Genomic DNA, 102627 nt, shown 5'->3' with positions numbered 1-102627 from the left:
TCATAAAAAAACAAACCACCAACAACAAAGAGACACTTATCTGTTGCGGGTTTGTGTGGAGAGTGTATTTATTTTATTTTTTTTTTGTGTTGTTTTGTGTGTCCCTTTCTTCTACACCCCCCCCCCCCCTTTTTTGTGATAAGAGGGGGCAAACATCAAAAAAAAGATTTTTTGATATTTTTTTCTGTCTTTTTCTCTCTTTTTACAGTATTTTTAATTTACCCAAGGGTGGTAAAATATTTTTTTTTTGTTTTTTAATTTTTTTTTTAAAAAGAAATTTTACCCCCACGGGTTTTATATTTTTTAGTTTTTGTTTTTCAAAAAGAAAAATTTTTCCCTTATAAAAAAAACCCAGAGAATTTTTTCTTTTTAAAAAAAATAAAAAAAACTTTAAAGGTTCATTCTTTAAAAAAAAAGGAGAGGTGGGCCAATTTTTGATTTTTAAATCCATCCGTTTAAATTTTTCGGGGTTGTGGGGAGGAGGGAGGTTTCAGGGGTGTGATTTTTAAAATTTCGGTGTTTTTTAAAAAGGTAAAAAGAATGCTAGAACCAGTTTTTTTTGCCTTTTTCAAATACCCCAAAAGGCGTTTTTTTGTGGTAGGGAAAAGGTATCAAAAACAATTGGAGGGGTTTGGAAAAACCAGTTTCGGCAGCCCGCTTTATAAGGGCCCCCACCATTCAATTAACAACAATATTTACCCTTATTCGAGATTATTTAAACTTTTTAAAGAAGCTAACCAGATATCCTGGGGTAGGCCTTTCAAGGAGTCCAGGGACTTTGGAACTAAATGGGTTCCAGCCAGAATGCAATGGTATTTACCTTTGTCAGTAGTGCCTTTAAACTCATCAATAGAGAGGACAGTAGGCAATTCCTTAAGGCTATAGGATAGGTAATCAAAGATTCTAGTGATAGTACATGGAGAGAGAGAAAAATCATCAGCGACAGAGCACATACTGGAGTTTGAGCGGAGCCTATCCACAACGGCCATAATCAGTCGTTTAGTCATTCTTTGATATTTACCGATAAAGTCAACTTGTTCGTAAAACTTCTTGTTACATTTACGGCAGTTATATCGTCGCTTGCGATATATTAAGTAAAGGGGTTTATTTAGCCAGGGAATATCCTTAATCTTTTGAGTTCGGTAGTCATGGATAGATTTAGTTAATGTCCCACAAGCAGGGCACTTATGGGGTCTAACGGGCATTGATAGAGAGATTTCAGAGTGGCTGTCAAAATGCTCAACATTGCTAATAATAACATCTTTCAAATTAATAAAATTTCTGATAGACTGAAATTGCATTTGGAAGAATACCTCCTCTTTGAGGGTTTGGTTTGGCGACTAAGGTATTCGACCAAATGCTTTTCTTTTTCCTGTCACCCCAACATTTATTTTAGAGCCAAGTTTTTATTGGCAAACTTAAACCCCGTTCACTGCAGCGAACGGGGTTTAAGTTTTGTCATGTCTAAGTTGTCAATTTTGGTATAATAAAAATAAATTGCCATTGTATTAATTATAAATTTGTGCTAGTATCAAGGCAAAATCCCCACCAAACAGATCTAACCAAGGCTATCAGCGCCCTGGTATAAAAATATAATATAGTGTTACAACAATCGCTTCGACAACCGTTGCAGTTGTCACTACCTTCACGATTATTGTAGCACTCAGGCAGCGCTATGGCAAGGGGTTTGGGGGAATTTTTTTAGTAAAATTCTCAGGAGGTGTTGCCCCTACTTATTCATCAAACCGCTAATATTTTGTCACTGATGGTTTGAGATGCAGTATTTATCGGGCAACCTGGTAGCAAGCACCAACTGCAAGATACCCCTTTCGGCGACAGTTGTTATTCTGTGCGACTACAATAATTGTGGAGGGATTTATTATGACGATGAGCGAATTTTCCGCCTGGGCTCAGGCCAAAATGGATCAATGTAATGTTCACGATGAAGTGGAAACCAGCAAATTGATTGCGGAAATTATGAAAAAATTCTTTGCCATGGGCAAGAGCGAATCTGATTTGTCAGAAGTTAATTAGATTTAACCTGCGCATTATGACAGCCTGTTGATGTAAGGCATAAATCTTCCCTTTTTTAATCTCCGGTTAAAATATTTGCCGTATTTGAGAATATCTGTTGTAAAAAGAAACCCCGCCGTGGCGGGGTTTCAGAGTGTGGGCAAACATTATCGGTGGTTTCGGTGGTTTATGATACCCTTTGGCTCCGGTCTACGCACCGACAGCACTATGATTCGCTCCGGTCGCCCTTGGGGTCGCCTCAAACGGGCCATCCTGGCCCGGTTCGGCTGGCGCCCACGTCCTGTGGGCGCCACCCCAATGGCTCCTACGCTCATCAAGTGCTGTGACCGGTGCTTCGACAAGTCGCCGGCAGGGGATCATAAAACCACCTCACTTTTTTTACAACCTTTGTTTACAGTCTGAAACCCCGCCGTGGCGGGGTTTCAGGCTTTGCTGACAATTAGAAGCCCTTCATCGGGTTAGGCCCGAATTCTTCGAGATCTTCTGCGAACTTATCAATAATCTTAGGCAGTTCAGCATAGTCCATGATGCTGATTTGCACCATGCGTACGCGGTCAGACTCAAGACCCAGTCGATCCAGGGTTTCAGAAACCTTGGAAAGACGAATTTCAGCTAATTCGGAACCCTTCATAAAGTGGCACTGGTAATCTTCACCGTGCTTGCAGCCCAGCAGCAGCACACCGTCAAAACCCTTCGACATAGAGTCGGCAACCCACACCAAGTTCAAGGAACCCAGGCACCTTACCGGAACAATACGAACCCAGGAGTTGTACTTCAGGCGGTTGATGCCGGCCATATCCAGGGCGGGTATAGCATCGTTTTCGCAAGCCAGGATAAGAATTCTCGGCTTTTCTTCATCTTCTTCCGGAACCTCAACGGCTTTCACCATGTTGCCGATCATGCCAACTGAGTAGTTCTTAAAGGAAATAATGCGTTCCGGGCAAGCACCCATACAGGTACCGCATCTTCTGCAACGGGTCGGGTTGGGCAACGGGTTGCCCTTTTCATCTTCGTTTATTGCTCCGAAGGGGCACTCTTCAGTACATCTCTTGCACTGGGTGCAGCGCTGCAAAGCAAATTCAGGATAAGAAAGGTCACCGCTTCTGGGATGAACAGCCGCCCCACCTGCTGTAGCTTCCACACACTGAATGGCCTTTAAGGCAGCACCGGTAGCATCACTGACGGCTTTAGCCATATCCATTGGCGCCCTTACGCTACCGCAAGCGTAAATACCGGTACGGCGGGTTTCGTAGGGGAAGCAAATAAAGTGGGAATCCGGGAAACCATATTTTAAGTTAGGCAGTTCAGGCCCCTGCCTGTATTGCAAGTTCAAAATCTTTTCAGCTGCTTCCTGGGTGGCTGCAGCTTCCGCAGCAGCGTCTCCCGCACCGGCAGCTGCCGCAATGGCCTCCGTGGCTTTGGTCGTAGGAATCATACCGTTGGCCAGAACTACCAGGTCAATGTCTTCTACCCGGGCAGTACCACCCAGCAGGATGTCTTCGGACTCCACGGCCAGTTTGCCGCCGCTTTCAGAAACATTTTTAATATCTCCCTTGATAAAGACAGCGCCGGTTTCTTGTGCAGCTTTATAGAAGTGTTCATACTGGCCGGAGCTGCGAATATCTTTATAAAACACATATGCCATGGCGTCAGGCGCCAGTTCTTTAAGGATAATGGTTTGCTTTAAGGTTTCAACACAGCAGGCAGCGGAACAATAGGGCAAGCGCTCGGGATCCCGGGAACCGGCGCATTGGATAAAGGCAACTTTTTTCGCAGTAATTTGCCCGGCCTTGGCCATTGCCTCAAATTGAGCATGGGTAATTACATTGGGGTACTTGCCGTAACCCAAGTAATCTAACTGGGCAACGTTTTCATGGGAGCCGGTAGCCAAAACAATGGCGCCAACCCTCTCGGCTGTGATGTTACCGCCCTGATTTATTTCGGCATCAAACATGCCCGGCCCGCCGGCAATTTTTTCAATTACCGCCCCGGTATAAACCTTAATGTTGCCGTTAGCTTGAATTTCTGCAATCCGCTCGGCCACCTTAGGATCTTCAGGCGATGTAAAGGGTGCCGCCAGAGGGGTGGTTTTGTAAACCTTGTTTAGCCAACCGCCCAAGGAAGCTTCTTTTTCTACCAGCACAACCGGGTAGCCGGCTTTTGCCGCTTCTAAGGCAGCTGTCATACCGGCCAGGCCGCCGCCCACAACCAGCACGGTTTTGGAAAGATTTTCGCCCAGGTAAGGTATCGGGGCTTCGCCGGCCTTAACTTTTTCAATCCCCATGCGAATTTGGTCTTCAGCCAGCATCTGGGTATCTTCGTCGTTTGCTTCATGGCTCCAAATGCACTGTTCGCGCAGGTTTACACGGTCAAGAAAAACACCCGGGAAATTAAACACATCAGCATTAACACGGTTAGAACATGCCGCAACAACAACCCCGTCTAAGCCCTGGCTTTCTATTTCAGCCTTAATTAGGTCAACGCCTTCGTTGGAACACAGGTACTGGTGTTCTTTGCATACCGGTAATTTATATTCCTTGGCTGCTACTTTGGTTAAGGCCGCCGCATCGAGGGCTTCGCCAATGCCGCAACCGGTGCAAAGGAAAAATCCAAGTTTTTTTGCCATTGTCTTACCCCCTCACTGAAGATTGAATGGCTTTTAGTACAGCGGCAGTGGCACCTTGTACAGAAGATGCAACATCTCCCGGTTTTGCTACGCAACCTGCAGCATAAATACCGGGAACGGAACCGCTTAATACAAAACCATCTACGTCATAGGCAACCTCGGCAGGAACTTTGGCAGCGGCGGTGGCCGGCGCCATACCGGTGGCCAGAACTACCAGGTCATACTTCAACTCGGTAATTTCCTGAGTTATCTGGTTTTCTGCCAGTACAATAACATCCTTGGTTGCGGGATCTTCCTTAATTTCAGAAGGTTTACCCTTAATCATGGTAATGTCGTATTCTTTTATTTTATTATAGAAATCTTCATGCTTGCCCATTGCCCGGATATCCATATAATAGATTGTTACTTTGGCATCGGGATATTGTTTTTTAACATAACTGATTTGTTTCAAAGTAGCCATGCAGCAAACCGATGAACAGGCCTTTTGGTGATTTTCGTCCCGGGAACCGGCGCACTGGACAAAAGCAATATTTTGCGGCTCTTTGCCGTCCGAAGGGCGCACAATCTTGCCGCCGGTAGGTCCGGTAAGGGCAGCCAGTCTTTCCATCATAAGGTTGGAAATGGCGTTGGTAACCGTGCCGCTGCCATAGTTAGCCAGTTTCTCTACCGGATATGAGTCCCACCCGGTGGCCCAAACTACAGCACCCACATTCAGCTGCATGGTTTTGGCGCTCATGGTTAAATCAATAGCCTTATATTCACACACCTCGGCACACTTGCCGCAGGAAGCACCTGAGCAGGCAGCACTGTCAATAACGTACTTCATGGGATAGGCAAAGGGTTGCGGCAAGTAAACAGCCTTGGTTTTTGATAAGCCAAAGTTAAAATCATCCGCCCGCTCCACCGGGCATACTTCTGTGCATTTGCCGCAACCTGTGCAGCCATCTGTGACGTAACGTGGGTTAACTTTAACGGAAACGTTGAAATTGCCTTCTTGGCCGGAGATACTTTCAACCTCAGCCATGGTTATAACTCTAATTTTAGGGTTCTTTTTAATTCTCTGGAAGTTGATTTCCAAGCCGCAGTTTGGCGGGCACAATTTGGGGAAGTATTCGTTAATTTGGGAAACTTTACCGCCCAGGTAGGGGTTCTTTTCAACCAAGAACACCTCATAACCCACTTCGGCAGCTTCCACGGCAGCGGTTATTCCACTAATGCCGCCGCCAACCACTAATATGCTTTTATTTGCCATTTTCTCACTCCCTAGTCCAGTTGTGGGTTAAAAGCCAATGGATAGGTTTTGCACAGACAATAATTACGCAAACTTGCTTACTCTGCCAGGAATAAAACATAAAACCAGGCGCCATGAGGACACCTGGATTACCGGGCCCTTCAAGCGCGTTGCACCCAGGCCGTTTCACTCATTAATGATGAGCCCGTGGCCGTAGTTGGCCACGGGCCTGTTAGCTATTCAGCTATTTTTGTGTTGTTTTCGATACTAATTAGTCAACCAGGCGGATAATGGGACGCTTGATCATTTCCCACTCACCGGTCTTAGCATCGTACTTGCAGTTGCAGAATACTTCCCATTCTTCCTTCAGTTTGGGCTCGTCAGCACGGAAGTAGTAGCCGGGCCAACGGGTTTCTTCACGGAACAGAACGGTGCGGATGTGGGATTCAGCTTGCAGAGTTCTGTGGATGTTTTCCCAGCATCTCATTAATTCATGCAGGTTGCGGGCAGCCAGTTTTTCGCTGTCTTCTTTCAGCATGAGCAGGTACTCGAGACCTTTTTCCAGCAGAGCCTTGCTGGTGGTGAAGTTAGCTACAACACCGCCGGCATACTCGTCCATCATCTTTTGCAGACGGAACATGTATTGCTTGGGCAGGATGTAGTTGGGGTTGGTTTCCGGATCGGTGGTGAAACCGCTGAACTCTTCCCAAACGGCCAGAGGCTTCAGGATTTGAGCCTTCAGAGCTTCGATGGCGGCGTCATCAATATTGGGCTCTTGGTTGTTTTCTACAACAAAGCGAACAGCGGATTTACCGGCAATACGACCTTCGGCGTGAGAACCGGAGGAGAACTTGTGGCTGGAAGCACCGGATGCGTCGCCGGCAGCAAACAGACCTTTAACAGTGGTCATGTTGGTGTAACCCCACTGGTATTCCGGAGGAGCGATATCGGCAGGACCGGATACCCAAGCACCGGAAGCACCGGAGTGAGAACCAATGAAGTAAGGTTCAGCAGCAGCAATTTCAGAAGCTTTTTCTTCAGGCGCAATGTTGCAAGCAGCCCACAGAATAGCCTGAGAAACAGTCATATCGAGGAAGTCTTCCCAAGCTTCGCTTTCCAGTTCCTTCATTTTCTTCTTGAAGGCCTTGGGATCATCTTCGTATTTCTTAGCCAGGTTAGCAATAGCTTCGGCAGTCTGCATGTAGATGGGGCCTTTACCTTCAGCTACATCCAGCATACCGAGGTAGTTACGCAGGTTAGCAGGGATGGGCTTAACTTGGCCATAGGGACCCCAGTTAGCCAGTTCGTCTTTGCGGGTTACCATATACTCTTCGCCCAGGGCGTTGGTAGCACGGGATTTGAAGAGCAGGAACCAAGCGCCTACAGGACCGTAAGCATCTTTAAAGCGTACGGGAATGAAACGTACTTCTTGGCAGGTCATTTCAGCGCCGGCCTTCATGGTGAAGTATGCGGAGGAACCGGAGCTGAAAGGCGGATACCAGGAACGGCCCAGACCTTCGCCGGTGGAACGGGGCTTGAATACGCCTACGGCGCCGCCCATAGCAGCGATAACAGCTTTAGCCTTGAATACATATACTTTTTCTTCGCGAGTGCTGAAACCAATTGCACCGGCGATTCTGTCGCCATCCATAATGGGCTCGCAAATGTAAACACGCTCATAAATATTTTCGGTGCCCAGAGCGTTCTTGGCAGCTTCAGCAACGATAATCTTATAGGATTCGCCGTTCAGCATGATCTGCCAGCGGCCGCCGCGAACATAGTTGCCTTCTTCGTTTTTCCAAATGGGCAGACCCCATTTTTCAAACAGGTGAACGGAAGAGTCAACGTGACGGGCAATGTCAGCGACCTGGTCGTCGCGGGCAATACCCATTAAGTCGTTCTTAACGTATCTTACATAGTCTTCAACAGTGTTTTCGCCTTTAGCAATGCCCAGGTATTGGTTAATGGCAGACAGACCCATGGCAACCGCACCGGAACGGTCCATAGCAGCCTTGTCAACCAGGGTAACTTTTAAACCGTTTTTCTTGGCCCAGTAGGAAGCTTCAACGGCTGCGCCGCAAGCTGCCATACCGCCACCGAGGATTAAAATGTCGGTATTTACAACTACAGTTTCAAAGTTCGGCATTATATTAACCTCCTCCGATTGTTAGTTATATCAAATTACTTCTTCAGGCCGGGAAGTTCAGCAGTACCGATGGAGTAAGGCTCGGTAAACAACAGCGGGCTGTTCAGGTCTTCTTGGTCTACGGTGTAACCGCCGTCGGGCTGAGCAGTACCTTCATCAGTGGTACGGATGGGGAATTTGAAACGTTTCAGGGAACCGTTACGGAATTTTACAGTCCACATAATGCTGTCGGAGCTTCTGAGAGGTACACAGCTGGCGCCCATGGGAACAAAGTCAGCATAGCCGCGAACGTCAATAGCTTGCTGAGGGCAAATTTTAACACAGCAGTAGCACTCCCAGCACTGGGAAGTATCACGGTTGTAGGCTTTCATTTTTTCTTTGTCCAGAACCATCAAGTCATTGGGGCAGATGTACATGCAAGCAGTTTTGTCCTGACCTTTGCAACCATCGCACTTTTCAGCAATTACAAAGCTAGGCATTTTTTTACCTCCCTATTGCTAATTTTTAAAGACTTGCGTCTTTAATCCATATCCATGAATGTAGTTAGTCACTGTCTAAAGCAACAACAACTTGTCTCCCTGCCACCGGCGAGCTTCACCAATGATTTTGTTCGGTCTACACCGAAAGGGTTTATTGACAGAAAACTTGCGCACATCAGGCTAATGCCCCCCGGGGATCTCACCTCCTCTCTGGCATTACGTCACCACAGCAGTAAGGTGTTTAAGTGGTTGGTATAGCGCCGGCCACAGGCTGCGCTATACCAACTTTTTGCTTCCACCGGCCATGCAAAGTTTCATCTTGTCAACTACTTGACTGAATCATGTTGTCGAACACTGTAGAATGTTGGTTAGATATTAAACAATATTTAATTTTATGACATTCCACAGTCAGGGCAGGGTTGCCAAGCTACAATTACTTGTCAAGGCTTTGATAGTATTTGGTGAGGATTTCCAGAACCTCTTTACGCCCGAATTCCAGCGGCGGCAGTTCGCCTCTGCCAAACATTTCGCGAACCTTGGTGCCGCTGATGGAGATACGGTCTTCTTTGCCGTGCGGGCAGGTTTTTTCAGTGGCCATACCCATGCACTTCTTGCAATAATAAGCAGCGGTAACTTTAATGGGTTGGCAGAGAATTTCGCCGGGCTTAAACTGATCGAAGATTTCTTGCGCCTGGTAAGGAGTATAATAGCTGCCTACGCCGGCGTGGTCACGGCCAACCAGGATGTGGCTGCAGCCAAAGTTTTGACGGAAGATGGCGTGCAGGATGGCTTCTTTAGGACCGGCATAGCGCATTTCCATGGGATACACGCGCATTTCAACATGGTTGGGGTTGAAGTAATGTTCCATGTGAGCCTTGTAGCACTCAAAGCGAACTTCTGCCGGGATGTCGCCTTTCTTTAATTTGCCAACGATGGGGTGCAGGAACAGCCCGTCGCAAATTTCCATGCCGATTTTGCACAGGAATTCGTGGGAACGGTGTAAGGGGTTGCGGGTTTGGAAGGCGCACACGGTGCTCCAGCCCTTGGACTCAAACAAGGCGCGGGTTTCTGCCGGGTGAGCATAGTAACCGGCGTATTTTTCATCATAGCCCAGTTCAGAGAAGGTTACGATATCGCCGCCGATATAGACATCACCCTGAGCCATAACTTTTTGAACACCGGGGTGCTCGGCGTCATCAGTAAAGAAAGCGGCTTTGCACTCTTTTACTTTGTCGTATTCATACTTGTCGGCTACGGTAATGATACCAACGTACTCACCGGTTTCATCGTCCACCAGAGCCAGTTCTTGACCAACAGCGATAGTGTCAGCCTGTTCTTTGGTAACTGCCAGGGTAACAGGCAGCGGCCAAGCTAAACCGTTTGCCAGGTGCATATTGTCGATAACGCTTTCGTAGTCGGCCTTGGTCATAAAGCCGGTCAGGGGAGAGAATGCGCCCATACCGAGCATTAAGCAGTCGGAGGTTTCACGAGAGCTCATGCGGATAACCGGTAGGGATTCAGCTTTGGCTTTTAATTCGGCCCACTGTTCTTTAGGAGCCAGCACAGGGGTTAGTTTCCCGCCATGGGGTGGTACTAATGCCATTGACAACACGCCTCCTCGTAAATTAAGTTTGGACTGTGTCCTAATTTTGTGAATACAAACACTTAGGATTATGGATATGTACCACTGACAGATGCTTTGCAATGCCAGGAAACCTGTCAAACTAACCGATCTTTGATTTCCCTCTGCCCGGTTCGGTTGTAACGGTTTTCGCCGCCGCACAGCCAATGTTGCAAAACATCAGCGCGGCATCGTGATGGTATTCACGAAACGGCGCCCGGCATTTACGCTGCATCCCCACCTTTTCTTTCTAAGCGTGGGAGCCAGTCGGTACTTATATTTGTGATTTTGTATACTAGATACTTAACTTATTCTACCTTATTTCCAGTTTTCCTGCTGGCTTTTATTATTTTATTTAAAATTTGTGCAAAAAAGTATTTGTCGCTTGGGATACATTTCTACCTTATACGCCATATTTTTGCAGCACGTTGTTGGGCGACACAATGCAGTAATCAAGACCCGCTTGTTTGCGATCCAGCCCGTAGGCGACTGCCATTAGCTGGGTAAAGAATAACACCGGCAATTGATAATTAGTGCTGTAGCCTTTATTCACCTTCACCTGGAAGGCATCCAGGTTCATCTGGCACAGGGGACAGGGAGTTACAATTAAGTCCGCCCCTGCATCATGCGCGCTTTTGAGAATAGGATACAAGGCAGAAACTGTAATGTCGGCAGAGCTTATAGCCATTGCACCGGTGCAGCACTTTAACTTGTGAGAAAACGGCACCGGCTCTGCCCCCAGGGCTGCAATTATATTGTCTAAGTAGGTGGGGTTTTCCCAGTTATCGAATTGGCGCAATGCCCTTACTGTTTGACAACCCACATAACCGGCTACCTTTAAACCTTTTAAAGGCTTGACCACCTTAGCGGCAATGGCGTCCAGACCCACCTCGGAAACCATTACATCAAGCAGCATCCGCACTTGCAAATTGCCGTTATAACCAAGACCGTCTTTACTTAATGCATCGTTGGCCTTGGCTTTAAACTTATCATCCGTAAATTTTTTGTTAACGGTTCCCAGTATTGCATAACACGAGCTACAGGTTGCCACCACATCCTGCTGGCCCATTTTTTCAGCTAAAGCAAGGTTTCTGGCCGCCAGTACGTCTGCGGCAAATTGACCGATGACACTGGAAGTTACCGTAGCGCCACAGCAGTTCCAGTCTTCAATTTCCTGCAGTTCAAGCCCTAAAACCTTGGCCACTGCAAGGGCGGAGTGATGGTAACTAATGGCGGTTCCTTCACTGGCGCATCCAGGGTACAGTGTGTATTTCATACTAGTGACCACCCTCCTTTTTGGCGATTTCCTGGGCTCTGTTCAACACTTCACGCAGTTTGCCGGGGTTTTTAACTCCTTTAGGCGGCAACAGCGGCAAGCGGCGATGCAGCATTAAACCTTTGCCGACATCCTGCATATCTAAAGCCATTTTCATGAAATTCCCCAAACCGATTTTCAGACCGTAGTTTAACATCAAGCCGCCTTCCCAAATGCGCCCTCGTTTGGATACATCTTTTGCATAAACTTCCGCCATGGCTTGCGAATTATGGTTAATGCCGTTCTCTACCGCCAAATGACGCAGGTCATGCATCACATCCATCATGGGAACACCGCGGGGGCAACGGCAAGCACAGGTATAACACGAAGTACATAACCACATGGTGTTGGCCTTAAGCACTTCATCCTTGCGGCCGGCCCGAATGAGCTGGATAATGCGTCTGGGCGAAAGATCCATTTTATCTTTCAATGCACAGGTGGTGGGGCAAATGCCGCACTGCATGCACATCTTTACCCACTTGCCGTTTTCCATCTCATATACCTTTTTGGTAAATTCCGAATCATACTTAATGGTTGTCTTCTCCTTTGCCGTAGCGTCAGACATTTACTTTCCTCACTTCCCTTCGGGCATTCTTCCGGCAATTTGGCTTTATCGCCAAACTGTCATGTCGGCACTCACACAGCCCTGTCTGGTCTTGTGAATATCCGCACACGAACTAACGCAATGCTACGCCGACACCTCCTTATGAATGGCATCATAAATCATATTAAAATAAAACTAAACACCGGTAAATTATTAGGCAAATTGATCTGAATTTGCCAGTTAACTAAAACATTTATGAGTTTACTATATCATCACTACATCTGATTGACAAGTGCAATTAAGTTCTTGGTAATTTGAAGGATAATTTTACCGGCGGCCGGGGCATTTTGTGTAAAAAAATACAATATCTAAATGCCTTTCCCCCGTTTTCTGCTTAAAAAATGCTTATTCGAGGTTTTCATTGAGATTCCTGCCTTATTGTTTTAATTTTCTATTTTTTCTTATTACTTGACAAGTCCCGGGTTGGCCCCTCTGATTCTTAATTTATCATCCGTTTAAAATAATATTCCTTTATTTTCTATTATTTCTTGCCTGCATCCATCGCCAGCCGGCCGGTTCTTTGTTATAATTAGTACATGTTGGCGTCCCACTTTACAGTTAAGGAGATGAAAATTATATGCTGCAGCAGGTTGAACTCTATTCTGCCCTGGGTAAAGCTGAACAAAACAACTTGTTTAGCCAACTGGAACAAATATATGCGGCTTTGCCCGCCACTTCCTGCGAAGGTTGTGCAACATGTTGCAAATGGGGTAGTCCGCCGGCCTTTTTTATTGAATACTTGAACTTGTACCGCCATGTCAGGGATAACATGAAAGATTCTTGGCGGGAAATTCTTGGAAAGTCGACTGAGTATTTTTATTTAGAACTGGTAGATGTTAATCAAAAATGCCCTTTTCTCAATGACAGCAATCAGTGTTCTGTTTACAGTGTGCGCCCGTTCGCCTGCCGCTCCTATGGCCTTTTATCCAAGCAAGACTTTGAAACCGGCGACCGCGGCCTTGAGTTGCTGGCCAAAAAATTTAAAGATGAGTATGATCTCATCATCCCCCAAGAAATTATTAACTATAAGCTTCCCTGGTGTGGCAAAGTGACTTCTCAAACCGGAACCCACCTGGCAAAATCTACTTTGGCGGGGTTAGCCGCACAAATCGGGGCTTTGGATTACACCTTTTTCCCACAGGAGTTGGTAGATCAGGAAGGAACTTTGCTGCCTTTTCCGGTTCATTTAGCAAATACTGTTTTAGGAAGCGGTGCCCGGGCTCGCAAAATAAAAGTAATGAAACAGTATGTTGATCAGGGCAGCAAGGAGTTATTGCAGGGCTTTGTTGAAAAAGCGGCTGCTTTTCAATTCTAACCGCTTGTTCTTTCAGGGAAGGATTTTGTCAGATAGCGGAGAAATTATGAAAAGGGAGGTGAAACCTTTGGCAAAAATTGATACAGCGCTGGAATTGTGTGTTCAACTTGGCAAGATACTCTCCGAAACCGAAGAATATCAAAAAATGAAGCAAGCTGAGGCCAACCTGCTTCATAACGAAGAAGCCCGCCGGCTGGTAGAGGGGCTGCAACAGCTACAGATGGATATACAAAAGAAGAAACTGGCCGGTATTCCTTTATCCGAAGTGGATAAAAATAACATGAAGGAAGCTGAGGCCCGGGCTCTGGAAAACCCCATTGTTAAAGCTTCTTTTGAAGCGCATGAGCAGTTCCAGGCCATTATGACCCTGGTGAGCACCAAAATTCGTGAAGGAATCCGCGGTACAGAGCTGACTCCCCCGGACGATGATGAAGAAATTAGTGAATAAACCATACTAAAGAGACTGCCTCAAAAGGGTTGCTCCTAATGACTAAAGCCAAAAAACATCCCGTTGCACTATAAAGTGGGACGGGATGCTTGTTTTGGGGAAGGTAAAATTTTTTTCAAACAGCCCCTAAGTTCATGCTTTCGGCGGCTCAAATTTATATCCGACACCCCAGACAGTTTTTATCAGCTGCGGATTGGCCGCGTCCTTCTCAATCTTTCTTCTAAGCCTGCGTATATGAACGGTTACTGTATCCTCATCCCCTTCAAAATGGCTTTCCCATATTTTTTCAAGCAATTGCAAGCGGGAAAATACTTGGTTAGGGTGCGATGCCATTAACCAAAGCATATCAAATTCTTTAGCTGTCAGCGCAACCTCTTGCCCCCAAATACGCACCAGCCGGGTGGTATACTCAATGCGAACATGAGGATATTCCAATACGTCCCTGTTTCTCTTTTCCGCCACACCCCTGCTGCGCCTTAAGACTGCTTTTACCCTTAAGGCCAATTCTGCCGGACTGAAAGGTTTGGTTTGATAATCGTCAACCCCCATTTTAAACCCCACAATTTTATCAACCACATCGTCTTTGGCTGATAAAATGATAATTGGCACATCAACCTTTGCTTTTATTTTTTGCGAAGCTTCTAAACCATCGAGCTTGGGCATCATAATATCCATAATGACCAAGTCGGGACTCATGGTGGTGGCTAATCGGACGGCTTCTTCGCCATCCTGAGCAGCCATAACTTTATAACCCTCTTGTTCCAAAGTATGAGAGATAATTTTTACTATTCTGTGGTCATCATCCGCAATTAAAATGGTTGTGCTGCTCATAACTTTCCTCCGTTTTTTATGGATACCGCTAAATCAAATAATTATTAAATTTAGACAATTGGTTTGCAAATCCTTCCGCACCGGCGGTAATTTTTTAATCCGCCGGTCCTATCCAGACAGGACTTTTGACGTATTTAAAAAAAATCCGGCAAATTATAAAATTAAGTTACCGCTTTTCCCTTCCCGCTTTACGCGGGTTTTCTTTTTTGGCTCTATGTCAAATGTTGGGGTGACAGGTGTCTACGGATACCTGTCGCCATATTTTTATGTCCAAAATTAAGCGCAGCAGTGAAGAATACGTGAGCGGAATCTATTAAAATTTCTAAAACCAAAAGCATTACGCTTGATGACTTTAATTTTGTTGTTGTAGCCTTCAATACACCCATTTGAGTAAGGGACATCAAATGAATTTAGAATTTCAGTTTTCCAGTTTACGATTGTATTAGCCAGGTAGTAAAATTCTTTGATTTTATGTTGTTTAACGAGATTTAGCCACCGGTTAAGTTTTGATTCTGCTTCAACAGAGGAACTTGCCTTTACAAAATCCATGAACTGTTCTTTCAAAAGATAAGAAACTCTAAGTTCATCATTAAAACGAAGGATGTTGGCCAATTTGATTTTAGAATCATCGCTTAACTTATCGGGTCTTGAGAGAAGGAGTCTACGGCTGAATTTTAAAAATCGGCGTTTTTCATAAGGTAAAGACTGCTGAACACGTTTTCTGACCTTATCAATAGCCCAAATGCAGTTTCTGACGTAGTGAAAGCGATCAATAACAATCGTAGCGTTAGGAAAAACCAGTTCGGCAGCCCGCTTATAAGGGCCCCACATATCAATAACAACATACTTAACCTTATCGAGATTATTAAACTTTTTAAAGTAGCTAACCAGATAATCCTGGGTACGGCTTTCAAGGATGTCAAGGACTTTGGAACTAATGGGATCAGCCAGAATGCAATGGTATTTACCTTTGTCAGTAGTGCCTTTAAACTCATCAATAGAGAGGACAGTAGGCAATTCCTTAAGGCTATAGGATAGGTAATCAAAGATTCTAGTGATAGTACATGGAGAGAGAAAAAAATCATCAGCGACAGAGCACATACTGGAGTTTGAGCGGAGCCTATCCACAACGGCCATAATCAGTCGTTTAGTCATTCTTTGATATTTACCGATAAAGTCAACTTGTTCGTAAAACTTCTTGTTACATTTACGGCAGTTATATCGTCGCTTGCGATATATTAAGTAAAGGGGTTTATTTAGCCAGGGAATATCCTTAATCTTTTGAGTTCGGTAGTCATGGATAGATTTAGTTAATGTCCCACAAGCAGGGCACTTATGGGGTCTAACGGGCATTGATAGAGAGATTTCAGAGTGGCTGTCAAAATGCTCAACATTGCTAATAATAACATCTTTCAAATTAATAAAATTTCTGATAGACTGAAATTGCATTTGGAAGAATACCTCCTCTTTGAGGGTTTGGTTTGGCGACTAAGGTATTCGACCAAATGCTTTTCTTTTTCCTGTCACCCCAACATTTATTTTAGAGCCTCTTTTTTTTAACGAAGCTAACCTGCATGATTGTACTTCAAGTTGAAAATAATACTATTGTGTAATCGGCGGGAAGGTGAAATTATGAATAAAAAATACTGCCCCAACTGCCACAAAAATGTCGAGCCGGTAAAAAAGTGGTCCTGGCTGTGGTTTTTGATCCTGCTCCCCATTTATCCCATCTATTATTTTTATTTTGCACCAAAAATTTATTGTCCGGTTTGCGGCCGTAAAAACTTACAACCTGTATCCGGCGATAACAATCCTTAAAAATAAGCAATCGTCAGGATAAGAAACAGCATTGAGTTAACCATCTCCAGAATCCCAATTTGCCAGGCTGACAGAGTGCGGCCAGCGGCGAATATTGCCCTTAGAAGACTGGGCAAAAAAGCAGCCGTTAATAATAAACTGCCGGAACAAGCAAAAATAATTAAAACAACCGCACCATGATAAAACCAAGACAAAGCACGAAAATATATATTTTTTCTTTCTCGAATCATAGATTTAACAAAAAACACACTGCCCATAAAAAAGACCACACAAATAACCCATGTCAGCAATAAATCAAAACTCCAATCACCCGCGCCCACATACCCGCTGGCTACTCCTCCCAGTGACATGCCGGCAACGGCCGAGAAGTTATTTACCATTCCTCTCTCGTTCTGGACACGGATGTAATAAAGATTGACCAGCAGTGTTACGAAAAGACCGCAACCCAACCATAAAAGGGCCGGATAGCGAATAATCGGAAAAATGAGCAACGCAGCAGCTATCAATCCATACAGCACCAGCCATTTTTTGTATTCTTGCACACGGCCGTTGCGGTAAATCATCAAAAAAGGATAGGAAGTAATATACAACATTAACCAACCCAACAATAAAGGTATATGCAGCCAACGAAAACCCTCACCGGCAATTCCCAGGACAAAAGGCACCACAAGCATTGCCCAGGCACCGTGTTCCCGCGGTAAAATTATTTTCATAAAAAATCACCTCAAACATATTCTAACCGGCGCATATTGGGCAAACTGTGACGTATCTTACACTCTGCTTCAGCAAAAACTGCCAGTATCAATAACTTATAAAAACATGGCTGGCGACAATAATAATAGTGATTTAACAAATAAAAAAGAGGAGTGGTTTTGTGAATCAACACATTCACTGCATTGTAAGCGACTGTTATTATTACGCCTCCGGAAACAAATGTACAGCAAACGAGATCTTAGTAGCAACCGATAATTTCGGCGCTGTCCAACCTGATCAGGTTGATGCAACCATGGCTAAACAATATAACCCTCAACCTGCAGGCAGTTGTATGGAAACCTGCTGTAAAACTTATGTAGCAAAGGGGTCAAACAAAATTACTGCTGATAAGGTTACCAAAATGTCCTGACAGCACCATAAACACAGCAAACCCGTATCACGTTGAGGAGATACGGGTTATTTTTTGAAGTTTATCAACCATGCCTTAAAAAATAAGCGGATAATTAAAGCAAAGACCGCCCCTGACTTGAATAACTTGCATGTGATATAATATAAATGTTAAGTTTATCCAGGGAGGGATACTCTTGAAAATATTACTGCCCACCGACGGCTCGCCTAACGCCCTGCGGGCTGTTCATTATGTCATTAAACTGGCCCGCCAGGGTCTGTCCATAGATTTAACTTTATTATCAGTTATTCCCTTAACTGAAGACGTAGCAGTTTTTCTCGGCATCAGTAAAGAAGAATATTTAAGGCTCAGTCAACTGCGTGTCAACCCTACCTTCGAACATTATCGAGAATTGTTCAGCAACATTAATAATATTCAAACGTCATATCTAATCTTGCAGGGAGATCCGGCAGAGGAAATTGTAAAACTGGCCGAAACAGACCGATATGATGCCATTGTTATAGGCAGCCGTGGTTTAAGCCCGGTAAAGGAATTATTCCTGGGCAGCGTAAGCCACAAGGTAGTACAAATGGCTAAATGCCCGGTAGTTATTGTAAAGTAGGTGATGGCATGCTTTATCTTTTTGTCGGAGCAGGCGGCATCGCCGGTGCTGTTTGCCGTTACTGCATAGGTACTTTGGTTAACGGTCTGGCTGCCACACCCTTTCCCTACGGAACCCTCAGCGTAAATTTAATAGGAAGTTTTCTGCTCAGCTTCATTGCCTACAGCAGCCTGCTCCGCTGGCAGTTGCGACGGGAATATCTGCTGGCCATTAATACGGGTATTATTGGGTCTTTTACCACTTTTTCCACTTTTTCGGTGGAAGTTTTGCATCTGCTGCTGCAAAAATACCTTCTGCTGGCCTTTGAGTATATATTTATAAGTTTAGCCGGCGGTCTTCTGTTATCCTGGTTGGGTATTCGCCTGGCCAGTCTTTTTTACCAAAAAGAAGAAACAGCTAAATATTAAGGAGAGTTATCATGAAGTTAGTTTTATTTGTGGCTGCCGGCGGTTTCGCCGGAGCCATCACCCGTTTTTTCGTTGTAAATTTAGTGCAGGCAAAGAACAAAACTCCTTTTCCTTTTGGCACCTTGGCGGTTAACCTGCTGGGTTCTTTTTTGCTTGGCATCCTGTTTGGACGGCATCGCCTGGCACCGGAAGTATTCTTTCTGCTCGGCACAGGCTTTATGGGTTCTTTTACTACTTTTTCAACCTTTGAACTGGAGTCGGTGGAGCTAATCCGCAAAGATAAAGTATGGCTATCCATCACCTATTTGCTTGTCAGCACTGTATTGGGTGTGGCACTTGCTCTGGCAGGTTACCGTCTGGCTCAGGTCTTTTAGGGCTTGCTTGGCCAGTGGCCTAACGGTGACATCAGTATTTTGCCTGCTGACTTTTACCAGCGGGGCCAAACAACAGCCATGACCGCCCCCAGACAGAGGGCCAGGCTAAGACCGGCCGCAGCAGAAAAGACAGTAATTTCAACAGCATACCAGATCGCCGCCAAAGCCGCCAGGTAACCTCCATATATTATCCTTCCCCGCCAGTTTCTCCTGTTAAACATCTTTATTCCCCCAACCGTTTAACGTACGCTTACAGATATTTGCCCGCTTCCCTCTTTAATATACTCGTCCCGCAACCCCAGTTCTTCAGGGGCATGCAAAACCAGCATTTTGCACCCGGCATCTTTAGGCACACTTCCGGGCGTCATAAAAGAAATTATAAAAATTAATGATAAAGACAAAGGTACGGCCCAAATGGCGGGCTGTTCCGCCAAAGAACGCAATACCGGGTGCTGGGCATAAAATGCAGCCAGCGCCGGTATTACTTTTTTGTCAGCCAACATGACCGATACAATGGCTGCCAGAGCGGTGATACCCCCGCCCAGCATACCTACGGCAGCCCCCGTTGCACTGGTGCCGCGCCACCAAACACTTACAATCAGCAGCGGAAAGTAGGATGCCGCAGCTATGGCAAAGGCCCAACCCACCATCATGTTAATATCAAAGTTCTCCACCAGGGTGCCCAAAGCCATGGCCGTTAAACCACCCATCACAGCAGCTATGCGAAAGGCTTTCAGGCGTTGATCCGGGGAAGCCTGGGGATTAAGCATGTTGCCGTAGATGTCATGAGCCAGCGCTCCGGTGATGGATACCAGCAAGCCCGAAAAGGTTGTCATAAAACCAGCAAATGCTCCGGCTGAAGTAATACCTGACAATAAATCTCCCAGGTATGGCAGTTTATCATTTAGCAAGCGCGGCAGCATTAAAACCACCGCATCGGTGCTGAAGGCACCACCGGTAACTGCATAAAGGTGAGGAACTAGATTACGCCCCAGCACCCCCCAAATGGGCGGGAAGAAATAAAAGCACCCCAGCAAAATAATGACCCAAAAGGCTGTACGTTTGGCTGCCCGCCCGTCCGGGTTAGTATAAAAGCGCACCAGTATGTGCGGGAGCCCCGCCGTACCGCAAATAATGGCTATAATAAGAGAATAAGTATATAACAGCGGGTGACCGTATTTGTTGGTAAAGGGGCCGAATGGTTCTAACCAGGCTTTGTCTGTCGGGGCATTGGGCACTATTTCTCCTTTGCCGTAAGCAATCTGGACATATTCTTGGCCGGTTGCCGGAAAAACCGTCAACTTTACCGGCACCCGGCGAGGTTTACCATCTGCACCTGTCAGATCAGTTTCCACCGGCCCGGACACAGTAAAACTGCTGCCGGCGGCAAAACAGTAAAGAGTTAGGCTTTGGCCCCCCACCTCTCTGGTTACTTTACGATCAGGCAGGCCTGTAATCAGGCCGGCAGCAGGCAAAGAACCACCTGCCGCTGCTCCCCTTCCGGCAGTGGCCACGGCAACCTCCGCCCCGTTGACAAAGGTGGCAGTAACACCGGCCGGAAAAATTATTTCATTGGCCGGTGCAGCCGGCTTATAGATTACTGTCGTGTCTTCCTTAAAGGTCGGTAACGCCCGGCCCGCATCAGCCCCATTGTCAATTTTTTGCATTTGCCCGGCATAGCCGCCTACCACGGAAAAAAGTATAAAAATCGGCAGAGAAATGGCAAACATTTTTACCCAGTACTGAAACGCCTGCACAAAGGTAATCCCTTTCATGCCCCCTAAAGCGACGTTAAAGGTAATTACGGTACCAACCAAAATAACTCCCACCCAGTATGGCGTGTGCAAAATGTTTACCAGTGCCACCCCGGCTCCTTTCATTTGCGGCATGGTGTAAAATAAGCCGATAACCAGCACAAAAGCCACTGCTATTTTTCGGAAAGCCGGACTGTCAAAACGTCCTTCGGCAAAATCGGGAATGGTGTAAGCCCCAAACCGCCGCAACGGGCCGGCAATAAACAACAACAAAAAAAGGTAGCCGGCAGCATAAAGGGCGGGGTACCACAGTACATCATAACCGTATTTCATCACCATGCCTGCTACCCCCATAAAGGAGGCAGCTGACAAATATTCCCCCGAAATAGCCGCCGAGTTCATAGATACGCCCACGGCACGGGAAGCCACATACAGGTCCGACGTGCTGCGTACCGAGCGCTGTACATAGAAACCCAGGCCAATGGTGCCGATAACCAATAAGGTTACGCATATTAACGGAATCCAGGCAATGCCGCTCATTATGTTGCACCCCCCCTTTGCTTAACCTCCTGAACAATTTGCTGCTCCATTTGCAATGATTTTTTTACATATATAAAAGCCACCACCCAGGTTATCGGGTAAAACAACACTCCCAGCAGCAGCCAGCTGACAGTAAATCCCATAATACGGTAATTGAGCAACTGCGGCAGGCAGTAATTCAGCAGCGGCAATCCTGTTAAAATCAATACAAAAACGCCGAACAAGGATATACTTAACCGCAGCTGCCGCGCCATAACAAACTTCAAGTAACCTTCTTGATGCATTTCTCTGACTGTTTTTCTTTCACCTTTCTCCCGGCTGACAACAGGTGCCCGGGGTATGGTCAGCGATTTTGACACTATGCTCACCCCTTTTATATTTTGTAAAGCCATTATAGCCTCAGTAAACTTAACTTTGCTATGATTAGCCCGCCAAATGCAGTTTTTTCAGCGCCAGCGCATAACATAAATTTTTGCCCTTGTGTATTAAATAATGTAGAAATAAAAAAATGCCCAAACGGCATTTATGCGGGCTTAGCTGTTTTTTTATTCTTTAATTTGCATGGCAATAACCGGCAACCATTAAACCTTTCTTATAAACATTTACCGATACGAAACTGACCGCCTGTTAGCTGCCATTGCTGCATAAGTCGTCAGTTAATTGCAGTACACCACTGTCAATATCTTAGGACCATCAGTCAAATGCAACTTGCTGGGCAACCAGTTATCCAACAACACTGCTGGCAGAGCAAGGGCCACGGGTCTTTGAGGAATGGGCGAAGGGATTCTATCGTCATTCCGTATATTCCAGCTGCTCCTTTGTTAGCCCCCACCCGGTATAGCGCATAGAACATATTGTCCCTTGCTACCACCCGTTCCATCTACCCGCTCCATTTACTCTCGACAGCCTTTGGTAGCAAGGACTTTATCTTGGTTTGCAGATTCATCCAACTGTCGCTAGCCTCACCTGGAGTTCGTGGTCCTCAGGCCAGAGGTTTGCCGCCGACTTCCTTCAGATTCTACCTCGCGATAGACACCCTTGTCTTAAGCTATGGCTACTGCTACCTTCACCATTCGGGACTTTCACCCTATAGATAACGCCCATGCCGGGCGCACAAACTAAAAGGCACCAGGTAAGTACCTGATGCCTTGATTTATGGTGCCCGGAGCCGGGGTCGAACCGGCACGGGTATCGCTACCCGCAGGATTTTAAGTCCTTGGTGGGTAAAATCCTGTATCCTAAAGGAAACTCAGCAAAACCGCAACCTTAGACATTCCAAGAAATTTTAAGTACGTTCTTTTCTAAGTCATTTCTTTTGTATCCAAAAGGTTATTTTTTTGATATGAAATGTCTGTCGGTGGTCAAAACGGTGGTCAATGGTGGTCAATAATATATAAATCCAATACACCTTTAGAGCGTAGTTTCTGTTCTATTTCTGCTAACTCTGCTCTTGCCTGTAACAGCTGTCTTAACATCGGCACATGACAGATATCAATACCAACGGTGTCAACAAAGTTGTTATAGCAGTCAACATAAGTGTCGTATATTTCAGCGTACTGTTTGGTTAACAGCTTTAAACCTTCCATTGCTAAACAAACACTCCTTCTATAAAAAACCGTTCTAGCTATTGAATTAATCCTTAAAATCATATAATATATATTTGGTTTATTGTGTAAACCTTTTTCTTTGAGCGCTTGAACCGTTGCCGCGGCTTAAGTGCTCTTTTTCGTTTCCTCCCTTCCTTAACTAATTATCGACAAATTACTACACAATAACATTGATAAGACAGTACAAGCTTACCATGTATTTTACACCCAAACATATGTACGGTGCAAGCCATTATTTACCTTTTCACACCACCAGGTTGGTGGTGTTTTTGTTTGTTAATAAGTTCTCCACAAGTCAGTAAACTCCTTCTTGTATTTTGCTAAATTTGCTTATTTTTATTGATTATACTTGTCATGCTTTATTTTTCTTTGTTTTGCTCTCCATTATTATTATTTTGTATTTTTAATAAAAAGGCAACACAACTCTGAACGCTGATTATTGCTGACTTTTCTGGGTTTTAAGGTTATTTTCATTGCTGCGCAATACAAATAAAATACCAGTAACTAACTTACTCCAAATGACCTGCAACCCTGATTACTACTGGGTTCGTAGTCATTTACAGGTATCTTGAATGCCTTGGTAAAATGCGCATAAATATTATTTTTTATTTTTGTACAATCGTTTTTTACTGTCGCTATCTTATCACCTGTCGGTGAAAATACGGTGAAAACCGAACAGCCAAAGGTGAAAGTTTGGTGAAAATTAAGAAGCACCCAAGTCGGGTGCTTTATTATTTTTTAAAAAGATTGTCGCATTAACACTAAAAACAAATTTAGGCAGGATTTTGCAAATTATCCATTGAATAGCCATAAACAAATTTTACAATACTGGAGGGGATAGTTTGAGGAATAAGTTGTTTATGGCTTTCTTGGTGGTGCTACTGATATTCGCATCACCGGCGTTAGCTGCGGATATACCCGCACAACAAGACATCAAAGTCCACTTCATCGATGTTGGTCAAGCAGACAGCATTTATATACAGCTCCCGGGCAATCAAGATATTTTAATTGATGGCGGCAATATGGCCGATGGACCATTGGTGGTCAACTACCTAAAGGCCCAGGGCGTAGATGATATTGAACTGTTGATTGCCACCCACCCTCACGAGGATCACATCGGTGGCCTACCGGTTGTATTTGATGCTTTTGTGGTGGAAAAAGTTATTGATAGCGGTTATTTTGCAACTAGCCAAATATCTAAACTATATCAAGATAAAGCTAAAGCTGAGCAGGCAGTTTACGAGGCAGATAATTACCAGACTTTGACCTTCGGTAACGCTACCCTGCAGATATTAACGGGGAATGAAGTTTGGAAGGATACCAATGACTATTCAGTGGTGTGCCGGCTGGATACCGGTGACATTGAGTTTCTATTCACTGGGGATGCTGAGGCTCCGGTGGAGATGTTTTTGAATGGCGAGCTTGACGCTGAAATACTCAAAGTTGGCCACCACGGTAGTAGTTCCTCCACCACTGCAGACTTCTTGGCCAAGGTCAAGCCCCAGATTGGTATTATCTCTGTAGGTGCTGGTAACACCTATGGGCATCCTAATATCGATACACTCCAAAGGCTACAAGCGGCAGGAGTTACGGCTTACCGCACTGATCAATCTGGCACTATTGTGGTAAAAACCGATGGCAAAACCTACTCCATGACCACTGAGCGGACCGGCATCACACCGGTACCTGTTGCACCTATCCCATCACCTGTTGTACAGCAAGCAGCCCCAGTACCAGCACAGAGCACAGGGAAATATGTAGGTAGTAGCACATCAAACAAATACCATTATCCTGATTGTCGCCATGCCAAAACAATTCAGGATGGAAACAAAGTATGGTTTAAAGATACCGCCGATGCTAAGGTTAAAGGTTATGTACCTTGCGGTGTTTGTAAACCTTAATTTATTAACTCCCCCGGAAAGGGGAGTTTTTATTTTTCCTAAAAACAAATAAAGCCGGAGCACTAAGCCCCGGCTTTATTTGTTTAGTATTCTGTTCAGCACTGTCGCAAACTCTCCCCAGGTTACAAGGGTTGTGTGTTCACGAGAGGTGTTAATTATCCCGGCATTAATTAACTTCTGCACCTCTGCTTGTGGATCCCAGGTAGGTTGCTTAAGCACCAAACTAAATGCCCTGACTAATCCAGCCACAATGGCCCCGGCAAGGCCGTCTAGGATATCATCCCGTCTAAGCAGAGCAGCATCCTTAGGATTATCAATAAAAAGGCACTCAACCAGCATGGCTGGCATCTTTGTATTTCGGAGCACCTGGAAATTAGCAAGCTTTGGTCCTCGGTCAAAGATATCCATGGCATCGAGGCATTTGCCTATCTCTGCATGGATCATAGTGCGTAGGCCCCTGGTGTGCTCACCAGCTCCCGTGTAAACAAACGACTCGAAACCTGTGCCACCCCCGGCGTTTACGTGGATACTCAGGAAGAAATCAGCGTTTAGCCGGTTGGCCATGACTACCCTCTCATGGAGGGATACATTCTGGTCACCGTCGCGGGTGAGCTTTACCTCTATATCCTCGTATTGAAGTAGCTTTGCTGCTACTCGTTTTGCTATGTCTAGGTTGATGTCTTTTTCTTGGAGGCCATTGCCTATGGCCCCTGGATCGCCGCCACCATGGCCGGGGTCGATGCAGACTATTTTCTTAGCCATTAGAATACCTTCTTTCCATCCACATAGCTTTCTCCGAGGATATAGCCAATGGCCACAGCAGCCACGGTCATAATGGCTTCTTCAGGCAGGTTAAGCCCCAATCCCTCATTACAAACTACCACCAAGGCAGTTACCACTGCCATCCAGAACTTGCGAGATTTGAATTTATTCATATTCCCACCTTACCTTTCAATTCTTTCACATCTTTCCCTACCTCAGCGAGCCCCTTTGACAAGTTTTCATACTGCTTCCCAAGTTCATTAAGACAAGTCAGAAGCCGTTCTTCCCGTTTCTCGTTGTTCCGTAGGACATAAAAAAGCAATGCCACAAACAGCATTGCGAAAATTCCTTGGGATGCAGCAAATTTCATGATTTCAGCTTCCATACCCCACCACCTCCCGGTAACTGTTGCCCCAGGCACCAAATAGGCACCCGGGGCATAAAAATAACGCCCTTCATAAGGCGTTTGTTGCTGCACATTTTAAGTCTATTGTGCACTTACCTGATATCCAATCTCGGCTAATACTTCTCCGACAACAGTTTTTAGGTTAGATAAGTCAGGGCACTGCTCGTAGGTATACACCCCGGCCAGAATAAGACTAACCCAAATTTTAACCAATGCACTATCCTTAGTAAACATATTCATCAGCCTCCAGATTAGTTTCTTAAACAAAATAATCACTCTCCCAGGAGTGATAAGACTACTTCGCGCAGGTTTGAAATAGCAGGTATTTGCTCCTTGGTGTATTTTCCGTCTCTGACCAACCCCACCCAAATCTGCACAAGTGCACTTTGTTCGTTAAACACCGGTTCCACCTCCAGTCATGGCGATAAGTATAGACAGCTCCGCAATGCCCTGCTCCAGAAGTTCCTGCTTTTGTTTGAGTCGCTCAAACTCCGTCAGCGGAGCTGTTGACTGAGGATCATATTTCTCCTCTGACCACTGGCCGTTTTCATACTTGCGCCAAAGCTTGTCCTCATCGTAGGTTTCTAGCTGGACTAAGTTATCAGCGGCAACCTCCCCGGCCAAGGTAGATACTGCTACACAGATACCATGCTCGTTAAGCTGTGCGTAGTGATAAGACATATGCACACCTCCTTAGTTGTATTCGATGACCTGCCAAGCTATGGTTAAATCCCTACCTGCATTAGATGCATATCTAGTAAATTTGATAGTAGTTGAGGATTCAATATTGCCGGTTATTAAATACGTCCTTGCGCCTTCTGAAGATTGAACGTTAGCACCAACGCTAAAAAGTAAAAATGATTTACCAGTATTTACAGCAGATATAGTGACTGTGGTTTCCGTACCGTTTGAGGCCATCGTGGCTATTCCTCTTTGTATGCTTTTGATAGCACTCGATGGCCTAGCGTTGAGTGTATCTACAATATTTTTGATATACGTTGATTTGGCGTGAAGGCTACCGCTTGCACTGGCACCATCAGTTCTTTGCCCTACCTGATAACCCAGCCAACCTAAAACAGTACCAATTACTCCACCTAGCACAGTTTTACACCCCCTTGGTCAGCAGGCCACTGCTGTAAGATATAGTAAGCACATCCCTAACGCCACCCGCTGGCCCATCGGATGGAGGTATATACTGATACAGCTTAGACGGTAGACCGCTGCTATACTCTATAGTCGTTATAGCATTAACACCCTCTATCACGTGCCTTGGTAACCCAGATGCACCGCTAAACACCCTAAAATGCAGGGCGTTGGTTGCTGTCCATGCTCCGCTATTGCCAGCCCGTCGGTATGCAGGGTAGTTGGTGTCCGTGGTCGTTTCCCCTACCCAGTCCAGGTGGTTGGTAGCATCTCCACCCTTTTTAACCACAATCCAATATTGTGCACCGGAAGTTAAGCCAGAAAGATTGATCGGTATGCTAATGTATGCCGCTGTGGTCGGGATAAACTCAGCGGGAATGACAATTTCCTTTAGTAGTGTTCCATCGGTACCAGCAGCGGGGTTCATCCCGGAACGAATTTGCACAACAAGATCACTGCCAGTGCCATCCTTGTCCAGGTGCAGCTCAACCCTGGCAACCTCGGTTGTACCGGTAGCGGTAAACCGGCAGCAGTAATTATAGTCAGCTAGAGTGTTTTCGAGCACTCCGCTACCAGTCTTCGCATCTCTTTGAGTGCCTTCATACAGCACGGAAAACGGTTGAAGGTTCAATAATGCGTTCATTGTTGCCTCATTCAGCGGCGTTACGCCGTTCTTAAATGCGTTTATAGGCACCACTACACCCCCTGTACCGTAATTTTGCATTCCACGTTTAGAACCTGGGTTTGTCCTTTGTTGAATAACTGGTCAACCTGACCAATTTTCACCCCGGTCCCGGCACCGCTGGCGGCATCAGAGAACAGTGCCAGGTAGGTGTGGTCACCGTTTCCCTCTGACAGTGACAGCGAAGTCCTAAACCTCACCACTGGGCCGCTGGTAATGACGGCACCCACTGCTTTTCTGAATTTCTCCCCGTTCCCGTCACCAATCGCTATAAAAGGAGATTGCAGCCCGGCTATCATGGCTGCAATCTTTTCAAGGCCCTCTTGCGTAATCAATTCTAACCACCTCCTAAGCTATCTAACTCTCGCATCTCCGTTAGTTATATAGTAGGTTCTTCTACAGCTTCAACAAAGGGCTTTAGGTTGCTGTCAAGTTCAGCCCCGTGGGTTAGTGTTGGTGGTTGCAGCTCTGCGTTGGGAACTGTGATAAACAGTTCACCAGAAGTATAGGACCCCTCAACCCCGCCAATAAGTTCTGGCTGCAGTTTTGTTGATACAGTACCGTCCTCGTTATGAGTTATTTTGACCGCTTTTAATTTTATTTGCATAACTTATACCTCCCCAGTTATCTTGATATAATCTGTGCCGTTGTGCATGACCATGGCTGTTTTACCGGCTGCTACAGTGGCCCCGGTGCCACCAGATTTTTTAACTGTTATAATCTGACCTGATTTATTATTTACTGCATAAAGCAGCCCTGGCCTATCAGGAGCAATAATGTTAGCAGCCCCACCAGCATTTGTAGCCATCAAAAGCATACATTTACTTTCATTGCTAGTTAATACCCAATCAGCTACAGCAGCTTGGTAATCATGTGTAGCGATACCGTATCTATTTCCTTGGCCTACTGGTACTGTTAATTCAACTGATGGTAATGTAGTCTCAGCAAGATCGCCAACAGGTTCTACATAAACTGTCCCACCCTCAAATATTTGTAGTGGTGGCTGTATCGGGATTGGGGTAACAACAGGTTCCGCTAACTGATAAGTTAGCGTTGTTCCGTTGAGATATGTTTTAATGGCATCTGCTGTTTTATCCCCTATAGACTTTGGTAACTTGATATAAATAGTGCCACTATTACGGTTTACCCAATAGCATAAATAGTCGGCTTCGTCCCAGCCAGTATAGTTAGTCGTTTTTACACCCGTATAATTAAATATAGTATAGTTTTCAATAATCTCTTTATCCGTAAATATTACTTTAGTACCATAGACCGTAGTTTGGTCGCCAATACTACCTATGTCATACCCGTTTAGTTCCCCTAGATTAACTTTATCAATCTTAAAAAGGCTGTTCTAGTGTCGTCACGCTTAATAACAAAGGTCACTCAATCACTTCCTTATGCTCTTCCATTACTAGTATCGGGGCTAAGAAGTGGATTATGGTCTCGATATTTACAGTTTCAGTGATTACACTGTTTTTACTTGTTTCTACCACTACCGAGTTCATTACAACCACCTCGTCTTAAAACTGTCGGTAGCAGGATCATAATACTGTGGTATTGGTTTACCATTCTTATCAGTCAAAAGCTGGATAGTATCATAAGACATATTCTTCACCTCTTATATGGTTTGCCATGGGCTCAAGAACACCGGCTGATCTCCTAGACCTAGACAGACAATTTCGCCGCAGATTGCATCAGCATCACCACAGTACCAGGGATCAATCCTTGGCGTTACTACAAACTCGATCAGGATATTAACCGGGATATCACCGGACACATACTTTGTTTGGTACTGCACATCAATAATCTTGCCCCGTTGCTGGCTACTGACCAAGCTCTGCAAAAAGTCTGCAATACCAAGGAGTTTACCACCGTACTCGATTTTGTACCTAAACCTTTTAGCGGTGCTATCCCACTGCATATTAACCCGCTGGATAAGATACTCGCCAACTATGCCCCTGTCTGGCAGGTTAATAGTTAGGATTTGCCCTGTTTTCCACCCCGGCACCTCACTGTTAAAGCTTCCCCTAATTTTAGGGTTAGCATGGTCTTTGAGTTCAGCCATACCCGCCGCCTCTGCTGCCTCAATGGTGATAAGTTTTTCATCGTATATTTTATACTCATAAATCCCATCACCACCCTGGACGGCAGCTAGTGCCTGCTGGCTGGGGATATCTTCAACCATCGTGATTACATCCATGGGTACCCTGCAGGTAAGGGATATTGTCGCCCCAGCTACAGGGGTAGGGGTCTGATTAGAGCACCTAATGTATTTATCCCGCTGGTTGTACATGTAGTCATAGTTTGCTTCATCATCTACGTACTCCAAGCCAGGTGTTACCGGAGGACTTTCGTTAATGCTTATTTTCGGTGAGTGAGGTTCAAAGGGCAGCACCCAAATTCTTTCCTTACCATCGGCCACCCACTCGAAGGTTTGAGGGTCGGAGAGGAACTTTCCACCTAAAACATAGACACGGTTCCGCAAGCCCTGGATGTCAACTTTGTGTTTCAGACCATGAAACAGCCCGCCTGGTGTGAGTTGCATCGGTGCAGGTTCAACGTAATTAGCAGGGCTGAAAAACTTGATATCTTTGTAGTAGTCAACATACCAATGCCAGCCGACGTACTCACAGATTTCCTTCATGCACTCGCTTGGAAGGTTGTAATCGAAACGAATCCACTCAATGACCGGGGCCCCGGGAATTACCCCGTTCACTGTGAAACCGGGACAATACTTGGCGGCAATATCTTTGATTATATCGTCGGCGGCCATGTTTTCGTAGGTTTCAACTACCAGTTTGCGGTCCATATAGGTTGTATAATCGTCACAATCAACTTTCCAAACGACAATACTTTTGTCTGTGAGGGTGCGGGATAATTCAACGTTGGTAATGACCCCGGCAAAAACACGAATACCATCCCATTCGATGATAACCTCCTCGCCTTCTACCGGCTGGTCGCCTTTTATGTTGAGGGTACAGGTGTCAACTTGATAAGCCAATACCTGATCAATTTTAAGGCTGTCCCACTCCAGGTCTTTGCTTCGTTCCTCACCTGCTATTAGGATGCTTAAGGTCATATCCTCACCCCTCGGCGGCGTAACTCGCGTTCAATCTCTTCCCAGCCGCTTGAGACGTAAAATGTAAAGCTGTTCCCACCATAATGGTAATTGGTATCGCCACCACCAGCCATGGCCATGGGTGACGTACTTGCTGCCATGCGGCTAACTGTGCTCTCCAATGCCGGTAGACTGTCGTTAATGCCTTCAATAAGGCTACCAACCAGCGATGGGCCCCACTCCATTATTTTCCTCAGTGGCCCACGCTTGGCTGGACTGTGCGGCATGTAGCTATCCACCATTTCAGCCATTCTTTCAAGAGTACGCTCTAAGCGGTCAAACTGGCCCTCTATGCCATCAATGAAGTTAGTCATCAGGCTAACGCCATAACGACTACCAGCTTCGGATATCTCCTTAAACCTATCTTCGATTCGCTTTAATTCTTCCTCGGCATTCTTTCGGATTTCAGCGTTTTTCTTTTCCCACTCAACTCGATATGCCTCTAATTGTTTTTGGGCATCTTGGCGAATCTCCGAAAGCTTTTGATACATTTCTTGGCGCTGCTGTTCTAGTTGAGTTATAGCCTCTTCTCTGGCCATTTCATTTTTCTCTCGCCAGAGGGTAACGTATTCCTGTAATTGCTCGTCAGTTAGGGTGTTAAGGGCTGCAATTTCTGGCCCTGCTTTAGGCCCCATTTGGCGTAGTTCTTCGATTAGGCCTTCATCAACGCCCTTGGCAGCTAAATCTGCAATGTTTTCCTGCCATTTTTCAAAAGCATCCACCTGGCCACGGAGGTTGTCCAGCAATTCCTTACCGGATACATCTCTGGTGGCAACAGCCTCAAACAGACCAACGAAGTTGCTGAGAGACTTTGTGCGGTTATTTAGCTCCTGTTCATACTGTTCAGTAAGCTTTTTTTCTTCTTCAATGACTCTTTGGTTGACTTCTCTGACCTTTTCTTGATACTCTTCGAGAGCGTCAGCTAGCTCTTCCCGGTATTTTCTTTCAACCTCGCTCACTTCCTGGGCTAAGTCCCTTAGTTCTTTGGCATGATCTTTGATCGCTTGGTTGGTTTCCCGTATCTCTTTTTCAAGTTCGGACTGGGCTCTCTTTTCTTGCTCCAATCTGAGTGCTAATTTTATGGTTTCTTCCGCATCCTCACCCTTAGCTTTTACTGATGCTAGATAGCCCTCGTTTACTGCTGCAACAATCTTTTGCTGCATGTCTAGTTGTTGATATAAGCCCTGTAGTTCGGTGACGAGGCTCCTTGTTTTGTCGCTTGACTGGGCAGTTGAATTACTTAGGGTATCATATTGAGCCTCGATAATTTGGAGCCTAACCCCTAAAATATCGGCAGTCTTTTCCCACGCTGCCCTAGTATCCTCTGCCGCTTTCGCTGCCGTGGCACCTGTGCTTTTTGCTACGTCGCTGACTTTCAACATGTATTTTGATATGTCCAGTTTAGGAGCTTGTATAGTGGGGGCTTTAAATGCACCCATTTCATTTTCTAGTTTTTTGAAGTCTGCTACGCTTTGTTTGGGGAAATTAAAGTCGGATAACTGAGCACCACCAATGGCTTTAAACCAGGATTGTTGCCGCATCCATGTGTCAAAACTCATTATTGCAGCGTCAATCTTTTCTTTATAAGAAACAAAAGCCACTCCCAAAGCGCCCAAAACACCTATGGTTATTGCTGCTGGTCCTCCTATGGTAGTAAGTCCAGCAGTAAGCACAGGCCAAATCTTAGTAATCTTTTCGATAATAGTCAAAACAGGGCCAGCAGCCACCGCAACACCTGTTAAGGCAAGAACGGCATTTTTACTTTCTGGTGTTAATTCATTATAAGCTTTTATTAGTTCAGTAGTTTTTTTTACTAATTCTGTCTTGATTGGCATTAAGGTATCACTTAACTCAGCAGTAGCTAATTGTAAATCATATGTCGCCTTGGCTCCATCGACTAGGGCCTTATTATTTTTCGTATAAGCGTCATAGGTTTCCTTCAATCCCAGCTTTGCCAGAGTATCAAGGATATACTGCTGTTGCTTGCCTTGCTTTATGGACTCCTGTAGGCCTTCGTTAAATTCATCAAGGCTTACGCTTGACCTATCCAGTAATTCAGCAAAAGGACCTATGGCTGCGCCAGTGGCCAGGGTTTCCTGCAAGCCATCAGCAATTCCTTCAAATTTGAGAGTATCTTTAAATTTGATTGCAGCACCAGCAACCATTTCCATTGCCTGCGTCATTTGGGTGCCATCAAAACCGGCAGCCAATAGGTTTGACAGACCTTCAACGTTTGAATCTAACTCACCGGTGATAGCATACATATCACGGTATGCCTGGTTAACAACCTCGATGTTAGCCCCGGCCATTTGTGCGTTAGTTTCAAGTTTTGCCAGTTCTGTTCGTAATTCTTGGGTTGCTTCTGTCGCTAATGTTGCAAATCCAACAAGGGGAGCGGTGACACCTAGGGTTAACTTATTACCAATGTTGCCAGCTTTTTCTCCAATATCTTGAATTGTTTTGCCGAGGTCTTTGGACTTCTTTTCTGCATCAGCAATTCGATTCTCAAACCTTTTTAATTCTTGCTCGGCCTTAACTACTTCCCGCTGGAATGCACGATACTGGCCTTCTGATATGTCCCCTTTGGCAAATTGCTTATTTATTTGCTCTTGAACAGAGCGTAAGCGATCAAGCTTTTCTTTGCTATTCTCAACTGCATCAGCCAAAAGCTTCTGTTTTTGAGAAAGCAGTTCTGTATTAGATGGATCAAGTTTTAGTAACTTCTCGACCTGCTTAAGTTCGCTCTGAATATTACGGGCATTTTTATTTACATCACCAAGTGCTTTGTTTAAACCTACGGTATCGCTTCCTATGACAACATTTAAACCCTTAATGGTCTCAGCCAAACCTATCACCACCTTGCTACATCAAGTTTTTAAAAAATATTGTCGAAACAACTCTAATTAGTTGACTTTATCTAATTATGATAGAAAATAAAGTTAAAAATATTTAAGGAGGATACTATATGTTTGAATTGATAACTGTTGTTGCGTTTTTTGTATGTTTAATTGGGGCTGCTTGCAAGATATTTGCAAAGCAGAAAGCTGGTAAATGGGCCATTGCTACAATATTGCTATTAGTAATCATGATAGTTAACCCAGGTAACGATACAGTTACTTCTAGTAATACACCCTCTGCAAACAAACCAACCATATCTAAGGAAGAATTTGACCAATTAAAAAGCGGAATGTCGTATGAAGAAGCAACAGCAATTATAGGTGGTCCTGGTGTAGTTATATCAGAGAGCGGAAACCCTGGCGACCAACTACACACGGTTATGTATCAGTATGAAGGCGAAGGTGATTTAGGGGCTAATGCAAATCTATTGTTCCAAGGAAACAAACTGCAAAATAAGGCTCAATTTGGGCTAAAGTAACTACAAAGCACCTGGTTGGGTGCTTTGTAGCCTTTGTAGCTTTAGGAGATTTATGCAAAAAACTTGTCTATATCTTCCTGTGTAGCCATCCTTGGTTCGTCATCTTTTTTTCTGGTGTATGCGTCAACAAAGTCTAACAAGTCCTGACACCTTAATTCATTAATTTCAGTAAAAGTTAACCCTAACCGCTTACCAATAACTAATAACTCAATATCTAACCACTTTATTTTTTGTTGTTCGTTACTCTTGCGAAGATTTTGTACCAAGAAACCCACGGGCAGCTTCCTCTAGAGCTGCCGTTACAAAGGTAGTGTCAAAGAGGTTTATTTCGTCAAAAGAAGATAACCATGTTTCAAAGCTAGGAAACTGCTTTCCAGGTCCATTTTCGGCTTTTGCCATAGCCCAAATTATTTGCAAACATAAAACATGGTCAAATCCAGAAATTCCGGTTTTGATTTTAGCCATGTCCGAAAGTAATGCTGTTCCAAACTCCTGCCGATAATACAAGAGAGCCAGGGGCGTAGCCCTGACTCTCACAACTTGACCACCAATGTTAAGCTCTCTCATTTCTTACGCCCCCGCTCCCGGTAAAGTTACTGCGTTAAAGAACGCATTGTAGGCTGTAGCGTTGGTATCGTTTAATTCCATAACGCTTTTCACAATCCGTTTACCGTTGTACTCAATAGGCAGAATGGTCAAGGACAGCACATCAGTTTTAGGCTCAATGGTTTCGCCTTTAGTGGTGTGCTCCTTAGCAGGGCGGCTTGCCTTGCAGCGATAGTACACAAATCGCCGATTCTTTTGGTCGCCTAGTACCTGCCCCATCAAGGCAAATTCCTTAGGCTGCCCGTCAGCAATCTCAACTAGCATGCCGTTGGCATCAATTTCCCAGCCAAGCATTTCAGCGAGGATATCATCAGGCACCAAGGCCATCTCCAGTTCAGCGGTATAGCCATTATTGCTTGTGGCAACAAAGTAAGGTCCATTGTCTGCGTAAAAGGTTGACTCCTGCCCTTGTGCGGTCGGGGTGAACCTAACAGCTCCAGGGATCTCTACGGGAGTCTCCCAGGCCGGTTGGGTTTGGGATTCCGTATCGGCAAAAGCAATATGGACTTTCTCAAGGCCATAAGTGACTTTATTTTTAGGCATATGGTTTACCCTCCAATCAGTTGAATTTCATAGATTACCTGCCGTAGGCCCTCGGACTCAATATAAGCCTCGACCTTGCTATATGGCAGGCGAAGTGATTTAAGTAAATCCTGCACCTTCTTTTCGGTGGCAGGGTCTTTTTTTGTGGTGTAGAGCTCAATCTGGTAGTTTGCAACATCTAGGTAGTTGTGGTTATCGGCCATCATGTCGTTGCTGTAGGCGTGGTGGTAGGTGATGAACGGAGGAACTTGGGGGTTGGTAAACTCTCCATAGGCCACTGGTAGATCTAAAGTTTTGAGGGCTGCATATAGCTCAGCTTGGGTCATCTGCCACCACTCCTTATAATCTGCTTGATATTCTCAAGCATCTCTTTGGTGTATTTATCATGGGCCGGCCTCAGATGAGGATAGGCCTGTACCCTGCCACCATCTACCTTGGCATGACCAAATTCCAAAAGGTGCACCCGGCGGTAGTGTTTCTTATTCCAAACAACGTAACGCTGTTTACCAGGGAGTGACTTATTAGTTTTGACAAACGTCCGGGCATATTCGCCGGTACGCTTCGGGGCTAACCGCTTAACCTCTTTGAGCACCTTATCGGCGGTTGATTTTACTTCTGCCTCAATACCCACTTTTACGTCCCCGGTATAATCACGCACCGCCCGTGTGATGGCACTGGCTAGTTGGTCAATACTGACATCGTTCCTAGCCATCGGCAGCCACCCTTTCGCAGGTCAGTTCCAGTTCCTCAAAACTGGTGGCATAGGTACGAATTACCCTATACCTAACCCCTTCAAATTCCACAATTTGCTGACCATTGTACTCATAGCCATGGATTATAAAGACTATGGACGGTTTTATCCCAGTCGTGGCAGCACTGTAAAATTCATTTCTTGCCACAGACTTAATGCCGCAAAGGACAGTGATTTCAGTTTCCACTGGTATCTGGTTGCCAATCTCATCACTAACAAACGTTTGCTTAACCAGGGTTAACTCGTGGTCATAGGTCACTGGTAGCACCTCCACCGGCAGATATAATCAGATTGCGCAACCGGTACTGCAGGTGTCTGGGCATAGCCCCATCACTGTCCCTAGACTGATACCGCCAGGTAGCATAATCCACGACAAACATCAGATGGTGGGCATTGTTAGCATTTAGCACAATGCCCTTTTCCTTTTCCAGCTCGTCAATCACGCCGGAAATAATGGCGGCCAGGTATTCATCCCTGACCGCCGTTGTAATTCCTAATCGTGCTTTGACTAGAGCGAGGATTTGTACCTCGTTCATTTTTATAACCATTCCTTTCGCAAGCTCAAGGCACAAAACGGAATGAAACATTGCCTATGAGCTTGTTTTGTTTTAAAACTATCTTATTGAGATAACAGGCAACTACAAATCACGTGGAGGTGAGTGCGCTGTTCCTTTGGGAGCAGACCGTATTTTTATATGTGTAGACTGTCCTTTCAAGCACAAATAAGTGTGCCTTCAGAGTACGAAGACTTATCTTTGTATAAACAACTCGTTTATAGCTGGACAGTCAGTCAATGCCTGCTTTTCTCAATAATTTTTTGCGAAGGGAGACTTTAATGTTAAAAATCGTTTACCCCATCTGTTGTGGAATTGATGTCCACAAAAAGTTTCTTGTTGCTTGTATTGCCTTTACCAATGACAAAGGTGTTACCACTTACAAGTCCAGACGCTTTTCTACCTTCACAAACGATTTGCGAAAGCTGTCGGAGTGGCTTTCCTCCAATTCCTGCACACATGTTTGCATGGAATCCACCGGCAAGTATTGGGTACCTGTGTACAATATTTTGGAAGCCACCTGTAAAATTACACTGGCTCATCCAAAGTATGTCAAAGCGATTCGCGGTAAGAAAACCGATAAAAAGGATGCCAAGTGGATTGCCGACCTGTTTAAGCACGACCTTGTTGCCGGAAGCTTTATGCCACCCCTTCCAATTCGTCAATTGCGTGACTTGATGCGTTATCGTTTTAAGCTCACAAACTTTAGTTCCAGCGAGAAGAACCGGATTCAAAATTGTCTTACTGTATCAAATATCCAGCTCGCCAACGTGGTATCTGATACTTTCGGTAAGAGTTCAATGAGAATCATTGACTACTTGCTTGAAAATCCCGATGATAAGGATTTCGATTTTGTTCCTCTTCTTCACTCATCCATGCTGCATAAAGTGGACGATATCCGTCTTGCCCTGGACGGAATGATTACACCGGAACAGCGGCAAAAAATGAATATTATTCTTCAGCATTATGGCGAATTAGGAAAGTGCAAGTCCAACCTTGAATCCTTAATTCTATCGCTCTCAGAGCCTTATGCCAAGGAACGTACTTTAGTGTCCACTGTACCAGGTATCAAAAATCCCTTTTCTGCAATCGCTATAATTTCAGAAATCGGTGCTGATATGTCTGTGTTCCCTACAGCCAAACACTTGTGTTCCTGGGCAGGAGTGACTCCTCAAAACAACGAGAGTGCGGGCAAAAAACATTCTGTTCGCATATCCCGTGCCGGTGTTTATATCAAGCCACTTTTAGTACAGTGCGCCAACGCTGTTGTTAAAAGTGATAAACACCCTGAAATCAAGGGCCGCTATTTATCCATCAAAAAGCGGCGTGGCCATAAGCGTGCTATTATAGCTATTGCACGAATGTTGCTTACTGCCATTTATCACATCCTTAAAAAAGGTGAACCTTACAACCCAGAACTTTATAAGAAAGCGCAACCTTTTCCTGCATCTCGTGAAATCACAGTAGAACAGGCTATTCTTATAGCTCGGAGGCACGGGTACTCTGTAGTTAAGGATTGATGGAAATACACAAGTTATCACTTTTCACTTTTTAAAGATCATCCCATGGATGGTCTGTTTGCTATGCTCTTTTTTAGTTTGTGCCCCCGTGGAGCTGGTTTCAGACTTATTCACCTGCCGGATCGGTAATAGTGACAAGGGCAAACGCTGCTGGCCGGACCGGTTTGCCATCGAAGCGGCCTTTGCCACGGAAAGCCATTTGATCTTCAACAAACTTCACATGCTCGGACCGGTCTATACTGATGTCCTCGCGAATAACCATAGTATATTGGTCAAGCACTCCGAATAGGACTTTATCAACGTCCATGTTCTGGTTAAAAACAACCGGCAGGCCGCACAAATCAGGCTGGGTCAGGTTGGGCAGCTTGCCAACGACATTGCCCTCGCTATTTACATTGATGGTGTACTCCAACAGGCGGTTATAATATGTCTGCCGCTTCATTACTGCGACAATTTCACCCACACTGTCATCGCCAGTGTCAATTAGACCTACATTTTTCAATAGATTAACGAGTAGCTTTTCGTCAGCCTCTACGGTTTTTTGATTGCCTGCAGGAATCTTTGGTATGATACCCTCCGGTTGCTTTTGGCTTGCTCCTTCTCCTTTTAAGATTGCAAGATCCAGCGCCTTTGCAATAGCGCGGGCTATCTTTCTGACAACGTAATCATCAATGTTGATAATGGAATCTTGAAGCAGGTAGTTGTCAACGAAAGTGACCTTGCCAACCTTGAAGCCGTCAAAATCAACTTTGGTGATTGTTCCAACATCACCAGTCGGGATAGAACTAGCCATCTCGATCCAAGAGGCTGCTGATGTATCAGTATCTATCAAAATTCGGGCAGTACCGCTAACGCGGATTTTTTCTACGCGAGGATATAAGGTAGTGTAGTCACCAACGATATCCAGGATACGGTTGATAATGACATTAGGAATGGTCAGTTCACCACCGGAGACAGCACGAAGGTTCTTGAATTTTTCATAGAATTCACGAACCTCAGGAAGGTTATAGTATTCACCAGTTTCCAGCATCCTGCGGACTTGTGAAATATGATATTCTTTTGCCATTTGGACTTCACCTCGTTTTTGTTGGTTTACCGACCGTTGCTCACCAGTCGGCGATTTAGCGTTAAGCTGCTCCAATTCGCTTTCGAGTTCAGCAATCTCGCCCTGGAGCTTGGACTTTTTCTGTTCAAGTTCATCCTTTTGGGCTTCGAGCTTGGTGACTTCTTCCTCAACGACAGCAATTTCTTCATCGGTTTTTGCCTCGTTAGCAGCCGCTTCAAACTCGGTGCTGCGCTTCTGAATTTCTTCTTCCTGGATCATAAGCTCAGCCAGTGCATTTTTGCGCTGCTCGATTTTTTTACTGATTACCAGCTGTCTCAGCAATTTTTTTCACCCTTTCAATTAATTTTTGGCGTTTAGCCTGCAGCAGGCGTTCCCGGTGTTCCTCAACCTGCTTTTGTCTGGCAGCAACGCAGGTATCTTCATAAGCTGGGAAGGTGACGACGCTGACCTCGTGTAAGTCAAATTCTCTGATGGTCCATTTAACTGAACCATCCTCACGCCACTCGGTATCTTCCCGCACAATATTAAATCCGAACGAACACTGGTCAACGTCGCCACGTTTTACCCTTTCGTAAAGGTTCATGGCATCAGTGTCATTCGGATTAATTTTGATTCGTCCCCAAAGGCCGCGTGAATCTGTGTGAAGTTCTAATGTGCCGGACTTATTCCTACCAAGCACTAGCCGGGGCTCATGATTAATCAACGCACGGATATCGTTGTTGAGCGTGTTATCAAACGCACCCGGTGCAATTTCTTCAAATGCGCCCTTCCATAGTTCTGTTTCCCGGTTAAATACCGCAAAATAACCCTCAATAATCAGGTCTCCGTTGTCTCCTTCGGCTCTGGTTTTAAGTTCAGTTTTCATGCACCGAGTTTGTCTTGTGTCTCTGCTCAATTCCCCTCACCCCCTTCAAGAGCCTTTTTAATATCCTTTAGTTTGTTTTGCTCACCCAACAAATCAGCTGGGATATAGTTTTCCAGGACAATTAATTCATTCATTTCCGGGTCTGGACTCATGCCAATCCAGTCGCGAAGTTCATTCCGGCGAAGTGTGTTCCGATCCACGAGAGCCGTGCCAGCAGTAACCAAATCAACCAAACTATAGGCATAGAGAGAACGGGAATTAAACCTAAAGAACATGTCCGGTGCATAGAGCAATTTCCGCGTCAGTTCCTGCTCAATACCTTTAGCAAGCGGTAGGATGCGTGTCTGGATAAATGCGTTATATTCGTCCTTCTTAAAATCACCAACACCAACAAAAAAAGCCGGAACACCGAGCATGGCTGCAACCGACCTTTTATCAATTTGGACTGATTCATGAATTGCAATATCCTGTAAACTAAGGGGTTTAACCGTCTCCACTCGGATGATTCCCTCTGGTAGAATCCATGGTTTGCCGCTCTTTCCATCGCCAATATACCGCTGGATTAACTTCTCCCTTTCTTCATCATTTGAAAGCTGAGATGTGTCAGCATCAACCATGACAATGATACCCGGGCGCCACTTGTCTCCCATAAATGCTTTTTTGGTAGCTGCAGCTTGTTTGAGATTCCCAACAATATCCTTGAGGATAAAGCGATATCCACGTCCTTTCCACGGTTCATCAGGATCTGGGTTAATTCTAAAATGTAACACTTCATCATGGTTAAAATCGCGTCCTCGAATAGATATCTGGTACCCAATTGCCGCTCCGATGCCGTTTTGTTTCGGTGATGGGAAAGATACTGCGCTCGGTGGAATTGGAATTAATTCATCAATGAGCCCATCCGAAGTTGTCGGAAACACTATGCAGTTGCCATCACCTTCAAGAAGCATTGTATGGACAATAAAATACATCCAGTCTTTGCGAGTCATTAGACTGTACGGGCTAATATCTATTTTCTTTGCCAGTTCGTTCCGTACTCGGATATCCCCGTTATCCGTATTTCTCATAAGATGAATGGTCATGCTGCTAATAAGGTCAGAAATGCGGTCGATAGCCATACGGACCTCGGGATTTTCAGACAATCTGACGTAACTGGAAGGAAGGGATAAATCTTCACCCTTAAGCCAATATCCTAACAGAGTGTTTTCTCCACCAGAAACACTTCGCTTCTCAGTCGGTTGCCTTGCTCTCTTTTGTTTTTTACTCAAGCACTATCACCGCCCTTTAGCCATTCGCTTTGTGCCTTCGCTTGGTCTGTGTCCTCTAGATATCGGACACAAGCAAAAACAGACGCATCAAATATGTCAATGCGTCGGTTCTCATCGATTTTTTCATACTGAATCAGGCCGTCTGTTTTCTCAATCCCATGGACGTTCTGAACACAATATTCAAATGCATCTGAGTGTAAATAATAGAGTTTCCCAAGTTTTGCTTTTTGCTCAATCCGACGGAATCCCTGTGACTTGCGCCAGAAATATTGTGGCTCATCTATCAGCTTGAAACCGGCTTTTTTGGCACCCCGGAAAAAGTCATGACTGAATTTCCGGTCAAAGCCAATCTGTTTGATTCGGAAGCCCATGCGCTTCATGCGCTTGAACCACTCGACCACTTCAGCAATGTTAGTCACCGCCGAATTTGTCATGGTCAGCCAGCCATCATCCATCCAGCCAAACAGTGGAATGCCGTCCTCTTCGGCTTTGGCAGTTGCAGCTACAACCGGGAACCAGGCGTGAGAGATAATAATACCAACATCCTGATATTCGCCATACAGAGCAGCAGCAGTCAGGTCGTGCAATTTAGCTAAGTCAGCACCACCATACCAGTTAATCGGCAGTTTTGCCAGTTCTTCCAGGGTCCAGTTATATTTACGGTCAGACAATCTGAACTCATGGATGTCAAAATATGCATTCATAGCGGAAGTGTAGACATTGAGTGACTTCGCTAGAAAGTCCTTTCGCTGTTGAGGATCGTTCTGCGCCTGCAGTGCATCATTTAGAATGTCCTCCGGCCGGATGGTCACCCCATAGTTTGGGTTAGCCTTTTCATGCTGGACCGGATTCGTATAGTCGACATTTCCTTTTTCGTCCTCGTCAGCTTTGGATATGAACACAAAATACGTTTCATCCCGAGCCGTGCCATCCAGAACTTTTTTGCAATACTGCAAACGCTGGTAACAAAAGCTGGTCATATCATCGCCGGCCGTGGTAATGCCAATCATCAATTTATTGGTATAGGCCTTCATGGCCTCTTTGATGATGTTGTACTGCTTCGGTCTGGTGTAGGCATGCAGCTCGTCGGCTATGGCGATATTGCAATTTAGCGAATCTTGACGGTCAGGATTGGCGGCCAGGGCCTCGATGTAAATTGAACCGTCACCCAGGTCGCCACTAATAGAATGTTCCTGGTTGTTATTCAAGATGCGGAAATTATCTTCCTCGCCCATGCGTTTGAGGTTAAAAAGAATGAACTCGAACGCCTGCTTTGATTGCTTGAGAGCGTGTGCCGTGATGTAGATTGTCGCGCCGGACTTCCGGCTGAGAAGTGCCAGAGCCCAAGCCAATGCAGCTACAAATCTGGTCTTGCCATTCTTCCGGGGAATAAAAATAAACGCCTCTTTATAGCGGCGCTCATTAGTACCAGCTTTCCAAAAGCCAAGCAGGTTATAGATTATAAACTTTTGCCAAGGTTCCAGCAGGAACGGTTTCCCTCGGAGTGGTGTGCCATCGAGCGCTTCGCCTTTGTCGTGAACAAAGGTACGCTCAATGATTTGGATTACGAACTCTGGATCTTTGGTACGAAATTCATATTCCGGATTTTCCAGGTCGTCCAAAAAGCGCTGACAGGCCTGGATTATTTCTTGGCCTGCAACCTTTTTACCCTCGACTATGCTCCTGGCGTACTCCAAAACAATGTCAAGGTTTTTAGCATCACTCAAGTTGCCTCAGCGCTGCGGCCAGCACAGATTGTTTTTTAGTCTCGACGGTGATGCCGTCGATGGTTTTCGGATTCAGACACAACCGGTCTGTGTACGCCAGTATGTCTTTGCGGAGGGATTCGAGCGTGGCGACAATTGGTGCTTTCTTCGATCCACCGTCCGCTGTTGAAACCTCGAACGGGTACCCCCCAGCTGCGAACCGGCCGGACAACACGGCGTACTGTTCCCTTAGTTCAGCATAAATCTCAATCAGTGGGTCGAATTCTTTCTTGTAAGTCCCGAGCTCTTTCATTGCTCTAATGGTTGCTCGCTTAATTGCTGACTTGGTATTTTTTGCCATACCCTCACCTCCCGGAAAAAAGTTTTTGAGACTCGCTCTATTGGAAAAGGTTCCCCCTGCCCGGTCCCTAGACTTTGAATCCTCTAGTTTGAAGGAGGGGGGATACCCTTTGCTCCCACTGTTTGCCAAGGTCTGTCAATTCGCCATTAGTCCTATCGTGCATCTTGTCGTGATGTTCGTTACACAAACTAATCAGGTTATCGCTAACCAAACCGAGGTCAGGCCGTTGTTCTAAAGGGAATACATGGTGTACTGTCGTTGCCGCTGTAGTCTTGCCGTACCGCCTGCACTCCCGGCAGAGGTATTCATCTCGCCGCAGGATGTTTGCGCGTTTGCTCTGCCATCGTCTGGATTTATAGAAAGGCTTGGCCATTTATACTCACTCCAATAAACCTGTCACAGTCATTCCGGGCGTAACACAAAAACCGCCCATCTCTAGGCGGTTTTTTCTAAACACAATATTTTACAGTACCATTTTACCACGTTTGAATTACCATGTAAAAACCATCTTTTAATCACGGTTTAATCAAAGCCCTGAGGCCTTTAAATATCTAGCTTAAGGCCATCTACACCGAATATTAAGACGCTCAATTCGGTGATCATTTCTTTTTTCCACCGTCTTACTGTAGCCTCCCCGCAATGGATTTCCTCTGCCACTACCTTTACCAACTCACCATATGGCATATCCCTTCTCGCCTTGTCAAGGTACAAACTTTTAATTACCTGATACTTTTCCGGCTGCCCCTTGGCAGACATCCTCAGTCTTAGTATCTCCAGGCAGGTTTCAATTTGGGTAATCATAATTGCAGTCCGGATACGGCTTTTTTTGATTGCCTTCACTATTACTTCGTCCATATCGTCATCTAATTCCATGATATCGGATGCCTTGTCCTTGGAGTTTTCGTAGTGATCCAGCAGGCTCAGGTAATTCTTAAGCAATAACTCAGTATTCTGGTATCTGGTCCTTTTAACCCGCTGGCGTTCTTCTTCTTTGAACTCTTTCAACGCTTCCCTTGCTGCTATCTTGGCTATTTCGTGGGTATTTACTTTTGATTTCCCCAATCCATGTCACCCCCCCTAGTCTGTTATATCCAGTAAAAACCTTATTGCCATAGCAGCCACCTGTACCATTTCTGCTTTTGCCCGCTTAGTATTATTAACCTTAATTTCATTCCAAGCTTCATCCAGTTCCTCCAGGATTACTGCATAACCTTCATGGGCTGATGCAAACCTTGGATATAGGCTTCTGGCTCTGTAAACTTCGTTAACTACCGAGAAAACAACCTTATCAACTTCTTCAGGTTTATACAAGCCTTGCTCACGTTCTGAAAGCTCCAAAACCTTTTTGCTAAACTGATACAGGTTCTTTGTGCCCAGTTTTGTTCGCATGGTCTTTAATAGTTTTTTCTCGGTTGGCGTCATATCGTAACTGTTGAGCTCAGCCATAGGCTACCTCCTACCTAAAGGTGGCAACGGTCCTCTTTTAAACCGCTCACACCCTAATACTGTCACAATTTCATACTTTCTTGTGCTATTAAAGGGAGCAGGAACAGACTTGACCTTGTACTCTAAGCCAGTACGGTCGCCTTTATCAATCCATGGACAAAGCATAGGCGTGGCCTTGGCACATATCTCACAGAGTGTTGCCATTGCTAACCTCCTTACAGCCAACCAGGTAACCATTATCATCCTTTGATATCCGATAAGTGCCCTCTGTAAGCCCTAATCCCAATAATGACTTAATTAGTCCATTGCCACCAATACTTGCGCTCTTTTTACCACTTACCTTGTAGCAATTTTCCCCATCACAAGGAGCCAGAACTACCTTTTGCTTCATAACCCCTATCTTGACACCATTTGATCCAAGTAACTCTCTTGCAGCTGCATTGACTACAAACCTTTTGCCAATAATCACTAAGGGCTCACTGTTATTTGATGCGCCTGGACGTTTATCTATCCACACAATCTCAGCGGTAGATACTTGGACTGGCTTGTCCTGTTGGGATAATTTGCTTAAATCAAATTTCTTCTTAAGCTTATAAAACACATCAGTGGCTATTCCAAGCTGCTTAATTATTTCCGTATCTTTAAGACCCTGGGACTTAAGCTCAATGTAAACCTCTTGGGTTAATTTTTCCCTGGCAATATCCAGACGGGTTCTTCTACCCTCCATATCCAGACCTCCTTGTGGTGAATTATTTGGATTTCGGTATTTCTCAAGTTCCTCTGGGGTCAAAGTGTAAGTGATTACTGGGCTGCTTACCGGTTCCTCGCTTTCGGTTGATTTGCGCGGCCCAACTCTAACATTTCTGCCGGTTCCTCTTCCCATGTCAACGCCGACTTTATTTTGACCCACCATCGCCGGTTTAGAATTGACCCACCCGGCGATTTTTTGTTGGTTAGGTGGTAGAGGGGGAGCCGTAGGCTCCAGTCCTCATCTTCTCACGAAGTCGGTAACTATTCCCCCTAATATTGACGATGTGGGAATGGTGTAAGAGCCGATCCAGGATAGCCGTAGCAAGTATCGGATCGCCCATCAGTTCCCCCCATTCACCGAAACTCTTGTTGCTGGTCAACAGAATACTCCCTCTCTCGTATCTTGCACTTACTACCTGGAAAAAGAGGTTAGCTGCCAAACTGTCAAACGGTAAGTAACCAATTTCGTCAATAATCAGGAGCTTTGGTCGAATATAGATGCGTAGGCGTTTATCCAGCCTGTTTTCCGTGTAAGCTTTTCGCAGATCTTCGATGAGTTGCGAGAGACTGACAAAGTAAACGGATATCCCTTGCGAGATGGCTTCTACAGCCAACGCCACCGCCAGATGACTTTTTCCTACTCCGGGAGGCCCTAAGAACAAGACATTCTCGTGTCGGGTTACAAAAGTCATCGTGGCCAGCTCTCGAATCAACCGTTCGTCAATGCTGGGTTGGAAAGCAAAATCGAACTCCTCCAGCGTTTTTCGGTAAGGCAAGTGTGCGAGTTTGGTGCGTACCTCCATATTCCGTTTTTGACGTTCCGCTATCTCTGCATCTAGAAGCATGTTGAGAAAGGACAGATAGGTGGGCTGTCCATGACTTGCCGCTTCCAAATGGGCATCCAAGAGTAGAGCCGCTTGCTGAAGCCCAAGTTCCTCGAGACGTAGCCGTGCTTGTTCCAGTTCAATCATGCTCCCACCCCCGTCAGCTGCTCATAGACATCCAGCGAACGCACTTCCACTTGCTGCGATGAAATCTGTCGGGCTTGCGGACGTGGATAGGCATATCCTTGAGCAGTCGTAAGACCTGCATACTGGTTTTCACAAAAAACAGTTGCACGGGATCGATAGACCTTTTGGTGTCGAGCAATACATGTGCCGTCGGCCCAGATTTCCACCCACCCATTCACTTCTCGCACGGTACCCTCACGTCCACTGTACCTCCATGGAACCCCATATCGTACACCATCGTAGCTAACAAATCCGTCTCGGCTGACCTGTCTTGGTTCATGCAAGTATTTTTCCCATCGTTCAGCTGAAGGGATAGGCGACAGATTTTCCTCACGGAGTCGGTCGATGGGACGTTCGCCGGTTGTTCCATGAATACGGCGGTTAATCCGCTCGCACCAGTGTAGGGCTTGTTGATTGAGATCCTGTAAATCAACGAAGCGTTTGCCAGGAAGAAAGTTGTTTTTTACGTATTGAACGCCTCGTTCCACTTTTCCCTTTGTTTCGGGGCGTCGAACTTTGCATACTTTTGGAACAAGCCCAATCGCTGCAGCAAAGTCGGCAAAAAGCGGATGCCAGCGAGGTTTTCGATCATCTCCCATGCCCAGTACGACGGTTTTCATCTGGTCGGTCAGCATTACCTTTGGGATGCCCCCAAAATATTCAAAAGCATGAATCAAGCAACGAAGAAAGCTGTGAATGTCACAACGCTTAGTGAACTCTATATAGGTGGAACGAGAGTACCCCAATACCATGACAAATACCGGCACTTTTCGGACTGTACCGTCCAAATCTACGTAATCACACAGTCCCCAGTCGACCTGTGCATATTCACCAGGTTTCGTCTCGTAACGAAGAACAGCGGGAACTTGTTTGGGAGGACGGAAGTCCTTCACATAGTCTTTCAAGATGGTACGTCCCCCGGTATACCCCTTTTCTCGTAGAAGATCGAATAAAACCTCGCAGTTATAGATACCTTCTTGAAGACGTTCCTGCAGGAACGGTTTATACGGATCAAGCTTGGAACCACGAGATTTACGGGTTCCCTTTTCGGGGGAGAATTCACCCCGGAGATATCGGCGAACTGTATTTCGAGAATGCCCCGTTAGACGGGCAATTTCACGAATACTCTTGCCTTCTGCCCTCATGGTATGTAACGATATCACTATCCCACTCCTTAGCATGTGTCTCCCTCCGAAGATTAACTTGGCCGTTAATTACGAAGGGGATATATTCGCTAAGGGTGGGTCATTTTCTTTCCGGCGAACCTGGGTCAATTATATCCCGGCGGTGACATCCCATAAATCCATCCCCCTTATAGGGCTCTAAATGCACTGAAAGCCTTTTAGGGACTCGTTTTTCAATTCTACTAACGTAACCCTGAGAAATATTTAGTAGCTGCCCTATCTCCTTCTGCCCTTTGCCGTTAAGTCTAAGCTGTAATATCTTAAGCTCCCTGGGACTAAGTTTTTTGACAACCTGCTGAAAAACAATCTTAGTCTCAACAGCTCCGGTCTCGTCAGAGGCTGCAGCATCCAGGATATCGTAGCGACTAAAACTATCACCATTGTCGTTAGTTGGTTCGCCATCTAGCGATAATACCGGGATATGCTTACTATTCCTTCGGTGGTGCATTAACAGTTGGTTGGTGATACAGCGTGAGGCGTAAGTAGCAAAGGCAGCCTTGGTATTGTCAAATGTCCGTATTGCTTTTAACAGAGCCAAGGTTCCAACTTGGACTAATTCATCGTATTCGTAATTGAGGTTTAATTTTCTGACGATGTAATGGACTAGTCTAATGTGTTGCTCAAGTAATTCTGCTTCGTTTTGGGCCGGCTCTTTTATGGATGTTGTAACCACTTATGTTAAGCCCTCCCTTTTGGATTTTTCTTGTCTATTTTTTCTGTACCACTATTAGTGGTACAAGATTAGAACACGTGAGGCCTTGATTTTACTGGGGTTCAGAGTGCGTTGTACACTGTACCACTAATTTGCAGAGGGTATGATATATTTTTTATACCCCCTTATACCTTATACCTTAAGGGGTAGGGTATATTTGCTATAGATATATATAATATTTAGTGGTACAGTGGTACATTATATATATAAATGCCCCTCAACCCTTACCATTCAAGGGTTTTCTCTGTACCACTAGTTGTACCACTAATGTGTTTTTGTACCACTTTAGTGGTACAACTAATCAGAGATTGACTTCCCTTATTTTTATTACCCTTGCCCTAACACCGCTCTCTAATACCCTTCCTGGGGCATCATACCTAATCTTTCCACCGTGATTATAGGACTCTATTTTCCCGGTCAAAGCCCACTCACGAATGATTTTCCGGCTGCTTGAAAACCGTTCTGACAAAAACTGATCTACAACACTACGGATTACATAAAAATCAGGCTTATCAAAGGGCATATCTCCCTTTTCGATATATCCAAAGCAGGGACCATTAGTACGTTCTTTGAACATGGCTTGATTTTCAGCTATCCAATCCTTGAACGCTTCCCATGCTCGTTCTGATTCGCTGGCCTCTTTTTTGGTAATCAGCCCAGTCAATATGTGCCCACCGGTAGCCATTGCTCCTGCCTTGGCCTGTTCCCATGGCTCACCAAATACCCATGCAGAAGTCAGATAATCAGCAGTGGCTACACATGCCACGGCATCAATATGGGAATCTATTCGGTCCTGATAACTCGCCCGGAATACAGATTGGAATTCCCTGTAGGTAGCGAAGATGGTGCCATAGTCAGCAGCCAATAGCTGTGACAGAAATTCCGGACCAGCATGGCCATGGTTCCTAGGCAGGAAGTAATACAGATTGCGGGCAAAGTCACGGTCATGGGCAAGTGGGCCGTCGGATATCTCCAGTACACGAGTCATCACCCCGTCAAAAGAACCTGTATTTGAAAGGGTTCCTTCTCCAGTTGATAGGGCTATAGTGCGCCATGTAGCGGTTATCTGGAGACCTTTCTTGTCGGCTCGGTTGCGTCCCCGGCCTTCACCCAGAGTGTAAAGCAACGGGTTTATATCATCCTTTTTACCTCGACTTAGAACTTCCCGTTCATTTATGGCCAAGGGCAGGTCGGAATGAAGGGCTGCCTTGCGTTCCATAGCTGTAGTGGTGGTATCGAATGTACTAATCAATCGGTCAGGGTTGCCCCAAACGGACATGGCCGCCCATAGTGTGGCAGTTTTCCCGTCTTGGGAGTTACCCCAGTTGTGGATAATAAAGTTGCGCTGCCCCAGGATCCGGAGCAGCGGCGCAGCAAAGCTGGCCGCCAGGATAAAACGGGCCTTCGGTGATTGTCGTAGATACTGCATCCTGGCAATCCATTCCGACCGGTCGCCAACCGTAGTAAATCCGGATATGGTCCGCTGGCTGCCGTCGTCATCAATGTCGATTCGATAGTGTGGGCTAAAGTTTGGTAGCACAAATTCCCTGTCGCCTCGCCAGCCTAGCTTTGATACAGCCTGAGTAACTGGTATTCGATCCTGGTTGACATCCAGGAGAACATCAAACCACTTGACTGTATACTTTGCTGACTCAGATGATATAGCCACACCAAAATCGGCCAGGCGCAATATTTTCCGAGAATCCATTACCGTGGAACGGGGAAACAATACTTTGCGCCAACCGTTCAAGTACTGGAAACAGATCTCCAGCTTTTCTGTTTCTGTGTCCACGTTGAAGAGTCGTTCTGATATAATCGCTGGGGTACCAACGGCCTTATATGCTTGAATATCCCCAGAGCTTGTCTCCCTGACATATAAAATACCTGATTTCTCAAAACGAAAGTTTGGCGGCAATACTAGATCAAGAGGGATTTCAGGTACCGTATTACTAAGCATCCTGGTGCCGGGTTTCTCCCCATCCTGGACCACATGTAAATGGCTTTCTTGACGCACCTGTTTTTTGTATTGTTTAACCATTTTTTCTAGGTCATTCAAATTTACACGGCCCTTACAGGTGGCTTTGAATTTGGCATATTCAATTTGGTCTTCTTTTTTGAGCAGCGCCAAGGCACCAAGCACTTCTTGAGTAAGTACGGTTTCAGGTGTTGGTATAGAAATCCCACGCACAACCGCCCGGGCCTTGCCAACCTTGGACAAGCTCCAACTGCACGGAGCCTGCACTCCACATCCTCCTTGGGGACAGCCCGGGAAGCCTACGACAGTGCGAATATATTCACACGTCTGAGGGTTCATAGCCAGGGCCTCTGCCAGCTTTTTGTCCGTATCCTCCGGCCGGTAGCGCTCCGGATCCAGGGCAGAAATCTGGTGAGCGGCATGGATCCCGTCACTGGCCCGGGCTACATTTGTGAGCATTGCCAGCCATTCCGCATATGTAATATCTTTGGCGTTCAGCTGGCAGTGCTGCAAAAACCGGCAATTCCTAAGCATCAGCTCCGCCGGTCCATCCGTTGGCCGACGCTCAAACTTCTCTGTCCGGTGGTGGACGGGATTATCCGGTACCGGTGGCAATAAATCTTCGATGTCAGACGGGTTATATCGCAGTTCTGAACGCTCAATAACCCGGCACTGGACGGGACTGTCCGGAATCTTCTTGTTTAGTGTTCCGGGGAGCCGCAGCACCCGGGCAAGGTCTGCTGTGGGATCTATTCTCCAGCCACGGGCTGCTGCGTTTTGTTTAACGACCGCTTGTAAGGACTGCAGTAATTTAGCGGCCCTCGCCCGTTCCTCCGGAGCATTAAACTCCCAGGGCTCACGAAATAGCCAGTAAGCATGGATGCCATACCCACTCCAGGTTATGATGGATGGCGGCAAATCATTAGGCAGCAACTCCATGGCCGCATTTATGTCAGGCGGCAATGCCTTGCTCTTGTGTGCTACAGGGTGGTAAACATCAATATCCACCCACAGCCCAGGGATGGCCATGATATCTTCGTTTTTCGGTCGCTCATATTGGCCTAGAGAGTGGACGGTGGCACCTACCCCAAAATACACATCATAGCTAGGAGTTAGGCGACCGGCTGCAGTTGCCATTTCAGCCAACGTACCGGCTGTAAACGGGTGAGTTTGTTTATCCGGCAGTGTCCACAGGTAAAGGACACTTCCAGGATCAAAATATCCGTACAGGGAGGATAAGAAGTCCTGTATTTTATTCAAAAATTTCCTCCCTCCTTTGATAGTTAGTTAAGTGGATCTAACTTACTCAATGACAACAATCTGGACAATCATCCCAATCATCATAACCATGAGGACATTGATAATACTCATTTTCCATGTTTTCATTACGTTTCATATTAAACACCGACAAAGCAAACAAACAAAACATGAATCCGGTAAAAATACCAGCGGTAAAACCAATCACTGCAATATCACCACCCATTACCTAGCCCCAATCAAAGGGACGCTTCTTTTCGCTGATACAAAAAAATTCTCTTTCTTAAGCTTCTGACCGGGAGGGCCATACTTTTTATGAATCTCTGCCAGTTCTTCCTGGTTTAATGTGTACTCTTTTAAATTACTGGGGCTAGTGTAGCCGTTAGATTCGTTACCATCTACCTGGGATGGCAATATACAGTTATCTCCAAGTTTTATCATCGTTTCCATCACTTTAACCCCACCAATGCCCCACGGAATATTTTTTCCGCATCCTCCGGACTCCTGGCTACCCCAGCGAATGCTCCCCGCTTGGCCATCTCTCGGAGGAAGTTTTCCTGATCCGGACGGAGCCGACCTGTGGGTGATTTAACCTCAATAAACACTGCTCTTCCCATCTCGGCCACACCAAATAGATCGGAGAATCCCATAGGAAGGCCGGATTTAAACCTCCGGGGATTATGAATAGTAATACTGCCGTCAGCATTTTTTTCGATGCGCTCACCAGTCCATGCCTCGCCAACGTTGGCCCGGAAGAGTACGCCCAGTTTTTCTATAGATACAAAGGAACGAATTTGGCTTTGAATGTTGGCTTCCGACTTAGGTTTATTCATCTGCAGACTCCTCCTGCTTTAGAAGTTCTGGTTTAATGGGTATTTAACTTTCGTAGTGGTTTGTTCATTAATTTCAATCATCTCCTTTTCTGCTATGTAATGTGATGGTAATCCCATCGTGTTTGACATCACTTTCCGCTTTTGACAGAAAGTATCTACACTTTATACGATTACCGTCAACAAATACTCGTTTTGGCTCAACACAACAATATCCTTTTGAACCATCTTCAGACCACCCAAAAACTCCCCACGTGCCATAATCAGGCTCGTAATATAGACATTCTTTGCATGTCATCCTTTCTCAACCTCGCTTTCCTTTTGTTTTCTTTTTCTCCAGTCATCCATGCAGGCTTCTATCATTGAGCCGTCACAATAGTTAACACATGGACAATCTTCACAACACGGCATCGTGTTCGACCTCACTTTCCTCAAATCTTAAATACAAACCACCATGAAAGTTGTTTGAAATGCTGTATAATTTTTATGCTTATTTTTGTAAACCACCATCAAAGTTGTTTACCCGGTTTAATCCGGTTCTTTGGAACTCGCATAACAATTAAAGCTCCAAAATCAGTCAAACAACTTCCACCAATGATTGCATCTTTCGGAATGATGGCCTCATATTTGATTCTGAAATAATCTTTCTTTTTAGTAGGAGAATATGTTTCTAATGCTTGCACTACTGGTAAAACAATAATACTATCAGGGTTTTTATCTTTAAGATGAGAAATAACCTCCTTGACCACTTGCGGGTCAACATCCACATAACAGGTACTCATGCCGCACCTCCGATTATTTAATAACTCTCAGCGTCCTGTTATCCTTAAACAATTTCTGCTGTCCCATCTCGTTAATGTTGCTCCAATCAATGCCCTCAGCCAAGAGATCCGGAATAACTGTCTTTGTACTTGACCAGTTAAGACCCAGGCCGTAAACCATCTCACTCCAGTCCTCTATGTCATGATGCTTAAGGCCACCGTCATAGTCGATATGCCTCAGTTCGTGATATACCAGGGCAATAATTTGCTCACGGCTCATTTCCCGGATATTCCTTTTAAAAATCTCCATAAAATACTGAAATGTTCGCCCGGTAACCTGATAAATAATCTCCTGCCACTTTTCAGGGACCTTGCCGATCTGAGCATATTTGATTTTGTTCATTGATTTCCCGGTGCCCTCTGTATTGTCAATGAACAGAATAGCCTTAACAGGCACATGCTTTAGTTCCTCGAATTTACATACAAGTGCCTCAGCAATTGGTCTATAGGCATCGTTGATAACGTATTTGCCATTCCATTCATCTACCACAACAATGCGGCTATTGTCAGACGACATAAGCAACACCTCTTGCTATCTCTTAATCCTCTTTAACTCAGCCATCTTATTAATCCAACCAAGCTTGTACCCACGCCGGAGCGCAATTTGCTCCAAATCCGTTATGTTTTTGGCCTGCCTAATTTCTTGTTTCCTTCGCTGGCGCTCAATCTCGTCAATCTTAACCAGCTCACCCTTTTTCTGTTCCGGCTCTGCCCTTTCCGTAGGAGCGTACTGATAACCACATAGAGGGCAGACAGGTGCAGGCCTATGGGCGGCATAACACTTGGGGCACTGCCTTAGGGATATCTCACGATGACCAGTACTGCTTTTCTTCCTACCTTCCAGGCTCCAAACCCGATCCTCATCTGGTAGCCCGTGGCGGTAGCAATTTCCCACATGGTCAATGATGATGGCCACTTTACCCGGGTTATCTTTATCCGGCCGCATAGGGCGCATGGATTGTTGGATATGCAGTGTCAATGACTGTGTGGGTCTCAACAACAACACCGCCTCCATGGCCGGCACATCAAAACCCTCGGAAATTAAATCCACATTACAGAGCACCTTAATTTGTCCGGTGCGGAATTGCTCAATGGCGGCCTTACGGACTCCGTGGTCTGTCTCGCCATCGATGTGCTGCGCTGGGATACCGGCCGCTCTAAACATTTCTGCCGTGTGTTCGGAATGGGCCCGGCTCACACAATAGGCTATGGCCCTTTTGCCATCAGCCAGCTTTTTGTATTGCTCAATGGCATCCCCAATAATCTCTGACCTGTCCATGGCTAAGGTGATATCTGACTTAACATAGTCCCCATACTTAACCCGTAGGCCGTCCAGGTTTGCTTTAACTGGTGGAGCAAAATATTTATAAGGGGATAAATTGCCCCATTCAATTAGTTGCTTAACACTGGGCCCCAGCACCAGGGAGTTAAATATATCTCCTAACCCGTCACCGTTGGTCCTGGCCGGGGTAGCTGTAAGGCCGATCACGTAGGCGTTAGGAAATGCTTGTATCAACTTAATCCATGTATTTGCCTTGCAGTGATGGGCTTCGTCAAAAATAATCAAATTCGGTGGCTGTATCTTATCCAGCCGGCGGGCAATGGTGAAAATACTACCGATCTGTATTTGGTCACCGGTGGCTATACACCCAGGGGCAATAATTCCATGCTGTATGCCCATGGCTGCAAAAGTATTACTAGATTGCTCTATAAGCTCCTGACGATGGACGGCAAACAAAACATTGTTACCTTTAGTGGCGGTTTGAGCCGCCATCCACGCCATGATTACTGTCTTACCAGCACCACAGGGGGCAACTATACAGGTTTTGCGGCGTCCGGAACGGAACTCATCCCGGACGCCTTCGATTAGCAATTCTTGGTATGGTCTAAGTTGGAACATAATTAGAATGGGATATCATCTATGTTGTAGCCGCCAACTGGGGGTTGCTGCCCTGGGTGCTGAAAGCCGATTTGCTGTCCCTGTGGTGGCTGGCTATTGGGTGGTGCAGCTGGCGGCTGCCACTGGTTTGGTTGTCCTTGTTGTTGCGGATAGCCATTTGGCTGTTGTGGGTACCCGCCTGGTTGCTGTGGCGGAAATCCTTGGTTAGGCGGTATAAACCCCGGTGGTTGCCCATGGGGAGACTGCTGCCCTGGGTAACCGGGTGGCTGACCATAAGGCGGTTGCTGTTGCGGATAGCCCTGTGGAGGTGCTTGAGGCGGGTGTTGAGTTGATTGCTGGCCTTTGTCGCTTGGCCAATCTAGGAATTTAACTTCATCAGCCACAACCTCAGCAGTTTTACGCCTAATCCCTTGATTATCATCGTAGGAACGTATCTGCAGGCGACCTCTAACTGCCACTAGCCGACCCTTGCCTAGATTATTTGCACAAGCCTCAGCTGTTTTTTGCCAAACTACGATGTCAATAAAATCCGTTTCCTTTTCCCTATCTTTAGATTGCGGGCGGTCAACTGCGATATTAAAGCTACCAACCGCAGTGCCATTTGTTGTATATCTAAGCTCCGGGTCACGGGTCAGGCGACCAATTAGCACGACATTATTTAACACTAGCTACACCATCCTTTGTTGTAAGTATCCCTGGGCTTCATGTACCATTGCTGAAAGTTCTGGTTCAGTCAAATGGCTAAGTGGTTTATGAAAACGCTGCTCCAGGTATCCAGGGAGAGAATTAATATCCCATCCCATCTGTCTCCAGAGGCCGATAAGCTCCTGGTATCTGGGTGAATTAGGGATACCACCATTAACCGGTTGATGAACCGTAAACTCAGTCTTATCTGTCCGCTCGTCAGCCTCAGGTTCGTCACCTGTTTCAATGTTTAAAGCTGTCAACCAGGCATATTTAAGGGCCATGGTCTGTGCTTTGGCCACTGCTTTATCTCCAGGGTCAGTACCGGTACCCAAACTGATCACGCTTACAAACTCGCCTGAATCAGCGTCAATGATGGTTAGTTGGCATTCAACCGTCACCAACTGCCATACAGCACCCTTGGTTGTTGATTTTTCTTTTTCACTAACTACCGAAAATTTAGGAACACTAATCAGGCGTGCCTCTACAAGGGCAGGGTTAACCTTTTCCATTACTGCGGCTGCTGAAACATACTTATATCTTTGCTCCTTGTTTTCGCTGTCTTTTTGTACATAGCCGCAGGCCTTTGCTACCTGAACTAGCTTTGCTGCAATGTTTTTTCTTTCGGGATTTAAAATTGACATGGTCCACCTCACTGAATACGGATGTGGTAGCCCTGGCGTAGTTGAACACCCGGGATGTTAACACCACTCTTTAAATCAGCTAGTATCAACTTTTTATCTAGCTCCGGCTCCGGGGTAAACCAATAATTTTGCGGGATTTCATCTGGATCTGTCACAGAAACACCGGCCGGGGACTTCTGGCGGCGGACAGTACCAATATCGGTAAGAATCTTATCCTTTGCTGTAGCCTCCATGGCTTGAAGCAGGTACTCTTTGAGCCATTTAATCTTGTTTTCAATTGTCCGTTTTTTATCAGTAAGGCGCTTAGCTTCTTTATCAAAGCCTTCTGCCTGAACTTCTAGTGATTTAATCATCTTGGCAATATTACCGACCTTTTCTTCAATGGCTCCCTCCAGGGCTTGGAGAGTATCCTCCAGGGTAGAGTAATTTAGTTCTTCACCATCTTCCATCATGGCAAAAATCTCATTGAAAGCACCGGTCATTTCGTAAAGCTTCATTCTGCATCCTCCTCTATGCCGTTCTTAATCAGTTCACAGTCTGGCGTACAATTAAGGCACTCTTGGCCATTTAGCGCACATCTTAAAATCAATGTTTGCGACCTCCTTTACCCTTGGTAGGTTGGTCCTCTTTAGGACTAATGCCACTGCGCTTTCGGCAAAGCCCAATGTCGACGGGATATAAATCACAGTCATCAATGCATCAAGCAATGTTTTGCCAGATAACACTCCTTGCGTGATAACTCCAATGGAGTTCACCCGGGCGGTGCCTGCTGACCGGATAGGTACGGTATGATAGCAGATCGATGGTCGTTGAGTTTGTTAATCAACTTTATAGCCGTTCCCTCGCACCTACCCGGAGCTTTTGGGTTAATAAAAATCCTGAATCCTTGCAATTGGTCCGGGACTAATCTAACTCCCTGGGCCTCTAATGCTGCGAGTACCAACTGGGCATTAAATGGTTCTGTGAGCGCGAAGTATGCCAGCACCTCTGGCTTCAGTTCCCTGATAGCCCCAAGGATTGCCCGGGCAGGATCCGGTATTCGCTCAACTGGCCAGGGAATCTTAACCTGAACCTGCCCCTGGTGGTGATATACGGTGATGCCCATTTGCTGGGCTTGAGTGATTAGTTCTGAAATTAGTCCTGAAACTTTCATTTCGGCTACCACCTTGGTTCCCATTTGTCTATTATTTCTAAAACTTCATATCCAAGTTCTCGGGCCAATTTCTTTGCACTTTGTTTTGATTGGGCCATAAGCACTTCGCTGGAACCGTCTTTCATACGCACTTCAAACGGTCTCTGGATCCCTCGTTTTTCGGCTTCTTTTCGGAGCTTCTTCCAAGCAGATTTCCTGCCTTCATACATGAGGTTATATATCAATCTCTCGTCAGAGATCCTCGTTACAGCAGAGTCATAATTGGGGTCGGTAGCTGAGCAAGGAATTAAACCATATTGCTTCCAGCAGGTTACTAATTCAGGCATGCGCACCGCCCCTCCTTGCCTTCCTAAGCCATTTTTGTTTTGGTGTAAAACAAACCTTATTAAGCCCGAAGGCCCAAAATCCGCTACGATCCCGGAGCCATCTGGCCCCGCACCTCGGACAATGGTTTTCCTTGTGGCCTTGTCTGAAAGTGATATCTCGACCGCAGAGACATTGCGGGATTAGCATGACTGGCACATCCGGCGCAACCACTCCCGGAATTCGGCTACCGTCCCCCGGAACGTGGCAATCCTGAAAGGACTACGCATTATTAATCACTCTCCTTCTTGACACTTTACAGTCAAGGTGATAAGTTTAACGTGAGGTATTTTCTTTATGGCCGTTTTAAAACGGCTCTTTTTTTATGCTCGAAATTTGAGATTTTCCACGCACCAGGCCAGAAACTCCGAGTTAGTTGGTTGGTCAGTAAACGATTTAGCATACAACGGGCTACATCTTTCAGCCATCAATTCTACAGCGTGCCTAATGGCTCGTTCTACTCGGCTTGGGGTGGTATCGTGTAGCTTGGCAATGGCTGGGTAAAGTTCTTTGGTGACAGCAAACAGCAGCGATTCATTTTCCTGCAGTAACTTTATGGCTGTTTTGAGGTAACCAAAGCCTTTTACATGCATTGGGGTGCCGAGCTCCCGAAGAAACTGAGAAATTTGCTGGTCGGGGTTCGCGTACTGAGGTTCCGCAGTCTGAGTTTGTTGTGTTTGGCCAGTCAAAGCGGCCTTTAACTGCGGGTAAATAGTTAAGAACCTTTCGGCTAAATCCTTTAGATTTTCCATGGTTTCTAATGTGTTAACTTGCATCTTACTCACCTCCTTTACTTGTTTGCCTTGCCGTGAAAGGTAAACCAGAGTACTGCCGATAAAATAACGCAAGCTACGAACACTGTCATTTCAAGCCCTCCTTTCTCTCCCTGAACTGATAAATACACCCACAGCTCCTACACATCACTGTCACTGTTGAGTCCCCGGCCAGATAACCGGCCTCCCGGGAGTGGCAGGCCGGGCAACCGATGCTGGCAGAAACCTCCCCGCCTTCGATGATGACCACCGGGAATACTCCGGCACTGGTGATAACTGGTTCTACAATCCGGACGTTGTAGTTGTTGATGTTGAGCCTGGAAATACCATACTGCCGGAGCGTGTCATGGACCTGGCTCATCATTTGCTGCCGGGTCCATTTCCCAGCGGCATACATCTGGATAACCGAATGGACTAAAGCCCGGACTGACTGATTAGGAAACGGGTGGACTGTTGCCAATGGTTACACCTCTCTTCTTGGCATCAAAATTTGTTTCCAATCGGATACTTTAATCACAAAAAAATATCTTATTAGGATCCAAAGAAAACTCATTAACCATAGCTGCAACCTCTGAAAGGGTAAAATCCCGATATCCGTTTTCCTTTAGGATATAGGCATTGATGGATATTCCTATTCTTTTAGCCATATCTTCTTGCGTCAGAGCTCTTTCTACTCTAAACGCCTTCAGTTTAAGATGCGGTTTCCTTTGTTTTTTTGCCATTACTTTTCCTCCCCTCGCACCATTTTGCCTGTTTCCTTTTGGATACTTATAGGGTAACACGGGCACCTATTTGTGTCAATTATTTTTTTGTCTTTTTGGATACAAATTATTGCTTTTTGGCTACACTATTGATATACTGATTTCGAAAGGTGGTATATTGCTTTGGAGAGTAAAATGTTGAAAGAAAAGTTTGGACAAAGACTCCGTTTGCTCCGCGAGGAGAAGAAACTTACCCTAGAAGAGGTTGCCCAAGGCACAGGAACAACCAAAGGGACTATACACAAATACGAAAACGGCCTAAGGGAACCAAAACTCTCTAATGTAAAGGCTATTGCAAAGTTTTTTAATTGCGACTTTAACTGGCTCATAGGGTATAGTGACGAAAGATACCCTGAGTTAACATCTAATGAATTATTGGAAATTTTTAACTCACTTTCACCTGATAAAAGGAAAGAACTGTATTCTTATGCTCAATACTTGCTTAATAAGGAGGAGCATTAATGAAAGGATTGGTTCGTAAACGGAAAGATGGAAGATGGGAAGGCCGAGTAGAGTTACCACCAGACCCTATTACTGGGAAGCGTAGACAGAAATATGTATATGCTAGCAAGAGGCAAGAATGTCAAAAGCTAGTAAACGATATAATATATCAACTTCAAACTGGAACATTTGCTGATGCAGGGAAGCTCACAATTGACGCATATTTAGAGCAATGGTTCTCGGTATATTGCAAAAAATTAGAAACAACTACTAAAGAAGGATATAAAAGATACATTGACAATCATATTATCCCATATTTCAAGGGCAAAAAACTTAAAAACCTCCGACCAATACACATCGAGGAATTTTATAATTACGAAAGAGAGAAGGAATATTCAGAGAAAACAATATTGCAGATACATCGAATCTTTTCAAGGGCCTTGAAGCATGCAGTAAAAAACGGGTTAATACCTACTAACCCATGCTCCTTAGTAGATCCACCTAGCCCTGATGATTTTGAAATAACCGTGCCTGATGTGTCACAGTTTTATGCAATATTAGATGCAGCAAGAAATACTGAGCACGAAATACCTGTTCTTTTGGCTGGCATGTGTGGCCTTCGAAGGGAAGAAGTATTCGGACTCACATGGAATGATATTGACTTTAAAAATTCTACCTTAACCATTCGACAGGTTGTTGTTCCTGTCTCTGGCGGCCTAGAAGTAAAACCACCAAAAACAAAAAAGTCAGCAAGAACCATTTCGGTCCCTGCTGATGTTTTAAAAGTTTTAGCTGTTAAAAAATCCATAGGTTATGTAATATCAAACGACGGCAACCCTAGTCATCCAGGTAATTATTCTCACCGCTTTAAAAACTTCCTAGCTTCTAACAAGCTCCCACATATAAGGTTCCATGATTTAAGACACTTCCATGCAACACTAATGTTAGATGCAGATATAGATATACGGCATGTACAAAATAGGCTTGGCCACAGCAATATTACAATGACATCAAAATACCAACATATACGTCCAAAGGGAGATGTAGCAGTAGTAGAAAAAATAGACCAGTACCTTCGCGGTGGTCAAAACGCTGGTCAAAAGCAAAATTAAATTTCAAGGCCTCCAGGTTAATAGCCTGGAGGCCTTTATTTTGGTGCCCGGAGCCGGGGTCGAACCGGCACGGGTATCGCTACCCGCAGGATTTTAAGTCCTGTGCGTCTGCCTATTCCGCCACCCGGGCAAATATTTATACCTTAGCTTAAACAGTATAACAATTATATTGATTTTTGTCAATAAACAAAATTTGGCGGAGCTGACGGGAGTCGAACCCGCGATCTCCTGCGTGACAGGCAGGCATGTTAGGCCTCTACACCACAGCTCCGCAATTGCTGGAGCGGAAGACGGGATTCGAACCCGCGACCCTCGCCTTGGCAAGGCGATGCTCTACCACTGAGCCACTTCCGCAAAACGTCAACCGACGGTTAATAATATACCACAGATAAGGAAGATAAGTCAATATCTAAATTGTAGCGTACTTAATCGCCATATTTACGGTTAAAGCCGATTATTATGGCAACCAGTGCCGCTGTAACAGCAATAAACATAATAAAAAGTTGGGTTCGTGGCAAACTGCTGTAAAATGACAATAATGCTTCCACTTTATCACTCTCCTGATATCCAGTATACCATAACCAATAATTGCTAAAAACAGCATAACAGCAGATTATTGCATCAAAAAATTAACTTAATTTTTAATATTTGGAAGGATTTTCCTTTATGGCCTAGAAATATTATTAAAAAACAACCTGGGAGGTATAACTGTGTTTAGTGAATACCGGCAAATTGTAAATAAAATAAATGGCCTGGATAAACCACTGGCGTCACTGACCAGATCGCAAAGAAACGAACTGTTAAACCTTACTATTCGCCAGGAAGAGCTGGAAAAACAGATCGGCGACGCAGTTCGTCAAAGTTTCAAAGAGCTGCAAGAAGGTCTCGACCTGGTGGCTGAATGGGTGCGTTTAATGCAAGAAGAAGCCATTAAAGCTCTGGGGATTGAAGGAACACCCGAAGAAGTGCTGGCACTGGAAGAAACCCTTGCCCAGGCCGGTTCACTTAACGCCCAGATTGCAGCATTAACCCTGGCTGATTATTCCCCCGGCAATCAAATAAAAGCAGACAACCCGCCGGCTAACTCTAATTTTGCAGCCGAGCAGCCACACCCTGTCAATAATAAAGAACAGATAAAATCTTCTCTGCCTATGGTAGTTTCTGCTATTGATATGGATGATTCTGAGCCGGAACAAGTTATTAATAAAGTTTTAGCAGAAATCAGCGAATCTGTGGTAGCCGCTGCCCCCGCCTATTTACCGGAAGTGTTTAACCAACCCCGCATTACCAGTCAAAAAAATCGACCGGCTAAAAAGAAAAAACGATAAAATATTTTAAAGATTAATCCGGCAGGTATCTGGCAAAATACCTGCAGCATCGCTTCTTAGTAAGCAAAAAGCAATCGTGGCAGCGTCCATACAAATAACGTAGAATCAGGAAGGGGTACGGCCCCCGGTTGAACGCATATGAACCGCCGTCAAGATTTGACAACCAGGTCGGCAATACTGTTAAAAGCAATAATAAACAAAATAAGTCACCTGTTTACCGGCAGGTGACTTATCTTTCCCTATGGAGGCGGCACCCAGATTTGAACTGGGGAATGGAGGATTTGCAGTCCTCTGCCTTACCACTTGGCTATGCCGCCAGATAAAATGGAGCGGAAGACGGGATTCGAACCCGCGACCCTCGCCTTGGCAAGGCGATGCTCTACCACTGAGCCACTTCCGCACTAAATGCTGAAATATGGTGCCTCGAGCCGGAATCGAACCAGCGACACGCGGATTTTCAGTCCGCTGCTCTACCAACTGAGCTATCGAGGCACTGTTGGCAATTATGAATTTTAGCATAAGTTTTACCCTCTGGCAAGAGGTAATTGCAATTTTTATATGAATTTATAAACCGGTGCTGCCAAAGCCACTTTTACCCCTGGCCGTTTCACTTAATTCCTCGCACTCAACCAGTTCAATATCCGGCAGGGTTTGAATAACCGCCTGGGCAATTCGCTCACCAGAACGGAAGGATACTTTATATTCTCCTGCATTATGCAGCAGCACCATAACTTCGCCCCGGTAATCTGAGTCCACCACACCAACAGCATTACTCAAGGTAAGCCCGTGATTTTTTGCCAAGCCGCTACGCGGGAATATAAACATGGCGTATCCCGCCGGAATTTCAAAAGCCAACCCTGTCCGCACCGCCTTATGTTCCCCCGGCTCAAGTGAAAAATCTTCAACAGTATGCAAATCAAAGCCGGCACTTTCAGGGGTGGCCCGCTTAGGAAGTTCCGCATTTTCGTGAACTCTCTTAACTTTAATTAAACTGTTTTTAAACACAAACCAGTTACAACGCCTAAAGGGGTACAGTGCTTCATCCCTGGGAATCTTTATTTCTTGTTTTTCACATTTATAATCCCCGCGAATAATTTCAACACCGTACCGACAACGGTTACAGGTTTCCAGCATGCTGCTAACACCCCTAAAAGTATATAATTTGTGATTATTATCACTTCGACACACCATATCCGCTTTCCCTGCTACTGCTTTATTTTTTTTGTCATTTTTTTGACAAGCATTTAATTTTATTAAAAATATATTGACAGCGTAATTATTATTAATTATATTAGAATAAGTCAACATGATCATTCAGAAGGAGGTAATATATTTATGAAAAAAAACTTACTGTTGTTTAGTCGTTACCGAAAACAAGCCTTAACGTGGTTTATTTTGCCCGCAGTAATTGTTGCCGGCTGGCTTTACCCACCGGCCGGTTTTCTGCTGCTGTTATGTATGTTTGGGGCGGTAGGCTTATCATTCTTCAGCGGCCGTTCCTGGTGCGACTGGATGTGTCCGCGCGGTGCCTTTTTTGACTTGTTGTTTCAAAACCCGCAGCAAACCAAACCCGTTCCTGCCTGGCTGCGCTCCAAGAAGCTGAAGGTGTTTATGCTGGGTTTGATTATTGTAGTCCTGGGAAGCCAGCTGTATTTGTCCTGGGGTGATTTATATGGTATGGGCTTAGCCTTTGTACGCCTGCTCACCTTAACCACCCTGGCAGGTATTGTTCTGGCGGTAAAAGTTCACCCCAGAGGGTGGTGTCATATTTGCCCGATGGGTACCATGGCCGGCTGGTTTGGCCAAGGCAAGCGCCCTCTGTTTATTGGCGAAAAGTGCACCGGCTGCGGTCTTTGTGCCAAAGCCTGTCCCATGGGTCTAACCCCTCACCTGGACAAACAAACCGGCCTTTTCCTTGATGCTGATTGCATCAAATGCGGCAGCTGCACCGCCGTTTGCCCGCGTAATGCCTTAAGTTTCAACGAAACAGCAGTGTCACACAAAGCAGCCTAATAAGCCGACCTTTGATCCCCACCTGAAACGCTAACAAAGTTTGCAAAAATAAACCCGTATCACTATTAAAGTGGTACGGGTTTATGTTTATCCCTTGATTGTCCTGCATCAAAAAACCCCATGCAAACCAGCATGGGGTTTTCTTACTGGAGGCGGCACCCAGATTTGAACTGGGGAATGGAGGATTTGCAGTCCTCTGCCTTACCACTTGGCTATGCCGCCATATAAAATGGAGCGGAAGACGGGATTCGAACCCGCGACCCTCGCCTTGGCAAGGCGATGCTCTACCACTGAGCCACTTCCGCACTAACTACTGAAATATGGTGCCTCGAGCCGGAATCGAACCAGCGACACGCGGATTTTCAGTCCGCTGCTCTACCAACTGAGCTATCGAGGCAAATAACTGGCGGAGCTGACGGGAGTCGAACCCGCGATCTCCTGCGTGACAGGCAGGCATGTTAGGCCTCTACACCACAGCTCCATGTCAGTTTCGCCACTGACAATGATAAGTATACAAAAACTGACTACGGAAGTCAAATATATTTTTTGCGTTTCTTTAGGAAATTTTAACCGCCGCTTTACTTAACTTTGCTTCTCCGGTTTGCCAAAGGCTAAGATTGCTTCTCTTACCAGTTTGGCACCCAGTATGGCAGTCCGCTCCGAATGGTCGTAGGCCGGACTGATTTCAACCAGATCAAATCCTACCACCCGGAGATCCCGTAAAGCGTAAAGGGCTTCCAGTATTTCCGCAGCCGAACATCCCCCCGGCTCAGGCGTTCCGGTACCCGGGGCAAAGGCCGGATCTACCACGTCGATATCCAGGGTAATATGCACCGGATGTCCTGCCAGCTCAGGCAGCACCTGCTTTAATGGTTCCAATACCTTCCCCACAAACATATGGGTATTTTGTTTGGCATATACAAACTCATCCCTGGTGCCTGAGCGAATGCCAAATTGATAAATATTTTTTCCTCCTACCAAATCTGCAGCCCGCCGTATTACTGACGCATGAGAAAGGGCTTGACCCATGTAATCCTCACGCAAGTCGGCATGAGCGTCGAAATGCAGGATTTTAAGTCCGGGATATTTGGCTGCTACCTGCTCTATTACCGGTAAGCTGATTAAGTGTTCCCCGCCCAATACCAAAGGGAATTTGTCATCCTTCAGAATACCGTTTACCACCTGTCCAATACGACGCAAGCTTTCTGTGACATGTCCGAAAGGAAGAGAAACATCGCCGGCATCATAATAATTATAATCTGCCAGATCCCTGTCCAGCATAACGCTGTATTCTTCCAGACCTACTGACACCTGGCGAATGGCCTGGGGACCTTGGCGGGTCCCCGGCCGAAAACTGACAGTAAAATCCATTGGTGCTCCTACCAAAACAACCCCGGCATTCCGGTAATCACGGGAAGCCCCCAGAAAACCGCTGCCGGCATCCAGAAGGTTAAACATGGTTTAATCTCCTAATTATTTATTATTTATTAATTAATTCTTGCACAAAATTAGGCAATATAAAGGCTGCTTTGTGAATGCCGTGGTTATAGTAACGGGTGGGATAAACAGGCCGACTGTTTAAATCCGCTGTTTCCGGATCATATTTTTTGGATCCCATGGTAAAACTCCAGCAACCGCCCGGATAGGTAGGAATAAAAGCTAAATAGAGCTTGGTAATGGGATAAAGTGACCGAATATCCTTTTGCACCTTGGGTATCAGTTCTTCATTATAATAAGGCGACTCAGTCTGTGCTACAAAAATACCGTCCTCTTTAAGGGCCTGGTAACAACTTTTGTAAAAATCACCCTCAAACAACCCGACAGCCGGGCCAATGGGGTCAGTGGAGTCAACGATAATAATGTCAAATTCATTCTGGTGCTCTTTCACATATTTTATGCCGTCTTCATAATGCACTTCTACCTTGGGATCGTCCAAAGCACCGGCTATTTCCGGCAGGTACTCTTTGCTGGTTTCCACCACCCGGCGATCAATCTCAACCAGTACAGCCTTTTCTACGCTGGGGTGCTTAATAATTTCCCGGATGGCACCGCCGTCACCACCACCGATAACCAGTACCTTTTTCGGGTTGGGATGGGTATTTAATGCCACATGACTGATCATTTCATGGTAAACAAACTCATCCTTAATATTGGTCATGATAATGTTGTCCAGCCACAGCATGCGGCCATACAGGGGGGTATCCACTATGGCCAGATGCTGAAATTCTGTTTGTTCTTCATGCAGTACCTTGCTTACCTCTACACTTAAAGCAAGGCCGGGAACAATCCCTCTTTCTGTATACCATAATTCCATGAATGCCAAGCCTCCTTAATTTTAAGTACCTTTTAATACCAGAGGGGAACTGCCGCCAGTGCGCAACCAATCTTTTCAACCTTGTGTTCCGTGGAAGCAAGCTTAATTTCTTTCAGTTCCATGCCGCGTGTTTCAAAAGCTTCCTTAACCATGTTGGTAATGGCTTGCTCTGCTTCTTGCTTACTGCATTTTCCGGAAAACTCCATAATAACACCAAAGGTATCGCTTGAGTTAATGCCTACACCTACACAGGCAGAAATGACTTCTCCGGGTACATCGCTGACAATATAACCATAGGCTGTGGGAACCAGGGAACCGGGAGGCAGTATCAGACCGGGGTCGTGTTGGCAGCCCGGAGGCAGAATGCTGGACACCCTTAACAGGTTGACGTTGCCTATACGAGCTTTTAATAAAGCATTGTCAAATGCCGTTAACTTGCTTCTGCCCTCAGAAGACGCAGCTGTAACGAAATATTTCTTAGGGGTCGGTAGCATTCACAGTTCTCCTTCCATTTTTGTTGTTTTAAATCATTTTCTCTAAACACAAAACATATTATACGAAAACTCCATGGAAAAATAAACTGTTTTTTGCCAGATTAAAAATTTTATTACAATGTTCGTTACAACCTGCCAAATTTACCAAAATAGCAACCGAAAGCTGCCGGCACCTTAACTCTGCGGTTTTAGGCCCTCATAAATTTGTTTATACACCAGGGCATCTGCTGCCTGGGTGCCGGCAGACTCACAGATGATTACCGGCTGCATTTGCCGCTCCCAAATTAACTCGGCCAACGGCGCAAAATCCGGCCCGTACAGATGACTTTCCTGCAACGTCCAGTGCTTTTTTTCACCTGCCTTGGTGTATTCCACCGGGCTAAAATGAATATGCAAACCTTTAACCGTTTCTTCGCCCAGCACCCGGGCAATTTCATCCAAAACCCGGGCGTAGTCCTCCTTATTTTTCAGCCCTCCCTGGGTTACTGCGTTTAAATGTCCAAAATCAACACAGGGCACCACCTGGCGGCCCATTTTGCATAGTTCCAGTATTTCCTCCAGGGAACCAATTTGATTAATTTTCCCCATGGTTTCCGGAGCCAGCAGTATATCATCCAACCCTAACCGAGCTGCTTCCTCTAAAATTTCCTCAAACAATGCTTTGGCTCGCCCAAAGGTTTGCCGCCTGTCTGCGCCGGGTCCGCCCCCGGGATGAAACACCACGGTAGTGGCTCCCATCCAGCGGGCTGCCCGCAGCGAGTCCAGTATATAGCCCTTAGTTTTTAACTTTTTTTCAGGTTCCTGGGTACTCAAATTAATGTAATACGGCGCATGGATAGACAGCGCTACCCCATGCCGCCGGGCCCTTTCCCCCAGTTCCCTGGCACGTTCTTCTTTGATTTTTACCCCACGACTGCATTGATATTCATAAGCGGTTAAACCCATGGCCGCTAACCACCCGGGCATGTCCAGGGAACTTTTATAACCTTGGGCATAAAATGCATCAGGTGCTCCGGCACTGCCAAATTTAACAGACATAAAATTCCCCTTTCATATTTTAAATAACCTTGGAGGTATTTACATTTTTTGGAAGAATGATTATTTAATACTATTTACATGCGGAGGTATTGGTTATGCGCAGCAGGCTTTATCGAACAGCCTTTTTATTGTTATTTTTAAGTTTGCTTGCACTGCTGGTTAACAAGGAAATCCCGGTTTCGGCTCCCCCACAAGTAACTGCCTTACCCGATAACAGCCTCACTTATGAGGTGGCCGAGCCGATTAAAAGCCTTGATCCGGCAGCTGCCAACAATCTATCCGAAGCAAAGGTGCTCAGCCATATTTTTGAAGGGTTAGTTCGTTTTCAAGGAAATTCCGCCCGGATCGAACCCTGCTTGGCTACCCACTGGCAGATTTCGCCGGACGGGCGCCGCTGGATCTTTTATTTAAGACAAGGCGTGTATTTCCACGACACCACCCCTTTAAATGCCGAGGCTGTAAAATTTTCTGTTGAAAGACAGTTGCCGCCTAATAAAAAAGATTACATGACCTACGGCAGCTTTGCTTTCGGCATGGTGGAATCGGTTGAGATCGTTGATGATTACACCGTTGCTTTTAACCTGCGTGCTCCCTACGCCCCTTTACTGCGTAATCTGGCCATGCCCTGGGCAGCACCGGTGGTAAGCCCGTCAGCTGTCAAAAAGTTTGGTCATGATTTTGCCAAAAATCCGGTGGGCACCGGCCCTTACCGCTTGTCTGAGTGGCGTAACGGAACTCCGGTTTTAAAGGCAAACGAACGTTACTGGGGAAACCGCCCCCGCATTTCCTATCTGGCTTTTCGTCCTGCCGACCATGAGCAGCGTTTAATTGATTTAAACAGCAGCCATTGCGGCGTTGCTGATCTGTTGCCCAGCCAGAAAGAACATCTAAAGCAAGACCACATATCTTTGATTTGCAGCCCTACGGCATCCCTGGGCTATCTGGGCATGTTTAACAACCGGCCGCCCTTTAATAATCATCTTGTACGTCGGGCAGTTTGTATGGCCGTTGATCGGGAAGCCGTTGCCTCAGCCATGTTTGCCGATTCTTCGCTGGCTGCCAACAGCATTTTGCCGCCGGCCCTGCCCGGCCATTATAAAGATTTAACGCCCTACTCAGGCGGAGCTGCCAGGGCCAAAAGTTTGCTTAAAACCTGCGGCTATCCGGACGGCATATCCGTTACTCTCATCACCTATCAATCGGAAAGACCTTACAATCCGTTGGGAGGTGAGGCTTTGGCCAACCTGATAAAAAAACAGTTGGCACCGGCCAACATCAGGGTGACCGTAAAAGCCTATCCCTGGCATGAATTTAAATCGGCCCTCAAAAGGCAGGAAGGAGATGCCTATTTGTTTGGCTGGGTAGGTGACAACCTGGACCCGGATAACTTTTTATTTACCCTGTTGTCATCGGATGCTGTGCCGCAAACCAATCTTTCTTTTTACAAAAACAGCGAAGTTGATCGATTAATCGCTGCTGCCCAGCAGGAATACGACGAGAAAACCAGACAAAGATTATATTACCATGCTCAGCAAATTATTTTACAGGAAACCCCGCTGGTTTTTCTTAATTATGGCCAAAGTTGTCTGGGCGTCACCAAAAACCTGCAGGGTGTAGAAGTAAACCCTTACGGCATACCTTTATTTTTTCATGCTTTTATTAAACACTGATGTATATGTTTAAATTTTTGGCAAAGAATATAATTGTGCATTGGAAACTGCAATATCTACAGGAGGTCATGCCATTTGAACCAGAGTATCATGCAGCTCCAACAAAAAATTGCTCACCTGCGCAATGATATTAACCAAATTGAACAAATCTGCAAGCAACTGCAGCAGCAGGAACAGCAAAACAGTCAGCAATTGCAGCAAATAGCCCAGCGGGAAGCCAATGCTGTCCAGCAGCTGCAGCAAGTGGCTCAAACAGCACACCATATGGGACAGGAAGTCAGCCAAATAACCACCCAGAGTTATCAGACTCCTCAATATGTCCCATACACAGCCCAGTTTACTGCCCCCGGGCAGTTCAGCCAGGGTCAGCAAACGGGCGGCTACGGCAACCCAAGTCAGCTCTTGGCCCAGCAGCAAACCGGCCAACACCTAAGCACCTATGGCCTGAGCTCGGCCCAGGCAGCTTACCTCAGCGGCCAGCCGGGATTAATGGCACAAACTGCTCAACCCTTCCCATATCAACAGCAGTATCAGCAGTATCAGCAATCTCAGTAAATTTTTTAAGCATAAGGCCTGTTTTAGGCCGTCAGACTGTAGACAAAGGCTGCAAAACAAAGTGAGGTTGTTTTATGATCCCCTGTCGGCGACTTGTCGAAGCACCGGTCACAGCACTTGATGAGCGAAAGGAGCCATTGGGGGGCGCCCACAGGATGTGGGCGCCAGCCGAACCGGGCCAGGATGGCCCGGTTGAGGCGACCCCAAGGGCGACCGGAGCGAATCATAGTGCTGTCGGTGCGTAGACCGGAGCCAAAGGGGATCATAAACCACCGCTAATGTTTGTCGACACTCTGAAGGCCTGTTTTAGGCCTTATTATTTTGGGCTGTATCAAATTAGAATACTTTTACAAAACCACAAAAGATTAGACAATATTTCCCCCTTAACAGAAGCATTGCAGCAGTTTTATAATTATCATACATATTACGGTAATTATTTACAGGGGGTGTAAATTTTGGCAAAAGTGCTTAAAGAAGGAGCTGCCTACAATCAGAGGGACGTTATCGATATGCTGGTGGAGTTTTCAGCCTTTAAAGACAGGGTAGAAAAAAAATTTAAAGAAGTTGCTAAAGAACTGGAAGGCAAACCCAATGAACATGACCTCTGGGTAAGCCTTTACTTGATCTCCAGCGATTATGCCGACGATCAATCGTCCCGCCGCAAAGCGGTGGTAGACCCCATTCAAAAAATTTCTTAAAAAATTATTCTCGGGTATTAAACTCAAGGAGCTCTTTCCTGGGCCGGGCTTTTCCTCTCAAGCTGCCCGGGAACCGGCTGCCTTGGTTTTTTTTATGCCGGCTCCAGGGCAAAAAAGGCTTTGCCGTCCTCAATTTGTATATCACGCAGCCGCCAGCCCATTAACAGTCCTACAGGGTAAGTTAATCCTTCTTTACCTGAAATCAATTCTACCAGTTCCTTATCAAAGACCACTTCCCCCACCCGGATGGACTTGATTTTATAACATACTTTATCATTATCAATAACTTTAAGCTCACCGGCAATCGTAAAAGGGGTTTGATCTTGGTTAGTTCCTTTTATAATAAACAACTGATCAGATAAACAAATTTCTGCCGGTTGGTTTAAACCTGTCCCGGCAAACAACAATTTTGACAAGGTTTGTTCACTGTATTCGGCTTTGACTCCGGCACCCAGCCACTGCATGCGGTCAGGGCGGTATTTATGCCAGGGAGCATTTTTAAACCTGTCCAGTATAGTTTCCAGAGGCTTCAGGGTTGTATGCAAACCATCCACCACTGCCAGCACTTTTTCTTGGTGCTTCCCCAGCTCCTGCCTGGTATCCGACAGCAAATGCTGCCTGGTTAACTGCAGCAATTTGGCTTGTTCCAGCATCCCGGCCAGTTCCCTTTGCCTGTCTGCCAGCTTTTTCTCCAGTTGATCCAGGGCCGCCGTCCGCTGTTTTACTTCTTCCACCGCCGCCAGGGTTTGCTGAAAATCCGCCATGCCCCGTGATACCAATACCCCTACCAGGGCTAACCTGTTAAAAAAATCTCCTGTATTGACAGCACCCAAAAGCATAAAAATAAAGTTGGTACGCCCTTCTATATAAAAATACCTCAGCCACAGGCCTAATTTTTTACGGCACTGCCGCAACCGCTCTTGAGCCCCGTCAAGCTGCCGCCTGGCCGCCGGTATAGTTGATCTTACCTGCAACAACTCGGCTTGCAGTCGGCTGTATGCCGTATTCAACCTGTCCAGAGCCAACTCTGTCTTAACCAGTTCAGCTATTATCTGTTGTTCTCTATGTTTTAACATCTGATGCTGCTTTAATACCTCTGCCGTGCTTGCCGAAGCAGCAGCAGAAAAAAAAGATTGCCAAAACAAAAGGGGTATTAAAAGAAAAATAAAATACCTGCCAACTTTCATACACCCCTCTCCTTTCACTCTCATTCTAAATCACAAGCCGACCATTGACAATGCAGTTTCACCCAAGTTTCTTTAAAATTAAATTTACCAACCGTTATGTTACTCAATTCTTTATCTAGATGTATAATTCAAACCAAGGCTTTGCAACTTTAAGTTAAATATTAAGTTATTAAATCTCAATCAAAAACACAATAATATAATTGACATTTTCTGTTAATAGAAGTATAATCATCAAAAAACAGGAGGTATGCTAAATGCCCTTTGAAGTATATTATCCTCGTTCAGAAAATTTTGTTTCCGTATCGAAAAATCACATTACCTTAAACAGAAACCTTGCATCAAAGCTTAATGCCGATCATGTTGAGCTTGCATATGACAGAGAAAAGAAAATTATTCGCATTACGGCAGCAGCACAAGACAGCGGCCTGGTATTAAATAAAACCCGCATTGGTGCCAAAGGTTTCCTACAGTATTTTGCTATTGAAAGCAGAGGGAAATTTCCGGCTACTTTTGCCGAGTCCGAAAAAAGCATATATATTCAACTATAATAACTCTCCAACACAATACAAAACCCGTATCACTTTGATACGGGTTAAACTGTAGACAAAGGTTGTGAAACAAAGTGAGGTGCTTTTATGATCCCCTGTCGGCGACTTGTCGAAGCACCGGTAACAGCACTTGATGAGCGAAAGGAGCCCTTGGGGTGGCGCCCACAGGACGTGGGCGCCACCCCAAGGGCCACCGGAGCGAATCATAGTGCTGTCGGTGCGTAGACCGGAGCCAAAGGGGATCATAAACCACCGATAATGTTTGGCGACACTCTGACCCGTATCACTTTGATACGGGTTAATTACTGCTTTTTTACAGCAAGCAGGCACTCATTTATTGATTACACAGGCAGCCCTTTTCAAATTCCTCTTTTTTCAGGTAAACAACATCCTCTATGGCGTATTTGCGAAAGGTACGGTCCATTTCCACCTCGTATCGGTGACCGTAAACAATACCTTTGGCAACTGCTTTATCTTCAAAGCAAAGGGTATAAAGATCTCCTTGCTTCAAGACCCGGCAGGGAATATGATATGTTTGCGAAAACTTAACCGCTGCAGGCAGCGCCCGTTCAAATTCATCGGGTTCCATAGTGAAGGCCGGATACAGATAAGATCGCACTTTTGTCAGAACTCCTTTCTTAACATGCTTACCCTATGTTTATTCAACAAAGAGTTGTTTTGACCTTCATGCAAATGGTGGTAAGAATGTCATTAACCAGGAACCGTCTTTACTCACAATGATCCGCTTCTTCCCATAACTTTGTATCCGGCAGCTCAACCGTAGCCTTGCGGTTTAATATTTCTCCCATCCCGTCAGCTATAATTCGATAACCCCGTTCCCCCTCATCGACCACCTGCAGTTCAATCTTCTTTTCAACATCACGGGGACTTTCCAGGTAACGAATCACCAGGTACACCCGGAAGATTTCCGGGCTGCCGCCTTCAGAACGGATTCGCTGCACCTTGAGTCCGGCAACTTGAGAAACAATTTCCGTTAAGCAGGCACGCTGTTGTTCGGTGGGATGATGCAGTGTTTTGAGTGCCAGTGCAACATCCTCCTGATCCAAAGCAGTAATGAATACCTCAATTACTTCCTGGGGTCCCATAGCGCTAATAATTTGTTTAAACCTGCCGGCGGCCTTCCACACCATCATTTGATGGGCCAGGTTTTCCTGACCGGACTGATGTACCTTGCTGTCCCGAAAGTGTATGCAAAAATGGCCGTTAAAATTATTGCCCCTGATGGCGCCTGAGCCATGGGGCATACCATTCATCGAAGCAGCAATACGCCGGCCGCCGACTTCTACCACTACCGCTTTGCGTTTCCAGCTCCACTTGCCATCGTAAATTACCTTCATAACCGCCGTATCCTTGGCGGTAAGCGGCTGCACATCCGCATGGTAAGTGCCGCCACGACGTTGTACGCGAAAACTCAAGCCGGTATCCACATCTACCACTGTGGCATTGGTGTACCGGCGGAAAATCTGATCTACCTCATCCCAGCTCAAATACTCTCCCCGTTCAATCTCCGGCGGTTCGTTGTGGGGCTGTAAATTAATGCCGGGTTGTTTGATATTTTCCCATATCACGTTAACAATGGCAATGAAACACGCCAGCACCACCAGCAGTCTGACTAACTGACGCGGTTTGATGATGACAAACACAGAACTTTTCACCGACCCGCCCCCCAAAACTATCTAACACATAATATGGCAGGTCAGTGAGATTATGCAGATATTTTATTGTCTTTAACCGGGCTGCTTATTCCTTACAGTAAGCCCTGACGCCTGGCATAGTGATCAACCGGAATACCGCGACGGCACATCCAGTGATAGGTGGGACCGTTAATGACAACAGGAACTTTTTTCAGGTCCTGAACTGTCCTGGCTCCCAGCATCAGCATTAAACGACGGATTTCTTCAATGTATTTTTTCAGGTATTGGATCAGGCTCCGTTCAGATTCCTGAATTACTATTTCAAGCAGCGGACGCGCCATCCCCACTAAAAAACAACCCAAAACCAGCGCCTTGACGGAATCAATAGCGTTCCGGATACCACCGGAAGCTATTAGCTGAATATCATGATTCCCCTCTGCCAGTCCTTCCAGCAGACTGACCGCCGTCGGAATCCCCCAACTGTAAACCGCTTCTTTACCGGCTCGGGCCTGTTCGATGGCAATAAAATCGGTTCCCCCGGCCCCCCCGATATCAATATGGCGAACCCCCGCTTGAACAAGCCGCCGGATGGTTTCTTTGGGCATACCAAAGCCCACTTCCTTAACTATTACAGGAACTTCCAAGTTCTGTGCCAAGAGCCGGATATTTTCTAATACGCCCCTGAATTTTCTATCTCCCTCTTCCATGGCCAGTTCCTGAGGAGCATTCAGGTGCAGCTGGATGGCATCAGCCTTAATCATGTCTACTGCTTCTTTGGCCTCAGCTAAAGTGCAACCGGCACCCAAATTGGCCAGAATAACCCCATGCGGGTTAACTTCCCGTACCACGGTAAAGCTGGACCTGGTGGAGCAATCCTCCAGGGCCGCCCGCTGGGACCCCACCGCCAGTGCTACCCCCGCTGCGGCAGCTGCCGCAGCCAAGCTGCGGTTAATGCTTTCTAACTGTGGATGGCCGCCGGTCATAGCGTTAATTAAAAGAGGTGCTTTAAGCCTTTGACCCAAAAAAGCACAGGAAGTATCCACCTCATCCCAATTCAACTGCGGCAACGGGTTATGCAGCAGGGTTATATCACTGAACCCGGTGGCCCCTTCATTATTCTTTTGTCTTAAGGAAAACTCAATATGCTCTAATTTTCGGTTCAGCCGCAAATAGCAGCCCCCCTTATTTTTCTACGGATGCCAGTTTTTTGGCCCGGGCTCGTTCATTCTTGTCCAGTATTTTCTTTCGTATTCTCAAACTTTTAGGAGTCACTTCCAGCAATTCATCATCACTTAAATATTCCAGAGCCTCTTCCAAACTCATAAGGCGTGGTTCTTCCAGTTTTACAGTGGCCTCAGCGGTACTGGAACGGAAGTTGGTTAACTGTTTCTTCTTACAAACGTTTACTTCAATATCTTGTTCCCGCACATGCTCGCCCACCACCATGCCCTCATAAACCTTGGTGCCCGGGGTAACAAACAATGTCCCCCGATCCTGTGCCGAATACAGCCCATAAAAGGTGGCTTCGCCTGCTTCAAAGGCAATTAGTACCCCCTGATAGCGCCGTTTAATCTCCCCTTTATAGGGCTCATAACCCAAAAAGGTGTGGTTCATTACCGCATGTCCTCGTGTTTCGGATAATAATTGAGAACGGAAACCAATCAAACCCCGGGCCGGTACTTTAAACTCCAATCTTAACTGGCCCGGACCGTTGGGGCCCATATTAATCATCTCTCCCCGACGGTTGCCCAAGATCTCCATCACCGGACCCATTTTATCCTCGGGGATATCCACTAACAGCAATTCCATGGGTTCCAGCAGTTGGCCGTTATCTCCCCGCTTATAAATAACCTCGGGTTTTGATACCTGCAGTTCAAATCCTTCCCGCCGCATGGTTTCAATTAATATGGACAAGTGCAACTCGCCCCGGCCGGCTACCTTCCAGACATCCGGCGAATCAGTATCTTGCACCCGCAAGCTGACATTACGCTCCATTTCTTTATACAATCTGGCCCTTAGTTTGCGGGAGGTTAGATGCTCTCCTTCCTGGCCGGCAAAGGGACTGTCATTGACCATAAAAGTCATTTCCAGGGTGGGCTCATCTACCGTAATGGCCGGCAGAGCCACCGGTAAATCCTTATCAGCAATGGTTTCCCCAATCTTAATATCTTCCAGGCCGGATACCACAACTATTTCCCCGCAGGATGCCCGGGGTACTTCTAACCTCTCTAATCCTTCAAAAACATAGATCCGTCCCACACGGAAATTTTTTATATTACCCTCATGGTCAATTACCGCCACCGTTTGGCCGCCGGCAATACTTCCCTGCCAAACCCTGCCGATAGCTATGCGCCCGATGTAGGGATCGTATTCTGTGTTGTTTACCAACAACTGCAGGGGCGCCGCCGGGTCCCCCTGGGGTGCCGGGCAATGACTGATAATCGTTTCAAACAGAGGTTTTAAGTTCTGACCGGGCTCATCCGGGTCCATGGTGGCAACGCCTTGGCGGGCAACCGCGTAAACTACGGGAAACTCCAATTGTTCATCATTTGCCCCCAATTCAAAAAACAACTCGTATACCTCGTCCACCACTTCATTAATGCGTGCATCCGGCCGGTCAATTTTATTTACTACCACCACCGGTACCAAATTTAGTTCCAGGGCTTTGCGCAGGACAAACCGGGTTTGTGGCATAGGCCCTTCTGCGGCATCCACCAGCAGCAGAACACCATCCACCATTTTCAGAACCCGTTCCACCTCACCGCCAAAATCCGAGTGGCCTGGCGTATCTACAATATTTATTTTATATCCTTGATAGCGAACCGAAGTATTCTTGGCCAGGATAGTGATACCCCGCTCCTTTTCTAAATCGTTGGAATCCATAACTCTTTCTTGAACCACCTGGTTTTCGCGAAAGATGCCGCTTTGTTTTAACATACCGTCCACCAGGGTTGTTTTGCCATGATCGACGTGGGCGATAATAGCAATATTCCTGATCTTGCTGATTGTTGTCATAAGTTCCTCCTCAGGACTGTGTTTAATTAATTTTAACCAAAGATTTATTATATAACAGCTTTGTTAAATTGCGTAGGCAGCTATGCATAATATAACAAAATTACACAAATATCCAAAATAAAAAACAGCCGGTAAGGCTGCTTTTTAGTTCAGTGGATTTTGATAATGATAATTCGCCCGCCTGCGCTCCCACGGGCGGCACATTTCTATGCAGACTCCCAAATTTGTTTCTTCTTCATAAAGGAATCGGTAAACTTTGTTGCCTATTGTTGTCAAACCCAAATATACGGCGCCAAGTAGAGGAAACAGCACCTTTTTCATCGCCCATAAAACCCCCAAAAAGCCCTATTTCTTCTCTACTTTTTTTCGCCAAAGACCGCTAAGTTCCTCCAATTAATTCTTAGATTTGGCAAAAAATTTAATTATCCATTTGCACCGCGGTAACCTTGCAAAAATCCGTTTCACCGGGTATTTTTACGGCAAGTTCATCCACCGACCCGTTATCCCAACTAAGTTTTACCTCCAGCGGCAAAGCGGCGTGGGAAATATCCAGTTTAGCCTGACGCATCCAATCATCATTTAAGCGTACAAACACCAGTTCATTGCGGTTATTTCTAAACAATTTCATCCTGGATGCACCAACAATTTTATAAAACACGGTATATTCTTTTAGGTCACTGTTTAATAAAGCAGGATCTTCCAGAGCAAACTCTACCCTGCCCTTCACTTCCATTTCATCATTGATTAAGTCTGCAATTTCCGCCATTAGCCCTCTCCCTCCCAAACACATCCCTACCTTAAAATTAACTGCAGGTTCCCCTTCGGAACTCCTTAATAGTTAATTGGACATTCGGGTTATTTAGAATCACCCGAAATATTGACACAATATCATATGGTTCATTTGCCACTGTCTGCTGAGCATAGGCTAAAGCAGCTTCCTCACTGTCGAAGCAGGAAATTTCATCGCACTGGCCATTTAACACTTTTACTACCGAATAAACATTCATGTTCATTCTGCCGTCACCTCCTCAGTAATTTGATAATCCGGACAATTTTTCAAATGTTCCCGGAATGACTTTAAGGCCATTTCCAACCCGTCAGCAAAACCGCTATTATATTCACTGGCGGACATACCCTGAATATAATGCAAATAAATAATCGTGCTTTTTTCCCACTTCTTCAAACATTCCTGCAACGATGCCAAAAAAGCCCGCCCCCTTTCCATTACTAAAGCTAAACAAGTTTAGAGTGTTGACAAATACTATCGGTGGTTTATGATCCCCTTTGGCTCCGGTCTACCCACCGACAACATTCGCCATTGGGGTCGTCTCAAACAGCCCCTCCTGGCCCGGTTCGGCTGGCGCCCACATCCTGTGGGCCGCTGACAGGGAATCATAAAACCCACCTCACTTTGTTTTACAACCTTTGTCTACAGTCTGAACAAGTTTATTTTTTCTCTTTATTTTGGCATTATCCTGCTATTGCATTGACACAAAACAGCAAGGCAATTTATGATGGAAAAGAGGTGATATTTCATGAGTTGGCTTGTGAGTTTATTATTAAACAGTGCTGCCCTGCTGGCAGCGGATTATTTAATTGACAGTATCAAAATTGACGGGTTTGCCTCTGCCGCACTGGCTGCCCTGTTGCTTGGGTTTGTTAATACTTTTGTCAGACCTGTACTGGTTTTTTTAACGTTTCCTTTAACTGTTTTAACCTTGGGCTTGTTTATTCTTATTATTAACGCAATTACCTTTAGTCTTGTGTCCTGGTTTATTCCCGGATTTCATATTTACAGCTTTGGCGGTGCCTTTGCAGGAGCTATTATTACAGGGCTTACAAGTTGGATACTAAATGCAATTTTCAATAACCGTTAACAACTCTAAATAGCAACTCTTTCAAATATAAATAATAACAAAAAACAACATCAAGTGTAAATGTTTTTTAAGCCAATGGAAAACATCCCTAATAATATAAATGCTGTCATAATTTATCTGGTATTTCATATCCCTCTTTGATCATACTAAAGATAGACCCACATCATACAGAAAAAATCAAGGAGGGAATTAACATGACAAGCCGCAATACCAATCAGCCTGTTACCCCTGGTGCCAGCAGCGCATTGGATCAAATGAAGTATGAAATTGCCAGCGAACTTGGTCTTGCCAATTATCAACAAATGGATAAAGGTTCTCTGCCCAGCCGGGTAAACGGTTATGTAGGGGGCAACATGACCAAGAAACTGGTAGCCTATGCTGAACAGGCTTTGTCCAGTGGTAACACTGCACAAATTCTGCAAGCTGCTCCTACCGAACAAATCGGTCAAAGATCTTAATTAATAACGGCAGGGAAACCGTCACAGTATTAGTACAGGTGCCGGTTTAGCCCTCACCGACGACGGGAAATATAATTTTCCCGTCGTTTCAGTTTTTAGCCAAAGGTTAAATAATCCCCAAGTTTTATGATTCAACAGTTTGTAAAGTAACGGCAACAGCAGCAATTTATTATTCTTGCACTAACTGATTGGTTCGTATATAATTTTTTTGTGCTCTAATTAGCTTACCTATTTTTATGCACAAGGGAGGGTATTGAAACATGTATATTGTCACCATCGATCAAGACAAATGTGTAGGCTGTGGTTCCTGCGTAGATGCTTGCCCTGCCAAAATTCTCGGTATGGAAGGCGATAAAGCAGAAATAACCGGTGATGCTGCAGATTGCCTGGGCTGCGAAACCTGTGTCGGCATCTGCCCCAGCGAAGCCTTCACTGTAACCGAAATGTAGTTTTTGCCGGCAAAGGGGACGTTATAATAACGTCCCCTAAATATTTATTTTTTTATAAAACATCACAGAATAAGAAGGCGAGATCAAGGAGTTGCTGCAATAACAGAGAATTTATAATTACCATTAAGCCAAAGGAGCGGTAAAATGTTTAATTTTGTTAAAAAAATAAGTTTTTTTGTGCAGGCGTTACTTAACCCTGCGGTCCCCAGCCGATTAAAATACGAACTGGGTGTCTGCCTGCTTTACATTATCAGTCCCATTGATTTTATTCCCGATTTCATTCCCTTAACCGGCAAAGGGGATGATTTGGTTGTACTGCTGTGGGGTGCCAAACGAATTTATGATATTAGCAAATCTCATAAACATTCGCTTCGCTATAAATAGGAAAACGCTCCACCTGCCGGCAGAGCGCTTGCTCGTTAGGAAAATGTTTTAATTAAATAAACCACCAGGCAAAGGCAAATAAATATCCCCACGTTCTTTACCACTTTGCTGCGCACCAGCATCTCCTGCTGTTGTTTCTCCCGTTCCCTTCTTAATTGCTTTATGGCTGGATCAGTATAAGGCAGTTTTTTTAATTTGGGTTTCTCTCTTGGTGTAAATGGAATGACTTTTCCCGTAGCTTTGCCTCTTTCAGTCATATAGCACACCCTTTTCTACGGTAAAATCTACCTTTTTCTATTCTATGTCTTCTTTACCGATGGCATAGCCTAAACTAAAGATGTCCTTTAATAAATTATGTATCATTATTTCTGCCCATTGAATAACTTTAGGGTTAGGTTTACCTTTGTAAATGCGGGCCAGTTCATAAGATACTTCGGTAATCATTTCTCTGATGTCGTATTTTTCTTCAAACTCCTTTGAGCAAAAAATTTCCGCACCCTCTTCAATAGATGCATTAAACTGCTTTTCTAAGCCGCTGAAATAGCTGACAATATCATTTAATTCGCCCAGCACTCCCTGCAGGGCGGTTTCCAAACAGTAATCTAAAAATTTTTTGCGCTCGTTGGTGGGCAGGCTTTCTAAAACCGGCTTGCCTTCCTTATAATAATGGACCTGGCAATTGGCTACATTACCTTTTTCAAAACCGGTTCCCTCAAAAAATTCCCGTATGCGTTTCTGGCCTAACGAACTGACTGTTCCTTTACTGTTTATATTGGTAATAATCTCAGGGGGGCCCAACTCACACTTAATTCTTAGCACCTTAATGTTGTTAAAATAAAAGATATAATATTCCCCGTATTTCCTGCTTTTTATTTTATTTGGGATAATCGACAATCCCCCCTTGCCTGCAAGATAAATAACTAACACATAAAAAGAATTCCCTACCCAAAAGCAAAATCCTGCCGAAGGCAAAAACTAAGCCAACCATTTCCTCTAAAAGCTTATTATTTACTATGTATGAAAACTTTATTAAAAATATTTGAACTGTTAAATTTTTCATTTGCCGGCGTGATATACTGAAAACAAAATTCAGCCGGTGACAAATCTTGAAATTAATCTTTTGAGGTTTATTTTGTGTTCTATTTCACTAACTCTTCATTTTTGCTTGCTAATAATGTAAAATTTTGTGTCGGGATTAATATTAATATATTATAGCGAACAGAAAAAATTGTTGGTTTTATAATTTATATTGCTTTTAAAAATTGCTTTATGACCATTAAACAATTCAAACTTTACTTTGCAATTATTTTAATTAGTATTTATATTTTAAATTTTCTTAATTTAAACACCAGGTTATATTCTTTTGCTAAAAATTTCATATTTAATATTTTTTCTAAAAAAGAAGGTTTTTTAAATTTTGTGACAAATAGAACATTAGATGTTTTATGTCGAATAATTAGGCAACTAGCTAACAATTCTTAAGTTTTATTATTATTAGCGGAGTTGTTAGCATGCATATGCAAAAGCAGCTTTTAGCAAAGGGGGAAAACCTATGCAGAACCAAGAAGCCAGAGAAAAAGAAAGGCAACTGACCAGGCGGGGCTTCCTCAAAATGATGGGGGGTATTGGTCTTGCCGGAATCACTGCAACCATTGCCGGTTGCAGTACAGATCCCGCCGGGGGCAAAGGCTGGATGCCGCAGCAGTATCAAGTGGCCAGTTCTTACCCCATTCAAGTTAAGGGGCGTGTACCCATTGATCCGGCTAACCCTTCTATTACCCGGGATGATAAAAAATGCATCCTGTGCGGTCAGTGCATAGAGGTTTGCCAGAGGGTGCAAACAGTTTTTGGGTACTATGAACTCCCGATTAAAAATGACATTACCTGTGTTAACTGCGGGCAGTGTACATTATGGTGCCCCACCGCTGCTATTACTGAGCGTGATGACATTGACAAAGTTGTCCAAGCACTGGCAGACAAAAATATTCATGTGGTTGTACAAACCGCTCCCGCCACCAGGGTTGCTTTGGGTGAGGAATTTGGTATGGCACCCGGTACTTTCGTAGAAGGCAAACAGGTTGCCGCCCTGAAAAAACTGGGCTTTGATGCTGTTTTCGATACTAACTTTTCCGCCGACCTGACCATTTTTGAAGAAGGTACAGAATTAATTAAAAGGATTACCGGCCAAATTCACGAACCGCTGCCGCAGTTTACCTCCTGCAGCCCCGGTTGGGTTAAGTTCTGTGAATATTATTATCCGGACCTGTTGTCTCACATGTCAACCTGTAAGTCGCCCCAACAGATGCTTGGCGCTTTAATTAAAACTTACTATGCTAAGGAAAAGGGTATCAACCCCGAAAAAATCTTCTCGGTTTCCATTATGCCTTGTACAGCCAAAAAGTTTGAGGCAGCTCGCCCGGAAATGAACAGTGCCGGCAAGTACAACGGCAAACCACAGATGAGAGATGTTGACGTGGTTCTCACCACCCGGGAATTGGCCCGTTTAATTAAGAGCAAAGGCATTGATTTGAACTCACTGTCGGACGAAAAATATGACTCTTTAATGGGCGAAAGCTCCGGTGCCGGTTTAATCTTTGGCGCTACCGGCGGCGTGATGGAAGCAGCCATTCGTTCTGCCTACTTCCTTATCACTAAACAGGAACCGCCGGAAGCATTACTGAACTTGACTCCCATCCGCGGCCTGAAGGGTTGTAAGGAGGCTGCTGTCGACATCCCCGGTGTAGGCACCATAAAAGTTGCTGTCGTCCATGGTCTGAGCAACGCCCGTCCTATTCTGGAGGCTGTGCGCAAAAAAGAAGCCCCTTGGCACTTTATCGAATTTATGTGCTGTCCTGGTGGTTGCATTAGCGGCGGCGGCCAACCCCGCACCTCACTGCCGCCCTCTGACCAGGTGCGGCAAGCCCGTATTAACAGCATTTACAATGCTGATGCTCACATTTATGTCAAACGCAAGAGCCATGAAAACAAGGAAGTGCTGGCCCTCTACGAAAAATTCCTGGAAAACCCTAACAGTCACCTGGCGCACGAATTGCTGCACACCCATTATACCGATCGCAGCAAAACTTTAACTGTTAAGAAAGAAGCATAACTCTGGATTAATTGGGAGGTGAAAAGCCCATGGCAAAAGGCGTTCTGGTCGATATTACCAAATGTGTAGGCTGCGGCAGTTGTACCGTTGCCTGCAAGCTATATAACGACACCAAGTGGGATGAAAAACAGCCCACCGTGGGCCCTGACGTTAAACTTTCAGATAAAAACTGGACTGTGGTTAAGTTTCACGAAATCAAAAATAAAGAAGGACAACCTGTCTGGCGTTTTGTCAAGCAGCAGTGCTTCCACTGCAAGGAACCTGCCTGCGCTTCTGCCTGCTTTGCTAAGGCGTTCCAAAAAACCAAAGAAGGCCCGGTAATTTATTATCCGCATTTGTGCGTTGGTTGCCGTTACTGCATGGTGGCCTGTCCCTTCAATGTTCCTAAATACGAGTGGGAAAAATCTTTCCCGCTGGTAACAAAGTGTATGATGTGCAGCAATAAAGTAGCTAAAGGCGAAGCACCTGCCTGTGTGTCTGTTTGCCCGGCCGGCGTATTTAAATACGGAGACCGGGAAGAACTGTTAAAAGAAGCCAAGGCCATAATTGCCAAGGATCCTAAATATGTAAAACACATTTTTGGCGAAACAGAAGTTGGCGGCACTGAGTGGATTTATATTTCTGATATCCCCTTTGAGCAATTAGGTTTTAAAACCAATGTTACCAAGCGTCCGCTGCCCAGCTATACCGAGGCTTACATGCACGCCACTCCCTTTGTGGGCATTGCGTGGGGCGTTGTTTTAACCGGTCTTTACCACTATACCAAGCGGCGCAACCAAATTGCCAAGGAAAACAATAAAAATATTAAAGCCTAACAGTTTAAATATCCAGAGAATTGGGGGGATCACTATGGCGTCTCACGCCCAAGCCCAGAAGTGGAGTTTTCGAATTACTCCCATACGTGTATTACTGCTGCTGTTATCCGCAGTGGCCACTGCCATCATTATTTTTCGTTTAGTTACCGGTCTGGGGATTGTTACCAACTTGAGCGATGAATGGCCCTGGGGCCTGTGGATCGGCTTTGACGTTCTCTGCGGTGTTGCCCTGGCCGGTGGCGGTTATGGTACAGCTTTAATTGTACACGTTTTACACCGGGATTATTTCCATCCCATCGCCCGCAGTGCAATGCTGACTTCATTACTTGGTTACCTGCTGGTTATGGCCGGACTGTTCCTTGATATTGGCCAGTGGTTTAATTTCTGGCGCCCCTTTGTATCCTGGGGTCATTCCTCGGTTCTGTTTGAAGTTTTCTGGTGCGTTTCCTGCTATACAACTGTGCAAATTCTGGAGTTTGGTGAAATTGCCACCGAGCGTATCGGGAAAAGGTTCCACAATATTTTCAAGGCCGCCCTTCCCGTGTTAATGATTGTTGGTATCATTTTCCCCACCCTGCACCAATCTTCGCTGGGTGCCCTTTACCTGCTGATGGTTGACAAGCTGTACCCGTTATGGTGGTCGCCCATTATCTTCTTATTTTTCTTAATGTCATCTTTCTTCGTGGGTCCTGCCATGATTTGCGTGGAAACCACCCTGGCCGGCAAGGCTTACAACCACTGGATTCCTATTCCTGTGTTGCGTAAGTTGATAAGAGTTTCCGGATATGCCATGATTATATATCTGGTACTGAAAATCTTTGATTTAATGAACCGTGGTGTATTTAATCTGGTATTTTCCGGTACCTTTGAAGCTAATATGTTCTTAATTGAAATGATTTTCGGTATCATTATCCCCATTTTTATTTGCTTCAGTAATTTCAGCAGTTCTCGCAGCGGTTTGTTTATCTTTGGTTTACTGGTAAGCCTGGGCGTCGTATTGAACCGCATGAACGTGGTAATTACCGGTATGATCCGTTCCACCGGGGTATCTTATGTTCCTTCCTTAGCTGAATTTACTGTCAGCGCCGGCCTGGTAGCCATGGGCGTACTGGCTTACTGCTTCATTGTTGAAAACTTCCGCATTTTGGAAGACGACGAGCATCACAGTCATGCCGCCTAAAGAAATTTTGTGCTAGGTAAGAAGGGCGGTGGTTGAAATATACCCCGCCCTTCTTTTATAATAGTTATAAATCGCGCCTGCTTTATTTTTCTGTATAACCCGATACCTAGTCGGGTTTTTTCTTTTGTCCAGGTGAAAGGTGGTGTTGCAACCGGCCACCACCTTTAATATTAAAACACCGCGCCTGCATTTTCCCATATAACCCTTTGGTGGGCTTTTCTCTTTATTTATATTCACCTGGACATTTTTAAATAACGTGCACAGAACGATTACAATAAAAATTGTATGTCATTAGCCAACGGCGTGCAACTTTATGTAAATATGAAACATAAAATTTATTTGTATATTTAAAATTTTCAAATAAATATTTGCTGGTGCTTAATCAATTGCCCTGCTTTACTCATTTTTTATAAAATTAAGTTAATTAAATTAATTAAGTAACTGCCTTTCGAGATGTGGGTTTGTAATTGTTAATATAAAATTGGCCGCTCCTGGCTTAGTAAAGCGACCATTCTCGTTTGCCACCGTGTTAAAATAAAAACGGTTTAAGGAGCTGCCTTAAACCAGTGAAACCATATAACTACTGACGGTAATTACTTAATAATGTATACAATTTTAACGGCCTGCCAATAGGGCCGTATTGCATTTCTACTTTTACCCTGCCGCACTTTTCCATAAAATCAAGATAACGACGTACAGTTACTTTGGTCAGTTTAACTTCTTCGGCAATTTCAGACACTGATAAATGACCTTGCCGACTTTTTAAATAATTAAGAATTTGCTGCAAAGTTGTTTCATTTAAACCTTTGGGTAACTCCCCCCAATCTTCTTTAATTTCTTTAACCTCCTTTAATTGCTCACAGACCGTCGCTTCATGGTTTTCAGTATCGGCAATGACACCATCGGCAATAACAGCATGGTTTGCCGGGGGTAATACGGCACCTGCGTTTTTACTGATTTGTTGTGTTAAACCTTGGATTAATTCTACCAGCTGGTTAAATGAATGAGCCAGTTCCCCGATCTCATTTTTATAACCTATAGCCACTGAGGCCGAAATATTACCGGCAGCAACCTTTTGGGTTTCCGCCTGAATCAATTTGAGCGGTTCAATGATAAATTTCTGAGTAAAATAAAGCGTTCCCCCAAAAACCAGCAGCGTTAAAGCAGTTCCAATCAAGGCCATACGCCAAAGGGATTCATACAGCAGTTGGTCATAAAACTTTTTGGAAATACCAACATAAAACATGCCTATGATATTTCCCCTGTGATCGTAAATCGGACTGTAGGCTGTTTGATACTTTTCCCCCACCACTTCTGCTTCTCCAAGATAATCTTTGCCTTCGGTCAGCACCTTTTTGGCCACCACATCCGAAGAGTGGGTACCCACCGCTCTTTGACCGTCGGCTTTTTTTATGGTTGTGGCTACCCGGGTATTGCCAAGAAACAGGGTGCAGGTATCTCCCGTAAGACTGCTGATATAATCAACAACCTCAAAATTATTATTCATTTTGACCTCGCCCTTATAAAGGTACCCATCCACCACATGCCAAGGCCCGGGATACTTTAAATCGATAATGGTTTTGGCTGTAGCTATATCACTTTTTGCCTTTGTTATAGCTGCCAGCTCTGAGGACTTTTTTATCTGTAAGCCCACTGCTATCATAAAACAAACGGCAAGCACTAAGGTTACGACGACAACCAAAATAGTGATTTGTTGTTTAAGTGATTGCAACCAAAGTACCCCCCTCCGCCCGATAGGTTTATTTACTCTAAAGTTCTACGCTGATTAAATTTAACCTGCCTTACTAACAGAAAACAATCTATATTAATTTAATTTTTTGAATAGTCTAAATTATTAACCCATAAAAAAGCCCGCATGCAAAAACAGCGGGCAAACCATTGACAAACCGGGTTCTAAAACCTTTGAGCTTTAGTTTTTACACCGTCAACTGTTAAGATTTAAGATGCTGACTCGACAAAATTCTGGGGATCCTCCAGGAAGTATACCACAAAGGCCCTTGCCGGGTCTTTCCGAATCTCCTCCATGATTGAAGGCCCTACCGAAACCTCGCCAATCAAATTGATGTCAGAATTAATGTCAAACTCTTCATCTTCGATAGGTTTAAGCACCTCTACGCCGGGGTTAGGGTCTTTCGTCTTAATGTTGAGCGCCAAATATTTCTCCCTGGCTTCCGCCACACTGTCAGCAAAAATAATTCTCGTATTGGTTGGATGCTGCATGTTGCCATACCTCCTGTTATTGTTAATTTATTATTTGTCCACTTTCTTTGACAGCCAATTCTGCAGCCACTTGTTAAGTAAAACAAGACCGGCCCCCAGTAACCCTAAGGCTGCCAGAGAAGCCGCCAGGTGCCAACCGGGGCTTAAGGGCAAACCCTGCAAATAAACGTTAAAATTTTTTAAAGCAGAAGATGCAATCATAACATATAAAATCAGCACCATGAAAATAAAATAATTGGCTTTGGGAGCAGGATTCTTATTCTGCAAAGTCTCAATCCTTTCCAATAACAACTTAAATATTTAGGAAAATAACAGTTCGTATAAGTTGGTTTTATTTTACTATATTTATTAAGTTTAGTGTAGAGCATTGTTCTAATTTGCATAAAAATTTATAATTTCCACTAAATAATTTAGTTTGCTAAATCTAACTAAAGATGTTCAGAAAGTCTGTACATTTTAATCTAAATTCCACCTGATCCTTTTCAAAAACCTTTAATCCCTTGCCTTTGACATCCTCCGGCAGGGTCTCTACGCTGTCTGCAAAACAAAGGGGGGGAAATAAAACGCACCACCAGTTTTCTCCTTTTCCTTCACCAATAATAATACGTACGGCATGATAATTTCCCGCCGGCAGAGTTAAGTTGCCATAGCTTTTGGTGGGAAAAGCAAAATCACCCACCATAACTTCCACCGGATAGTCTTTTCCCACACTGTTAACCTGTCGTTGAGCTAATTCCTTAATCTCCCGGATATTATCCTGCACGATTTGTTCTGCCTCTTGCCTGGTGGAAGCAGAACGAAAACGATCTTTCATTTCGTTAACAATGACATCTCTTACCATGAGTTTTAGTTTTTGATCTTCCCAGCTATTACTGTTGGCTATCACATGAAAACGAATCAGTTGGCCCGCAAATTCCTGTTGAATATAAATACGATAAGAAATAAAGGCAAAACTTATGCATACAAGTATCAGACAAGCCAAATGGTAATTTTTGTATATGCCTTTAAACAAAACAGACACCTCACATACGCTAATCAACTACCATAAGTATGCGCGGTATCTGTCAAAATTATACATGGCTAAACTTTGGTCAGAGGCCTGTAAATAGTTTTGTGCTTTTACCCTTTGCCAACAACAATTAGCGAACAAGCAACCTTCTACAAGATGCAAATAGTTTTCTTACTGGTGCCAGTGGTCATGCCGGTGGTTACACCGGTCCTCTAATTCAATATACTCTTGAAAGCTATCCCGCCAAAACAGATCTACCAGGGGCCGCGGGCTGTCCGGCACCTCCCAAAATATCAGCATACCGCCCTCGTCGTTCCTCAGCAACCAGCCGCGGGTACCCGGTGGCACATCCCCCAGTTTAACTTTAGCCCTTACCCAGACCTCACCCCTGGCCTTATGTACGGCCATCATCTGCCTGGCCATCTCCAAGGTGTGCATTAAACCGTTGACAGTCTCCTGGACCTTGCCCTGGCTGAGCATCTCAATGCCCTCTGTACATAGTTTAATTACAGTTTCCAGTTTTACCTTGGGAACCTCCCTGTCCATCCGTTGCCCCCCCATTAATTAATAATAATGTTATTAAGATCAACCTTCCTACTGATGAACGATAATGCTGTACCCAGGTCTGCAACTTCACTCATCTCCCTTAATAAAGCCGCAGCTTAAAGGGTTGGCTTTCCCCTTTTTAATTTTTTAATAATGAGGCGGCCTTTCCCTGAGCGGGCACTTAAGGCAGTAACAGTCCTCACATTCGTCTTGACAGGAAGTATTGCATCGGCACGGAACATCCTCGTAAATACATTTCATGGGCAAAACCTCCCACCGTTTGTGTTAATTGTTTTTGTATATTCCACCATTCCCTTTGGTTTTCCTGTTATTTTTAAAATCCCGGTGCCATAATACAATAAAAAAACGGCAATTTATCTAAAGAATAAAATTTACCGCCAACACTACAAGATATAAAATATAAAGTTGTATAATAAAATACTGAAACAAAAGACAATTTATCCTGTCAATTATTATAGACCATGTCATTTCAGGCAAAAGGATGGGTGGTGAAATGAATACCTTTAAAGGGCAGGCAGCCTCCATTAGTCTGATGTTATCAATCCCGGCCGTAAGTATTTTTTACAAAATCTTAAATAATCCAGGCCGGGAGGTAAACAGTCTGGTTACTCACCTGGATCGGGAAATCCCCTTTATTAAAGCATTTATTATACCCTATCTGGGCTGGTACTTTTTTATACTTTATGTCCTGCTATACCTGTGCTTAAAGGATAAAAAAACATACTACAAAACACTCCTAAGCTACAACCTGGGGCTGGTTGTCTGTTATCTTTTTTTCTTCACATACCAAACAACGGTTCCCCGGCCGCAGCCGGCAGGTGATGATATATTAACCTATTTGGTGTTAACACTTTATAAAATAGACCAGCCGTATAATTGTTTTCCCAGCATTCATTGTTTAACCAGTTATCTGATGATTAAAGCCATTAACAAATCCAGTTTCAAATCAAAATTTCTTTACTGTGGGGTAACCGTTTGCGGCGTGCTGATCATTATATCTACCTTATTTGTCAAACAGCACGCAATTTTAGATGCACTGGCTGCCATTTTGCTGGCTGACATTATTTTTAAACTGGTTTGCTACGTTGATGAAGAAAATATTATGGCCCGGCTCAAAAAACAGCACCTGCCGGTGACCACAAAAAAAAGGCTGGGTATCTAACCCGCCTAAAAAAAACGCCCCCATTTAAGAGAGCCAGACTGTCGATAAATATAAGGTTTGTTTACACACTGCACTCCCCAATTTTAGGGGAGCGCAGTGTGTTATGTGAAACAGGTAATCCCCATGGCCGGCGAGGCTGATTTAAGCCGGCAGCCGCCCCTGACTTAAATTTTGTTGTTTGATTCTTTCCTGCTCCACTCGCTGTTTGCTGAGCAAAAACATCAAAGGCAATACCAGGGCGATAATGACAGCGCTTACCACGAAAGTATCACTGATGGCGTTCATAAAGGACTGCCGGGCCAGCAAACCGGAGATCACGCTATAGCTTCCCTGCCGGGCAGCTTCTCCGTTTAATCCGTAACCAACCAAATAACCTTTTATTTGAGCCTGGGCTAAAGAGGCCACCGGGGATGTCAGGCTGACACTTTCATTTAAAACGGCGGTATGATATGCCTGTCTTTGCAGCATAACATAGGTTAAATAAGCAATGCCCATTGAGCCGGAAATCTGCCGGACGGTGTTGTTCAGGGCCGAGGCCCGGCCTACCAAAAATCTCGGCACAGTGTTCATGCCCGCAGTGGTCAACGGCATGGTGGCTAACCCCAGACCAACCGCCCGCAAAGATAAGATAACCTGCAAATGACGATAACTTGTGTCCAGCGTTAAGGTGTGCAGGTAATAAGTAACCGCCACTACCAGGGACATCCCGATCATACCCAGCCAGAAGGCACCGAACTTATCAAACAATTTACCGCTAATGGGCATCATTAAACCCGTCACCAGGGCCATGGGCATCATTAACAAGCCTGTTTCCATCGGTGTGTAACCAAGCAGGTTCTGGGCATAAATGGGTATTAAAAACACTGCTGAAAACAAACCAATGGTTGTCAGGCAGGTAGCCAGCAAACTGGCGGACAACACAGGATTTTTTAGCAACCTGATATCAATCAGCGGGTTGGGCACCTGCAACTCCCAGAGGGCAAACAGGCAGAGGACAAAACCTGAAAAAACAAGCAGCGTCACAATATATTGCGATGTCCAACCCTTGTCCTGTCCTTCGCTGAGGGCCAGCAGCAATGCAAAACAGCCGGCCGAACTGAGCAAAATGCCAACCAGGTCGGGTTTAAGGTTCTTTTGCACCGGTGTTTCCTCAAGATAAGCAATGGCCAACATAATGGCCACAATGCCGATGGGAATATTAATGGTAAAAATCCAATGCCAGCTGTAATTATCTACCAGGTAACCGCCCAGGGTGGGCCCCACAGCGGGTGCCATAATGGCAGCAATACCCCAGATACCTAAAGCCAGTCCTATTTTCTCTCGGGGGATAATACGGTAGATCATGGCCATGCTGACGGGAATAATCATCCCCCCGCCAATGGCTTGAATTACCCGGAAAACCGTCAGTGATTGGGTGCTCCAGGCTAATCCGCAGAGCAACGATCCCAGCGTAAAAGCCGCCACCGACCAGATATACATACGCTTATTGCCAAAGCGGTCTCCCAGATAGCCGGTAATAGGTACTACCACACCGGAAGTAAGCATATAACCGGTAAGAATCCATTGAATTTCATCCGCTGACGATCCAAACAGGGTCATAAAGCGGGGCAGCGCCACGTTTACAATACTGCTGTCCAGGATGGCCATAAAGGCCCCGATGACCAGGATCAACAAGGCACCCCAAGGTATTGATTTTGCTTCAGCAGCATACGGGGGCGGCTGATTTTGCCGGCGGGATGAGTTATCCTGATTGTGCAGCCCCACCACCCCCTATTTGATATGAATCTTAACCACAGCATTCATGCCCGGCAACAAACGGCATTGCCGGTAATCATCAATGCTGATCTTTACAGGTATCCTTTGTGTTACCTTGGTAAAGGAATTGCCGGTATTCTGCTGGGGCAACAAAGAAAAAACTGAGTTAGCGGCATTGCCGATGGAAACAACCTTGCCTGTAAACCTCACCCCAGGAAAAGTGTCGATAGTATAGTCAACAGCCTGACCAACTCTTACCTTGTTGAGGCTGGTCTCCTCAATGTTGGCTGTTATATACAAGTTTTGCAGGTCTGCCATCATAACCACCGGTACGCCGGGCGAGGCTATTTCGCCGACGTGCCCGATCTTCTTAATAATTGTCCCGCTAATGGGTGCTTTGATGACAGCCAGGTCTAAGTTGGCGCCCGGTGTTAAAGTTACGTCCGACAGCCTGGCAATCATTTCTCCCTGATCAACATACTGATCTTCGTACACCGGCAACTCAACCAGCAGGCCGGCCACCTGAGGGCTGACTTTAATTATTTCACCGTCCACCCGGGCGTCTTCTGTTGCTACATAGTGTGCGTTTTGATACCAGTAATAAAAAGAAACCGCCGCCAGTGTAACAACCATGGCCAGCAAAACCAGATAAATGTTTTTCTTTTTCATAATTCCCTCCGCATCTGCAACAGGTCAGGGTTACAGTCAACTATAAACCTTTTTGTTTAAATATGATCAGGGGATTGTAACTTCCGCAAACATGCCCGGCTTTAACAAATGATTGGGGTTAGCCACCTGTATTTTGACAGGAAAGGCCTTGGTTTGAGAATCGGCAGCCATGGCAATGTTACTAATTTGACCGGTAAATGGCTGCTCTGACACAGCTGCCACTTTCACTTGAACCTGCTGCCCCACTTTAAGTTTGTTGATATGATGTTCATCCACCGTCCCCCGGATAACCACCTGGTCAAGGTTTACCAGGGTTAAAACCGGATTTTGAGTGCCTGCCATTTCGCCAGGGTTAATGTTTTTAGCCGTAATAACGCCGGCAAAGGGAGCTTTGATAAACATGTCGTCATAAGCAATTTGCTTTTTTTGCAGGACGGCCTGGGCCGATCTCAATTTTACTTCTGCCTTTTTATAAGGTCCCTCGTAGAGGTTTTCATAATCCGCCTGGGAAATTGCCTGGGCTGCCAGCAGTTCCTTACCCCGCCGGTAGCTATTTTGGGCCAACTCATATTCTACCTTCGCGCTGTCCACCTGGGTAATTGCTTCTGTTACCTCGGCGGCCTTATCTTCCGCGGCCAGGCTGACCAGTAACTGGTCTTTTTTAACAAAACTGCCCATATCAACATAAACGGCAGCAACCTTGCCGGCCACTTTGCTTACCAAGTTAGCCCACTGCACCGCTTCAATTTTCCCGCTGAAAGTGATGACCTTTGGTTTGTTTTTTTCGGTAACTGCAGCCTGGGTCGGTGCTTTTTCCCCGGTCGCTTGCCGGTTAGTGCCTGCCGGCTGGTTACACCCATACAAAAATACCAGCGCAGACAACAAAAGCGCGGTTATAACATTTCTTGTTGCCACCCGTGATGTACCCCCATTCAATATTCCTACTCAATATGCAAAAGTTAATTCGCCACGTTCATACAGCTTCCTTCTGTCTCACAAAAAATATTTTTAATTCTAAATAAATAATACTTTGTCGAAATTTCTCTGCATATAACAAAAAACCTGGCCGGGGTGCCGGGCTTTGTCTGTCAAAATATTATGGTTGAAAATATTAAAACAATTTGTTACTTTTGTAAAAAATGCAAGCGTTAGGAGGTACATATGAGCGAACTGCCCTACGCCAGCCCTTTTGAGCGTTTAATTGCCCGGATTATTGATAAAGTGGTTATTACTTTACCCATTTACCTATGGCTTGGCTGGCAAAACAACCAAAAAACCATTGAAACCATAGCCGGCGGTTTTCTGTTGGCAGCTATTGTATTATTGAACATAGTTTGGCACGGTCAAACGGTAGGCAAAAGGGTAATGAAAATCCGTATACAGGCATATAACAGCAAAAAATTACACCCGGGCCGCTACTTGTTGCGGGAATTTGCCTTTACTCTCTACCCGGTTTATTTGCTAACCTATCCTTTAGTTAAAACCGGCTGGTTGTTTTGGATGTTGACCACCATCGTGTTAATACTTATGTACGGCAGAGGTCTGCATGACTATGCCGCCGGCACCGTGGTAATAAAAACGGACCCTGTTGCTGCAACCGGGGAATCATAAGCATTTATTACTAACGCTGTCCTCTATGAACGTCCGGTATAATACAATCAATTGCCCGGTTAGCCGGCCCGGCTTTCCGTCGCCGACAAGCATTTCTCCCCTGCGGGTTACAGGCATGATGCCAAACAAAGAGTTGGTTAAAAAAATCTCCTCGGCGGCAAAAAACTCGGGAATGGTTATCTGCCCCACCGTTAAAGGTAGGTTATTTTTTCTGGCCAAGTTTATAACAAATTCCCTGGTAACCCCCGGCAACAAGCCCTCGCTTTCGCCGGGGGTAATTATGTTTTGATCTTTAATAATAAACAGGTTGCTGACCGTCCCTTCACACAACCGCCCCTTAGTGTTGCAAAACAGCCCTTCAAACCAGTTATTTTTCCTGGCTTGTTCCCTACCCAAAAAATTTTCCAAATAGTTTAAGGTTTTGTGTTTCACCAGTTCTGACTGTTCATTTTTAATTTGTTTTAACAGCCCCACCGCCACACCGGTTTCATAAAACTCCGCCGGGTAGGGTTGTCCCGGCTGCACAGTGATAATTACCCGAGAAGCAATTTTTGCCGCACCCGGTACAGGTTCATCGGCCAGCAAAGTGATTTTCAGTTTGCCCGCCGGCAGCCGGTTGGTTTCCAGCAGGTACTTCACCCATTGAATTAACTGTTCATCCGGCGGCATGGCTAAACGCAAAAACCGCGCTGAAGCGCGCATTCTTCTCAGATGTTGCTTAAGAAACAGCGCTTGGTTGTTTTGAATTAAAATAGTTTCAAAAAGACCGTAACCATAAGCACAGCCCCAGGTTAGAACGCCCGGGCGGTTATTATGTACCGGACGCCCGTCAATCAGTGTAAGGACCATGATAAATGCTCCCTTCAAACCGCAGTGCCCTTAATAATGCCTTTGCCTTATCAAGGGTTTCGTAATACTCGGCAGCGGCATCTGATTTGGCAGTTATGCCTCCCCCCACATGAAAATAGTAGCGCCCTTTTACTTTGATAACGGTTCTGATAACAATGTTCAAATCTGCCCTGCCGTCCAGGCCGATATAACCAAGGGAACCGGTATAAATGCCCCGGCGCACCGGTTCCAACCGGTCAATAATTTCCATGGCTTTAATCTTGGGCGCACCGGTTATAGAACCACCGGGAAAGGCCGCCTTTAATAAATCGAAAATTCCTTTATTGCCGGGCAGCTGCCCCCTTACAGCGGCAACCAAATGGTGGACGGTTGAAAAAGTTTCTATTCGATAGGGCATTTCAGCCTCTACCGATCCGATTTCGCAAACTTTGCCCAGGTCGCTTCGGGATAAATCCACTATCATGGTTAACTCTGCCCGGTCCTTGTCACTGTGCTTAAGAGCCAGGTAGTTTTGCAAATCCTCTGCTTCATTGGCACCCCGGGGCCGGGTGCCTTTAATAGGACAGGTTATTACCTGCCTCTGATGATTTAATTGTAAAAAGCGTTCCGGTGAAGAACATACCACTTCAATAGCCGGAAACTTTAAGTAGGCAGACTGAGGAGCCGGACTGATAGATTTAAGATCTTGAAATAATTGCCAGCTGTCCATAGCTGATTGCAGCTCAAAACGCTGGGAGAGATTGACCTGAAAAATATCCCCGTTTAAAATGTGTTCAACAGCCTGCCTTACCCGCTCCCGGTAAGATTGTCCGGTAAAGTTAGCCCGCAGGTTGACGGGCGGCTGTCCGGTTGCTTTGCCGGCCGCACCGCTGTTGTACTGTAATAACTCCCGCAGCCAAGCGGCCCTTGCCCTGGCCCGGACTGCTGCCTTTGCTCCGCTTGCTGCCGGGTGGCCGGTAGAAACGATAATTTTTTGCCCGGTCAAGTGATCCGCCACCAGCACCACATCATATAAACCAAAACAAAGATCCGGGGTTTGCAGATCATCCGCCGCTGCAGCAGGCACCTGTTCTAATTGCCGCCCCAGGTCGTAACTGAAAAAACCCACAGCCCCACCGGTGAATGGAATTTCTGGTATTACCTCTAATGGCTCTAACCTTGCCAAGCAGTTTTTCATGACATCCAGGGGGTTGCCCGCTACCGATGTCTGCCCCGGTTTATGCCGCCACTGGACAGTAGTTAAACCGTTTTTTGAAACAATTACAGCGTAAGGGTCAGCCCCCAAAAAAGAAAACCGTTCTTCTCCGGCGGGCTGTCCGGTAGCCAGCAGAAAACTATAAGGCAACTCTTTTAGGCTGGCAAACAATTGGTCAACCGTTTTATCTGTGTGAAATTCCACCAGTAAAGGTTTTCTAATCATGCCACTTACCGCCCTTAATATTTAAAAAATTTGCCAGTAAAACTTTTCCCCGGGGCGTTAGCACGGATTCCGGGTGAAATTGTACCCCTTCCACAGTATAAAACTTATGCCGCAAGCCCATAATTTCACCTTTGCCGGTCCAAGCCGACACTTCTAAATCATCCGGCAGGCTTTGCCTGTCGACACCAAGCGAATGATACCTGCCCGCCGCAAAAGGGCTGCTAATACCTGCATAAATGGTCTTGCCGTCATGCCAAACAGGCGAGCTCTGGCCGTGCATTACCTGCGGTGCTCGTACTACTCTGCCGCCAAAAGCCTCCCCGATGCACTGATGCCCCAGACAAACACCCAGCACCGGTATCCGGCCGGCAAAATATTTTACTGCCTCTGTTGAAATACCCGCTTCCTTGGGCGAACAGGGCCCGGGTGATATGACAAGGTGAGTGGGCGCCAAAGCCGCCAACTCTGCACAGGAAATTTTGTCATTGCGAAATACTGTTACATCATGGCCCAGTTCCTTTATATACTGGTAAAGGTTATAAATAAAAGAATCATAGTTATCGATGATAATTACCATGGTCCCTCCGCCCGCAAATGTTTTCTATAGCATTGTACCGGCAGCAAAATAAAAATACCCCCGCCGGGGGCAGCACCTAACTGAACACATCAATAATCAGGCCGGCAATTCTGTCAACCTCAGCCACAATATCTATGTTGGTTTTCTCCTCACTTAACAGCCGCCTGGTTAACTCATCAACCTCTTTATTTATTATCTCTACCCGGGTGTATACCGTACTGTAATTAACACTGCGGTCATGTCGAAGTTTATGATAGTTTTTTAACACAAAGGTCAGATAATCTTTTATACACTTTTTATATTGTATGATGTTTTCTTCCGTGGCCGCCGATTTCAGCTTATTGCCGGCTGCCCTGATTTTTTCCGCCATCTCCCACAAGTGTTGTTGGGCCTGCTCCCTGGTTTGATTTTCCAGTGTGGCGGCAAAGGATTGGCCGGTTCTGGCCCCTGCGGCAGCGGCAGAAAACTTTTGTTTATTTGGATTTTGTTTATGGCCTAAGATTGTAGTAATTTTCACATTGCCTCACCACCTTACGGGCTACCAAGCATGTAATTCGCCACAACCGTCCAAATTCCTTTAGATATACCGTTTCACTGGTTCTTTTAACAAATTAATTTAATTTTGTTAAATTTAATAAATATTTTTGAAGTTAAACCCAGGCAAGTAATGACAAAAATGTTGGACAATATTAGTTTTTTCTGATAAATTTTTATTAAGTCTAATCAAAGGAGGGGTGACAAATGGCCCAGATTGTTCCTGTTAACACAAGGCAGGATATTTTTCCTCAATACTTGGACACACCTATCGGCAACCTGATTGAGTATCACAATTTTAACAAGCACTTTGAGTCTGACAAAAAATACGAACATGCAGAAATTTTAATTGGTATGTGCATGGATAACCGCAAGCGCCTTAATATTCCCGAAAAGTTTGCCTATGTAATCAGAACCGGGGCAGGGAATTTACGCACCTCGGAATTTAAAGTTTCCTATGCTGTGGCTGTAGGCGGTGTAAGAGCTATCGCTTTAATCGGTCATAACAATTGTGGCATGGCCAATTTAAAGGCCAAAGAACAGAAATTTATTGACGGGTTAGTTGAAGTTGGTTGGGACAGACAGGCTGCCCAGGACCATTTTAATCATTTTGCTCCTATGTTTGAAATTGGCAACGAGTTGGATTTTGTTTTGGCCGAAGCCAAAAGATTGCGCCAGCGATACCCCAGGGTATTGGTGGCTCCCATGATGTATCGGTTAGAAGATAATCGCCTGTACCTATTAAAAGAAGAAACCGGCGAAAGATAATACAGTGCGTACAGCCGGGGTTGCAGATCCTGTTTCATAGTCTAAAGTTATAAAAACTGCAAGGGGTCATCAACCATCGGTAATGTTTGTCGACACGGGACGGGGTTAAAAAACCCTGTCTTTTTTTATTTAAAAAACTTTTGGCAGAATGAAGTAAGCCAAACAAGCAAACTCTATATAAAGAACTAAACCAGACTAAAATTCGGGAGGTATGCCAAATGAAACAACAGCTAAAGGAAATCATGACCCCGCAGGTGGCTACTGTAAGCCCGCAACAAACCGTTCAAGAAGCAGCCCAGCTTATGAGTCAATACAACGTGGGATCAGTCCCGGTAGTGGATAACGGCAGGTGTGTCGGTATTGTGACAGACCGGGATATTGCCCTGCGGGCGGTATCGCAAGGACATAATCCGTCCACCACCAAAGTTCAAACCGTTATGACTGCCGGGGTGGTAACCGGCACCCCCCAGATGGATGTTCATGAAGCTGCCAACTTAATGGCCCAGCGACAAATTCGCCGTTTGCCGGTGGTAGAAAACGGCCGGTTGGCCGGCATTGTGTCGCTGGGCGACCTGGCTACTCAAAACATTTACCAAAATGAAGCCGGCCAGGCTTTATCCAGTATTTCCGAACCGGCTGCCCCGACAATGTAAAAGTTTAAAAAACAAACCCGTACCACCTTTTCCGGTGATACGGGTTACTTTATGCATGATTATTATTTTGCCAAATGCCTAAAGACTAGTAGCGGCCGGTTCTGCTGAAGCAATCACGACAATAAACCGGACGGTCGCCGCTGGGTCGGAAAGGTACTTCAGTTTCTATCCCGCAAGCCGCGCAGGTGGCTGCAAACATTTCGCGTTGGGGCCGGCTGTTCCGGGCAAAGCCGCCCTGGCCGTTGTTTCTTTGCTTACGTGCCGCCCTGCACTGGGGGCAGCGCCCGGGATCGTTGGTAAACCCTTTCTCAGCATAGAACTCCTGTTCAGAAACTGAAAAAGTAAAGTCGTTGCCGCAATCACGGCAGGTGAGAATTTTGTCTTGCATGGTATTATGCCTCCTCAATAATTAAATACGCCCTGTACGGTCTTGGGGAATTCACTTATCGTAACCTCCCCTTACCGACAGAGCAATTGAGAAGGATAAATGAACTTAACCTTTGAACCTCGAGCTTATATTATTTTACCTTGAATTAGATAAAATGTAAAACCCAAAAAGTTATTTTTATAATAATTTTATTTATGGCCATCCTGCAAAAGGCTGCAATCCTCATAAAAAATGTTATAATTAAAAGGTATAGTCATTAAAATGCAAGCATAATAACGGAGAAAGGGACAGTAAAGTGAAGTTATTAAAGAAAGTTGTTGTTCATTCCATCTCCCGCAAGACTTTCGGCAAGGCTTTTGATCTTGCCTGCGGCAGCCGGTTAAGCAGGCTTTTAATTAAACCTTACATTCGCTTATATAAAGTGAACCGGGAAGAAATCCGGCATCCCAGCCAGTATAAAAGCCTGACAGATTTTTTTGTCAGAGATATCTGCCCTTCCCTGCGCCCTATAGCAGCCGGCGCTGACGTGGTTGTCAGCCCGGTGGACGGAAAAATTGTTGATCTGGGGGTTGCCAGTCAAAATAAAATTGTTTTGGCTAAAAACAATACCTACTCTATTCCTGAACTGTTGTCTTTTCAAGATGTAGAAGCTTTTCAAGACGGTTACTATTTAAATATTTATTTAAGCCCGAAAAATTATCACCGCATTCACATGCCCTTTGGGGCTAAAGTTGTTAAGCACCGCTATGTTCCCGGTAAGGTATTCCCGGTTAATAACCTGGGCGTTTCCACCATTAAAGATTTGTTTGCCAAAAACAGGCGAACCTGTACCGTTTTTCAGACTGCCACCGGTCGCAAATTTGCCTTGATTAAAGTGGGGGCCTTGGGTGTCGGCAAGATTGTATCTAATTTTCAAGTGGGCCAGGCAATTAATAAAGGGGACGAAATCGGCAGATTTGAATTTGGCTCTACGGTTATTTTATTATTTGAAAAAAACTGCTTTCTGCCGGATAAACAATTAGCCCCTGGCTTAGAAGTGAAAATGGGGCAAAAAATCGGCATCATTATTTAAGGCAAAACAAGACGGGGTAAACAACACCCCGTCCCAGAGTGTAGACAAACATTATCGGTATCGGTGGTTTATGATCCCCTTTGGCTCCGGTCTACGCACCGACAGCACTATGATTCGCTACAGTCGCCCTTGGGGTCGCCTCAAACGGCCCCTCCTGGCCCGGTTCGGCTGGCGCCCACATCCTGTGGGCGCCCCCCAATGGCTCCTTTCGCTCATCAAGTGCTGTTACCGGCGCTTCGACAAGTCGCCGGCAGGAGATCATAAAACCTCCTCGCTTTGTTTTACAACCTTTGTCTACAGTCTGAGACAGGGTAAACAACACCCCGTCCTGTTATTTATATGGCATCATGCAGCGCTTGCTCTGCCTGAATAATTTGGTTTTTGGTCATGCCCATTTTCAACAGCCTTATTGTAAGTGCTTCGGCCCATAATTGACATTTATCATATATTTTTTTGTATTTTTTTGCTAAATTTTTGTATCTCTTAGCCCGATCCTGGCTGTTGGACATTAGTATGCTCATAATAAAACGTCCCTTGACGGCATCCTCCCGGTTAAGCGAGAGATAATCACTGTTTAAGAACGCCACCACATCCTGGTAATAGGCTTCGAATTCCTCATAGGGTATTTCGGTGTCCATGTTTAAATATTCCTTCATTTGCTCAAAATACTTTTCCATACTCCTCTTCCCCTTCTTGAACAATCTGTAGTTCCACGCTACACCTTTTCTATTTTAAACGATTGTTTGCCTTCTGACCACTGCATTTTAGCCCGGGAAAAAAAATCTAAGATGCTTGTCAGTCAAAAAAACCATGCCTTTACAGAGTAACTAACTTAGTCCTGTTGTGTTCCCTTGGCCAGCAGGCTGTGGCTGCGGCCATACAAAAGGTAAACAACCACTCCGACAGACAGCCAAAGGGCAAACATTTTCCAAGTTGCCGCCGGCAGGCTGAGCATCAGGTAGCCGCAGAAGAAAACAGCCAACAACGGCACCAGGGGAACCGCCGGACAGGTAAAGGCTCTGGGAACATTGGGGTGAGTTTTACGCAAAATTAACACAGCAACCGCCACCAAAACAAAAGCGGTCAGAGTACCTATGTTCACCAGGTGGGCCAACGTACCCAGGGGAACCAGGGCTGCAATGGCAGCACAGGCCAAACCGGTTACCCAGGTGCTGGTGTACGGGGTTTGGTGGATCGGGTGTACTTTGGCAAAAAAGGTGGGCATCAGGCCGTCCCGGCTCATG

The 102627-nt window shown here is 45.3% G+C and carries 127 protein-coding genes, 10 tRNA genes and 2 pseudogenes (1 of these 139 cut by a window edge); 33 read left to right on the top strand and 106 right to left on the bottom strand.

What is annotated here, in order from left to right; all coding sequences use genetic code 11:
• Nucleotides 1-498 precede the first annotated feature (498 nt).
• Nucleotides 499-885 carry a hypothetical protein gene (locus DESHY_RS14590; RefSeq protein WP_235695542.1) on the top strand — a complete coding sequence of 129 codons (387 nt, stop codon included), beginning with the start codon at nucleotides 499-501 and terminating at the stop codon, nucleotides 883-885.
• 62 nt (nucleotides 886-947) lie between these two features.
• Here DESHY_RS14590 and DESHY_RS14585 read toward each other — a convergent pair.
• A pseudogene (locus tag DESHY_RS14585) lies at nucleotides 948-1205 on the bottom strand (transposase family protein); the annotation flags it as partial.
• A 676-nt stretch (nucleotides 1206-1881) separates the two neighbouring features.
• On the opposite strand from DESHY_RS14585, the gene DESHY_RS14250 reads away from it, so the two are divergent.
• Nucleotides 1882-2034: a hypothetical protein gene (locus DESHY_RS14250; protein ID WP_008411673.1), complete on the top strand. Its 153-nt coding sequence runs from the start codon at nucleotides 1882-1884 to the stop codon at nucleotides 2032-2034.
• A gap of 168 nt (nucleotides 2035-2202) precedes the next feature.
• On the top strand, nucleotides 2203-2436 hold the full coding sequence (locus DESHY_RS14135) for a hypothetical protein (protein WP_162470940.1): 234 nt from the start codon (nucleotides 2203-2205) through the stop codon (nucleotides 2434-2436).
• A gap of 37 nt (nucleotides 2437-2473) precedes the next feature.
• Here DESHY_RS14135 and DESHY_RS07420 read toward each other — a convergent pair whose 3' ends face one another.
• From DESHY_RS07420 to DESHY_RS07390, 8 genes are all read right to left on the bottom strand, one after another.
• Nucleotides 2474-4660 (bottom strand): FAD-dependent oxidoreductase, encoded by a 2187-nt coding sequence (locus DESHY_RS07420; protein ID WP_008411672.1) that lies wholly within the window; start codon nucleotides 4658-4660, stop codon nucleotides 2474-2476.
• Between the two features lie 4 nt (nucleotides 4661-4664).
• Nucleotides 4665-5912: a CoB--CoM heterodisulfide reductase iron-sulfur subunit A family protein gene (locus DESHY_RS07415; RefSeq protein ID WP_008411670.1), complete on the bottom strand. Its 1248-nt coding sequence runs from the start codon at nucleotides 5910-5912 to the stop codon at nucleotides 4665-4667.
• Nucleotides 5913-6162: 250 nt separating this feature from the next.
• Entirely contained in the window at nucleotides 6163-8037 is a 1875-nt protein-coding gene (gene aprA / locus DESHY_RS07410) for an adenylyl-sulfate reductase subunit alpha (protein ID WP_008411669.1), read from the bottom strand.
• A gap of 35 nt (nucleotides 8038-8072) precedes the next feature.
• Nucleotides 8073-8516 (bottom strand): adenylyl-sulfate reductase subunit beta, encoded by a 444-nt coding sequence (gene aprB / locus DESHY_RS07405; protein ID WP_008411667.1) that lies wholly within the window; start codon nucleotides 8514-8516, stop codon nucleotides 8073-8075.
• A gap of 433 nt (nucleotides 8517-8949) precedes the next feature.
• Nucleotides 8950-10119, bottom strand: a complete 1170-nt coding sequence (sat, locus tag DESHY_RS07400; RefSeq protein ID WP_008411666.1) for a sulfate adenylyltransferase — start codon at nucleotides 10117-10119, stop codon at nucleotides 8950-8952.
• A gap of 121 nt (nucleotides 10120-10240) precedes the next feature.
• Nucleotides 10241-10372 (bottom strand): hypothetical protein, encoded by a 132-nt coding sequence (locus DESHY_RS14720; protein WP_274377192.1) that lies wholly within the window; start codon nucleotides 10370-10372, stop codon nucleotides 10241-10243.
• Nucleotides 10373-10540: 168 nt separating this feature from the next.
• The gene (locus tag DESHY_RS07395; RefSeq protein WP_008411665.1) at nucleotides 10541-11413 is read right to left on the bottom strand and encodes a CoB--CoM heterodisulfide reductase iron-sulfur subunit B family protein; all 873 of its coding nucleotides are present in this window, start codon (nucleotides 11411-11413) and stop codon (nucleotides 10541-10543) included.
• Between the two features lies 1 nt (nucleotide 11414).
• Nucleotides 11415-12017, bottom strand: coding sequence for a 4Fe-4S dicluster domain-containing protein (locus DESHY_RS07390; RefSeq protein ID WP_008411663.1), 603 nt, complete (start codon nucleotides 12015-12017; stop codon nucleotides 11415-11417).
• A gap of 616 nt (nucleotides 12018-12633) precedes the next feature.
• Between DESHY_RS07390 and DESHY_RS07385 the strand changes: the two genes are divergently transcribed.
• Together DESHY_RS07385 and DESHY_RS07380 are read left to right on the top strand one after the other, a co-directional pair.
• Nucleotides 12634-13371: a YkgJ family cysteine cluster protein gene (locus tag DESHY_RS07385; RefSeq protein WP_008411661.1), complete on the top strand. Its 738-nt coding sequence runs from the start codon at nucleotides 12634-12636 to the stop codon at nucleotides 13369-13371.
• 58 nt (nucleotides 13372-13429) lie between these two features.
• Nucleotides 13430-13819, top strand: coding sequence for a YlbF/YmcA family competence regulator (locus tag DESHY_RS07380; protein WP_420795113.1), 390 nt, complete (start codon nucleotides 13430-13432; stop codon nucleotides 13817-13819).
• A 132-nt stretch (nucleotides 13820-13951) separates the two neighbouring features.
• On the opposite strand, the gene DESHY_RS07375 is transcribed toward DESHY_RS07380, so the two are convergent.
• The 3 genes from DESHY_RS07375 to DESHY_RS07360 all read right to left on the bottom strand — a co-directional run bounded on the left by DESHY_RS07375 (nucleotide 13952) and on the right by DESHY_RS07360 (nucleotide 17181).
• A complete protein-coding gene (locus DESHY_RS07375) occupies nucleotides 13952-14650 on the bottom strand; it encodes a response regulator transcription factor (RefSeq protein WP_008411658.1) in 699 nt (232 codons plus the stop codon).
• A gap of 276 nt (nucleotides 14651-14926) precedes the next feature.
• Nucleotides 14927-16099, bottom strand: a complete 1173-nt coding sequence (locus DESHY_RS07370) for an ISL3 family transposase (protein ID WP_008411656.1) — start codon at nucleotides 16097-16099, stop codon at nucleotides 14927-14929.
• A 365-nt stretch (nucleotides 16100-16464) separates the two neighbouring features.
• Entirely contained in the window at nucleotides 16465-17181 is a 717-nt protein-coding gene (locus tag DESHY_RS07360; RefSeq protein ID WP_008411655.1) for a YwiC-like family protein, read from the bottom strand.
• A 161-nt stretch (nucleotides 17182-17342) separates the two neighbouring features.
• On the opposite strand from DESHY_RS07360, the gene DESHY_RS07355 reads away from it, so the two are divergent.
• The 4 genes from DESHY_RS07355 to crcB (DESHY_RS07340) all read left to right on the top strand — a co-directional run bounded on the left by DESHY_RS07355 (nucleotide 17343) and on the right by crcB (DESHY_RS07340) (nucleotide 18973).
• The gene (locus DESHY_RS07355) at nucleotides 17343-17591 is read left to right on the top strand and encodes a DUF1540 domain-containing protein (protein ID WP_008411654.1); all 249 of its coding nucleotides are present in this window, start codon (nucleotides 17343-17345) and stop codon (nucleotides 17589-17591) included.
• Between the two features lie 175 nt (nucleotides 17592-17766).
• Nucleotides 17767-18192: a universal stress protein gene (locus DESHY_RS07350; protein ID WP_008411653.1), complete on the top strand. Its 426-nt coding sequence runs from the start codon at nucleotides 17767-17769 to the stop codon at nucleotides 18190-18192.
• 8 nt (nucleotides 18193-18200) lie between these two features.
• Nucleotides 18201-18599, top strand: coding sequence for a fluoride efflux transporter CrcB (gene crcB / locus DESHY_RS07345; protein WP_008411652.1), 399 nt, complete (start codon nucleotides 18201-18203; stop codon nucleotides 18597-18599).
• Between the two features lie 11 nt (nucleotides 18600-18610).
• Complete coding sequence (gene crcB / locus DESHY_RS07340; RefSeq protein ID WP_008411651.1) at nucleotides 18611-18973, top strand: fluoride efflux transporter CrcB; 363 nt, start codon at nucleotides 18611-18613, stop codon at nucleotides 18971-18973.
• Between the two features lie 53 nt (nucleotides 18974-19026).
• Here the strand turns inward: crcB (DESHY_RS07340) and DESHY_RS14025 are convergent, their stop codons facing one another.
• From DESHY_RS14025 to DESHY_RS07325, 4 genes are all read right to left on the bottom strand, one after another.
• On the bottom strand, nucleotides 19027-19194 hold the full coding sequence (locus tag DESHY_RS14025) for a hypothetical protein (protein WP_160162485.1): 168 nt from the start codon (nucleotides 19192-19194) through the stop codon (nucleotides 19027-19029).
• An 18-nt stretch (nucleotides 19195-19212) separates the two neighbouring features.
• Nucleotides 19213-21267 carry a sodium/solute symporter gene (locus DESHY_RS07335; RefSeq protein WP_008411650.1) on the bottom strand — a complete coding sequence of 685 codons (2055 nt, stop codon included), beginning with the start codon at nucleotides 21265-21267 and terminating at the stop codon, nucleotides 19213-19215.
• On the bottom strand, nucleotides 21267-21626 hold the full coding sequence (locus tag DESHY_RS07330; RefSeq protein WP_160162484.1) for a DUF485 domain-containing protein: 360 nt from the start codon (nucleotides 21624-21626) through the stop codon (nucleotides 21267-21269). Before DESHY_RS07330 ends, DESHY_RS07335 begins: the two co-directional genes overlap by 1 nt.
• Before the next feature lie 1014 nt (nucleotides 21627-22640).
• Complete coding sequence (locus DESHY_RS07325) at nucleotides 22641-22853, bottom strand: hypothetical protein (RefSeq protein ID WP_008411647.1); 213 nt, start codon at nucleotides 22851-22853, stop codon at nucleotides 22641-22643.
• Nucleotides 22854-23716: 863 nt separating this feature from the next.
• Between DESHY_RS07325 and DESHY_RS07320 the strand changes: the two genes are divergently transcribed.
• On the top strand, nucleotides 23717-24775 hold the full coding sequence (locus DESHY_RS07320) for a ComEC/Rec2 family competence protein (protein ID WP_008411645.1): 1059 nt from the start codon (nucleotides 23717-23719) through the stop codon (nucleotides 24773-24775).
• Nucleotides 24776-24850: 75 nt separating this feature from the next.
• Here the strand turns inward: DESHY_RS07320 and DESHY_RS07315 are convergent, their stop codons facing one another.
• The 12 genes from DESHY_RS07315 to DESHY_RS07265 form a co-directional block, all read right to left on the bottom strand.
• The gene (locus DESHY_RS07315) at nucleotides 24851-25537 is read right to left on the bottom strand and encodes an N-acetylmuramoyl-L-alanine amidase family protein (RefSeq protein WP_008411641.1); all 687 of its coding nucleotides are present in this window, start codon (nucleotides 25535-25537) and stop codon (nucleotides 24851-24853) included.
• The gene (locus DESHY_RS14245) at nucleotides 25537-25710 is read right to left on the bottom strand and encodes a hypothetical protein (protein WP_008411639.1); all 174 of its coding nucleotides are present in this window, start codon (nucleotides 25708-25710) and stop codon (nucleotides 25537-25539) included. The genes DESHY_RS07315 and DESHY_RS14245 overlap by 1 nt, the downstream gene beginning before the upstream one ends.
• A complete protein-coding gene (locus tag DESHY_RS07310; RefSeq protein ID WP_048817973.1) occupies nucleotides 25707-25922 on the bottom strand; it encodes a BhlA/UviB family holin-like peptide in 216 nt (71 codons plus the stop codon). Before DESHY_RS07310 ends, DESHY_RS14245 begins: the two co-directional genes overlap by 4 nt.
• A 102-nt stretch (nucleotides 25923-26024) precedes the next feature.
• Nucleotides 26025-26177: a hypothetical protein gene (locus DESHY_RS14240; protein ID WP_008411637.1), complete on the bottom strand. Its 153-nt coding sequence runs from the start codon at nucleotides 26175-26177 to the stop codon at nucleotides 26025-26027.
• A gap of 159 nt (nucleotides 26178-26336) precedes the next feature.
• Nucleotides 26337-26624: a hypothetical protein gene (locus DESHY_RS07300; RefSeq protein ID WP_008411635.1), complete on the bottom strand. Its 288-nt coding sequence runs from the start codon at nucleotides 26622-26624 to the stop codon at nucleotides 26337-26339.
• Nucleotides 26625-26636: 12 nt separating this feature from the next.
• Nucleotides 26637-27044, bottom strand: a complete 408-nt coding sequence (locus tag DESHY_RS07295; RefSeq protein WP_048817971.1) for a hypothetical protein — start codon at nucleotides 27042-27044, stop codon at nucleotides 26637-26639.
• A 4-nt stretch (nucleotides 27045-27048) separates the two neighbouring features.
• The gene (locus tag DESHY_RS07290; RefSeq protein ID WP_048817970.1) at nucleotides 27049-27780 is read right to left on the bottom strand and encodes a choice-of-anchor R domain-containing protein; all 732 of its coding nucleotides are present in this window, start codon (nucleotides 27778-27780) and stop codon (nucleotides 27049-27051) included.
• Nucleotides 27781-27782: 2 nt separating this feature from the next.
• Nucleotides 27783-28103, bottom strand: coding sequence for a hypothetical protein (locus DESHY_RS07285; protein ID WP_008411631.1), 321 nt, complete (start codon nucleotides 28101-28103; stop codon nucleotides 27783-27785).
• A gap of 44 nt (nucleotides 28104-28147) precedes the next feature.
• Nucleotides 28148-28375, bottom strand: a complete 228-nt coding sequence (locus DESHY_RS07280) for a hypothetical protein (RefSeq protein WP_008411629.1) — start codon at nucleotides 28373-28375, stop codon at nucleotides 28148-28150.
• A gap of 3 nt (nucleotides 28376-28378) precedes the next feature.
• Nucleotides 28379-28585: a hypothetical protein gene (locus DESHY_RS07275; RefSeq protein ID WP_048817969.1), complete on the bottom strand. Its 207-nt coding sequence runs from the start codon at nucleotides 28583-28585 to the stop codon at nucleotides 28379-28381.
• An 804-nt stretch (nucleotides 28586-29389) separates the two neighbouring features.
• Nucleotides 29390-30850, bottom strand: a complete 1461-nt coding sequence (locus DESHY_RS07270) for a hypothetical protein (RefSeq protein WP_008411628.1) — start codon at nucleotides 30848-30850, stop codon at nucleotides 29390-29392.
• A complete protein-coding gene (locus DESHY_RS07265) occupies nucleotides 30847-33735 on the bottom strand; it encodes a hypothetical protein (protein ID WP_008411625.1) in 2889 nt (962 codons plus the stop codon). Before DESHY_RS07265 ends, DESHY_RS07270 begins: the two co-directional genes overlap by 4 nt.
• Before the next feature lie 119 nt (nucleotides 33736-33854).
• Between DESHY_RS07265 and DESHY_RS13610 the strand changes: the two genes are divergently transcribed.
• Nucleotides 33855-34265: a DUF3862 domain-containing protein gene (locus DESHY_RS13610; RefSeq protein ID WP_082210475.1), complete on the top strand. Its 411-nt coding sequence runs from the start codon at nucleotides 33855-33857 to the stop codon at nucleotides 34263-34265.
• 240 nt (nucleotides 34266-34505) lie between these two features.
• Here DESHY_RS13610 and DESHY_RS07250 read toward each other — a convergent pair whose 3' ends face one another.
• Genes DESHY_RS07250 through DESHY_RS07225 form a run of 6 tightly spaced genes read right to left on the bottom strand, consistent with a single transcriptional unit; the run spans nucleotide 34506 to nucleotide 36701 of the window.
• Complete coding sequence (locus DESHY_RS07250) at nucleotides 34506-34832, bottom strand: hypothetical protein (RefSeq protein ID WP_008411622.1); 327 nt, start codon at nucleotides 34830-34832, stop codon at nucleotides 34506-34508.
• Between the two features lie 3 nt (nucleotides 34833-34835).
• Nucleotides 34836-35414, bottom strand: coding sequence for a major tail protein (locus DESHY_RS07245; RefSeq protein WP_008411621.1), 579 nt, complete (start codon nucleotides 35412-35414; stop codon nucleotides 34836-34838).
• Between the two features lie 5 nt (nucleotides 35415-35419).
• Nucleotides 35420-35740 (bottom strand): hypothetical protein, encoded by a 321-nt coding sequence (locus DESHY_RS07240; protein WP_008411620.1) that lies wholly within the window; start codon nucleotides 35738-35740, stop codon nucleotides 35420-35422.
• Nucleotides 35737-36126: an HK97 gp10 family phage protein gene (locus tag DESHY_RS07235; protein WP_008411618.1), complete on the bottom strand. Its 390-nt coding sequence runs from the start codon at nucleotides 36124-36126 to the stop codon at nucleotides 35737-35739. Before DESHY_RS07235 ends, DESHY_RS07240 begins: the two co-directional genes overlap by 4 nt.
• Complete coding sequence (locus tag DESHY_RS07230) at nucleotides 36119-36424, bottom strand: phage head closure protein (RefSeq protein ID WP_048817968.1); 306 nt, start codon at nucleotides 36422-36424, stop codon at nucleotides 36119-36121. Before DESHY_RS07230 ends, DESHY_RS07235 begins: the two co-directional genes overlap by 8 nt.
• Nucleotides 36414-36701 carry a hypothetical protein gene (locus tag DESHY_RS07225; RefSeq protein ID WP_008411616.1) on the bottom strand — a complete coding sequence of 96 codons (288 nt, stop codon included), beginning with the start codon at nucleotides 36699-36701 and terminating at the stop codon, nucleotides 36414-36416. Before DESHY_RS07225 ends, DESHY_RS07230 begins: the two co-directional genes overlap by 11 nt.
• 299 nt (nucleotides 36702-37000) lie before the next feature.
• Here DESHY_RS07225 and DESHY_RS07220 point away from each other — a divergent pair, with 299 nt between their 5' ends.
• On the top strand, nucleotides 37001-38239 hold the full coding sequence (locus tag DESHY_RS07220) for an IS110 family RNA-guided transposase (protein WP_008411615.1): 1239 nt from the start codon (nucleotides 37001-37003) through the stop codon (nucleotides 38237-38239).
• A gap of 106 nt (nucleotides 38240-38345) precedes the next feature.
• On the opposite strand, the gene DESHY_RS07215 is transcribed toward DESHY_RS07220, so the two are convergent.
• From DESHY_RS07215 to DESHY_RS07085, 28 genes and pseudogenes are all read right to left on the bottom strand, one after another.
• Complete coding sequence (locus DESHY_RS07215) at nucleotides 38346-39626, bottom strand: phage major capsid protein (protein ID WP_008411614.1); 1281 nt, start codon at nucleotides 39624-39626, stop codon at nucleotides 38346-38348.
• Entirely contained in the window at nucleotides 39601-40200 is a 600-nt protein-coding gene (locus tag DESHY_RS07210; protein WP_008411613.1) for an HK97 family phage prohead protease, read from the bottom strand. The genes DESHY_RS07215 and DESHY_RS07210 overlap by 26 nt, the downstream gene beginning before the upstream one ends.
• A complete protein-coding gene (locus tag DESHY_RS07205) occupies nucleotides 40197-41438 on the bottom strand; it encodes a phage portal protein (protein WP_008411612.1) in 1242 nt (413 codons plus the stop codon). Before DESHY_RS07205 ends, DESHY_RS07210 begins: the two co-directional genes overlap by 4 nt.
• Complete coding sequence (locus tag DESHY_RS07200; protein WP_008411611.1) at nucleotides 41435-43165, bottom strand: terminase large subunit; 1731 nt, start codon at nucleotides 43163-43165, stop codon at nucleotides 41435-41437. The genes DESHY_RS07205 and DESHY_RS07200 overlap by 4 nt, the downstream gene beginning before the upstream one ends.
• Nucleotides 43158-43505, bottom strand: a complete 348-nt coding sequence (locus DESHY_RS07195) for a P27 family phage terminase small subunit (RefSeq protein ID WP_048817967.1) — start codon at nucleotides 43503-43505, stop codon at nucleotides 43158-43160. The genes DESHY_RS07200 and DESHY_RS07195 overlap by 8 nt, the downstream gene beginning before the upstream one ends.
• Before the next feature lie 67 nt (nucleotides 43506-43572).
• Nucleotides 43573-43878, bottom strand: a complete 306-nt coding sequence (locus DESHY_RS13605; protein ID WP_072866237.1) for an HNH endonuclease — start codon at nucleotides 43876-43878, stop codon at nucleotides 43573-43575.
• A gap of 170 nt (nucleotides 43879-44048) precedes the next feature.
• On the bottom strand, nucleotides 44049-44567 hold the full coding sequence (locus DESHY_RS07190; protein WP_008411609.1) for a hypothetical protein: 519 nt from the start codon (nucleotides 44565-44567) through the stop codon (nucleotides 44049-44051).
• Nucleotides 44568-44582: 15 nt separating this feature from the next.
• A complete protein-coding gene (locus tag DESHY_RS07185) occupies nucleotides 44583-44951 on the bottom strand; it encodes a hypothetical protein (protein WP_008411607.1) in 369 nt (122 codons plus the stop codon).
• A 187-nt stretch (nucleotides 44952-45138) separates the two neighbouring features.
• Nucleotides 45139-45678, bottom strand: coding sequence for a hypothetical protein (locus tag DESHY_RS07175; RefSeq protein WP_048817966.1), 540 nt, complete (start codon nucleotides 45676-45678; stop codon nucleotides 45139-45141).
• A gap of 226 nt (nucleotides 45679-45904) precedes the next feature.
• On the bottom strand, nucleotides 45905-46672 hold the full coding sequence (istB, locus tag DESHY_RS07170; protein WP_008409491.1) for an IS21-like element helper ATPase IstB: 768 nt from the start codon (nucleotides 46670-46672) through the stop codon (nucleotides 45905-45907).
• Nucleotides 46669-47892, bottom strand: a complete 1224-nt coding sequence (gene istA / locus DESHY_RS07165; RefSeq protein ID WP_008409807.1) for an IS21 family transposase — start codon at nucleotides 47890-47892, stop codon at nucleotides 46669-46671. The genes istB and istA overlap by 4 nt, the downstream gene beginning before the upstream one ends.
• Nucleotides 47893-47956: 64 nt before the next feature.
• Complete coding sequence (locus DESHY_RS07160; RefSeq protein ID WP_008411600.1) at nucleotides 47957-48568, bottom strand: sigma-70 family RNA polymerase sigma factor; 612 nt, start codon at nucleotides 48566-48568, stop codon at nucleotides 47957-47959.
• Nucleotides 48569-48908: 340 nt separating this feature from the next.
• A complete protein-coding gene (locus DESHY_RS07155; RefSeq protein ID WP_008411598.1) occupies nucleotides 48909-51842 on the bottom strand; it encodes a DUF927 domain-containing protein in 2934 nt (977 codons plus the stop codon).
• Between the two features lie 46 nt (nucleotides 51843-51888).
• Complete coding sequence (locus DESHY_RS14020; RefSeq protein WP_160162483.1) at nucleotides 51889-52065, bottom strand: hypothetical protein; 177 nt, start codon at nucleotides 52063-52065, stop codon at nucleotides 51889-51891.
• Nucleotides 52065-52292: a hypothetical protein gene (locus tag DESHY_RS07150; protein WP_072866256.1), complete on the bottom strand. Its 228-nt coding sequence runs from the start codon at nucleotides 52290-52292 to the stop codon at nucleotides 52065-52067. Before DESHY_RS07150 ends, DESHY_RS14020 begins: the two co-directional genes overlap by 1 nt.
• Nucleotides 52289-52672 (bottom strand): VRR-NUC domain-containing protein, encoded by a 384-nt coding sequence (locus DESHY_RS07145; protein ID WP_008411593.1) that lies wholly within the window; start codon nucleotides 52670-52672, stop codon nucleotides 52289-52291. Before DESHY_RS07145 ends, DESHY_RS07150 begins: the two co-directional genes overlap by 4 nt.
• 506 nt (nucleotides 52673-53178) lie before the next feature.
• Nucleotides 53179-53451 carry a hypothetical protein gene (locus DESHY_RS07140; protein WP_008411589.1) on the bottom strand — a complete coding sequence of 91 codons (273 nt, stop codon included), beginning with the start codon at nucleotides 53449-53451 and terminating at the stop codon, nucleotides 53179-53181.
• A 13-nt stretch (nucleotides 53452-53464) separates the two neighbouring features.
• Nucleotides 53465-54007 carry a putative metallopeptidase gene (locus DESHY_RS07135; RefSeq protein WP_008411587.1) on the bottom strand — a complete coding sequence of 181 codons (543 nt, stop codon included), beginning with the start codon at nucleotides 54005-54007 and terminating at the stop codon, nucleotides 53465-53467.
• Between the two features lie 15 nt (nucleotides 54008-54022).
• Entirely contained in the window at nucleotides 54023-55390 is a 1368-nt protein-coding gene (locus DESHY_RS07130) for a DEAD/DEAH box helicase (RefSeq protein ID WP_008411585.1), read from the bottom strand.
• Between the two features lie 19 nt (nucleotides 55391-55409).
• The gene (locus tag DESHY_RS14875; RefSeq protein WP_162470939.1) at nucleotides 55410-55625 is read right to left on the bottom strand and encodes a hypothetical protein; all 216 of its coding nucleotides are present in this window, start codon (nucleotides 55623-55625) and stop codon (nucleotides 55410-55412) included.
• A gap of 43 nt (nucleotides 55626-55668) precedes the next feature.
• Nucleotides 55669-56055: pseudogene (locus tag DESHY_RS14870) on the bottom strand (single-stranded DNA-binding protein); the annotation flags it as partial.
• 3 nt (nucleotides 56056-56058) lie between these two features.
• Nucleotides 56059-56718 carry an ERF family protein gene (locus DESHY_RS07120; protein ID WP_008411578.1) on the bottom strand — a complete coding sequence of 220 codons (660 nt, stop codon included), beginning with the start codon at nucleotides 56716-56718 and terminating at the stop codon, nucleotides 56059-56061.
• Between the two features lie 8 nt (nucleotides 56719-56726).
• Nucleotides 56727-57215, bottom strand: coding sequence for a siphovirus Gp157 family protein (locus DESHY_RS07115; protein ID WP_008411576.1), 489 nt, complete (start codon nucleotides 57213-57215; stop codon nucleotides 56727-56729).
• 254 nt (nucleotides 57216-57469) lie between these two features.
• Nucleotides 57470-57871, bottom strand: a complete 402-nt coding sequence (locus DESHY_RS07105) for a hypothetical protein (RefSeq protein ID WP_048817964.1) — start codon at nucleotides 57869-57871, stop codon at nucleotides 57470-57472.
• A 5-nt stretch (nucleotides 57872-57876) separates the two neighbouring features.
• Nucleotides 57877-58197, bottom strand: coding sequence for a hypothetical protein (locus DESHY_RS07100; RefSeq protein WP_008411573.1), 321 nt, complete (start codon nucleotides 58195-58197; stop codon nucleotides 57877-57879).
• Between the two features lie 360 nt (nucleotides 58198-58557).
• Nucleotides 58558-59010: a sporulation initiation factor Spo0A C-terminal domain-containing protein gene (locus DESHY_RS07095; protein WP_008411571.1), complete on the bottom strand. Its 453-nt coding sequence runs from the start codon at nucleotides 59008-59010 to the stop codon at nucleotides 58558-58560.
• Between the two features lie 85 nt (nucleotides 59011-59095).
• On the bottom strand, nucleotides 59096-59467 hold the full coding sequence (locus DESHY_RS07090) for a hypothetical protein (RefSeq protein WP_048817963.1): 372 nt from the start codon (nucleotides 59465-59467) through the stop codon (nucleotides 59096-59098).
• Between the two features lie 49 nt (nucleotides 59468-59516).
• Nucleotides 59517-59729, bottom strand: a complete 213-nt coding sequence (locus DESHY_RS07085; protein ID WP_008411570.1) for a helix-turn-helix transcriptional regulator — start codon at nucleotides 59727-59729, stop codon at nucleotides 59517-59519.
• A 162-nt stretch (nucleotides 59730-59891) separates the two neighbouring features.
• On the opposite strand from DESHY_RS07085, the gene DESHY_RS07080 reads away from it, so the two are divergent.
• Together DESHY_RS07080 and DESHY_RS07075 are read left to right on the top strand one after the other, a co-directional pair.
• Nucleotides 59892-60230, top strand: coding sequence for a helix-turn-helix domain-containing protein (locus DESHY_RS07080; protein ID WP_008411568.1), 339 nt, complete (start codon nucleotides 59892-59894; stop codon nucleotides 60228-60230).
• Nucleotides 60230-61321: a tyrosine-type recombinase/integrase gene (locus DESHY_RS07075; protein ID WP_048817962.1), complete on the top strand. Its 1092-nt coding sequence runs from the start codon at nucleotides 60230-60232 to the stop codon at nucleotides 61319-61321. Before DESHY_RS07080 ends, DESHY_RS07075 begins: the two co-directional genes overlap by 1 nt.
• A gap of 41 nt (nucleotides 61322-61362) precedes the next feature.
• On the opposite strand, the gene DESHY_RS07070 is transcribed toward DESHY_RS07075, so the two are convergent.
• The 4 genes from DESHY_RS07070 to DESHY_RS14715 all read right to left on the bottom strand — a co-directional run bounded on the left by DESHY_RS07070 (nucleotide 61363) and on the right by DESHY_RS14715 (nucleotide 61869).
• Nucleotides 61363-61451 (bottom strand) — tRNA-Leu (locus DESHY_RS07070).
• Between the two features lie 64 nt (nucleotides 61452-61515).
• Nucleotides 61516-61592: transfer RNA gene (locus DESHY_RS07065), tRNA-Asp, on the bottom strand.
• An 8-nt stretch (nucleotides 61593-61600) separates the two neighbouring features.
• Nucleotides 61601-61675, bottom strand: a tRNA-Gly gene (locus DESHY_RS07060).
• 71 nt (nucleotides 61676-61746) lie between these two features.
• Nucleotides 61747-61869, bottom strand: coding sequence for a hypothetical protein (locus DESHY_RS14715; protein ID WP_008411565.1), 123 nt, complete (start codon nucleotides 61867-61869; stop codon nucleotides 61747-61749).
• Nucleotides 61870-62031: 162 nt separating this feature from the next.
• Here DESHY_RS14715 and DESHY_RS07055 point away from each other — a divergent pair, with 162 nt between their 5' ends.
• Nucleotides 62032-62649: a hypothetical protein gene (locus DESHY_RS07055; protein WP_008411563.1), complete on the top strand. Its 618-nt coding sequence runs from the start codon at nucleotides 62032-62034 to the stop codon at nucleotides 62647-62649.
• Between the two features lie 242 nt (nucleotides 62650-62891).
• On the opposite strand, the gene DESHY_RS07050 is transcribed toward DESHY_RS07055, so the two are convergent.
• The 4 genes from DESHY_RS07050 to dut all read right to left on the bottom strand — a co-directional run bounded on the left by DESHY_RS07050 (nucleotide 62892) and on the right by dut (nucleotide 63783).
• Nucleotides 62892-62966, bottom strand: a tRNA-Cys gene (locus tag DESHY_RS07050).
• Nucleotides 62967-62974: 8 nt separating this feature from the next.
• Nucleotides 62975-63049, bottom strand: a tRNA-Gly gene (locus tag DESHY_RS07045).
• 16 nt (nucleotides 63050-63065) lie between these two features.
• Nucleotides 63066-63141, bottom strand: a tRNA-Phe gene (locus tag DESHY_RS07040).
• Between the two features lie 72 nt (nucleotides 63142-63213).
• Nucleotides 63214-63783 (bottom strand): dUTP diphosphatase, encoded by a 570-nt coding sequence (gene dut, locus DESHY_RS07035; protein ID WP_048817961.1) that lies wholly within the window; start codon nucleotides 63781-63783, stop codon nucleotides 63214-63216.
• A 201-nt stretch (nucleotides 63784-63984) separates the two neighbouring features.
• Between dut and DESHY_RS07030 the strand changes: the two genes are divergently transcribed.
• Nucleotides 63985-64662, top strand: a complete 678-nt coding sequence (locus DESHY_RS07030) for a 4Fe-4S binding protein (RefSeq protein ID WP_008411560.1) — start codon at nucleotides 63985-63987, stop codon at nucleotides 64660-64662.
• A gap of 147 nt (nucleotides 64663-64809) precedes the next feature.
• Here DESHY_RS07030 and DESHY_RS07025 read toward each other — a convergent pair.
• The 8 genes from DESHY_RS07025 to DESHY_RS06990 all read right to left on the bottom strand — a co-directional run bounded on the left by DESHY_RS07025 (nucleotide 64810) and on the right by DESHY_RS06990 (nucleotide 68508).
• Nucleotides 64810-64884 (bottom strand) — tRNA-Cys (locus DESHY_RS07025).
• Between the two features lie 8 nt (nucleotides 64885-64892).
• Nucleotides 64893-64967 (bottom strand) — tRNA-Gly (locus DESHY_RS07020).
• Nucleotides 64968-64983: 16 nt separating this feature from the next.
• Nucleotides 64984-65059 (bottom strand) — tRNA-Phe (locus DESHY_RS07015).
• 7 nt (nucleotides 65060-65066) lie between these two features.
• Nucleotides 65067-65143: transfer RNA gene (locus tag DESHY_RS07010), tRNA-Asp, on the bottom strand.
• A 101-nt stretch (nucleotides 65144-65244) separates the two neighbouring features.
• Nucleotides 65245-66120, bottom strand: a complete 876-nt coding sequence (gene speB / locus DESHY_RS07005; protein ID WP_008411558.1) for an agmatinase — start codon at nucleotides 66118-66120, stop codon at nucleotides 65245-65247.
• 22 nt (nucleotides 66121-66142) lie between these two features.
• Nucleotides 66143-66976: a polyamine aminopropyltransferase gene (gene speE, locus DESHY_RS07000; RefSeq protein ID WP_008411555.1), complete on the bottom strand. Its 834-nt coding sequence runs from the start codon at nucleotides 66974-66976 to the stop codon at nucleotides 66143-66145.
• A gap of 32 nt (nucleotides 66977-67008) precedes the next feature.
• On the bottom strand, nucleotides 67009-67470 hold the full coding sequence (locus tag DESHY_RS06995) for a pyruvoyl-dependent arginine decarboxylase (protein WP_008411552.1): 462 nt from the start codon (nucleotides 67468-67470) through the stop codon (nucleotides 67009-67011).
• 174 nt (nucleotides 67471-67644) lie between these two features.
• Entirely contained in the window at nucleotides 67645-68508 is an 864-nt protein-coding gene (locus DESHY_RS06990; RefSeq protein ID WP_008411550.1) for a TIM barrel protein, read from the bottom strand.
• 95 nt (nucleotides 68509-68603) lie between these two features.
• On the opposite strand from DESHY_RS06990, the gene DESHY_RS06985 reads away from it, so the two are divergent.
• Both DESHY_RS06985 and DESHY_RS13595 read left to right on the top strand, forming a co-directional pair.
• On the top strand, nucleotides 68604-70178 hold the full coding sequence (locus tag DESHY_RS06985) for an ABC transporter substrate-binding protein (RefSeq protein ID WP_008411548.1): 1575 nt from the start codon (nucleotides 68604-68606) through the stop codon (nucleotides 70176-70178).
• A 75-nt stretch (nucleotides 70179-70253) separates the two neighbouring features.
• Nucleotides 70254-70733 carry a hypothetical protein gene (locus DESHY_RS13595; protein ID WP_008411546.1) on the top strand — a complete coding sequence of 160 codons (480 nt, stop codon included), beginning with the start codon at nucleotides 70254-70256 and terminating at the stop codon, nucleotides 70731-70733.
• Between the two features lie 23 nt (nucleotides 70734-70756).
• Here the strand turns inward: DESHY_RS13595 and DESHY_RS14125 are convergent, their stop codons facing one another.
• Nucleotides 70757-70999: a hypothetical protein gene (locus DESHY_RS14125; protein ID WP_162470938.1), complete on the bottom strand. Its 243-nt coding sequence runs from the start codon at nucleotides 70997-70999 to the stop codon at nucleotides 70757-70759.
• A 189-nt stretch (nucleotides 71000-71188) separates the two neighbouring features.
• Here DESHY_RS14125 and DESHY_RS06975 point away from each other — a divergent pair, with 189 nt between their 5' ends.
• Complete coding sequence (locus tag DESHY_RS06975; RefSeq protein ID WP_008411542.1) at nucleotides 71189-71431, top strand: hypothetical protein; 243 nt, start codon at nucleotides 71189-71191, stop codon at nucleotides 71429-71431.
• A gap of 92 nt (nucleotides 71432-71523) precedes the next feature.
• Here the strand turns inward: DESHY_RS06975 and DESHY_RS06970 are convergent, their stop codons facing one another.
• Complete coding sequence (locus DESHY_RS06970) at nucleotides 71524-72618, bottom strand: coiled-coil domain-containing protein (RefSeq protein WP_008411541.1); 1095 nt, start codon at nucleotides 72616-72618, stop codon at nucleotides 71524-71526.
• 254 nt (nucleotides 72619-72872) lie between these two features.
• Between DESHY_RS06970 and DESHY_RS06965 the strand changes: the two genes are divergently transcribed.
• Nucleotides 72873-73166 carry a hypothetical protein gene (locus tag DESHY_RS06965; RefSeq protein WP_008411539.1) on the top strand — a complete coding sequence of 98 codons (294 nt, stop codon included), beginning with the start codon at nucleotides 72873-72875 and terminating at the stop codon, nucleotides 73164-73166.
• Here the strand turns inward: DESHY_RS06965 and DESHY_RS14120 are convergent.
• The 9 genes from DESHY_RS14120 to DESHY_RS06930 form a co-directional block, all read right to left on the bottom strand.
• A complete protein-coding gene (locus DESHY_RS14120) occupies nucleotides 73161-73412 on the bottom strand; it encodes a hypothetical protein (protein WP_162470937.1) in 252 nt (83 codons plus the stop codon). The genes DESHY_RS06965 and DESHY_RS14120 overlap by 6 nt on opposite strands.
• An 88-nt stretch (nucleotides 73413-73500) precedes the next feature.
• A complete protein-coding gene (locus DESHY_RS06960; RefSeq protein ID WP_008411537.1) occupies nucleotides 73501-73785 on the bottom strand; it encodes a hypothetical protein in 285 nt (94 codons plus the stop codon).
• A 109-nt stretch (nucleotides 73786-73894) separates the two neighbouring features.
• A complete protein-coding gene (locus DESHY_RS06955) occupies nucleotides 73895-74842 on the bottom strand; it encodes a hypothetical protein (RefSeq protein WP_008411534.1) in 948 nt (315 codons plus the stop codon).
• A 92-nt stretch (nucleotides 74843-74934) separates the two neighbouring features.
• Entirely contained in the window at nucleotides 74935-75990 is a 1056-nt protein-coding gene (fni, locus tag DESHY_RS06950) for a type 2 isopentenyl-diphosphate Delta-isomerase (RefSeq protein ID WP_008411531.1), read from the bottom strand.
• A 13-nt stretch (nucleotides 75991-76003) separates the two neighbouring features.
• Nucleotides 76004-77836, bottom strand: coding sequence for a translational GTPase TypA (gene typA / locus DESHY_RS06945; protein WP_008411530.1), 1833 nt, complete (start codon nucleotides 77834-77836; stop codon nucleotides 76004-76006).
• 235 nt (nucleotides 77837-78071) lie between these two features.
• A complete protein-coding gene (locus DESHY_RS14015; RefSeq protein WP_160162482.1) occupies nucleotides 78072-78209 on the bottom strand; it encodes a hypothetical protein in 138 nt (45 codons plus the stop codon).
• Between the two features lie 45 nt (nucleotides 78210-78254).
• A complete protein-coding gene (locus DESHY_RS06940) occupies nucleotides 78255-78602 on the bottom strand; it encodes a hypothetical protein (RefSeq protein WP_008411528.1) in 348 nt (115 codons plus the stop codon).
• Between the two features lie 37 nt (nucleotides 78603-78639).
• Nucleotides 78640-78849: a hypothetical protein gene (locus tag DESHY_RS06935; protein ID WP_008411526.1), complete on the bottom strand. Its 210-nt coding sequence runs from the start codon at nucleotides 78847-78849 to the stop codon at nucleotides 78640-78642.
• Complete coding sequence (locus tag DESHY_RS06930) at nucleotides 78846-79040, bottom strand: hypothetical protein (RefSeq protein WP_008411524.1); 195 nt, start codon at nucleotides 79038-79040, stop codon at nucleotides 78846-78848. The genes DESHY_RS06935 and DESHY_RS06930 overlap by 4 nt, the downstream gene beginning before the upstream one ends.
• Before the next feature lie 331 nt (nucleotides 79041-79371).
• Between DESHY_RS06930 and DESHY_RS06925 the strand changes: the two genes are divergently transcribed.
• From DESHY_RS06925 to DESHY_RS06910, 4 genes are all read left to right on the top strand, one after another.
• Nucleotides 79372-79713 (top strand): phage holin family protein, encoded by a 342-nt coding sequence (locus DESHY_RS06925; RefSeq protein WP_008411522.1) that lies wholly within the window; start codon nucleotides 79372-79374, stop codon nucleotides 79711-79713.
• Nucleotides 79714-79907: 194 nt separating this feature from the next.
• On the top strand, nucleotides 79908-80171 hold the full coding sequence (locus DESHY_RS06920) for an alpha/beta-type small acid-soluble spore protein (protein WP_008411520.1): 264 nt from the start codon (nucleotides 79908-79910) through the stop codon (nucleotides 80169-80171).
• Nucleotides 80172-80431: 260 nt separating this feature from the next.
• The gene (locus DESHY_RS06915; RefSeq protein ID WP_008411518.1) at nucleotides 80432-80620 is read left to right on the top strand and encodes a 4Fe-4S dicluster domain-containing protein; all 189 of its coding nucleotides are present in this window, start codon (nucleotides 80432-80434) and stop codon (nucleotides 80618-80620) included.
• Nucleotides 80621-80764: 144 nt separating this feature from the next.
• Nucleotides 80765-81004 (top strand): YkvA family protein, encoded by a 240-nt coding sequence (locus DESHY_RS06910; RefSeq protein WP_008411517.1) that lies wholly within the window; start codon nucleotides 80765-80767, stop codon nucleotides 81002-81004.
• 35 nt (nucleotides 81005-81039) lie between these two features.
• Here the strand turns inward: DESHY_RS06910 and DESHY_RS06905 are convergent, their stop codons facing one another.
• Nucleotides 81040-81261, bottom strand: a complete 222-nt coding sequence (locus DESHY_RS06905) for a hypothetical protein (RefSeq protein ID WP_008411515.1) — start codon at nucleotides 81259-81261, stop codon at nucleotides 81040-81042.
• 37 nt (nucleotides 81262-81298) lie between these two features.
• Complete coding sequence (locus tag DESHY_RS06900; RefSeq protein ID WP_235695538.1) at nucleotides 81299-81898, bottom strand: hypothetical protein; 600 nt, start codon at nucleotides 81896-81898, stop codon at nucleotides 81299-81301.
• Nucleotides 81899-82556: 658 nt separating this feature from the next.
• Between DESHY_RS06900 and DESHY_RS06895 the strand changes: the two genes are divergently transcribed.
• Genes DESHY_RS06895 through nrfD form a run of 3 tightly spaced genes read left to right on the top strand, consistent with a single transcriptional unit; the run spans nucleotide 82557 to nucleotide 86108 of the window.
• Nucleotides 82557-84113 carry a [FeFe] hydrogenase, group A gene (locus DESHY_RS06895; RefSeq protein WP_008411510.1) on the top strand — a complete coding sequence of 519 codons (1557 nt, stop codon included), beginning with the start codon at nucleotides 82557-82559 and terminating at the stop codon, nucleotides 84111-84113.
• Nucleotides 84114-84142: 29 nt separating this feature from the next.
• Nucleotides 84143-84928, top strand: coding sequence for a 4Fe-4S dicluster domain-containing protein (locus tag DESHY_RS06890; RefSeq protein ID WP_008411508.1), 786 nt, complete (start codon nucleotides 84143-84145; stop codon nucleotides 84926-84928).
• A gap of 34 nt (nucleotides 84929-84962) precedes the next feature.
• Entirely contained in the window at nucleotides 84963-86108 is a 1146-nt protein-coding gene (gene nrfD, locus DESHY_RS06885) for an NrfD/PsrC family molybdoenzyme membrane anchor subunit (RefSeq protein ID WP_008411506.1), read from the top strand.
• Between the two features lie 580 nt (nucleotides 86109-86688).
• Here nrfD and DESHY_RS06875 read toward each other — a convergent pair.
• The 5 genes from DESHY_RS06875 to DESHY_RS06855 form a co-directional block, all read right to left on the bottom strand.
• Nucleotides 86689-87840 (bottom strand): cache domain-containing protein, encoded by a 1152-nt coding sequence (locus tag DESHY_RS06875; protein WP_008411502.1) that lies wholly within the window; start codon nucleotides 87838-87840, stop codon nucleotides 86689-86691.
• Nucleotides 87841-88067: 227 nt separating this feature from the next.
• Nucleotides 88068-88349, bottom strand: coding sequence for a hypothetical protein (locus tag DESHY_RS06870; RefSeq protein ID WP_008411500.1), 282 nt, complete (start codon nucleotides 88347-88349; stop codon nucleotides 88068-88070).
• Nucleotides 88350-88379: 30 nt separating this feature from the next.
• Nucleotides 88380-88616, bottom strand: coding sequence for a hypothetical protein (locus DESHY_RS06865; protein ID WP_008411498.1), 237 nt, complete (start codon nucleotides 88614-88616; stop codon nucleotides 88380-88382).
• A gap of 157 nt (nucleotides 88617-88773) precedes the next feature.
• Nucleotides 88774-89361, bottom strand: coding sequence for a stage II sporulation protein R (spoIIR, locus tag DESHY_RS06860; RefSeq protein ID WP_008411496.1), 588 nt, complete (start codon nucleotides 89359-89361; stop codon nucleotides 88774-88776).
• 168 nt (nucleotides 89362-89529) lie between these two features.
• Entirely contained in the window at nucleotides 89530-89904 is a 375-nt protein-coding gene (locus DESHY_RS06855) for a hypothetical protein (protein WP_008411494.1), read from the bottom strand.
• A 514-nt stretch (nucleotides 89905-90418) separates the two neighbouring features.
• Here DESHY_RS06855 and DESHY_RS06850 point away from each other — a divergent pair.
• On the top strand, nucleotides 90419-91087 hold the full coding sequence (locus DESHY_RS06850) for a phosphatase PAP2 family protein (RefSeq protein ID WP_008411492.1): 669 nt from the start codon (nucleotides 90419-90421) through the stop codon (nucleotides 91085-91087).
• A gap of 141 nt (nucleotides 91088-91228) precedes the next feature.
• Here the strand turns inward: DESHY_RS06850 and DESHY_RS06845 are convergent, their stop codons facing one another.
• The 3 genes from DESHY_RS06845 to DESHY_RS06835 form a co-directional block, all read right to left on the bottom strand.
• The gene (locus DESHY_RS06845; RefSeq protein ID WP_008411490.1) at nucleotides 91229-92854 is read right to left on the bottom strand and encodes a DHA2 family efflux MFS transporter permease subunit; all 1626 of its coding nucleotides are present in this window, start codon (nucleotides 92852-92854) and stop codon (nucleotides 91229-91231) included.
• A gap of 3 nt (nucleotides 92855-92857) precedes the next feature.
• Nucleotides 92858-93511 (bottom strand): HlyD family secretion protein, encoded by a 654-nt coding sequence (locus tag DESHY_RS06840; protein ID WP_008411487.1) that lies wholly within the window; start codon nucleotides 93509-93511, stop codon nucleotides 92858-92860.
• Nucleotides 93512-93577: 66 nt separating this feature from the next.
• Nucleotides 93578-94426, bottom strand: a complete 849-nt coding sequence (locus tag DESHY_RS06835; RefSeq protein ID WP_008411485.1) for an efflux RND transporter periplasmic adaptor subunit — start codon at nucleotides 94424-94426, stop codon at nucleotides 93578-93580.
• Nucleotides 94427-94672: 246 nt separating this feature from the next.
• Between DESHY_RS06835 and DESHY_RS06830 the strand changes: the two genes are divergently transcribed.
• On the top strand, nucleotides 94673-95122 hold the full coding sequence (locus tag DESHY_RS06830) for an RDD family protein (RefSeq protein WP_008411482.1): 450 nt from the start codon (nucleotides 94673-94675) through the stop codon (nucleotides 95120-95122).
• Here DESHY_RS06830 and DESHY_RS06825 read toward each other — a convergent pair.
• The 4 genes from DESHY_RS06825 to DESHY_RS06810 all read right to left on the bottom strand — a co-directional run bounded on the left by DESHY_RS06825 (nucleotide 95117) and on the right by DESHY_RS06810 (nucleotide 98485).
• Nucleotides 95117-95971, bottom strand: a complete 855-nt coding sequence (locus DESHY_RS06825) for an aminotransferase class IV (RefSeq protein WP_008411480.1) — start codon at nucleotides 95969-95971, stop codon at nucleotides 95117-95119. The two genes, DESHY_RS06830 and DESHY_RS06825, sit on opposite strands and share 6 nt — an antisense overlap.
• Nucleotides 95952-97391, bottom strand: coding sequence for an aminodeoxychorismate synthase component I (gene pabB, locus DESHY_RS06820; RefSeq protein ID WP_008411478.1), 1440 nt, complete (start codon nucleotides 97389-97391; stop codon nucleotides 95952-95954). Before pabB ends, DESHY_RS06825 begins: the two co-directional genes overlap by 20 nt.
• A complete protein-coding gene (locus DESHY_RS06815; protein ID WP_008411476.1) occupies nucleotides 97384-97968 on the bottom strand; it encodes an anthranilate synthase component II in 585 nt (194 codons plus the stop codon). Before DESHY_RS06815 ends, pabB begins: the two co-directional genes overlap by 8 nt.
• 76 nt (nucleotides 97969-98044) lie before the next feature.
• The gene (locus DESHY_RS06810; RefSeq protein ID WP_008411474.1) at nucleotides 98045-98485 is read right to left on the bottom strand and encodes a YaaR family protein; all 441 of its coding nucleotides are present in this window, start codon (nucleotides 98483-98485) and stop codon (nucleotides 98045-98047) included.
• A 224-nt stretch (nucleotides 98486-98709) separates the two neighbouring features.
• Between DESHY_RS06810 and DESHY_RS06805 the strand changes: the two genes are divergently transcribed.
• Together DESHY_RS06805 and DESHY_RS06800 are read left to right on the top strand one after the other, a co-directional pair.
• The gene (locus DESHY_RS06805; RefSeq protein WP_008411472.1) at nucleotides 98710-99270 is read left to right on the top strand and encodes a carbonic anhydrase; all 561 of its coding nucleotides are present in this window, start codon (nucleotides 98710-98712) and stop codon (nucleotides 99268-99270) included.
• Between the two features lie 218 nt (nucleotides 99271-99488).
• Entirely contained in the window at nucleotides 99489-99923 is a 435-nt protein-coding gene (locus tag DESHY_RS06800; RefSeq protein ID WP_008411470.1) for a CBS domain-containing protein, read from the top strand.
• 85 nt (nucleotides 99924-100008) lie between these two features.
• Here the strand turns inward: DESHY_RS06800 and DESHY_RS06795 are convergent, their stop codons facing one another.
• Nucleotides 100009-100311, bottom strand: a complete 303-nt coding sequence (locus DESHY_RS06795; RefSeq protein WP_048817958.1) for a zinc-ribbon domain containing protein — start codon at nucleotides 100309-100311, stop codon at nucleotides 100009-100011.
• 295 nt (nucleotides 100312-100606) lie between these two features.
• On the opposite strand from DESHY_RS06795, the gene asd reads away from it, so the two are divergent.
• Both asd and DESHY_RS14575 read left to right on the top strand, forming a co-directional pair.
• Nucleotides 100607-101383: an archaetidylserine decarboxylase gene (gene asd / locus DESHY_RS06790; protein WP_008411468.1), complete on the top strand. Its 777-nt coding sequence runs from the start codon at nucleotides 100607-100609 to the stop codon at nucleotides 101381-101383.
• Nucleotides 101384-101453: 70 nt separating this feature from the next.
• Nucleotides 101454-101756 carry a hypothetical protein gene (locus DESHY_RS14575; protein ID WP_235695537.1) on the top strand — a complete coding sequence of 101 codons (303 nt, stop codon included), beginning with the start codon at nucleotides 101454-101456 and terminating at the stop codon, nucleotides 101754-101756.
• Here DESHY_RS14575 and DESHY_RS06785 read toward each other — a convergent pair.
• Together DESHY_RS06785 and DESHY_RS06780 are read right to left on the bottom strand one after the other, a co-directional pair.
• The gene (locus DESHY_RS06785; protein WP_008411465.1) at nucleotides 101719-102060 is read right to left on the bottom strand and encodes a hypothetical protein; all 342 of its coding nucleotides are present in this window, start codon (nucleotides 102058-102060) and stop codon (nucleotides 101719-101721) included. The genes DESHY_RS14575 and DESHY_RS06785 overlap by 38 nt on opposite strands.
• A 155-nt stretch (nucleotides 102061-102215) precedes the next feature.
• On the bottom strand, nucleotides 102216-102627 hold the end of the coding sequence (locus DESHY_RS06780) for a branched-chain amino acid transporter BcaP (protein WP_008411463.1). Its footprint extends 986 nt past the window's final position; only the last 412 of its 1398 coding nucleotides appear in the window; its start codon lies off the right edge, out of view; it ends in the stop codon at nucleotides 102216-102218.

Source organism: Desulforamulus hydrothermalis Lam5 = DSM 18033 (genome assembly GCF_000315365.1).
Taxonomy (GTDB): Bacteria; Bacillota; Desulfotomaculia; order Desulfotomaculales; family Desulfotomaculaceae; genus Desulfotomaculum; species Desulfotomaculum hydrothermale.
The sequence above is the reverse complement of the archived record's forward strand: the minus strand, read 5'-3'. Positions and strand labels throughout refer to the sequence as shown.

Bases quoted from the DNA above. Each gene is read 5' to 3' on its own strand.
- DESHY_RS14250 (WP_008411673.1), top strand. From the start codon at position 1,882: ATGACGATGAGCGAATTTTCCGCCTGGGCTCAGGCCAAAATGGATCAA.
- DESHY_RS14135 (WP_162470940.1), top strand. From the start codon at position 2,203: ATGATACCCTTTGGCTCCGGTCTACGCACCGACAGCACTATGATTCGC.
- DESHY_RS07420 (WP_008411672.1), bottom strand. From the start codon at position 4,660: ATGGCAAAAAAACTTGGATTTTTCCTTTGCACCGGTTGCGGCATTGGC.
- DESHY_RS07415 (WP_008411670.1), bottom strand. From the start codon at position 5,912: ATGGCAAATAAAAGCATATTAGTGGTTGGCGGCGGCATTAGTGGAATA.
- aprA (WP_008411669.1), bottom strand. From the start codon at position 8,037: ATGCCGAACTTTGAAACTGTAGTTGTAAATACCGACATTTTAATCCTC.
- aprB (WP_008411667.1), bottom strand. From the start codon at position 8,516: ATGCCTAGCTTTGTAATTGCTGAAAAGTGCGATGGTTGCAAAGGTCAG.
- sat (WP_008411666.1), bottom strand. From the start codon at position 10,119: ATGGCATTAGTACCACCCCATGGCGGGAAACTAACCCCTGTGCTGGCT.
- DESHY_RS14720 (WP_274377192.1), bottom strand. From the start codon at position 10,372: ATGCAGCGTAAATGCCGGGCGCCGTTTCGTGAATACCATCACGATGCC.
- DESHY_RS07395 (WP_008411665.1), bottom strand. From the start codon at position 11,413: ATGAAATACACACTGTACCCTGGATGCGCCAGTGAAGGAACCGCCATT.
- DESHY_RS07390 (WP_008411663.1), bottom strand. From the start codon at position 12,017: ATGTCTGACGCTACGGCAAAGGAGAAGACAACCATTAAGTATGATTCG.
- DESHY_RS07385 (WP_008411661.1), top strand. From the start codon at position 12,634: ATGCTGCAGCAGGTTGAACTCTATTCTGCCCTGGGTAAAGCTGAACAA.
- DESHY_RS07375 (WP_008411658.1), bottom strand. From the start codon at position 14,650: ATGAGCAGCACAACCATTTTAATTGCGGATGATGACCACAGAATAGTA.
- DESHY_RS07370 (WP_008411656.1), bottom strand. From the start codon at position 16,099: ATGCAATTTCAGTCTATCAGAAATTTTATTAATTTGAAAGATGTTATT.
- DESHY_RS07360 (WP_008411655.1), bottom strand. From the start codon at position 17,181: ATGAAAATAATTTTACCGCGGGAACACGGTGCCTGGGCAATGCTTGTG.
- crcB (WP_008411652.1), top strand. From the start codon at position 18,201: ATGCTTTATCTTTTTGTCGGAGCAGGCGGCATCGCCGGTGCTGTTTGC.
- crcB (WP_008411651.1), top strand. From the start codon at position 18,611: ATGAAGTTAGTTTTATTTGTGGCTGCCGGCGGTTTCGCCGGAGCCATC.
- DESHY_RS14025 (WP_160162485.1), bottom strand. From the start codon at position 19,194: ATGTTTAACAGGAGAAACTGGCGGGGAAGGATAATATATGGAGGTTAC.
- DESHY_RS07335 (WP_008411650.1), bottom strand. From the start codon at position 21,267: ATGAGCGGCATTGCCTGGATTCCGTTAATATGCGTAACCTTATTGGTT.
- DESHY_RS07325 (WP_008411647.1), bottom strand. From the start codon at position 22,853: ATGGAAGGTTTAAAGCTGTTAACCAAACAGTACGCTGAAATATACGAC.
- DESHY_RS07315 (WP_008411641.1), bottom strand. From the start codon at position 25,537: ATGGCTAAGAAAATAGTCTGCATCGACCCCGGCCATGGTGGCGGCGAT.
- DESHY_RS14245 (WP_008411639.1), bottom strand. From the start codon at position 25,710: ATGAATAAATTCAAATCTCGCAAGTTCTGGATGGCAGTGGTAACTGCC.
- DESHY_RS07310 (WP_048817973.1), bottom strand. From the start codon at position 25,922: ATGGAAGCTGAAATCATGAAATTTGCTGCATCCCAAGGAATTTTCGCA.
- DESHY_RS14240 (WP_008411637.1), bottom strand. From the start codon at position 26,177: ATGTTTACTAAGGATAGTGCATTGGTTAAAATTTGGGTTAGTCTTATT.
- DESHY_RS07300 (WP_008411635.1), bottom strand. From the start codon at position 26,624: ATGTCTTATCACTACGCACAGCTTAACGAGCATGGTATCTGTGTAGCA.
- DESHY_RS07280 (WP_008411629.1), bottom strand. From the start codon at position 28,375: ATGCAAATAAAATTAAAAGCGGTCAAAATAACTCATAACGAGGACGGT.
- DESHY_RS07275 (WP_048817969.1), bottom strand. From the start codon at position 28,585: ATGCTTTTGATGGCTACAAATGCTGGTGGGGCTGCTAACATTATTGCT.
- DESHY_RS07270 (WP_008411628.1), bottom strand. From the start codon at position 30,850: ATGACCTTAAGCATCCTAATAGCAGGTGAGGAACGAAGCAAAGACCTG.
- DESHY_RS13610 (WP_082210475.1), top strand. From the start codon at position 33,855: ATGTTTGAATTGATAACTGTTGTTGCGTTTTTTGTATGTTTAATTGGG.
- DESHY_RS07250 (WP_008411622.1), bottom strand. From the start codon at position 34,832: ATGAGAGAGCTTAACATTGGTGGTCAAGTTGTGAGAGTCAGGGCTACG.
- DESHY_RS07245 (WP_008411621.1), bottom strand. From the start codon at position 35,414: ATGCCTAAAAATAAAGTCACTTATGGCCTTGAGAAAGTCCATATTGCT.
- DESHY_RS07240 (WP_008411620.1), bottom strand. From the start codon at position 35,740: ATGACCCAAGCTGAGCTATATGCAGCCCTCAAAACTTTAGATCTACCA.
- DESHY_RS07235 (WP_008411618.1), bottom strand. From the start codon at position 36,126: ATGGCTAGGAACGATGTCAGTATTGACCAACTAGCCAGTGCCATCACA.
- DESHY_RS07225 (WP_008411616.1), bottom strand. From the start codon at position 36,701: ATGAACGAGGTACAAATCCTCGCTCTAGTCAAAGCACGATTAGGAATT.
- DESHY_RS07220 (WP_008411615.1), top strand. From the start codon at position 37,001: ATGTTAAAAATCGTTTACCCCATCTGTTGTGGAATTGATGTCCACAAA.
- DESHY_RS07195 (WP_048817967.1), bottom strand. From the start codon at position 43,505: ATGGCAAAAAATACCAAGTCAGCAATTAAGCGAGCAACCATTAGAGCA.
- DESHY_RS13605 (WP_072866237.1), bottom strand. From the start codon at position 43,878: ATGGCCAAGCCTTTCTATAAATCCAGACGATGGCAGAGCAAACGCGCA.
- DESHY_RS07185 (WP_008411607.1), bottom strand. From the start codon at position 44,951: ATGGCTGAGCTCAACAGTTACGATATGACGCCAACCGAGAAAAAACTA.
- DESHY_RS07175 (WP_048817966.1), bottom strand. From the start codon at position 45,678: ATGGAGGGTAGAAGAACCCGTCTGGATATTGCCAGGGAAAAATTAACC.
- istB (WP_008409491.1), bottom strand. From the start codon at position 46,672: ATGATTGAACTGGAACAAGCACGGCTACGTCTCGAGGAACTTGGGCTT.
- istA (WP_008409807.1), bottom strand. From the start codon at position 47,892: ATGCTAAGGAGTGGGATAGTGATATCGTTACATACCATGAGGGCAGAA.
- DESHY_RS14020 (WP_160162483.1), bottom strand. From the start codon at position 52,065: ATGGGTGGTGATATTGCAGTGATTGGTTTTACCGCTGGTATTTTTACC.
- DESHY_RS07145 (WP_008411593.1), bottom strand. From the start codon at position 52,672: ATGAATAAACCTAAGTCGGAAGCCAACATTCAAAGCCAAATTCGTTCC.
- DESHY_RS07140 (WP_008411589.1), bottom strand. From the start codon at position 53,451: ATGAGTACCTGTTATGTGGATGTTGACCCGCAAGTGGTCAAGGAGGTT.
- DESHY_RS07135 (WP_008411587.1), bottom strand. From the start codon at position 54,007: ATGTCGTCTGACAATAGCCGCATTGTTGTGGTAGATGAATGGAATGGC.
- DESHY_RS07130 (WP_008411585.1), bottom strand. From the start codon at position 55,390: ATGTTCCAACTTAGACCATACCAAGAATTGCTAATCGAAGGCGTCCGG.
- DESHY_RS14875 (WP_162470939.1), bottom strand. From the start codon at position 55,625: ATGGGCAACCACCGGGGTTTATACCGCCTAACCAAGGATTTCCGCCAC.
- DESHY_RS07120 (WP_008411578.1), bottom strand. From the start codon at position 56,718: ATGTCAATTTTAAATCCCGAAAGAAAAAACATTGCAGCAAAGCTAGTT.
- DESHY_RS07115 (WP_008411576.1), bottom strand. From the start codon at position 57,215: ATGAAGCTTTACGAAATGACCGGTGCTTTCAATGAGATTTTTGCCATG.
- DESHY_RS07105 (WP_048817964.1), bottom strand. From the start codon at position 57,871: ATGAAAGTTTCAGGACTAATTTCAGAACTAATCACTCAAGCCCAGCAA.
- DESHY_RS07100 (WP_008411573.1), bottom strand. From the start codon at position 58,197: ATGCCTGAATTAGTAACCTGCTGGAAGCAATATGGTTTAATTCCTTGC.
- DESHY_RS07095 (WP_008411571.1), bottom strand. From the start codon at position 59,010: ATGCAAGTTAACACATTAGAAACCATGGAAAATCTAAAGGATTTAGCC.
- DESHY_RS07085 (WP_008411570.1), bottom strand. From the start codon at position 59,729: ATGGCAAAAAAACAAAGGAAACCGCATCTTAAACTGAAGGCGTTTAGA.
- DESHY_RS07075 (WP_048817962.1), top strand. From the start codon at position 60,230: ATGAAAGGATTGGTTCGTAAACGGAAAGATGGAAGATGGGAAGGCCGA.
- dut (WP_048817961.1), bottom strand. From the start codon at position 63,783: ATGCTGGAAACCTGTAACCGTTGTCGGTACGGTGTTGAAATTATTCGC.
- DESHY_RS07030 (WP_008411560.1), top strand. From the start codon at position 63,985: ATGAAAAAAAACTTACTGTTGTTTAGTCGTTACCGAAAACAAGCCTTA.
- speB (WP_008411558.1), bottom strand. From the start codon at position 66,120: ATGTTTAACCTTCTGGATGCCGGCAGCGGTTTTCTGGGGGCTTCCCGT.
- speE (WP_008411555.1), bottom strand. From the start codon at position 66,976: ATGGAATTATGGTATACAGAAAGAGGGATTGTTCCCGGCCTTGCTTTA.
- DESHY_RS06995 (WP_008411552.1), bottom strand. From the start codon at position 67,470: ATGCTACCGACCCCTAAGAAATATTTCGTTACAGCTGCGTCTTCTGAG.
- DESHY_RS06990 (WP_008411550.1), bottom strand. From the start codon at position 68,508: ATGTCTGTTAAATTTGGCAGTGCCGGAGCACCTGATGCATTTTATGCC.
- DESHY_RS06985 (WP_008411548.1), top strand. From the start codon at position 68,604: ATGCGCAGCAGGCTTTATCGAACAGCCTTTTTATTGTTATTTTTAAGT.
- DESHY_RS14125 (WP_162470938.1), bottom strand. From the start codon at position 70,999: ATGATCCCCTTTGGCTCCGGTCTACGCACCGACAGCACTATGATTCGC.
- DESHY_RS06970 (WP_008411541.1), bottom strand. From the start codon at position 72,618: ATGAAAGTTGGCAGGTATTTTATTTTTCTTTTAATACCCCTTTTGTTT.
- DESHY_RS06965 (WP_008411539.1), top strand. From the start codon at position 72,873: ATGCCCTTTGAAGTATATTATCCTCGTTCAGAAAATTTTGTTTCCGTA.
- DESHY_RS14120 (WP_162470937.1), bottom strand. From the start codon at position 73,412: ATGATCCCCTTTGGCTCCGGTCTACGCACCGACAGCACTATGATTCGC.
- typA (WP_008411530.1), bottom strand. From the start codon at position 77,836: ATGACAACAATCAGCAAGATCAGGAATATTGCTATTATCGCCCACGTC.
- DESHY_RS06940 (WP_008411528.1), bottom strand. From the start codon at position 78,602: ATGGCGGAAATTGCAGACTTAATCAATGATGAAATGGAAGTGAAGGGC.
- DESHY_RS06935 (WP_008411526.1), bottom strand. From the start codon at position 78,849: ATGAACATGAATGTTTATTCGGTAGTAAAAGTGTTAAATGGCCAGTGC.
- DESHY_RS06925 (WP_008411522.1), top strand. From the start codon at position 79,372: ATGAGTTGGCTTGTGAGTTTATTATTAAACAGTGCTGCCCTGCTGGCA.
- DESHY_RS06920 (WP_008411520.1), top strand. From the start codon at position 79,908: ATGACAAGCCGCAATACCAATCAGCCTGTTACCCCTGGTGCCAGCAGC.
- DESHY_RS06915 (WP_008411518.1), top strand. From the start codon at position 80,432: ATGTATATTGTCACCATCGATCAAGACAAATGTGTAGGCTGTGGTTCC.
- DESHY_RS06910 (WP_008411517.1), top strand. From the start codon at position 80,765: ATGTTTAATTTTGTTAAAAAAATAAGTTTTTTTGTGCAGGCGTTACTT.
- DESHY_RS06905 (WP_008411515.1), bottom strand. From the start codon at position 81,261: ATGACTGAAAGAGGCAAAGCTACGGGAAAAGTCATTCCATTTACACCA.
- DESHY_RS06895 (WP_008411510.1), top strand. From the start codon at position 82,557: ATGCAGAACCAAGAAGCCAGAGAAAAAGAAAGGCAACTGACCAGGCGG.
- DESHY_RS06890 (WP_008411508.1), top strand. From the start codon at position 84,143: ATGGCAAAAGGCGTTCTGGTCGATATTACCAAATGTGTAGGCTGCGGC.
- nrfD (WP_008411506.1), top strand. From the start codon at position 84,963: ATGGCGTCTCACGCCCAAGCCCAGAAGTGGAGTTTTCGAATTACTCCC.
- DESHY_RS06870 (WP_008411500.1), bottom strand. From the start codon at position 88,349: ATGCAGCATCCAACCAATACGAGAATTATTTTTGCTGACAGTGTGGCG.
- DESHY_RS06855 (WP_008411494.1), bottom strand. From the start codon at position 89,904: ATGGACAGGGAGGTTCCCAAGGTAAAACTGGAAACTGTAATTAAACTA.
- DESHY_RS06850 (WP_008411492.1), top strand. From the start codon at position 90,419: ATGAATACCTTTAAAGGGCAGGCAGCCTCCATTAGTCTGATGTTATCA.
- DESHY_RS06840 (WP_008411487.1), bottom strand. From the start codon at position 93,511: ATGAAAAAGAAAAACATTTATCTGGTTTTGCTGGCCATGGTTGTTACA.
- DESHY_RS06830 (WP_008411482.1), top strand. From the start codon at position 94,673: ATGAGCGAACTGCCCTACGCCAGCCCTTTTGAGCGTTTAATTGCCCGG.
- DESHY_RS06825 (WP_008411480.1), bottom strand. From the start codon at position 95,971: ATGGTCCTTACACTGATTGACGGGCGTCCGGTACATAATAACCGCCCG.
- pabB (WP_008411478.1), bottom strand. From the start codon at position 97,391: ATGATTAGAAAACCTTTACTGGTGGAATTTCACACAGATAAAACGGTT.
- DESHY_RS06815 (WP_008411476.1), bottom strand. From the start codon at position 97,968: ATGGTAATTATCATCGATAACTATGATTCTTTTATTTATAACCTTTAC.
- DESHY_RS06805 (WP_008411472.1), top strand. From the start codon at position 98,710: ATGGCCCAGATTGTTCCTGTTAACACAAGGCAGGATATTTTTCCTCAA.
- DESHY_RS06800 (WP_008411470.1), top strand. From the start codon at position 99,489: ATGAAACAACAGCTAAAGGAAATCATGACCCCGCAGGTGGCTACTGTA.
- DESHY_RS06795 (WP_048817958.1), bottom strand. From the start codon at position 100,311: ATGCAAGACAAAATTCTCACCTGCCGTGATTGCGGCAACGACTTTACT.
- DESHY_RS14575 (WP_235695537.1), top strand. From the start codon at position 101,454: ATGATCCCCTTTGGCTCCGGTCTACGCACCGACAGCACTATGATTCGC.
- DESHY_RS06785 (WP_008411465.1), bottom strand. From the start codon at position 102,060: ATGGAAAAGTATTTTGAGCAAATGAAGGAATATTTAAACATGGACACC.